A 114,193-nucleotide genomic window follows, 5' to 3' on the forward strand; every position below is an offset into this window, starting at 1 on the left:
GTAAGCATACGGTGAAGGCCGCATATCAGGCAGCTTCGTGGGCTGCTGCGGTCGGCGGGCTCCAATTCCATGGGAGCAATTCTTCAAGCCTCGTGACCGGCATATCCGCAATATTAGACAAGACATCAGCCAGCCAGGCCTGAGGATCAATGTCGTTGAGCTTTGCCGTCATGATCATCGTCGCCATGAAGGCAGCACGATCTGCACCGCGATCGGAACCTGCAAAGAGCCACGATTTTCTGCCGAGAGCGAAGCCGCGCAGGGCTCGTTCAGCCGCATTGTTGGTCAGGCAAATCCTGCCGTCGCTGAGGAAGGATGTGAAGCCGTCCCAGCGCTTGAGCATGTAATCGATCGGCTCGGTGACAGGTGAGCTGCGCGATAGTTTTCCCCGTTCGCCTCGCAGCCAAGCCTCAAGCTCGTCGATGAGGGGGCGGCTGTCCTTGTGACGCCGCTGCAAGCGTTCGTTGACAGAAAGTCCTTTGATGTCGCGCTCGATATCAAACAGTGCATCGATCCGCCTCACAGCCTCAAGCGCCACTGGCGAGATCGGCGTCGCATTTTTTCCGCGCTTGGCGTTCGTTGCAATGTCAGCCAGGACGAAGAACTTGCGGCGCGAGTGAGCCCAGCAAAGCGCCTGCGTCAATGGACCGGAAGCACGCTCCGACTTGAAGAGCGGGTTGTAGCCGCCATATGCATCTGCCTGCAGAATGCCGGTGAAGGTCTTGAGATGCCTCTCGGGATGCTCCTGGCGACGATCTCGCGAGGCATAATAGAGGGTTGCCGGTGGCGATGTTCCGCCGAACGGCCGGTCATCCCTGACATAAGTCCATATGCGGCCAGTTTCGGTTTTTCCCCTCGCCAGGATCGGCACCGTGGTGTCGTCGCCATGCAGCCGCTCGGCGGAAAGGACGTGCGCTTCTATCAATCGGTGCAAGGGCTTCAAGATCGCGGCGCAGGCACCGACCTGGTCGGCGAGTGTCGAAAGGCTGAGGTCGATGCCTTCTCGGGCATAACGCTCGCTTTGCCTATTCAGCGGCTGGTGTTGGCCGAACTTCTCAAACAGGATCATGGCCAAAAGGTTCGGCCCCGCGAAGCCGCGCGGTGTCACATGGAACGGGGCTGGCGGCTGGGCGATCTTCTCGCATTCTCGGCACGAGAACTTCTCGCGCACCGTCTGGATGACTTTCCACTGGCGCGGGATCACTTCCAGGGTCTCAGTGATGTCCTCGCCCAGCTTTGACAATTTGGCCGAGCCGCAGCAGGGGCAGCTTTGAGGAGCGGCAATCACAACGCGCTCGCGCGGCAGATGCTCCGGAAACGGTTTGCGCGATGGACGCTTGCGCTCAAAGGTTTTGACTGTCGATGATCGTGCCGCAATCTCCGCGGCCAGTTCGTCCTGGCTGGCGTCGGCCTCCAGCTCTTCGAGCTGCAATTCCATCTGTTCGAGAAGGCGGGCCTTTCGCTCCGAGCGGCTGCCATGGATGTCGCGCTTGAGCTTCTCGATCTCCAGTCTCAGCCGGGCAATCAGCGCATCGGAATGGGAGTTCACAGCTTGCGCACGAGCAGCAACAGCCTCGGCTTCACGACGGGCGGCGCGCTCGGCGAGGATCATCGCGTGAGCGCTGGCAAGGTCGTCGGGAAGCTGATCGGCCGCTTCGGTCATGACCAGATGGAATCATATTCGGTCTTGCCTTTCCAGCCATTTCCGCTACCCAGCCGAGCTTGGACGCCAGGTTTTTTGCGGCATTCGCCAGTCAATCCCTTCAAGCAGATAGCCGAGCTGTGCAGGAGTTATGACCACCGTGCCGTCAGCCGCTGACGGCCATATGAAGCGGCCGCGCTCCAGCTTCTTCGTGAACAGACAGGCACCTTGGCCGTCGTGCCAGATCACCTTGATCAGCCCGCCCCGACGCCCACGGAAGCAGAATAGGTGGCCGCAATGCGGATCCCCCTTCAGCGTCTCCTGCACCATCAACGACAAGCCGGGGAAGCCTTTCCTCATGTCTGTGTGTCCGGTCGCCAGCCAGACCTTAACGCCGCTCGGAACCGGGATCATCGCCGCTCGACCACGTCGAGGATCCGAGCGAGCGCTTCAGTATCGACATCGCTCTCCACACGAATGCGCCGGCCGCGGCCAAGCTCGATCGTCACAATGCTTATCTTCTTGCGCGGTCGAGGTGGCAGTGTTGTCTCCACCGGATCAGGCGCAGGCAAGGCCGCGACTTCTACGGGAATAAACTGCCGCGCTGGCGGCGGTGAGACCTGGCAGAGTTCTTTGCGCCACCGGAACAACTGACCCGCGTGGATGCCTGCCGACCGGGCAATCTCAGATACGCTGGCATTCGGCTCGAGGCAGGCCGCAACCAGCCGCTCCTTCTCTGCGCGAGACCAGCGACGACGGCGCTCCACAGAGGTGATCACTTCGATTTGCTGCATGGTCATAGGACTATTCCTAGTGCTTGCACTAGGACATCCAACGTTCCGCCTCACATCACAAGACGGCCCTCACCGTGGGGTTACGGGAAATATCCAGTAACCATCGAGGCATACCAACGGCTACAAAAGCAACAAACTCGATATAACTTTCCTCCCCTCAAAGTTCGGCGTTTCATTGCAGAGGACTGGGAAAAACAAACTATCGATGTGTTTGACGATCCCAGGTTTTGTCATCCGCATCAGCCTGTCATCGGCTTAGATGTTCATGATGCCCTTCGCTACTGCAAAGCGCTCGCTTTGGTCGATAGCAAACTTATCGTATCGCTTCCGACCAGTGACATTTGGGACATAGCCGCATTCGGGGACCATAAGCTACACCGGCCTGAGGAATTTTTTGATGTTCAAAAGCGAATTCACTTCAATGCTGAGTCAACATCAAAGTGCGTCGGCGCCGTAGATAGAGAAACAGTTTGGGGATCACCGATATGATTGGAAACGTTTGGGAATGGTGTGTTGAAAGAGTTGCTGAACAAAGTTCTAGTATTGTCATTGGGTATTCCGGGTATGCTACTGTCTCTGGACAGCCTGGGCATCTTCCGGCGGAACGCGTATCGCTTAAGGGCGGCGGATTTTATGACGATATACACAAAATCCCTTTAACAATAAGAGCTGACGAAATTTTCGGTGGCTCAGGCTCTTTACACGCGGACATAGGGTTTCGAACGCTCTCAACAATTGCCCTTGAAAAGCTGCCAGCCGAAATTCGGAATGCTTTGCTGGCGTGTCCGCCTCTTTCATCGCGCCAAGCCCGTGTCGTGCCCGCGACGGGGAAGTAGGGGCCGGTTCGCTCAACTGACGTGAATTAGCCCCGCCCCGATCAAGAAACCGAATATCGCTCCCCTCTTTCTGAAGGGCGGACACCATCCGGTCGACAGTTTCCCCTACTGAACCATTCCTCTATATCAAAATTCGAACCGGCTCACACCTCAAATATTGGTCACCAATAGCGGCCCGTCAGCTGAAGACTGCGCCGTGGTTCGCCCCGTCTTGCCGCTTGGGGATGGCCAGCGTAGCGCTCAAAGATTACGCTGGCTCAACGCGAAATGGAGGTCTTTGCGATTAATGTGCAATCTCTACCGCAAGGAGGACAAGGACTGGGTTAGCAAGTGGGCTCAAGACGCCGAGAGCCTGATTAACCTGATGGCCGCCTATCAGATGAACCCCCTTCGCCCTTTTTCGTGATCAAGCGCGGTCGATGCCCCCGGCAGAGAAATTGCGGCAGAAGGGCAAGCCAGTCGATATGGATATGCTGATCCGGATGGAACCGGATAAGGGCGTCACCAACATCCGCAACCTCTGCAAAATAATCCGGCCGGTTCTGCCTCAGGCACCGGTAAGAGCCATAGCCAAGGGTGCAGCTCTCATCCTCCGGAGCATTCGAGCTTTCGGGTATTGTGAGGGCGTGGTAATATTTCCTGAAGTATTGCGCATGAGGTTTGCTCCGTTCGGTAAGGGGTTTCAGGTGATATCTTTACTAATAAAGGTAATGTTGGCCTTATTCGCATTTTCTCTTGCAGTAATTGGATTGTCTGACACCAAGACATTACATGACGATAATTGTCATAATGGCATGCCGTGGTGGCGGCGCTTGACAAAGTGGGGAGCGGCAAAATTAGCTATAGCTTTCGGTACATTGTTGTTAGTTGCTGTTAATGAGTATAGAGGATATAGTAGTTCACTTATTGCTGCAGAAAATGAAAAAAGATACGATGCCAAGCTTGAGATTGCTTCAAATCAATTATATATGATAAAGAAATCACTATCAATTCAAAATTTAGACTTAGACGCGGAAATAAGTGGCAAGTTTATAATAGATTTGCCATTTCCAACCAGTAAGAACCCAGAGAAATTTGTTGGTTTAATACCGTACGATGGAATAGACGGGGAGATAGCGAGTGGTGTTGTGCACGTTCCAGATGTCGTCACAAATAAGTTTACTTTGAATTCTACGAATGCTGGTATTATTATACGTTCAACGGATGAGCTTGCCAAAATAAATTCTGAAACTCTAGTGGATTTTGATTCGTTGGGCTGTGGGCTATGTGCGCCGCAGGGTGTGTCGGGCAAGTGGTGGGTGGAGCTTATAGCCCCTTATTACTCCTACGGCTTCCAATTCAAGTCGCAGGCTAATCTGCGGACAATGCTTGTAATGTCAGATTCCATGGAATCGGAAGGGGTTGGCCTGATTGCAATTAAGAAAAGAAGAGTAAATGACTACGATGTTTTGAGTAAATTTTACGCAGAGATCAGCGCTCATTTCAAGTTCCATACAACTGTGAAAAATAAATCTGGGGGAGAATGTGTAGTGAATTTAATAATTCCTCTGAAGTTCGTGCCGCCGGAGGAGATGCTATATATGGACAACGTAGACGCTAAGTTTGATGAAAAATATTGGAGATTTTACATGGTCCCCTCGGCAACTCCGTCAGTCATGGCCTGTGAGGAAATACCCTGGTGATAATTGGTGCCCTGATGCGTCCACTGCGATCCTGCGCGGTGATCATCCTTGTGCGGCATTATAATGGTGATGCAGTCTACCTCGGTTGACCTCTAAGGCGTCACATGGTTGAGGGGATTGAGTTCGCTCGGTCGTAGGAGTTTTGCAAATGGACGAAATATGACGATACGCATTGCGTCTAGGCAACGGTCACGCTGGCCGTGGTGGAAGCGGTTCGCTGCTGTTGGTGCGGCTGCGGTAGGCGTCGCTGCGGTAACCTTGATTGTTAACTCTGACAGGATGATAGGTCTGTGGGAGAGCTTTTTTCTCGATCCGAGCGTGCGCATTGCCGTCAACAAAGTGTCGTTCACAACTGTGGGCGTTGCCGGGCCAGTGCTTAAGCCGACAGTTGAGGAATACTTAGTTCATATCAATTTTCGCGTCTTATTAAAGAAGCGTCGGCGCGAAACTATATGCAGTTACAATTTCCTCGGTACCGACCAGTATGCCAGCGTGTACATTGAGGATGAAATCTATGCCCCAAAGTTCAGAATCGAAGCGGGGAGGGCGGCATCCGATGAGACCCTATCGATCAATAGACTGCCGATACCGACGTCTGATGTTGCTGTGGCTTTTCGAGTCGAGTGCGACGGTGTCACCTCCAACTCTATTGCGTTCACGATCCCCCGCAAGTAAATCTAGAGTTAGACGCGCCAGATTGGAGCGAGGTGGTTCTTCGCCTCGATCTTAAAAGTTGACGGCTCAAGGCCGACCCATGAGACGTTTAGCCGAGCTATGTGCGTGGCTTTGCCATGCAAAGTAGCTTGGCGCACATCTCAGCAGTTTTAGACTAGCGGCAGCTTGGCTGACCAAGGATTTGCGTTGGATCGTCGGCGTAACACGCATCCTTGCTAACTGGCCGTGTATAGGCCCGAAATATGGGCCATCGCGCGTTGAACCGCACCCGGTTTCCGTGTGACGAACAGAATGAGGAATGGAATGAGCGAGAAGCAAGGCGCTCCGGCATCAGACGGGGACTTTGATGTGGGACAACTCGAACTCAGCGTCCGCCGCGAAGAAGCAAAAGCCAAGCTTGCCGAGTTAAAGCACACTGCGGCGAAAGCAAGCAATCCTCCGGCAACGACGCCATGGTTCAAGCCGGATCAAGTCACCGTTTTGCTTATTGGAGGTATTCTTACATTGGCGGGGAATATCGGATTGGCGTCCTATAACGCCCGCACCGCGCTCTCTCAGGAATCGCTCAAGGCTCAACTTGCCATTGACGTTGAACGCGAGAAGGCGAAAGCTAACCTGATCTTGCAAGCCATCGCCTCAAGCGACGCGCAAATATCCAATCGTAACATCATGTTTTTTGTAGAAGGAGGCCTCATTCCGGACGCCGATGGGAGTCTGAGGAAGGCGGCGCAGAAATATCTTCCGGTGCTGCCGTCGAGCGGGGCTACTCCTGCAGCAGTTATCTCGCCATCTGAATACGAGCGTGCGTTTTGGCTCGTCACGCTTAATCAAGATGCTCTCTCATCCATCGATGCTGCCGTTGATCGCATCCAGGCCGCGCGTGATCGATTTGTCTTGGTGGGGAATGCTATCAACACACCTTGGTATGTGGTCGGCATTATCTGGTGGATGGAGTCGGGCGGGAGCTTTAATGTGCATTTGATTAATGGTGATCCCCTTGCCGCTCGAACGGTAAACGCTCCGATGGGACACCCAGCGGGCGGCAAGCCGCCCTTTACCTGGGAAGAGAGTGCGATAGATGGCCTTAAGAACTCACGTCTGCAAAACCTGAATTCAGCCAATATTGCTTCCGTTCTCACCGCGATTGAACGGTATAACGGCACCGGTTATCAGCGGAGAGGTGTCTCTTCGCCCTACCTGTGGTCATTTACGAGCGGATACACGAAGGGGTCCTACATCGCCGACAGCCTGTTCGACTCAAACGCTGTTTCGAAGCAGATTGGCGCCGTTGCCTTGTTACGGCGAATGCATGAGCGCGGTCTGATCGAACTCGACACTTCGGACAACAGCGACGCGGCACCGCAAGCGCAGTAGTGTTCGCGATAGTTTCCTTTTGTGGGATTGGAGTTTCTTGCCCGTCTGTTTGTTGAACTAGGCAGCTTGCTGTGCGTGTTGCAAGCCGGATCTTGATGCGAGCGCACGATCTTCCCTTGGGTCTGGATGACCTGCCCCCGTTAAATTAGACCATTCAGACCTGGAATTTTCCATTTATGATCCTTGCGGGGAAGAAGACGGAGAATTCCATGAAAGCATCGAAGTCTTCGGACGCGCAGATCGCGTTCGTGCTGAAGCAGGCGGAGGACGGGACGCCGGTCGGTGAGGTCTGCCGCAAGGCAGGTATTTCGGCGCGACCTTTTACAAGTGGCGCAAGAGATATGCCGGACTGCTGCCGTCGGAGATGAAGCGGCTGCGTTAGCCTTGAAGAGGAGAACGCCAAGCTGAAGCGGATCGTCGCCGATCTGTCGCTGGATAAAGCCATGCTCCAGGACGCTCTGTCAAGGAAGCTTTGAGGCCTGTCCGCAAGCGCAGGTTTGTCAACACGATCAAGGTGGACTGGAAGGTCGATCCCCCGTGCATGTTCCGGTGTTGAAGATCGCTCGCTCGCTTTATGTCTACAAGTCCAGGCGCGGCGAGCAGGCCGAACTGAAGCTGAAGATCAAGGACATCTGCCAGACGCGGGTGCGGTCACGGCTAGCGGTGCGTTCACATCCTGCTTAAGCGCGACGGGTGGCCGGTTAATCCGAAGCGAATCTATCGCCTTACAAGGAGATGGACCTTCAGCTTCGTAACAAAGTTCCCAAGCGTCGCGTCAAAGCGACGCGTCGGGCGGGCCGCACGGAGGCGACCCATTCCAACCATGTCTGGGCAATGGACTTCGTTCATGACCAGTTGGCCACGGGCCGCAAAATCCGGGTGCCGCAGTGGATCGAGAGCGACGCGCTTCTTGTCGGATACTCGCGTCAGCGAGGTCAACTTCACTCTGTCCGACGATAGCGACCCCTGATTTACTTCTACAGCGCAAAGCCACCGGAGTCGTAGCAGGCTTTATGATAAACGACGAGCGGGACCTCAAATTGAATGGGTCAGCCTTTTTCTTTCGGCTCCGGTTTCTTCCCAGTGCCACGGATGTCAATGAATTTTTGCAGGAGGTCGAACCAGAACGGCGCACCTAGTGAAATCGCCAATGCGGTTACTAAAAGACCTGGAATCTTCAGAAGCAGGAAAAGAAGTCCGCCACTGTCAGCTGTAATGGCGTTCAAGTCCCACCCTAGCGGTAGAGGCGCAAGGTCAGCCAAGCGCTTGTTTAATAATTTGATGCCGCATGTTTCTTGTTGGTTTTCGGGCTCGTTTGCGCAGGTTTTCGTTATCTCGTTAGCTGGAAGATTGGCTGCCTTCTGCACGACCTCAGTCCGAATAGTGCTGTTTCTCCAAAGCTCTCGGGTTACCGCGAAACTGTCGGCGTTCAGGAGGATTGCCAAAAGGAGACCCAGCAAGAGTGTGACCTTCTGCATGTCTCGTTTGTATTGACCGGTAAGGCGATCCATCGTCCCGTCAAACCAGATGGCGATACTGTCTCGGGCTTTCTGCAAGTCATGTCCTGCGTCGTTTAACGCGTTCAACATGATGTCTCGAACGTTCGATTGCGGAAGCTTGTTGGCGATATCCAAGGCTTCCTGCACGGTTGTGATGGGCTTTGACGTGTCGAGACTGTCGAGCAGTGCTAACGCAAACGTATTGCTGTCTATGTAGGACGTGTGCTTGCCTGGAGCATCTTTTCCCACTGGTTTCTTAGCGTCACCGGGGTCATTGGCGGGATTCGGTACCGCATTCTGGAGTTGGCTACTATCAGGCTGCCTGGTGCGGACCGGCTGCTTTGCAGTCATTTCAAGTTCGGATTTGATGATCCCGTGATTATAGAAGCTCCGGTACAGTTGTTGATTGTCGATGAGTTGGAGAATAGCGCCTTTCAGATTGTTGCTGCGAAATTTCAGAAAGGTCGCGAGCAGCTCATTGGCGGTCGTGCACATCAGTCCGAGCATTGCGTACATCACTGCAAGGCTGATTCCGACCTCTAAGAAAGTTCCCAGTTGCATTTCACACCCCCAATCAAAACAGGCTGATGAAATCTTTGCCGTCTACGCTTCGGTTCAGGCGGCGAGCATCGGCTCCGTCAACGCCGCCGCTGCCACCCGTGTTACCTTCAAGCGTGTCAATGGTCGTATCGTTGACGTTGAGTACGATACCGACATGGGTCCAGTCATTCTCTGTCTCCCGAATGACGAATAGGCTCCCGGGCCTGACCTTGGAGCGTCGGGCAGCCGCTGATGACAGAGAAGTTCCCTTAATGAACCTGCCGGTATTCTTGGCGTCTTGCACGAGAGCATCGACGCCAACCTGTCTCGGGAATGGCATTGGCAGGCCAAGTTCCTTAGCCGCCTGGAAAACGATGAAACAGACGAAGCCTGCACACCACTTCCAGTCTTTGCCTTGCTTGCCAGCCATGTAGAGCCGGACCCAGGGGCCACAATTATCGCCGCCCAGCTCGCAAGGCTGTTGCGCGATGTGTTGCGCAGCCACGCGCAGAACCGCCTCTTCCAACGGTGTTGTGGAGCTGAAGCCAACGGGAGCGAGGGCCCGAAGCATTGGAGCCGTTAGGAGCGACCAAAGCTCGTCATTCAATGAAGCGTCGGCGGCGCGTCCATTTGCTATCTTAAACTTGGCTAACTGCGATTGCGTCGAATTACCGAAATCGCCGTCGACCGGGGTCACGAAATTGGCAACAGTCAGCCATTCTTGCAGACGGCGAACACCAAGCTGCCCGCTGTCGTCTTTCGTGCCCTGCACAACGCCTTTGGGTACGGTGAGTTCGGTCTTGACATAAGAAGCCCATCCGTCCTTCAGGCTGAGTTCAAGTACCCGGGCGTCTCCTGCCGCAGTTTTAGGGTTGGACTTCAGCTGCCCGCCGACCTTGAACGGCTGGACCACATTCATGTCAATCATGACTTTCAGGAGGACGGCCGCACCGACCTGATCGGACCGAGCGTTGGGGTCGAATTCGTGGTCCCTTACGTACTTGCCTTTGACATAGTGCTGCGATCCGCTCCACAGATATGGGGTGGGAATGCCCCGACGCTTGTACTCATTCCCGATACCATTGTATCTGTGCCAGTGATAAAGCACGCTTGGAAGCGACCAATCTGTTACTTTGTCCAATCTCTCGTAGCGAAGGGAATCTTCAGCGCTAACCTCCCATGAATATGGCGGGTCGGGAACAACCGGAAGATTCTTCGGCTCCCGAACCGTTCGAGAGGTTAGGGGGTCGCCGTTATGGAGATGTCGATTGAAGTTCATTCCGGCTTCCATCGAGTGAACGACGGCGATAAACCACCACGGTATCGTCGTACCTGCTACAACAGCCGCATACCGGCTTTGGTTTTTCACCAGTTTCGTGACAATGCCTGTCGCCATCTCCTTCCAAGCATCGGAGACAGTCATTGTGTCCCACAACGTCTGATAGTTTTCGCTCCACTTGTGCGAAACAACAGGAACCGATGAGGCGTCTGCGGGCATAGATGGAGCGCTGTCCGGTTCCGGACTCTCGTCGAGGTAGTCGTTGTCTGCGACATCTCCTCGGAACGAGCGTCGAATTTCGTTCTCGATGTCCTGAAAAGGAGACCACTGTTTTGCAATGGACGTGGCCTTTTCAATGTCTTTGGTGATATCCGCCAGTTCTTCTGCAACTCCTCTTAGGTCTTCTAGGCTAGCCCTCGCCATCGCTTGATCCGCTTGTCGGGTCAATTCTTCTGCGCGTCTCATTGCGTCTTTATCGCCGCGCCCTTCGGCCGAGTCATATATGGCTCCTAGCTCAATTCTCAGTCGACGCCATTCCGCTAGATTATCGCTCATTGCTTCGCTCCCCTGCTCAGCCTGGCCGCCTTAAGTTGCTCGGCCAGGACCTTCATGTCTGAAGCGCTAGCTGCAAGGACCGTAATGTTTATGTCAGCACGACTAGCGGCCGCGTTAGCAGCGGCGTTTAGCGCCTTACGGGTTGCCTCCAGCGTGAGAACCCAACCCGCCAATTCAGCCTGTTCGTTCTCAAGTGCCTTGATATCGTCACTCGTATACGGGTCTCCCGGTCGCCCCGAAGTCTTCCCTTTTGCGAACGCCAGCACTTCGTAAAAGGTGGGGGTGCCCTTGATCAAAGTCGCGAGGGCTTTCTCCATATATGGATGGGTTTCCTGGAGAAGCATGCGAAATGCTTGCTGCCCGCGAAGGTTCGCAGCCGTCCTTAATCCAGGCACAGCAAAGGCCAACTGGTTTCCAACGGATGCAACGAGCGCTTCGGCCGCTTTGGTTTGACCCGGTCCCTTGAAGGCGATCTGAGAGGCAGCTACAGCAGCTGTCGCGTCCGATATCGCGGCGGCGACCTTTGCGACATATGCGTCGGCGGATTCTCCGTTGGCAAGAGACAGCAGCGCTGCATTGTATGCCTGGATAGTCAAAAGCGATTTACGCAGTGAAGCTGTGAGCGGTGGCTCGACCGTGTCGAGATAGTATGCAGCACGACTGTAATCGAACTTTAGCGGGTCATTTGGATACGCGATCTTGTAGTTCCTGCGCTCCGCAATCGCGAGGCGCTCAAGAATTTTGTCAGCTTGCTGATATTGAAGATCAAACGCAGTTGAGTACGCCTGAAACTCGACGTGGCCTCTATTCGCGCACCCACTTACAACTAGGCACAGAATAACCATGCCGCGAAGTGCAGCTCTCCCCAACAAACCCATGACCCCCTCACAGTATATATTGGCGTCAACATATACGAATGGTACTATTGCACAAGGGGATATTCACGCTTATGGTGTATCTGATCTACATCGAGCAATAGAATGGACAATGCAGCTCTGTCATTGCCTGCAACTGACGGAACGGTGTGCTTGGTCTGGACGCAGTGGACGGCCCGTAAGCTGTGGCGGCGGCGATCCTCGAACTACCTTCCTCGCTTCCGATAGACGTCCATCGTGCAGCGCAATGAATTCCGTCCGCCGACGGGCAGGGGCGACGAGTTTGCGCACGGATCATCCTGGAAATTCCGGGAGCACCAGGGAAAGTCGAGGGCGATCAGTCAAGCAATTAGCCAGATCTGAGCCTTACACCTGCTGCGGGGTAGGCCTTCAGCGAGCTTTGCTCGGTTTACGGTCTAGCTAGTGCGACTGTTCGTCGACCACGCGCACGGTGCACGCGCCTATCAGCAGAAGGTCATGATACATGCCACCATCTGGAGCGTAAGGCTGTTCAGTTTGGGGGAGTCACCAAGGAACTAAGTGCAAAATGAGCCGGAATTTTCCAGGTGCAACCCTTCCCTGGCCGAAATCGAGAGTTTATTCCGCTGAACATTTGATAGTAACTACTTAAAGCGGGATTGTTCTTGCCTAACGCCTCATACAGCGAATTAACGTAAGCCCTCTTTGACATACCACATTGCCAATCTCCGTATAATATCTCAAAACCTACAAGCTCTGACAAATGCGTCACGTACAGATAGGGTGAAGAGGACCTTTTATCGCCAGACAGTGAAGTTAATGCTTTGACATATGCTACTCTTGCATTCTCCTTATCTTGATATGGAGTATCCATGAATAAAGAATTTCCCTTTTCCCTATATATAGTTGTTATATTGTCAGGACGTTTTTCAGATATTGCTGCCTCTATAGCTTTATCATAGTAAAATTGAGCCTCACCAACTTCACCTATCAATGCAAGACTACTGCCGAGCATATATAATTCTGATGATCTAAGCTTATGCCAGCGCTCCTTAAATTCATCTTTCTGCGTATATATTAAGTTATAAATTCTTATATCGTACGCACCCACAATTTCATTTTGATATCGCGGATCGGTGGACTGTGATATTCGCGAGGCTTTCTCTGCCCTGAGGGCTGCCATATCTGCTAGCGTCCGCCTGACAGCTAAGATAGCATTTTCCTCCGCTACGCGGGCTCGTTCCTCCCTGCCAGTAATTTCTTTCCACACATCCTTGGGGAATGTATAGAGCAGAGCAATCACGAGAGTGCCGATACCACCCCATTCTTTCAGAAAAAGTAAACCTTTACTTGAAGCCGAATATTGCCTTTCCATTCCCCTCTCCTTTGGTTCGTACAATTTTCAGTTTATTTAGTTAAATCTAAAATAAAGCAAGCTAAAGATTTCCTCAAGTAATAACTAGATTGATGTAGATGCGCATAGCTTTTCGGCCGGTGGCTGTTAGAGACTGACTCGAAAAGAATTCAATAAGAGTAATATCTTGCGAGGCGGCTGGTTAGGATGCGGATGTGGGCGATGTTGATCCATGCCTCTGCGGAGCGATCTATTTCTCCCAATCCTTTGCCAGTCTTCAGCAGCTGCCCAGCCATGCGAGGGTTGGATCCACGACCAGCGACGTGGCAGGATCTCGAGCCCTTGGTTTGTCGGTACTTCTGGCAATCTGGAGGGTGAATGCAGTGATCTTTTGCAGTGCGCCCCTCGGCCTCGGCCCGCATAGCCAGGCTCTCCAAAGCAGCGATCCGTTGTCCCGGAGCCAGCTATCGTAACTGATCCTCGATGTTGATGATGAGGTGGTGTCATGGGATTGAAAATTTGTCCACTGGTATCCGGCGGACGCTCACGATGCGAAACGCAAGCGGCTAATTTCGTGGAGGCGCTGCAGTGTCCGTCACGGATCCGGAGGAGTTATTGCGATCGCGCCAGCAGGTTTAGGCAGATGTTCCGCCGCTTCCGGCAACCGATCCTCATGTTTTACAATTCGGCCGTAGTATAACGATTGCGAAATGAAAAGCGCGATCATTGCGGCCACGACGTTAAGTAGGCAGATCATTAAGACGTAGTCGGCCGCGAAATCTACCTTCCAATCGTATCGCAGTCGAACCACCGCGTAGAAGCATGCTGTACTTGCCGCGACCGCAATCATGGCCAATATGTAGGCAGTCGAGACTCCCGGTGTCTTGGCTTGGCCGTGCCCCACGTAATGGAGCAGTACGACGCATATCGACACCGAAATAATCGAATGGGTGACGTTATAGGGGAACCACAAAGCGAAGAATTTGGTGGGGGAAGTCGTTATCTCGGGGCTATAGATCCCGTAGTCGGAAATCAGTTGGGCATAATCGAACAACAGAACAAGCAACATAATCAACGCCAGTTTCCCGGCGTGTTTTTCGATAAGCGACCGGACAGACGACCCTATGCCAGCATCCATCCGCTCAGGCTGGAAGAACAGAAAGAGTAGCGTAGAAGCCAAGAGCACCGGGAAGCACTGAGAGGCGAGATAGATGCTAGATGCCCTCAAAGCCTCGTTCCCTTGGGGCCAAAACTTCAGTGGTTGCTGTCCGTTCAGAACGTCAACGACCGGTCCGAGCATGGGAACGGCAAAACAAAGCATCGATAAAATGACCACGGATATGAGTCCGGCAAGTATCAGCCCCTTGAACGGATTTGGCTTCTGCGGAAGATTCACACCCAGTTTAGCGGCTAGGCTCCGCAGTGCGGCGCCGCCATTTTTTCTCACCGCCGCGATCGCCATCACATAAATCAGTTCACGAAACAGCGCCAACGCTTCTGACGCTGACTTGCTTTGGATATTTACAAGAGAACTGGTTCGCCGCTTGAGTTCGGCGTCATAAAACGAGAGATCTGCTATATCGCGTATCGACGTCTCCCACCTTGGGCTTGCCCAAAGCTCGATCGCGGCCAATCGATCAGCGTCGGTCGGGAATTTTACCCAGAGTTGCACCGAAAGATCGGTTGCGGTGTTCGCGACAATTCGAGGAACGCCCACCAGTTCATGGAAAATGTCGCGCTGCAGATTTGCGATCTTCGAAAATCCTGGGATCGATTGGTTGGTCAGCCCCATAAAGGCGGCGGCAATAAAGAGCGGGTAGGGTACCGAGTCAATGTATGCCTTCGCTTTGTCGGCAGCAGTCGTGTCAGTCGTGACTCGCAGCCACCCGGATATGATGGAAGGAGAAACAAGACACGCAACACCATATCCGAGGAAGGTTACCCCAAGGAACAACAATAGCGTCGCTAAATATTTCTGGAAGCCCAGAAAATGGCGAACTCGCAGGTTCGGTATCGCGCCGAACCAGGGTTTGAGGTCGTCGTCTTGATCGTTGAGCTCACCGTACTTGCCAATCTGAAAACACATCAGGAGTACAGCGCCGACCCAGAACTGAACTGAGGAGAGCAGGGCACTCATCGTAGCGTCTCACCGAGGTGGACAGACACCGTTCGGACAGGCTTGCGCTAGCGCATCACTAGCAAACCATCGCGGGAGCGTAGTGGGGGTCCCCAAGATTATGCTGTAGACGACGCAAGCGATTACAATCTTAGTCATTGGTCGCGCTCCCAAGTTTCAATTTATATTAGCAATTGCAAACATAGAAGCAATAATATTTTTTGCGAAGGTTTCGCGCGACTTGGATTGAAACCCATTGGTGGAGCCCAATGCTCTTTGCTTCCGACGCCATGGAAGCGCAACGCCGACAATAACGTGGCTACGGCCCGGTAGCTTTCAGCCCAAGGTCGAGCGCTCATCTTGCGCCAGTTCAGCATCTATAAGGTGTTTCAGCTCGGATGACGCAAGGCGCATACATTCGAGCGCGACTTTACCAAAAAGCCTTTGCCCTTCAACGATGGCCAATACCGCGCGACGGTCTTCGTAAGTTCGGTGCTTGTCCTTGATGATGTCACGCTGCGTTGCAATCAATTCGGATTCTGATGACTTCATGAGGAAGTCATAGAGATTCGGAGCGGCGACCTCATCTAGTAAAAACCTATCAGCCTCGCGCTTCACCCTACCTTTTTCAAAATCCTCGAACACGTTGTGCGAGTAGCGGGCAGCGTATTGTAGAAACTCATCGATGAGGCCCATGTCCGATTTTTTAATCAAATCACGACGGGTCGCTATCAGGTCCTGAATTTCCTCCACAGCGATCTGGGCAGTCAAGAGTTGGTCCATACACTCCTCGAAATCGCTCTTAGCGATTGTCGGACGTTTGGGATCAGTCCGATCAAGCCGTGATCGTAGACGGCGTTTGCTCGACTTCATGTGCCGATGGGCTTCTGCGAGTTTTCCATCGAGCGCCTGGAGATTGGCAATTCTCGTATCCCGGCGTGCCTGATTGTCCTTGCGCTTAGTATCGTCGCGGGCCTCTTCCTCCTTACGCGCCATCAGAAAAGCAGAAAGAGCGCCGCCTAGAACCGTAATCAACAGAAACTGAAGCGTTAGCTTGAAAGGCTCAGGTCCGAGGAAACTTGCAATTTTGCCACCGAAAGCTGTTTTATCGGACAGGAAGACGGCGGTTAGCGACAGAGCCATGACAAAGATCGTCAGGATGATATTGCGTGACGAAATCTTGAACAACATCATCCGTATCCGAGTTGGCACCAAAAGCACACCCATTGGAATGTCGCGGCGAGAGCCGAGAGTCAACAGACGTCGGCCACTATCGAAAAACCTCGCGACACGCCTGATAAGCCGTGGACGAACAGGTTCACCTCAAATTTCGAAGGCGCGGAGCCTTCCTTCGTTTCTGTCTAAGCCACAGCGATAGACCCGCAATCGCGCTAAAAACAAGACTGCAATTTTCTCCGGTGTTCTGATAGGCAGACCATGCGTACGGAAGGGAGAGTTGCCGCTATGACACATCTCGATACGATCCGAGAAGTACGGCGAAAACTGGCCATAATGGCCCCTCGCAGGCCCGCACTGTCGACGATTTCGCAAAGGTAACGCTGCCCGAACGCGACTGCGACGCAATTCGTGATGTAATGGCTGCCGAAAATCCCGGCACGGTTATAGAGATTGGCCTTGCTTATGGCAGCTCTGCCCTAGCGATCGGTGAGGCGCTGATTTCGGTCGGCGGTAAACGGCATCTAATTCTCGATCCGTTCCAGGAAAGCGAGTTTCGCGATGCGGGCTGGAAGGCGATCCGCGCGGCCCAATTGGACGGTATCGCGACGCTGTTGAGGGAACGATCCCAGATCGCACTACCCCGGTTTGCCACAGAGGGGTTGTCGGCGGATGCGGCGTTCGTCGACGGCAGCCATGTGTTTCACAACGTATTCATCGACCTCTATTACTTGCAGATGGTGATACGGCCCGGTGGACTCGTTGTTCTCGATGATTACTGGTGGCCAGGGGTCGCCACGGCGGCACACTATTTCGAGACCAATTTGGGTTGGCAGTCGCAAGAAGTTGCGAATGGTACGCCGGGACGACTGCGTGCATTGCGGTTGCCGGAATCGCCAGTGAAGTCGGATTTCAGGAGATTGACGCCGTTTTGGCTCTGAGCATAATCGTGAATTGAAGAACGTCTGGTAGATCATCGGCGGCTGCATTCAAGGCGATAACGCAGGCAGCCACAACAAGACGAAAGCTCCTATGTCATTCCGCCTAAGACGTCTGAGTCTGGAAGAGATGGACCGCGCCGCCATTATCCTTCGGACCTCATTTGACGAGCGACTTCCGTGGCTGGCGGGGCTCCATACGCCTGCCGAAGATCGCGCTTATTTTCGACAGCGCGTATTCAGCGAATGCGAGGTATGGGGTGCGCTGGACGAAGAAATCGTAGGGCTCATAGCATTCCGGACTGATTGGATTGACCAACTGTACGTGTTGCCGTTTTGGCAGGGGCAGGGCGCTGGTGAGGCGCTTCTCCAAGTGGCCAAAGGGGCGGCGTCAAGTCTCCAACTATGGACATTCCAGAAAAATACGCTCGCTCGACGTTTCTATGAGAAACGCGGCTTCGTCTTGGTCAACGAGACGGATGGCAGTGACAACGAAGAGCGCGAACCCGATGCACTCTATCGTTGGAGCAGGGGATGAGACGCGTCAGAGAACGAGAACGAAGAACACGATTTGCAAAGGCGGCTTCGGGCGGAGATATCTGCACGCTGGAACGGTTGCCGCCGACATTGCCGCCAGCACTTGCTTAATCCCAGTAGCCCTGCTTCGGCGGTGGATCGCCCTCAGGATCGAACAAAGGATCATCGTCAGGAAAGAGATTTTCCGACTGAAGGTGCGACGTAAGTGTAGCGAGTTCGTTCTGTGCCTCCAAGTGAGCGAGACGCTTTTGGGCCCAGTCGATCATCCGGTGGTATTCCGGCTCAGCTCGCTCCAAGCCCGCTGACGCGTTTGCAATTGTCGCCCTCAGTTGCGCCGCCTCGTTGTGATAGGCGGCGAGATCGGCGATGAACCTAATGCGCTTAGCCTCGCGTTCCAGGCGCTTGCTCTGAAGCTCGCGCCGATGGGCCATGCGTTTCCGACGCCGTTCATTCTCCTCTCTCTCTTCGCGCCGAGCCTTTTCAAAGGCCAAGTGGAAAAGGAGACCATCGGCGATGTTGTCTAGCATAGATTCCAGCGTCTGATGTTTTCCATCAGACCACTTTTTCCTGGCACCGTCTGCCCAGTTGTTAATCTCAAACGAAAGCTTCCCGGAAAAATGATAGTCATACTCGGGCCAGAAGCTTTCCCAAGGCAGCCACTGGCCCCGGCGACTGGCGATCTCTCTCCGTTGGTCGTAGTCCCGCTTCTTCTTAAGCTCACTCGCGGTCGGCTCGTGCTTCTCTCTTCTTCTACCTTCCGTTATCTCAAAATGAATGTCTTCCGGCAGGATTTCTGCCTTCAACCCCTTGTCGCTTTGCCTTAACGCTATCTCGCGCCCTTCCAGAGCGACGGCCAAGTGATGAAGGAAGGCTATAATCCTGGTCTTGGAATTCTTATGAATTCGAATGCCGAGAACGGATATTTCTCCATCTCGATCCGGCTGAGCACTCCTAAGCTCAAGCACGAGACCAGAGACAGACGTGTGGGGGCGTTTGACAGGTTCGAGTGTTTCCGTTAGCGCGGCGTCCTTGGCGTCCTTGGCGTCCTTGGCGTCCTTGGCGTCCTTGGCGTCCTTGGCGTCCTTGGCGTCCTTGGCGTCCTTGGCTTGCTCCGTTTGCCCCGAAGGCGCAGCTTTTCTTACCTTGACGTTCTCAACGGCCTTCTGCGCCGCTTCTATCGCGAACGCTACGTAGGGATTCGCTTGCTGCTTCATCCCACCGATATGGACGGTTTCGAGAGCTGGATTGTCGATCTTCCACAGAGGGGTCTTCGTTGCGGGTTGTCCCGCCTCAACTTTGGCCCAATATCCCCTCCCGGGCACAGCAACATGATAGCGTGCGCATATCTTCGCCAGACCGCGATCCGATATCTCGAACTGCTCCGCCAACTTTGAAATAGGTGTAGACCAAACAAGGTCATGCAGTTCTCGACGGGTAAATGTCCGCTTCATTGGAATTCGCCAGCAGCGCTTGGAAGAAAAGAATCGCAGTCGGGATGTGAACGCAGGTAGGGACCAGCTTCTTTTTCGCACCGGAAGTGGGTTGGCACTATCTGAAAAACGGAAGAATGCTCGATTTCCACAGACACTCAAAGCAGTCGCAATCGCTCATCCCTTCAGCTCCAACGTCACCGACACCTGATCGTCGCTAGCCGCCATCTCCTCGTGGCTCAAGACCTTCAACTCGCGCACGTCGAGCGGATGTGCCCGATCGCCCATGCGATATCGCTTGGTTGTCGCTAGGCGGGCACGTCGTCCATGCGTATGCGCAGGAAGCGTTCGGATGGCGAGCTAGGTCCAATGATCTCAACTGGGCCGCAATCGTTCTTGTAGTTGGTCATTCACGCGTCTCGTATAAGTCCGTCAGCTGCAATAGCAGTCTTCTGGTTCTAAAGAAGTCGGCTTTTGACTGCGTCGATCCAGTATTCGCGCACAACGGCCTCGTAGGCGTACTTCCGTACGGTTGCGTCGTCTGATCTACCTTCGAGACCACGAGCTTGGTCTCTGCCGAGATCGAGGGCATCCTCAAAGTCGATGCTGCTGTTGTTACCGTGCGGCATCCCGTACAGGAAGGCCACGATTTCCGAACCGCGTTCAGTAGCCATCGTGAAGGCGGTGTCTCGCGATCTCAGATTACTCATTATTTCCTGAACGATCTGATCACCTTTAACGCCGCCAATGCGTTGGAAAATCTGGTTAATGAGATCGCCTGCCTTCTCTCCCCGTATCTTGCCTTTGCTGGCGATTCCCAGAAGCATTGAGGCAGTTCCGAATAGATATCCAAGAACATAAGGCTCACGCCAAAAGTGAGCGGGCTGACCAACTCCGACTGTATCCAGTAATGAGATCAGATTTGACGTGCCCGTCGCCACCTCATCCACGTATTTCGAAGTGCCCCATCCGAACATGATCGACTCCTCATCTCTAGTTGCAGACCATCATGGCAGATGATCGATGCGTGTCCAGTCGCGGCTTCCGGCGACAAGGAAAATCGCTGGAAATTTTTCGCGTATTCCGATAGCTGAATCACAACTGGGGACTTGCCATGCCACTACTAACTGCCAATCCATACCTAGACGCTGCTGCCCCATCAGTGCCATCAAAGAGCAGGCTAGAAGAACGGAAGCGCTGACAGGGAAAGTAGTCGATGTCGACAAAGAGTATCGCGACTGCGTGCGACGAGTGATGGAGATGGCGGAACATGCGCGGCAAGCGGCTTATGAGCAGCAGGCATTCAACCGGATGCTGCTCATAGGTGTTGTTGCCGCTGTCATCGGAGCGATGGTCCTCACAGAACTACTTTACCGGCTTCCCTGACGATCGTTGAACAGTCGCTTGATTGAGTGTGGTCGTAGCGTCGGATGCTTCGCTTTTCTCGATGGTAGATATTCTTTTGACCGGCGTAGCGCCGACACCCAAAGCCTTTATAACCGACAAATCTCCACCCTTTGCTGCGATCTTCCTTTGCAACGCAGAGAAATCAGCACAGAATTCAGCTTCTGCCGCTACGTCCGCAGCAACATCCCTCGAATTGCCTTGGCCAGCGAAGCCAACCGTTCGAAGCTGCATACTTTTGCTGGGGTCGCCACCTATTTCCACGCCGTATTGAGGTGTCCTTTTACTCTTGAGGACGACCCGACCGTTCTCAACCCATGCTGTCTGCATACCCTCCTTCACTTCGTAGCCGAGTTCTGCGAGACCATCGAGCACCACGCGACGCCGATCAAGCTCTGCCCGTTTATTTAGCGCGGCCTCAAACGCCGCTTTAGCTATCGCCGTTAGGTTCGAGATCTCGGATGACATCGGTGGCGAATTTAGCAGCTCGGTAATTTCAGAGACTAAATTAGCGACCGAAGCGGATTGAAGACTTTTGAGTTGAGCCTCAACTGCCCGCAGTTCCCCTACGGCGTTTGCTTCTGCAATAGCAGCCAAACGTGCTTCACCAATATCCATCGCCAAACTGTCAATCAACAGCGCCCTTCGAGGGGATCGATCTGCGAAAACGTGCTCCAGCCGATCACTCAGTGCTGTCGCTCGCTCCGGAGATAGCGCTCGCAACTCCTCGACTCGGCGTGAGAGGTCCGCTAAGGCCGGGTCATCGTCTGCAGGATTTGAATGGGCCGCAAGCCAATCTGCCAAGGCAATGCGTTTCTCGCCATCATCTAGCTGCGCGGCTAGCTCGCGCTGTCGATCTGTTGTTTCGTTACTTAACTCAGAAGGACCTAAAAGCTTGAACGCGTGTCTCAGGGCGTCTTGCAGCTCAACCTGCGTATACGATGCTGGTTGCAAGAGGGCAGGTGGTACTGGAAGCCCTTTTGCCTTGAGGGAGCCCGCAACAGAAGCTGCCGCACGAAGCCGTCTATTTTCCTCGCTGCGGGCTTGAGCGGCCTTTTCGGCTGCGCGTTCAATCCGCTTCGCCATATCTGTCTTAAAGAAGGCGATCTCGATGGGAACCTGTTTTTGAACTTCCACGAATTGATCTTTCGCAAGCAGATCGCGCATTGCTACAATCCGCCTTTCCGCTAGTCGAATATCCTCCGCGTCAACAATCTCATTTCGCTTGCCGACTCGCTCCCACTGCTCAATCGCTGCGGTGAGAGCTGCTATATGCCCCTCGCAAATCGCTAAAAGCTCCTCTCGGGTTACAATTCGTACGACTTTCGGGCCACTCATTCAGCGGCCTCCTTAAGGATCGCAGTTTCGACCGCATCACGGAGCCGCCGTTTCTCTTCTTCACGCGCGTGGTACCAGCCGTAAGACGAAATCCGATGAATTATAGGTATAGACCGGCCGAGAACCGACGGACGCCAAATCTCTCGGGCTCTCGCGCTATCAAGGATTCTGTGACGCGGTGCATCACATTCGATGCCAAGTCCATAGAGACCGGTCTCGGTATCCTCAATCGCAAAATCGAGACTAAACGCGCCTCCATCATTTACCCGGTCGGCGGTTACGCCCAGCTCAGAAAGGTATGCAGCTACCGAAGCAGCAAAGCCGTCCATATCGGCTTCATCTCGGTTCTGCGATCCGCTGCGCTCGGTCAGCATGCGATCAAGCAGGGTTCGGCCATTCTTGAAGTCGCCGTCCGACATAGACCGGGCGTACTCTAGATAACCCTGGAGGTAGTCACGCGGGATCATCGGCTTTCGTCGGCTGCTCAGCATATCAGAAACTTCGCCGATGGGCATCGACGTCACCATGATTACCTTGATCCGTGCACGGGTTACCGCGACGTTCAGGCGCCGCTCTCCACCCTTCTGACCCAGGACCCCGAAGTTTCTGCGGAAGCTTCCCTGCGCGTTCTTCCCGAACGTCGATGAGAAGATGATGTAGTCACGCTCGTCACCTTGGACGTTTTCGACGTTTTTCACGAAGAAGCCAACATCTTCGCCCCGCTCAATGCGATCACGCTCCCGGGCAACCATATTTCGGAACCAGTCGTCTCTCTCTGCTTGCTTCTCAAGGATCTCCTCGATCAGGTCAGCCTGCTTGCGGTTGAAAGTCACGACGCCGACAGTCGGCGTGTTTCCGGGCTCGCGCCAGATATCTGCTAGGACCTGAACCACTCGACGAGCTTCGATTTCGTTGGTCTGATCGCTATAAATTCCGTCTGCCCGGATGACCTCGATCGGCTTTGCCCGCATGATCTCCTCATCGGGATGCCGCACGGGAACGCTCAGCCTGTTGCCATAGAACGAGCTGTTGGAGAACCCGATCAACTCTCGATATGCGGAGCGATAGTGGATTTGAAGCGTCGTAGTTGGAAGTACAGATTTTCCGAGCTGTAGGAGATCGGGGCAATCCTTGATTTCGCGACGGTTCCACGTTTCGTTGTATGTCTCGCGTTCGACCTCAGTCGCATCTTCATCAAGCTCCTCGCCATCGAAAACGTCTGCTTCATCGTTCTCAACTCGGCTGGCGAAGAACGCGGTTGGCGGCATCTGCTTCTCGTCACCGCTGATGATCACGACCTCGCCACGGAAAAGGGTGGGGAGGGCATACTCGACCGGCATCTGTGATGCCTCGTCATAGATAACCGTATCGAACATGTTCTTTCGTAGTGGGAGCACCCGGCTCGCCACATCCGGGTTCATCAGCCAAACGGGGCGCAACTCCATGAGCCCAAGGTCCGGTCCTTTTTCAAGGAATTCACGCAGTCGCTGTGCTCGCTGACCGCGCAGTCGCGTGATTGGCTCCCAATCGCGTGGCGAGGCGACCCGGACAGGGTCAATACCTTGCGTGAGCATCTGGCGGTTTGCCCGCCGCATAGCCTTCTCCGCTTCGCCAACCGATCTGATCTTAGCCTCCAGTTCGGCAGCCTCGTAGAGCAAGCGAGGATCGTCGTTTTCGAGCTTTGTTTTCCAAGCGAGCATCGCCTCGCGTTTGACGATCTTGCGAACTTCTTCGTCTAGAGCATGGACCGGCACGCGCTCAAGCTGATCGTTCTTGGGACGCAAAAGCTTGAATATCTCAAGTGCCACCTGCGGCAAGCCGTTCGCTCTGATCCGAAACCGCTGATACGCTTCGAGAGTTGGGCGGGCTTCCAATATGGAAGCAATAGCTCCGCCATTCTGCCCATCTTCTTCGATCGTTTTCAGTCGCTCGGACACCCACTTTGGTTCGAACCACTGCGAGGCGTTTTCAAGCGACGCTCGGCTGAACTGCTTAGCCTCGTAACGCTCGAATGCTTGATGTGCGCTATCCCGAAGGCTTTCATACTCGGAAAGCGACGCCCTGGCGATGACGGCCTCTAACTGTGAAGGAACTGGGTATTGGGCAATCTTGTCAGCCAGGACTTGAGCACTCGCGATCGCGTCAGCTCTGTGGACTGCAACGACCGCTAGATCGTTGGCGACGAGATCATCTGAGGCGACACTCGCTTCACCAAATGGACGCAAAGTTTGTACGAGGTCCTGCCGTAGGGGACGGAGTTGCTGCTCCCACCGTAATGCGGCATCGAATGCGGCGATCTCCGGAGCTAGTCCGACTGACTGAAGGAACGACTTAGTCTTGCGTAGACGCAGCCATCGAAACGGATTGATTTTTCCGAAGAAGGAGGGGGGAGTGGTTAGGGTTTCGGCGTCCGCCGCCCAAGCTTGTAGGTCAGCGTCTGACAGAGCCAAGGTTTGTTTGCGGAAGGATTCAACAGGCGCTGATCCTCTTAACCCGCCCATGGCATCGTGGATATTCCGCAGCCGGGTCTCGGCCACAGAGGCTTTGCTAGATCCGCTTTCGAGCGTACACAGTTTGAACCAGCGTGCCAACTCGTTACGCTCATTGTCATTGAGCTCTACGAAATCGCGGTCGTTTTCATCAAACCAGCTGCGGTACGGGGTTGGATCCTTTATCGACAGGGCGCGATCCGTGCGCGTGAATACCTCCAAACGCTCTGTTTCGCTGCGAATAAAGGCTTTAAGGTCTTCGTCAAAGGTCGCGGTGTTTGCCGGGTCCGGATTGAACGTCTTCAGAGCTACGAGCTGACTGCCCTCGTAGTGCGCCGGTAACCAGTACCGTGCCTGCGGACCACATGCCTCGGCGAATTCCGCGATTTCAGCTGGCCTGAACGGACCAAGCAATCGCCTCAGCGCTGGAGCGTCCATCGGAACATGGGGCGTCTCGACCTCGATAAGATCTCCCAGAAGACCTCGATATGACAGACCAACGTGTTCGTCGACTTTATGCAGGGCGGCGTGATGGCCATTAAGGTCGTTCTCGACGGCCTGAATTCTCGTCGCTAAGTTTTGACGATCACGCTTCCAAAGCTGGTTAGACTCGTTGTTGTGATGAGCTTCCAACTGGTCGCGAATAGCCTGAATGATTGGCTCGCGATCTCGATTGATGTCGGTGACCATGAAGATGCGATCTTCAAGACCTTCAGCTTCCAGGCGCTTTTTGACGACTTCGAGCGCGGCTTGCTTCTGGCAGATGACCAGCAAGCTCTTTTTCCTGCCAATTGCGTCGGCCACCATGTTTACGATGGTTTGGCTCTTGCCCGTACCAGGTGGTCCTTCGATCAATAGACCGGGTGCGAACCTAGCTTCGATGACAGCCGCTTCTTGTGACGGATCGCTGGCCACAGTGAAGAAGCGCTCCATTTCGGACGGCTTTTCACGCGTCATCGACTGGGGCGGTTCGTCCGTCACCTTAAGTGCGGTTTCCAGAGCACTGCCATTCAGCTGTTTGCTCTTCAGCTGACGCAAGTCCTCGACAATCGCCTGGCCCATATATGCCAGATGGAACAGAACGGCGGAACACGAGATGACGTCGTGGCCGAACTCCGCATCCGTGTCTTTGCCCGGCAGTTTTGACAGTGATCGGCCTTCGATCTTGGATAGCCCACCAAATCCATCGACCACATCCGCCGCTGTCAGTGTTGACCGTCCAAGGAGATCGTTCGCAGCCTCCTGCCAGCGTCGCGAAGCATCGATGCCAATCATGCCTTCAAACGCGGGATTGAGGCGTACTTCGTCGCGATCACGGTCGAAGGCGATGGTAGCGTGACCGCGGTTACCAACCTCCGGGACGACCTTTACCGGCCAAAGTAGAATTGGAGCGATCTTTGGTTTTCTACGATCGTCACGGTGAATAAGGAACGGGAAACCGAGATAAAGTCCGTCGATGCCTGTGTCGCGTTTGTACAGGGTCGAGTGTGAGTGAAGTGATCGCAACCGCCGTTCCAGGGTTTCGGATTGGCCGAATGCCGCAGGATCGAGGTCCTCAGCGCGATCTGTTCGAGCGAGTATGAGATCAAGCAACGCAGCTGCGGGCTTACGCTCTGTTCCGAGCTCGGTGAGATCGAGGCGGGGTGTCGTCTTGCCAATGACCATTCTTGTCAGTGGCCCGCGCAAGATGCTTCCCGAAATTTTCTTTGAGAAGTATTCGAGGAGGGTCGATACGTAGTGCTGTTTCGGTGGCTCTAGCCATTGTTCCGCGGGAACCGAGAGAAGAACTAGAGTCCGGTCGAGACTGATGCGTCTGTCCAGCCGGAACTGATCTGCCCATTCGTCGATACGCTCGATGCCTGACCGTGCGAAGCCAGAGAGCCGCTGATCAACAAGCGCGTGCAGATCCCTTCGAGATCGGCTCAAGAGATCGCGGGCATGCTCCCTTTCGAACGAAGAAACTCCCGCGCGTTCAGCCGTTGCTTGGGCTTCATCCAGAATTTCGTCGACCGACCGGAATTGGCCAACTTCGGCAGACAACAAGAGTATGAAGTCCTCATCGGTAGTCTGGCGTCGTTCAATGAGCGAATTAAGGCCAGGATGATCGGTGTCAGGCAGAATTCGCCTTTTCTCCGTCCAAAGCGCAGCAAGGCGAGCCTTGGAACTCGACAGGAGGTGGACCTGTAGATCCTCTTCATTCAGTGTGATCGCAAACTGGCGAGCTTTTTCGCGGACGGAAACGCCGCGCTGCTTCATACGCTGCAACCATTCTTCGACGCCGAGGCGACCAAGAATCTCGGCGGATGGTCCGAAAATGAGGTCGGTTCCCTCAGCGGGATGGTCGAGCAGCCAGCCTGGCGTAACGATGTTGCCTTTCACGATGAGAGGCATCGCCGGGTACAGTATCTTCAGAGCCATGGAAAGACGCAGGTCGTCCGATAGCCCCTCCGTGTGCGCAAGGCGTCTCAACGCGGATTGAACTGCATCATCAAATCCTGCGTCTTCTGCCCAAGCAGCAACGACACCCCGCGCGGCTTGAGTCCGGGCTTCATCCCAATTGCCTGGCTCTGCGGCCGCCAGCGCGTAGTTTGATGCCCTTGAATACGACTTACCCGCTAGGACGATTGTTGCCTTGCCGGTGATATCGGTCTCGTCGATGACCTCTGCAGGCAGTTCGACGACCTCGCCCGAGTACCACGCGCGGAGTTCGTTCCACTGCCAACGTTCTCGATGATCTCTTGCAAGGAGGCCTTTCAGGAGACGTTCGATAGATGGGTCTAAGCCTTCTGGGACAGTGACACCCTTGGTCAGCACATGAATGAGGAATGCCTGGGGGTTCACCCCTTCAAAGCATGCGCCAGCGGTGGCGATTTCCAGCGCTATCATGCCAAGGCTCCACCAATCAGAAGCCGCAGCTACCCCTCCGGCGATGGCCTCTGGCGCCAAATAGCGTGTCGTTTCAAGCGGTGCGACGATATCGAGGTCGTAGTCGGACAATCTGGCTGAGCCAAATCCTGTGACGACGAGATCCAAAGGGTCGTGGGTACGGATAAGTATGTTTGAGGGAGTGATATCGCGATGGCGCAGGCCCGCTTGGGAGAAAGATCCCAGCGCTTTGCCGATCTCAAAAACGATCGAGTTGACGACGCCAACGTTAGAGCCATCGAAGTTTGCTTCCGCGAGACTCCCGCCGGTTATCTCCTCTGAGATTTCATACGCGCGTTCATGCCAGCGACCGAACTCGTAAATCCGTGGCAGATGATCGTCGGGCATATTTTGGATCGCATCATAGACAGAAGGGTCCGGTTCAGACCCGTCTGCGTAGAGCGTCAATATTCCTCGGGTCCCGGCTTCTTGATCGATTGCCAAAAAGCGCTCTCGAACTGCGCTGATTGAGGGAAGGCGGGCTTCGATCCTCCAACCGGATATCTCCGTGGCGATGTGTCCCGCGGGGGCAGTATCGGAAGGAGACTCTTGCTCGATGGGTTCGCTAGCCTCGACCTCCTCCGAGATCTCCGCGCCACACTCCATGCAGATCAGGTCACCCTCGTGAACAGGATGCCCGTTGGGGCAGGTCCGGCCAGCGGCTATTGGCGCAAGAACAGGTGACACCGCGTCTATCGACTCACCTTTGCCCGCCTCTCGCACGGTGACTGTTGTCAGATCCCAATTGCAGGTCACACTGTCTTCTAGGACGCCTTGGCAATAGAATTCACTGAGCGGGCGTTCAGTCTTGCAGTTAGGGCAAAATCTAATCATTGGTTTGATTTCTCGACGCTCGTACGGAGCGATCTTGGGTCGTGATGATCTTGTGATTTTGGGCGGATAGGATTGCCGTGAGCCGCTTGAAGTCGTCGCGTGCGGGAATTCCAGCCATCCAGATTTGACCTTTGCCGTCCATCATCAGGTCGAACTTACGATCTAACGGCACCACCGTCCGTTGATATGCCGCGAATTTGGCATTCCCAAGCGGGGTCAGAACGTTCAAACGCTGATTATCGCTCCCTCGTAAAGCGAGTGTCTGAGAAGCCTCAATGAGGTAGGGATCTGAGATCAGGGCGTCGATCAGTCCGGTCATACTGTCGAGGTGAACCGCAATGGCTTCGAGAGAATAACCTGAGAAGACAAGGATGTCGGCCGCGATCCGAGATCGCATTTCTGCCAGCAACTCTTTTAGCGCTTCGGGTTGATCGAATGGTTCGCCGCCAGAGACTGTGACGCCGTCAGCATAGGGTAGCCATTGAGCAATCGCCGACAGAACATCCTGGACGGTCGTTGTCCCGCTGCCCGTTGCCCAAGTGTCTGCCGAGATGCACCCGGGGCACCGAATTGAACATCCTTGCAGCCATATCCCGATCCGATTGCCCGGGCCGAGCGTTGTGATCGGAAAATGAATGCGAGATAACGCGATAGCCGTCATGATGAGCGCTGTTCCCGCGTAAGCGTTATTGAAGTCACGGCACCCGCTGAGACTTTCTCGATACGGAAGCTGCCGCTGATCTCTCCGGCGTCGAACAGTGCACGCGACAGCGGATTAGCCAGATGTGCTTCCACCATATTGCGGACACCACGACCGCCATTCGACAGATCACGCAGACACATCTCTTTCAGCCCGGCTTTTGCGTTTTCGGAAATCGAAATGTCAAAACCGATCGAACGCGTGCTTTCCAGCAAATTCGCAACCATGCTGTCAAAGATGGCTTCGGCAATCGCTGGACGGATGAAATCGAAGACGATGACGTTTTCGCCGATGCGGTTGAGGATCTCCGGCCTGTTCAAGTTGAGCTTGAAGTGCTGATTGATTTCCTCGCGGACCTTGGCTGCAACTACCTCATGAGGCTCGTCAGGCGAAACATTCTGAGTTCGATTTCCGGTGCTGTCCGTACGGAAAATGCCGAGGTTCGACGTGAACAGGATTACAGCTTCCGAAAAATAGACGCGATCTCCTCGGCCAGATGTTAGTACACCATCATCCAAGATCTGCAGGAACTTATCGAGGATCCGAGGATGGGCCTTCTCGATCTCGTCGAAGAGGACAACGCTGAAGGGTTTTTCGCGGATCGCGTTTGTAAGCTCGCCGCCTGCATCATAGCCAACATAGCCAGGCGGGGCGCCGATCAAACGCTGATCCGCATGCTCGGCGCTGAATTCTGACATGTCGAAACGGATGTATGCAGACTCGTCGCCAAAAAGCAGGCTCGTAATCGTCTTTGCCAGTTCAGTTTTGCCGACGCCGGTAGGACCAGCCAGAAACGCGACCCCTCGCGGACGCCCATTCGTAGACGAGCGGCCGACGCCCGTTACGGCTCGCTTTATGATGTCCAGCATATGGACGATGGCATGATCTTGCCCTTTCACGCGCAAGCGAATGAAGTCTTCGGCTCCCGAAATCTTCGAACGATCGATCATGCGCCACGGATCGTCAGTCACGCCAACCTTGTAGCGTCGGACGGCATCTGCAATTTCACCGACCTTCAAACCCTCGTTGCGGCCAAGCTGGGCAATCGCATTCATGTCGGCCAGCAGCAGACCCTCGGTCAGGTTGACGAAGGCGTCGGCCGACTTTTGAAGCGTCTCGTCGGAGGCGTCCTGAGCATCAGGAAGTGCCCTTAGCAAAGTGCGGGAAAGCGATTTCCGGGTCGCGCTGTCAGGTACGGCAACGGGAATGTTGCGAAGCTTGGGATTATCAACAGTCAGCCAATCGGGCAGATCGGACTCACGCTCGGCGATCCAGATGATGGTATTGTAGAAGGGCTTACGTCCCGTTCCGGCGGGCCGGGTGTTGGCGGAGTGGCACACGATTTGAGCGTTGGTGAACAGTGCATGTTCTACCGGCGTAAGCGCGTCTGCGCGATTCACAAGGCGCGACGCAAAGTCCACGATGAGCGCCGCAGGTTCGCTTGTCGAGGATGTGAAGGAGCTCAGGACATTCCCAAGGATGTCGAGGCCCATGCTCCTGGAATTCTCACTGCCAAGCCCGGTCCGAGCCATCACTTCCGCAATTTCGGCTTCATTCGTGACGCCGGGCAAACTGAAGCCTGATACAGGCGCGAATTGGATAACGTCCCGGTAGCCACACGCCTCAAGTTCTTTTTGCAAGCAAAGGGTCAGCGGAAGAGCTGCAACGACGCCAGGGGCAATTTCATATGCTTGAAGGTCGCGTACGTTGCCTGACAGCACGAACTGGCTTTTGAGCGGAAGAAAGCGAACGAGGTCGCGCAGCCAACGAGGTTTATTGATCACTTTACAATTCAACCGACTGTCTTGAAAGCTAACGCTAATGTTAGATCACGGGTTGAGTGCAATTAGAACAGGGTATTTGTTTTATCCCTAAAACATTCATGCCGGTTTTTGCCAACAAATAGCAGACCGGTATTCGTAATGCGATCGTTTGCTGTGATCAATCGATTTCAGCACTGAAACCAGCAGCACTGTGCACGGTAGGAATACCGGGGCGGACACCTAAGGGTTTAACGAGTTCGGCGCCTTAGAGCGTGTTCTGTTTAGCCGATTGTTCCCATTTTTGATGGAACGGCTCATGTTTGCCGTCATCAACCCTCGGCAGGCGTCACCGGACATCTCGTGGCTCAGCACCCTCTTCGATGTGTCAGATGATCTCTCAAACCTTTCGGATCGAGATATAACATCCGATTGCCGACGGGCAGGGCGATGGACTGCTCATAGGTCGCCAAGAAGCGTGAAATATGTTTCCACCGTGACTTTTGTTGCGGATGCAGAGCGTGCCGTCCCCTATAGGTTTGAGCGAGAGCAACCTCCCGACGCGGTCGCAACTATAAATGGTAGCACAACTGAAATGTTTCTGAAATAGTAGTCCATCTGCGTTCGGCAGCGACCACTAAAGGCAGCATATCCTCGCCGAGGTATTCCTTTGTCCCTTGCTGAGCTATCTGTCTGATACACCTCGCCAAGGAAGATTGTTTTATGAAGGTCGAGTTTCTGAATGCTCGCGGAGTTGACGCAACGTTGCGCCGACTTATCGACGAGCATGTAGAGTTTCATTGGGCAGTTGCCTGGGGGAGTATGACCGGCGCAGCGAAAGTGCTGCTGCGGAACGTTAGCAAAATCAGAGACGTCACGTTTGGGGTTGCATTTAGTCAGACCGATCCCGATCTAGTGGCAGCCCTGGAGGGCGTCGATCGAGCACGGGTAGCTACAAAATTCTCAGGCGGTACATATCACCCTAAGTTTTACGGCTTTCGCTCAGGGAGGAAAGCAGCGGCGATCGTCGGTAGCGCGAACTTCACCGCGGGAGGGCTGGACAGGAACTGGGAGGCTGCGATCCTGGTGACCGGCGAGACTTCTGATCCATTTTTCGTCGACATCTTTAAGTTCACGAAGGCGAGCGCCGATCTGGGCGAGGTAGTCACTTCAGAGTTTGCTGCGGCCTATCGCGCAAGCTGCACGCGTGCCAATCGCCTGCCAAAGCCTCCGCGCAATCCAATGGAGGGGCTGCGGCAGATAAAGCCCGGTGGATTCAGGTCACCGTTAATTTCGATGCCTTGGATGGATTATGTGATGGAGGTTCAGAGTTCCGCGCATCATGACATAGAAAAGAGCCTTGCACTGCTTCGTACGGCGCAGAAGTGGGTTGCAGATGTGAGGTCATTTTCGCAACTGCGTCCAGAGCAGCGAAAAGCCATCGCGGGAATCATTGGAAGAAATCAAAAGAACTCGCCTGACCTGAAGCAAGACTGGGGTTGGTTTGGGTCCATGAAAGGTATGGGCGACTTCGCAAATCGCATAGATGAAAACGATAGGAACCTTGCCCGCGCCATCGACAGTGTACCGCAGAAGGGTCAGGTTACTGTGGAACACTATAAAAAATTCATTCGGCACTTCGAAAAAGCTTTCGACCATTCGACGCGGATGGGAGGTGTTCCAACAGCAAGTCGCCTTCTTGCTATGAAGCGACCGGACACCTTCATTTGTATTTGCAGGCCCAACAGGGAGGAGGCTGCAGCTCGGATGGAGTTCTCAAAAACAAGGCTCACCTTGGACAACTACTGGGAACAAGTTGTTGAAGTTATCAGGCTATCCGAGTGGTACAACGAGGATAAGCCAGACGGCGCGGAGGGGGAAATCTGGGAAAACCGCGCGGCCATGCTAGACACAATTTTCTATCGGCCGTCTTGAGGGAGGTGTCCGTAATACTGGGGAATCGCGCTGGCCCCGTTTTCACGGCGGAGGTAACGGCTGACGACAGTCCTTTTCGGCGCGGACACTGCAATGTTCCAGTGAACCGTATCACCGATCACATAGTTCACGGCGAGGATCTGAGGCTTAGACGGCAAGTTCCCGCATTTTTCAGGCTCGCAAGTCATTCTCGGCATGGAAACAATTGCCCACAGTCGGTTCGGCACATCCTTCCTCGCGCACGCAGAAAAGCGATCTCCATGATTGTAGGCGAGCCAAACCTCTGGTGCTTCAGATACCCTGCGCCGTACGGGATACATGAAGGCATCGCGGCGATTAAAGTGGATATTGAGGCGCCTTGGCCTCCACAGCGATCCATTGCTACTGAGGTTGGATCAGCACCGCGGAAACTTCCGAAGTAATTCGGTTGGGATCGGTTCCGCCGGTCAATGTTGAAGCTGACGGACTATCTCATCGTGTGTTTTGAGGGCGATGCACTTTGCGTGATGACTGACCTTCGTTAGGCTCCAATCCGAAAGCTGCACGATGACGACCTTTTCCTTTGGGTAGATATGGATGAATTGACCGTCGCGGCCATAGGCTGTGAAATCATCTCGACCTTTCCGCAGCCACCAGAAATACCCGTAACCAAGAATGCAGCTTTCGTCGGATGCGTCGCTCTCGTCTTCAAGCCCACCAAATCGCTCGATGGTCCGAGCCGTGGCAAGCTCGAACCATGCGGACGGTATCTTCCCCTTGCCTTTTTGGCGCACGAAGTCGCCGAAACGGGCGAGATCATCGATCTTGGCTCTGAAACAGCATGAGCCGATGGGCCGTCCGTCTTTGTCGACGTTCCAACGCGCTGCGTGCTTGGCCCCGATCATTGACCAGAGGCCGCGCTCAAACGTCTTGAGCAGGTGCCCGCTTTCTACCTGACTGGCAGCAACAGGCATGACCATCGCGGCGTCAAGCGCAGAGTAGTTGAAGCGAAGGGCACCACGTCGCCGAATTTTATAGTGCGCGGCAAATTCCAGTAGCTTTTCCTTACGTGGCGGCTCTCGCACATCATCGTCAAAGCGAAGGGAATCTGAAGGGAACGGCCAGGATGCTTCTTCTCTCCAGCCAATGTCTGATCTCATTAGGAGCAGTTGGTTAACCTGGACGGTGGCATAGCCTCGCTCGATCTTTTTCCTCTCACCGGGCTTCAAGAAGCTGCCGACTTGGCGCTGCAACTGACTTTCAAATTCGGCCTTTGTCCGCAGATGATATTTTTCCGCTAGTACCTGCGCTAGCAGAGTAGATGTGATCGACTTCGTGACGGACGCAATGCCGAACATTTTGTCGATGCCATTGGCCTCCTCCTGGCAGCGGATATTTGCGCTGTTATTGAACATCTCTAGGCGAACAACGCCGTTCTTGATGACATACAGACCGCAAACTCCCAGCGTCGTGGAGTATTCGCGAAGCGGACAGTGCTGCTCGACGGTGCAATACGCCTGGAGTTTTCCCGGATTGGCGATCTTGTTGACCGGCAGCTTCAATGGGGCGGCTGGCGGTGAAACGGTGACGTTTTTTGGCGGTTCTTGGCCGGACGTTGCGGCGTGAACCTCTGCCGCGAGCAACATGAGAATTGAAAACATAGCCACGGCAAACTTCATGGTTTGTCCATCCAAAATGTCAAATTCAGGAAAGGAATTCTGCAGGCGAAAGCACGTATGATGGATTTCGAAATACTACTTTAACCTGTAATACAAGCATGACAAGATGGCTGCCTCAGCGAAGAGGAGGGGTGAGCACCATGCGCAAATTCGCAGCCATTGCAGCTGTGGCGATTTCGGCGGCGTTACCGACGACGTCCTACGCCTGGTGGGATTCGGGCCACATGAGAGTGGCGGCGATCGCCTACGAGCAGCTTTCTCCGCAAGCGAAGGCGGAAGCGTCCAGGCTACTGAAGCTCAATCCGAAATATGGCGAGTGGGCGGCTGCGGTACCTGCGAAGCCGGACGGCACCCCAGGCGATGTCGATCAGTACGTCTTTATCCGAGCGGCGGTCTGGGCGGACGATATCAAGACCTACAAAGATTACACTCGCGATAACGACACAGCAACCGGTCCGTACGCAGCCCGCAACGTTGGGTACTCCGACAAGCTTGTTCACGACTATTGGCACTACAAAGACATCCCATTCTCGACTGACGGATCAACTTGGCCGCCGCAAGACCCCGTGAATGCGGAAACACAGATCAAGCTCTTCTCCGCAGCTTTGCCCGTTAGCGCAGGAAAGAGCGACGATATCCGGTCGTACGATCTCAGCTGGCTGATCCATCTTATTGGCGATGTTCATCAGCCGCTGCACAGCACCGCCTATTTCAACAAAGCCCTCCACAAGATGTGGCAGGATAGGGGTAAGCCGGACCTGGGCGACCGAGGCGGCAACGAGATCACAGTCGTACCCGCCGACGGCAAGGAAACGAAGTTGCATTTCTACTGGGATGGCATCTTCGGTGGGTACTCGACACCGCTAGGCGCAATCGCTGACAACGGGGCCGACAAAATACCCGCTCCCGCCGATGCCTTTGCAAAAGAGCTCGATCCGGCGCAGTGGCTGGAAGAAAGTCATGATCTCGCGCTGCAGTTTGCCTATTCAGCGCCGGTCGCGCTCGATCCGACACAGCCAGTGATGTTGACGCGGGAGTATGAAACGAACGCTCGCAAGGTCGCGGAGGCTCAAATCTCGCTCGCCGGATATCGATTGGCTAATTTGCTGAACGATGCCTTTAAATGACTTAACGCCAACGGTCAGAAGTGAGGCGCTGCCTCTATGCTGGCAAATTTCATGGAAACCGGGAGCGGGGACGAGGTCGCGAATGAGGGTTGGTCCAGAGGGCATCCATCATGCCATTACGCGCCTTGAACCAGGAGGCAAACTTCATCTGAACAAAGGCCGCTACCGGTCCCCGATTACCATTAGCGGCAAGCGCGGCTCCCAAACCGAGCCGATCGTTATCCGTGGACCTAAGGCGAAGATTGGGTCCGATGTCGATTTCGACGGCTACCGAGTGACAGCAAATAAGCTGGCGGCGGCTCACCAGAAAGCGGGCTCGTTTCCTGGTGTTTATTTCGTTGCTGATGACGCAGCTCTGGTTCTCAAGGACTGCCAGTGGGTGATCATCGAGGACCTATGTTTCGAAAACTGCTGGCCGACGGCAATCTACCTCGACAACTGCCAGCATATCTTCATCCGACGGGTCAGCTTCAGGGGAGGGACTTTCGCCATTGGGGCGGCGGGGCCGTATACTCGTCACCTGCTGATCGAAGATTGCGACTGGGTCCAGGATGTCGACAGCCATGGCGCCGCCGATATCTTATCGATCCGCGGGAAAGGCCACACGCGATCTGACCTGTCAGCAGCGGACTGTACGCTTTGGGGCAAGATACCGTGGAAAGCAGTGCACGGGTCCAGGAATGAGGAGGGTCCAGTTGCCGTGGAAACGGACGCTCGCGCTTACGATGGCGACTTCTTCCGAGCTTGGACGATCGCTGGTTACGTCGTGATCCGCAATAACATCATAGCGGACGCCTTCAATGGCGTGCATTTCTTCAATCAGGCATCGGCCTCGACCAAGGCGAACTTCGCCCGCAACGTCGTCATCGAGGATAACTGGTTCCTTCGGGTCCGGGATAACGCGATCGAGCCCGAGGACTTTGCGTGGAACTGGACTATCCGGCGAAACAAGTTCGTCGATTGTTATATGCCATTCTCATTCGAGATGCAGCAGTCGGGTCATTTCTACGTTTACGGAAATCTTGGTTGGAATCTACATATTCCCGGACCTGATGGCGATACACACGCGAGTGGTGCCCTATTCAAACTTGCCGACCACCATCAGGCGGGTGGGCCGCACTATATCTTCAATAACACCTGGTTGCTCCGCGGTTCCATTGTGAAAAAGAAGCGGATCTCCGGGTTTGAACATCGCAACAATCTCATCGGCTATGCCGAAAACGCTGAAAAGTTCAAATGGACGTCCTGTTCGCCGCTCGGGAACAACTGGAGCGCGGAGAAGGTCCCGGCGACGGAACTGGAGGACCGACTGATCTTTGAACGTGGCTGCTTCACTCGGTCGTGGAATTGGCTGGGGATTGTGTTTGATGGCGACCTCATTGGTCATCCGGATTTTCCCGCAGCTTTGAGAGCGGCTGGATATAAGATCGGCTTCGGCGCTCATTCGGGCATTGTGAAGTTCACCGACGAGACGGCCGGTTTGCCGCGCGGACTAAGGGTGCCGTCGCCACCTGCGGCGCAACCGTTTTCCATCCAGTTACCCGATGAGAGCTGGACGATATTCAATCCCGCAAATTATGTTGTTGGTGCTTTGCAGGATGGTGGGGTCGTCGCTATGGACGATCCTGCATTTCTTGGCGTCTGGCCACGGCCGAGAACGAAAACTAGCAAAGCGAATATTTAGATATGAGACCGCAGCTGATGCTCGCCTTTGGTCACCATCGGTCTTTTCGTAGGAGGAAATTGATAACTGAGCGCCGAGAGCAAGCACAACGGGCGCTCGACCCGGAATGGGGAGCGCCCGTGCGTTGCTACCGACGGCAAAAACCGACTGATCGGCAGGCCGTCTGCGTGGCGCGGTGATTACCGATCAGCCTTGAGAATGGCAACAGCTATTTTCGCAGCGCAGGTATGCGCCAGGTCCGCGGCGTCCGCGCAAAAGGCAGTCGACGACATGCTGGACAGCTTCGCAACTGCTTTCTTGCAATCACCTGTTTTATGTTTTGATTCCGGGACGCTCCGCGACCGATCGGGAACCAGGTCCGCTGAGCCGCTCGATCCCTCGGATTCGACGAGCCACTCTTTTCGTCAGGGACTTTCTCGATGAAGTCCGCCAGAGACCGGTGCTTCCACGAAACGGCTGTGTTTCCTTATCACCGATACTTGTCTCGCAACATGCGCGACTTTCATGCAGATGAAGGTTTGACTTTGAGACGGCCAGAAAACATCATGGTTTCTACTGTGTCTGGATCACCCGATTGCGTAGACTTCTTTGCCTAAGTACAGCCCATCTATCACCCGCTACGAAGCGCTTTCTCGCCTCTAATGATCATGCAGACTGGCTCACGGTAGGTGGGCCGTTTGGCGACGTCGGCTGGATATTCCATGTTGACGAGGATGCCGAGAGCAACTTTGGAAATCGGCGGTTCAAGGATCTCTGGCGATCTTTCGCTTACGCTGCTGGGCGCGGCTTCGATCTGATCCTTTTTGATGAGGTTGAACAGCCGATAGCCGAGCTGCCAGTCTACAGGAGCTAGGGGTGAGGTCTGCTGCCACGCCGGAATCGGGACCATCGCCGGAACAAATATTCTGCTATCCGAAGATGCCCGTAGCGAGGGCACGCTGTATGCCACGCGCATCTGAGCCCTTCTTCAACGTCTTGCTGATTGGCGTCGCGGTTCCCGATACCCAAACCTTAAGCTCGGTGTCCAAATCGAACGTGCCAGCGGTCTCGACCGAAAAACGTGTGATCGCTTTGTACGGAATGGACATGTAGTCCACTTTGCTACCTGTGATGCCCTGGATATCGACCAGGATCAGCCGCCACTGGGTGAAAACGAAAAAGTCGCGAATCACTTTAAAGGCCAACTTCGCCTCTTCACCTTCGATCAGCACTCCGTCGAGACGCTTGCGCAGCTCGTTAGGATCGACCTTCGAATCGTGACCCAGTATCCCGTCGAACAATCCCAATGCCGCATGCCTCCCGTTGGCAGTTTCATCCTTGGCCAATCTAGGCAGATATTTGCGAGCTGTCCAAGACTCTCAGTCGAGGCTGGTTCTCAAGCGGACCGCCCCAAAAAAGCAATCCCTGATAGCACATCAATCAAAAACCTCTTCATACCGTGTAATTCCATCGAGCTGCTAAAAGTCTGAAGCCGAAGTTTGGTCGTCGCAAACACCTTGCGGCTATACCTTAAACGGCATAATTTAGTATGGATATCCCTCGAAAGACATAACAGCGGAGGTTTACATGGTCTGGGGGTTGGATCTGGGCATGTTCCGGGTCTTTCGCGAAGCGGTCAACATGAGTCAGGAGAAGCTGGCCGATCTTGCCGGTATCTCACAAGGAAAGGTCTCAAAGATCGAAAATGGAAAGGCTAACCCCGAGGTCGCGACACTTCGTGCTCTCTGCGCAGCCTTGGATCTTGAGATGGTTCTCGTTCCTCGACGCATCAGCGGTGATGTCCAGCGAATGATCGACAGACATATGAATCGAAACAGCATCACGCCGGGGCCGGTGATGTCTGTTCGGGACGAAGTGTTCATTCCAGACGGCGAAGATTAGTAGCGTAAGCCGCCTCATCAAAAGACAGCGGAAGTTCCCTCAAGCGCCTCTTGGGTACAAGGGCAACGCGACCCCGGGGTGTCTACCGAAATTTGAGGGCTGAGCGCGGCGGGATCCAGATGCAAATCTCACAATGTGTCCGAGCTAGCCAAGGTTATTAGGGACCGTCGTCGTTCGCGCTCTCATCCGCATCATCGTCATGTGCGTCGATAACTTCAGGGGGGTCTTCGTCGCGGCAGGTAATGTTGACCAGCTGAATCGGCGTTTCCTCGCCTATTTCCAAACGCAGTTCGAGGTCATACGTTGCTTCCATGAGCGCTTCGAGCGCCTTCTTCTCGGAGGGCGCGGTCACCCAAAAGGTCGTCATCGTTCGCATATCAATCAAGTATTCCGGCATCTGCTTTTCCCGAATTGGGTTCATATAAAAGGTGCGGCGGGATTTTTGTCGGCGCAAGTCCCTTCCGGCACCGGTAGAAGCTGGTATTCCCGCAAAGCAGGTATTCGCCATCGCTACATTTACCTGCCAGATGGCCCATCTTGGCGACTTCGCCAAGCGACTTTGCGCTATGATCCGAAATCCAGCATGGCGCTCGTGCCTCAGGGGCAAGAAGAGCGGCAGAAGGCCAGCAAGTCATCACGATTGTAGTTCGCGATCCTCGCGGAGGCGGGTTCGACGCATATCAATCGGAATAGCGGGCTGATCCAACGGCTTGCGTAGCCCGTGATGGGCGAAACGTCGTCGCCGAGCGCAATTTCCCTGTCCCTGAACATCACGGTGTCGCCCCATCGCCGTCTGTCTTCCTCATCAAACACGAAGAAATCGGGGTCATCGATCTGACTGTCAAGATTTAACTGGACAGCGAAGTATTGCGAGTAGCCGCTGTCGATCAATTCCGACAGCGTCAGGCTTGTTGGGCGAGAAGTGTCCCCGCGTGGCTGAAGGTCGTCTGTTGGCATGGCGGTGTCTTTGCTTCGTCTACTACCAGTGTCAGCAGAAAAATCTGTCGGCGCAACTAAAACCATTCTCGTTGGAAAGCGTCCGGCGTTGGCAAGCTGACAGTTGGTTAAAGCGGTTGCGGCCGACGGACGTCGTGATCACAATCGTACGGTCGCAAACAGAGTAACCAACATGTGGGTGCGTTTAGAGGACGAGGAAATCAATCAGATACTTAGGTTGATCCCGGCGGGGTCCTTAGCTGACAAGCTACGGGAGAAGCCGCATCCTGATACGAGCGCATTTGTCGGCGCCGTAGAAACTGATGACGAACTAGAAGTCGATCCGGATGCAGTGATTTCCCGGGGTAACGATGGCGCATTTGTGATGAGTTGGTCGTGATCTGACACCTGAGCGGATTCTATGCGCCGTCAAACAACGCGCCTTCACTTTAGAAACGACTTCTTTATCAAGGCCGTCCTTGCGACAGCAAACGATTGGAAAGCATGCGTTTCAAAACCGTGTCGTCAATGACGCAGCCACCGTGACAGCAATATCGGGATTCGTGACTCTTCTGAGCAGGCTTCTCACAGAAGCGCTACTGCCGCCCGGCGATGATTGAGGAGTTGACGTCGTTGATGTCGCGTTTGCCGCACAGCGCCATGGTGACGTCCATCTCCTTGCGGAGGATGCCGAGCGCCAGTGTCACGCCTTCTTTGCCCATGGCGCCGAGGCCGTAGAGGAAGGGACGGCCGATATAAGTGCCCTTGGCGCCGAGCGCCACGGCCTTCAGCACGTCCTGGCCGGAGCGGATGCCGCCGTCCAGATGGATCTCGATCCTATGTCCAACGGCATCGACGATCTGCGGGAGCATGCTGATCGAGGAAGGGGCGCCGTCGAGCTGACGGCCGCCATGGTTGGAGACGACGATTGCGTCGGCGCCCGTCTCGGCTGCTGCCTTCGCGTCCTCGACATCGAGAATGCCCTTGATGATCAACGGGCCGCCCCACTTTTCCTTGATCCAGGCGACGTCGGCCCAGGAGAGCTGCGGATCGAACTGCTCGGCCGTCCAGGAAGACAGCGAGGAGAGGTCGGAAACATTCTTTGCGTGGCCGACGATGTTGCCGAAGGTGCGGTGCTTCGTCTTCAGCATGTCGAGGCACCAGAAGGGGCGCGTCACCATTTGCCAGATATGCTTCGGCGTGAATTTCGGCGGAGCGGACAGGCCGTTGCGCAAGTCCTTATGCCGCTGGCCGAGGATCTGCAGGTCAGCCGTCAGCACCAGCGCCGAGCACTTGGCCGCCTTGGCGCGGTTGATGAGGTCCATGACGAAGTCCTTGTCCTTCATCACATAGAGCTGGAACCAGAACGGCCGCGTCGTCACCGAGGCGACATCCTCGATCGAGCAGATGCTCATGGTCGAGAGCGTGAAGGGAACGCCGAATTCCTCGGCCGCGCGGGCAGCCAGCATCTCGCCGTCGGCATGCTGCATGCCCGTCAAGCCGGTTGGCGCGAGCGCCACCGGCATGGAGACTTTCTGGCCGATCATCGTCGTTTCCAGCGTCCGGTTCGTCATGTCGACGAGTACGCGCTGACGCAGCTTGATCTTGGCGTAATCGCTCTCATTCGCCTGATAGGTCGACTCCGTCCAGGCGCCGGAATCCGCATAGTCGAAGAACATTTTCGGCACGCGGCGCTGGGCGAGTTGCTTGAGGTCAGCGATGGTGAGAGGAGTGGCCATGGACGAGACTTTCGCATCTGGATAGTGCCGTGGCCCTTAACATGATTTCCAAGCTGTTGGGTATCTCTTTCCGCGCCTACGGAACAAGAATGAGACTGCCCGCAGCACGTCCTTCTTCGAGGAGTTGCTGCGCCTTGGCGGCGTCGGGCAAAGCGTATTCTCCAGCAATCGTTGCGGTGATGCCGGAACGCAGAATCTCGACCACGGCTTTGGCCGCGGCTGTGTAACTATCGAGGTCGGCGACATAGGCGATGATGCTCGGATGGGCGAGAGATTTTCCGGGGCGCAGTTCCTCGACTGCGACCGGCGGTATTGGGCCGCCGGCCTGGCCGATCGTTGCGGCGACGCCGAATGGCCGCAGGCATTGGATGGTCTTGGACAGCATGCTGCCGCCGATGCCGTCATAGGCGGTGTCAACGCCGCGGCCGCCAGTCAGCCGCTTCACTTCGCCGACGACATCCGCATCGCGCCCGACGATCAGGTGGTCGGCGCCATGCTTGCGGGCGAGCACTGCCTTTTGCGCTGAACTGACGGTCCCGATGACTGTTGCTCCGAGACGCTTTGCCCATTGAACCAGAATGGCGCCGAGCCCGCCGGCTGCCGCATGCACGAGGACGATCGTGCCGGGGGCGACTTTGTAGGTCTGCGTCAGCAGCATGTAGGCAGTCATGCCCTTCAGCATCGAGGCTGCGGCGAGGCGTGATGGAATATCGTCGGGAAGGCGGATGGCGCGCGCGGCGGGGATGAGGCGCGTTGCGGCATAGGCGCCGACCGCGCCGGCATAGGCAACGCGGTCACCCGGTTTCAGCTCGACGGCGCCGGTGCCGACAGCCTCTACGATGCCCGCGCCCTCGACGCCAAGGACTGCCGGATAGGCTGGCAAGGGATAGATGCCCTTCCGATGGTAGATGTCGACGAAATTCATGCCGATCGCTTCATGCCGTATGCGGATCTCATTGGGGCCAGGCTGCTGCGGCGTGCGCTCCAGGACCTGCAGTTGCTCGATACCGCCCGGCGCCTGAAGTGTAACGATCTTGTCCATGACTGTGCTCCGATTTGCTGTCGCAGCAATCATGGCCGATGGCTTGCTGATCGGAAATTCCCTATTGTCTGCCAACTGATGGGAAAAAATGATCAATGTTCGATTGGGAAAATCTTCGCTATTTCTCTGCCCTGGCGCAGACTGGAAGTTTGCTCGGCGCTGCCCGCTTGCTCGACGTGGAGCATGCGACGGTCGCCCGCCGCGTCGCCAGCCTGGAGGCGCAGATGGACGTGAAGCTCGTCGACCGGCGCGGGCGGCGCATATCGCTGACGGCAGAGGGGCAACGGGTCGCGGCGATGGCCGAGCGCATGGGCGAGGAGGCGCGGGCGATCGAACGTGTGAGCCTTGCTGCCGGCGGCAGGCTTGCCGGCGATGTCAAGGTGAGCGCACCGCCGACGTTTGCGGCCGCGCTGCTTGCCGGGCCGCTCGTCGAGCTCCGGCGCAACCATCCAGACATCGGCATCACCATTGTCGGCGAGACGCGATACGCCTCGCTCGACCGGCGGGAGGCGGACATCGCGGTCCGCATGACGAAGCCGGAACAGGGCGACTTTACCATTACCAAACTTGGCGACGTGGCTTTTGGCTTCTATGCGGCGCCAACTTATCTGGCTTCTGTGCCGGAAGAGGACTGGAACTTCATCGCCTATGACGAAACCATGTCGAGCTCGCCGCAGTCAACTCGCCTGCTCGAGGTGGCGAATGGGCGAAAACTGTCCATCAAGGCCACGACCCTCGAGTTCCAGCTTTCCGCCGCGAGAGCCGGCGGCGGTGTCGCCCTCCTGCCGAATTTCCTCCTTGTCGGCTTGGACGGCCTCGTGAAGGCCGTTCGGGAGCCCAAGCCGCTGACACGCGAAGTCTGGCTTGTCGTTCACTCTGACATCAGGAATGTCCCGATCATCCGCGCAGTGATGGAAGCTTTGAAAAAAAGCTGGTCTAATTGATATCCTATGCCGCGTTGTTGGTACGGATGGCTGGATCAATATGTCGGTCGGAATCTCAAGATGCTCATGCAGCCGGCGGATCATTTCAGGCAAGAGGGATCGCCTGCGATTGAGAATTTCCGCCACGCGTCCCCGGCTGCCGAGCATCGGTTCAAGGTCCTTGTGGCTCAAGCCCTGTTGTTGCATGCGCAATGGAACGCGTCGATTGGGTCGGGCAGATGGATTGGAAAGACGCCTCATAAGCATCGATCAGCGTCGCGAGAACGTCCAGTTTGTCTGCTTCAGAGAGTGAGGTTGCTCTTCGCTGCCTCGCCCGCCACGTAAGTCTCCACGACCGCCCGGTCGTCGCCCATCGTCTGCAGCAGGAAGAGTTCTTCCGGCAGCGTCTTCACCACATCCATCTTCAACGCCATGGCTGGCGTTGCCGCGGCGTTCAGGACGACGAGATCGGCGTCCGTGCCTTCATCCAGGGTGCCGATGCTATGGGCGAGCGAGAGCGCCTCGGCATTGCCGAGCGTCATGTAATAATAGCTTTCGAGCGGGTTGAGGCGCTCGCCGAGGAGCTGCTGGATCTTGTAGGCTTCGTCCATGGTGCGCAGCATCGAATAGCTGGAGCCGCCGCCGATGTCGGTGGCAACGCCGATCCTGACGAGTTTTTCGCGGCGCGCCAGTGCCTTCAGCGGGAAGAGGCCGGAGCCGAGGAAGAGGTTCGAGGTGGGGCAATGGACTGCAACCGAACCGGCTTCGCTCATGGCATCTGCCTCGCGCTCTGAGAGGTGAATGCAGTGGCCGAAGAGGCTCTTCGGGCCTAGCAGGCCGTAGCGGGCGTAGATGTCGGTGTAGTCGATCGCGTCCGGATACAGCTCGCAGGTGAACCTGATCTCATCGTGGTTTTCCGAAAGATGCGTCTGGATGTGCAGGTTCGGAAATTCCTTAGCGAGAGCCTGGGCCGCCGCCATCTGCTGCGGCGTCGAAGTGATGGCGAAGCGCGGGGTGATGGCGACGTGGTTTCGGCCCTTGCCGTGCCAGTCGGCAATCACCTGCCGCGTTTCGTCATAGCCCATCTCAGGCGTGTCGAGCAGGCCCTGCGGGGCATTGCGGTCCATCATCACCTTGCCGCCGATCATGCACATGTTGCGGCGTATGGCCTCTGAGAAGTAGGCGTCGGCGGAGGTCTTATGGACGGAGCAATAGGCGGCAGCCGTCGTCGTGCCGTGACGGGCCAGTTCGTCGTAGAAATGCGTCGCGATCTTTTCGGCATGCGCGGTTTCGACGAAGCGGCATTCTTCCGGGAAAGTGTAAGTGTTCAGCCATTCGAGCAGGTTGGCTGCGTAGGAGGCGATCACCTGCATCTGCGGAAAATGCAGATGCGTGTCGATGAAGCCCGGCATAATGAGGTATGGGCGGTGGTCGATCTCAACCGCATTTGCCGGAGCCTTCTTCCTGATGTCGGAATAGGCGCCGATCGCCGCGATCTTGCCGGCCTCGATCAGCAGGCCGCCGTCGCTCTCATAGCGGTAGCTGTCCGTATCAGTGACGCTGAGGGGCGCGCGTTTGAACGAGAGCAGGCGCCCGCGCAGGAGTTTCGTCATCATTGCTGTTTGCCTTCGACTGCGCTTTCGAACCAGGCGACGAGCAGCTTCCGCTCGTCCGACGTAATCTCCGTCACGTTGCCGGGCGGCATGGCATGGCTGCGGCCTGCCTGTATATAGATTTCACGCGCATGGGCGGCGATTTCCGCGTCGTTTTCGAAGATGACGCCGTTCGGCGGCCGGGCAAGGCCTTCGTAGACTGGCTCAACGGCATGGCACATCGAACAGCGCGTGCCGATCACGTCCTTGACTGCAGGGAAGTGGGGATCACCCGCAAACTGCTGGAAGGCCGGCGCGACGGCAGTCGTTTCGCTTCCGCCGGTCAGCACCTTAGGCACCGTCGAAAGCCACATGATGAGGATGAAGAGGATGACGGTCGCGATCCAGGTCCAGGTCGGGCGCCCCTTGCGTGCGTGCGTCGTGTTGAACCAGTGGCGGATGGTGACGCCCATCAGGAAGACGAGGGCTGCAATCACCCAGTTGAAAGCGGTGCCGAAGGCCAGCGGATAGTGGTTCGACAGCATGAAGAAGATGACCGGCAGCGTCAGGTAGTTGTTGTGTAGTGAGCGCTGCTTGGCGACTGCGCCGTATTTCGGATCCGGCGTACGTCCAGCGATTAGGTCGGCGACGACGATCTTCTGGTTCGGGATGATGATCATAAAGACGTTGGCCGACATGATCGTGGCCGTGAAGGCGCCGAGATGCAGGAAGGCGGCGCGGCCGGTGAAGAGCTGCGTATAGCCCCAGGCCATGAAGACGATCACGCCATAGAGCACCGCCATCAGGCCCCAGGTGTTTTTGCCGAGCGGCGACTTGCAGAGCAGGTCGTAGACGATCCAGCCGACGGCCAGCGAGGCGAGCGAGATCAGGATTGCGACAGGCGCGCTGATCTCCAGCACATGGCGGTCGATGAGGAAGAGGTCGGCTCCGCCATAATAGACGATGCAGAGCATCAGAAAGCCGGAGAGCCAAGTGAAGTAGCTTTCGTATTTGAACCAGGTCAGATGCTCCGGCATCTGCGCCGGCGCCACCAGATACTTCTGGATGTGGTAGAAGCCGCCGCCATGCACCTGCCACTCCTCGCCATAAGCGCCCGGCGGGAGATGCGGGCGCTTCACCAGCCCGAGATCAAGCGCGATGAAATAGAAGGATGAGCCGATCCAGGCGATCGCGGTGATGACGTGAAACCAGCGTGTCGCAAAAGCCAGCCATTCCCACGCTATGGCATATTCATACATTCAGTTCCCCTGTCTTCCTCCGACTCGCCACATTGCAGAAAGTTGCTGCGGGAGGGAAGGGGAAAGACGTCAGCCGTTTGCTTTGCCGAGGAACACGTACCGGCGACTGTTTCAGCCGCGACGTATTTCCGCACGATAAGCCTCAATTCGGTCTCCGTCAGCATGGATTATGTGACCGTGAGGTCATTGAAAGTTGCGGTCGGTTTAAGGCAGCACGCCTAGTTTTGAGTATGTTGCACTGCAAAATTTAGTGATCCTTGAAATGTCACGACTCGGTTACAATTACCATTATGGGCCGCCAGGATGAGGTGGAAACCGCATTGAGGCGGCGCATTCATCGACGGAGAAGATGCCCATGCGCAGCATTCTGGCAGGTGTGATGATTGCGTTCGCGTCGAGTGTGAGTGCCCACGACGCGCCAGCGGGTTGGTCTTACGAACCCTTCTGTTGCAATGGCGACAACCATACTGGCGATTGCCAGATGATCCCTTCGAAGAGCGTCAAGGTGACGCCCAGAGGATATCGGGTGACGCTGTTGCCCGGCGACCACCGGCTGGTGACGCGGGCACATGTCTTCATGCTGCCGATGACGAAGGCGATGCAATCCGGCGATGGCGAATATCACCTCTGCCTGTTCCCGAACGAGGACACGCCGCGCTGCTTCTACGCGCCGGAAATGGGCTATTGAGCGCCGCTTAGAGAGCGTGCGCGTCCATCTCGCCGATGATCCAGTTCCGGAAGGCCCGGATCTTCGGCACATTTCTTCGGTTTTCCGGATAGGCGAGCCAGTAGTCGGCGCCGTCGTAGCAGACGAGGTCGAAGGGCTGGCAGAGCCGGCCGGCGGCGAGATCGTCCAAATAAAATTCCGGCGTCAGGATTGCAACGCCTTGGCCGGCAATTGCGGCACTTGCTTCAAAGGACTGCGCGCCGAGCCTTGAACGGGGGCGACCGGCAAGATCGGGGTTTGGTACGCCGGCCTCGGTGAACCACTGGAGCCACCAAGGGTCTCCGGCATCGATCAGCCGCAGCTTCAGCAGGTCGGCCGGTGAATGGATGCCGCCGATCGACTCGGCCAATGCGGGCGCCAGCATCGGCGTAAATGTCACCTTCATCAGCATATGGGAACGCAGGCCCGGCCAGTTGCCCTTGCCGCTGCGGAGTGCGAGGTCCGCAGGCTCGCGCGAAAAATCGATCAGCGTGTCTGAGGTTTTCAATCTTACCGCAGTGCTCGGATATTTCAGGTGAAACGATCCTATATGTCTCGCCAGCCACTGCGCCGCAAAGGTCGGAGTCGAGTGGATAAGCAGCATTTCTTCTGCTGCGGCGCTGACGGAGGCGACTGCTTCGCTCAGGATGGCTAATCCTTCCGTCACCCTCGGCGCCAGCCGTTCGCCGGTATCCGTCAGGCTGATCTGGCGCGGGCGGCGCAGGAATAGCGGTTCGCCAATATTCTCCTCCAGCAGTTTCACCTGATAACTCACAGCCGTCTGCGTCATGCCGAGCTCTTCGCCCGCCTTCGTGAAGCTGCCGAGCCGCGCCACTGCTTCGAAGACGCGCAGCGCATTCAGCGGGAATTGTTTCGACAGCTTCATGGATAAGTTCTCTTTATGCATATAGACGGTTGTTCGATTGGAATTGCAGCATTTTTAGCGGCAATCTGCAAGCCATACCATCAGTTGAACAAGGGTGATGTCATGGATTGCCATGCTATCGAAGAGAACACCAATCTCGTCAATCGTTCGCTTTTGTCATTTGTTCCACGCCTGACAGGCTGGGCTTATGGCAAGATATTCCATCCGTCGCGGCTCGATCTCGACGGCATTCCGGATCGCGTGAAGCGCGATCTTGGCTTCCTGGACGGGCGCGATCCCCGTTACGAGAGCGATCTCTGCCGATAAGCCGAAAGTGCCGTCAGTATTTCGGCAGCGGTCATGGCGGCGATCACTTCCGGCCGCTTGTCCCTGACCGCTGAGCCGCCGATCGGCAGGGTGAGGCGGTCGAGCCAGTTCCGCTCGCCGCCTTCGCGCGAAAGCCAGTTTGCAAAGGTCGCCCGTTTCGTGGTCGAGCCGATCATGCCGGTATAGGCAAGATCGGTTCTCGCCAGCGCTTCGCGGGCGATCAGAAAGTCCAGCGCATGGTCGTGCGTCAGGATGACGACGGCGGAGCCCGCGGGCATTGCCTTCACCAGCGCTTCCGGCATCGGCGTAAGCTGCGTCTTCGCTTCCGGCGGTAGGTTCGCAAGCTCTTCCTTACGCGTCTCGACCACTGTCACGAAGAGCGGCAGCTGCGCAAGTGCGGCCGCGAGCGCATGCCCGACATGGCCTGCGCCGAAAAGATAGACCTCCGGAAGGTGCGCCGATTCTTCGGCATGCCGTGCTTTCAGCTCTGTCATCAGATCGTCCGTCACCCGCCGGAACCGCAACTTAGCACGCCCGCCGCAGCATTGCCCGATCTCCGGCCCAAGCGGAATATCCATGGTCGCCCTGCCGCTGCCCATAAGCAGGTCTCGTGCGTTTCGGATCACGATGAACTCCAACTGCCCGCCGCCGATCGTGCCCCAGGTAGCATTTTCAGCGACGAGCATGAAGGTGCCGGCTTCGCGCGGCGTGGAGCCTTGGGTTTCGACAATGTCGATGAGGATGATGGCGGGGTGAGCGGACGTGAAGGCGAGGAAAGAGGAGGTCATGGCGCGGAAGCACCCCCCTCTGTCCTGCCTGACACCTCCCTCACAAGGGGGAGGATTGATATGATGCGCGCTTGCCGCCAAAAAATGGGCGAATTACCGCAGCCTGCTGATTGCAGGGAGCCGTCGCCTCTCACCGGGTAAGTCTTGCTCCCCCGCTCATTCACCTTGGCTTGAGGCATCAGTAAGCCAGCCACTCTCACACCCGCTTCATCCGCTCCACCGCCATCAGCACCCGCTCGGGCGTTGCGGGAGCGTCGAGCCGGGGGCAGATCTTGTAGTCGGCGACGCTGGCCACCGCCATCGAGAGTGCTTCGAAAACGGAGATCGCCAGCATGAGCGGCGGCTCGCCGACGGCCTTCGAGCGGCCGATGGTGGGCTCGGCATTCTCCGACCATTCGGCGAGACGGACGTTGAAGATCTTCGGCCGGTCGGAGGCAAGCGGGATCTTGTAGGTCGAGGGGGCATGCGTGCGCAGCCGGCCCTTGTCGTCCCACCAGAGTTCTTCCGTCGTCAGCCAGCCCATGCCCTGCACGAAGCCGCCTTCCACCTGGCCGATGTCGATCGCCGGGTTCAGCGAGCGGCCGACGTCGTGCAGGATGTCGGTGCGGTCGATCAGGTATTCGCCGGTCAGTGTGTCGATCGAGACTTCGCTGCAGGCGGCGCCGTAGGCGAAATAATAGAACGGCGTGCCGCGCCCTGCTGCCCGATCCCAGTGGATTTTCGGCGTCTTGTAGAAACCCGCTGCAGAGAGCTGCACGCGGGCGAAATAGGCCTGCTTGATGAAATCGGGGAAGAAGATTTCCTTCTCGCCGACGCGCACCCGGTTCGGCAGGAAGACGATTTCAGCCGGATCGACGCTCCATTTGTCTGCGGCGAAGGCAACGAGCCGCTCTTTGATCTGCCGCGCAGCGTCAGAGGCGGCCATGCCGTTCAGGTCGGAACCGGAGGAGGCGGCGGTCGCAGACGTGTTCGGAACCTTGCCGGTGGTCGTCGCGGTGATCTTCACGCGGTCGATATCGACCTGGAAGCTGTCTGACAGCACCTGCGCCACCTTGGTATAAAGGCCCTGGCCCATCTCCGTGCCGCCATGGTTCAGGTGGATCGAACCGTCCTGATAGATATGCACCAGCGCGCCCGCCTGGTTGAAGGCGGTCATCGTGAAGGAGATGCCGAATTTCACCGGCGTCAGCGCAATGCCCTTGCGGATGTAGCGGCTGTCGCGGTTGAAGCCGATGATGGCATTGCGGCGGGCCTGGTAATTGGCGCTCTCCTCCAATTCCTCGACGATGCGCAGGATGATGTTGTCTTCAACTTCCTGGTGGTAGGGCGTCGTCGTGCGGCCGGAACCCGGCTGACCGTAGAAGTTCAGTTTGCGGATTTCGAGCGGGTCCTTGCCAATCGCATAAGCGATCTCTTCGATGAAGCGCTCGGCTCCCAGCATGCCCTGCGGCCCCCCGAAACCGCGGAAGGCAGTATTCGAGACGGTATGCGTCTTCAGCGGCACCGAGGTCAGATGCACATGCGGATAGAAATAGCTGGAATCGGCATGGAAGAGCGCGCGGTCCGTCACCGGACCGGACAGGTCCGACGAGAAGCCGCAGCGCGCCGCGTAGGTTGCGTCGACGGCGTGGATGCGGCCTTCATTGTCGAAGGCGAGCTCGTAATCCACCAGGAAGTCGTGGCGTTTGCCGGTGGCGCTCATGTCCTCGTCGCGGTCGGGGCGGAATTTAACGGCACGTTTCAGCTTTTTGGCGGCGATGGCGGCAAGCGCTGCAAACTGGTTGCCCTGCGTTTCCTTGCCGCCGAAGCCGCCGCCCATGCGGCGCACATTCACCGTAACGGCATTCGACGGAATGTTCAGCACATGGCCGACGATATGCTGGATTTCGCTCGGGTGCTGCGTGGAGGACCAGACTGTCACCTCGTCGTCCTCGCCGGGGATCGCCATGGCGACCTGGCCTTCGAGGTAAAAATGCTCCTGCCCGCCGATCCGCATTTGGCCTTTCAGCCGGTGCGGGGCATTGTCCATCTCGGCCTTGGCGTCGCCGCGCTGCAACGTCATCGGCGCGATGACGAGCGGGCTGCCGTTTTCGAGCGCGCCGTCGATATCGCTCCAGTGCGGCAGATCGCGATACTCGATCTTCGCCTTCTGTGCGGCCTTCCGTGCTGCATCGCGGGTCTCGGCGATCACCGCAAAGACCGGCTGGCCGTGGAACTCGACCCCGGTTTCGGCAAGCAGCGGCTCGTCATGGCTGCCGTTGGAACTGACATCGTTGACGCCCGGCACGTCCTTGCCGGTGAAGACCCAAACGACGCCGGGGTGCCTGCGGACTTCGGAAAGGTCCATGCTGAGGATCTCGGCATGGGCGCGGTCGGACATTCCGAGCGCGCCGTGCAGCAGGCCTGCGGGTTCGGGAATATCGTCGATATAATCGGCAGTTCCGGTGACATGCTTATGCGCTGAATCATGTTTCAGCGCGCTGTGCATGGGACCGCTGATGATGACCTTGGCGGTGTCGAAGGTGGATTTATCCATCAGTTGGCTCCTCCGAGTTGCCTGCACTGGCGTTTGGTGTCCGCTCGAGCCGCTCAGGCGTGGATCCTCGGCTCAAGCCCGGGCATGACGGACCCCGCGGGGAGAAGGTGGCGGCAGCCGGATGAGGGCGGCTGCTTGCGGCCATGTTGATGATCGTCATCACGCCACCCCCTCGAACCGCTTCAATTCCACCGGCGTTCCCACCGATTCCAGGTAGAAGCGCCTCAGCAGGTTCTTTGCCGTCAGTTGCCGATATTCGGCGGTGGCGCGCCAATCGGTCAGCGGCTGGAAATCAGCGTCGAAGGCGTCGCGTGCCCTGTCGACGGTTTCCTCGTTCCACGGCTTGCCGATGAGATCGGATTCGACGGTGCGGGCGCGCTTCGGCGTTCCGGCCATGCCGCCGAAGGCGATGCGGATATCGTTGACGTCGCCTGCCTCATCGAGTGTTAGATAGAAGGCACCGAGCACGGCAGTGATGTCCTCGTCGCGGCGTTTGGTGATCTTGTAGACCGCGAACTGGCTGCCTTCGGCCGGGTAGGGCATGAAGACGCTCTCGACGAATTCGCCAGGCTTGCGGTCCTGCTTGCCGTATTCGACGAAATAATCCTCGAGCCGCAACATGCGCGTGCCCGTTGCCGAGCGCAGCTTCAGCGTGGCGCCGAGCGCGATCAAAGGCGGCGGGCTGTCACCGATCGGCGAGCCGTTGGCGATATTGCCGCCGATCGTACCCATGTTGCGCACCTGCTCGCCGCCGATGCGGTTGATGAGATCGCCGAGCGTCGGTACTTTCGGCGCGAGGATTTCGAAAGCCTTGGTATAGGTGACGCCCGCGCCGATCGTCACGCCGCCATCCGTGGTCTTGATCGCCTGCAGTTCGTTCAGGTGATTGATGAAGATGGCGGGGCTCAAGGCGCGCATCTGTTTCGTCACCCAGAGCCCGACATCGGTGGAACCGGCGATGACGGTTGCCTGCGGTTCATCGGCCAGCACGCGCGCCAACGCCTCGACCGAGCCGGGAACGATCAGTCGGTCCTCGCCGGAAACAATGGTGATCGTTTCGCGCGTCTGCATCGCCCAGAGCCTGGAGACGATTTCGGAGCGCGTCTTTTCGAGCGGATCAAAGAGCGTGCTCGGCCGCGCACGGCTGACGGCTTCGGCCGCCTTGACGATCGGCTCGTAACCGGTGCAGCGACAGAGATTGCCCTGAAGCGCCTTTTCGATCTCGGCCCGTCCGGGCTTCTCGTTGGAAAGCCAGAGGCCATAGAGCGACATCACGAAGCCCGGCGTGCAGAAGCCGCATTGCGAACCGTGGTAGTCCACCATCGCCTGCTGTACCGGATGCAGCGTGCCGTTCCTGGCGGCCAGATGCTCGACGGTGACGACATGCGTCCCGTTCAGCGATCCTAACAAGCGAATACAGGCATTGACCGTCTCATAGAAGAGCTTGCCGTCGAGCAAGCGGCCGACCAGCACCGTGCAGGCGCCGCAATCACCCTCGGCGCATCCTTCCTTCGTGCCGGTCAGCCGGCGCCTCAACCGCAGAAAATCGAGAAGCATCTCTGAGGGGTGGACATCGCTCAGGGTGATGTCCTCGCCGTTGAGGATGAAGCGGATGCTGTCTTTCATGTTGTTCCTTGTTCTTGTTTTTGAAATGGTTATGCCGCGGTCCAGCCCCCGTCAATCGAGATGTGGGTGCCGGTCACCTGCCGGGCGTCGTCGCTGGCGAGGTAGAGCGCCATGGCGCCGATCTCCTCGGCCTTGACGAATTCGCGCGTCGGCTGGGCCTTGAGGATGACCTCGCTCTTCACCTGTTCCTCCGTCATCCCGCGGGCCTTGGCGGTATCCGGTATCTGCTTTTCGACGAGCGGCGTCAGCACATAGCCGGGGCAGATGGCGTTCACCGTCACGCCGAATTCGGCAAGCTCGAGCGCCGCGGTCTTCGTCAGGCCTAATATACCATGTTTTGCGGCCACATAGGCGGATTTGAAAGGCGAGGCGACGAGGCCGTGCGCTGAGGCGATATTGATGATGCGGCCATACTTCTTCGCCTTCATCTGCGGGATGGCGGCGCGCATCGTATGAAACGAGCTCGACAGGTTGATGGCGATGATCTGGTCCCATTTCTCGATCGGGAAATCCTCGATCTTCTCGACATGCTGGATGCCGGCATTGTTGACCAGCACGTCGACGGTGCCGAAGGTTTTTGCCGCCGTGGCGATCAGGTCTGCGATCTCCGCGGGTTTCGTCATGTCGGCCGGGTGGTAGAGGGCACTTCCCTCGGAAAGCGATTCAAGCCGCTCCACTATCGCCTTGATTTCGTCTGCCTTTCCGAAGCCGTTGATGACGACATTGTCGCCCTTTCCGGCAAAGGCAGTGGCGATCGCAAGCCCAATGCCGCTGGTGGATCCGGTGACGACAACAGTTCTCTTCATGATGTTCTCCCTATGGCTTGTTTTCGCGACGCAATATCGCGAAGGTTATGCCCAAAGCGGCGCTTCTGGCAATCGCGCGGAAGAGACGATTTGCAGGCTGGAAGGAGAGCAGCCGAGGGCGGGATGGGCGCTGCTTCTTTTTCGTTTTATTTTCTTTTCAGGTTCGCTTTGGTGCCTTATTGATTTCTGCAACAAAGCAATACGCATGGGAGGGACAGGCGTGAGCGGATATGTTTTGGCGATCGATCAGGGCACGACATCGACGCGGGCGATCATTTTCGATAGCGAGCTGAGGATCGCCGGCGCGGGCCAAAAGGAGTTCACGCAGATCTATCCGCGTTCCGGCTGGGTCGAACACGATCCGGAGGAGATCTGGGATTCGGTGGTCTCCACCGTCCACATGGCGCTGCGCGAGGCGAAGATCGAAGCCAAGGACATCGCGGCACTCGGCATCACCAACCAGCGCGAGACTGTTGTCGTCTGGGAACGTGAGACCGGCAAGCCGATCCAGAACGCCATCGTCTGGCAGGACCGCCGCACGGCGAGCTACTGCGACAATCTCAAGCGCCAGGGCCTCGAAAAGACATTCACGAAGAAGACCGGGCTGATCCTCGATCCCTATTTCTCTGGCACCAAGCTTTCCTGGTTGCTGGCCAATGTGAAGGGAGCACGGGCACGCGCCGCCAGGGGCGAGCTTTGTTTTGGCACCATCGACACCTTCCTGATCTGGCGGTTGACCGGCGGCAAGAGCTTCGTCACCGACGCCACGAATGCCTCGCGCACGCTGATGTACAATATCGCCGAGAACAAATGGGACGAAGACCTGCTCGAAATCCTGCGCGTGCCGGCCGCCATGCTGCCGCAGGTGAAGGACTGCGCGGATGATTTCGGCGTCGCCGATGCCTCTATCTTCGGGGCCGCGATCCCGATTCTCGGCGTAGCCGGCGATCAGCAGGCTGCGACCATCGGCCAGGCCTGTTTCGAGCCTGGCATGATGAAATCCACCTACGGCACAGGCTGCTTCGCGCTCTTGAACACCGGCGCCGACATGGTGCGCTCCAAGAACCGGCTGCTCACCACGATCGCTTACCGCCTAAACGGCGAAACGACCTATGCGCTCGAAGGCTCGATCTTCATTGCGGGCGCGGCCGTGCAGTGGCTGCGCGACGGACTTGGGATCATCGATCGCGCTTCGAAGACCGGCGAGCTTGCGGAACGGGCCGACCCGACACAGGAGGTCTATCTCGTCCCTGCCTTCACCGGCCTTGGCGCGCCGCATTGGGACCCGGAGGCGCGCGGCGCGATCTTCGGCCTCACCCGCAACAGCGGTCCAGCCGAATTCGCCCGCGCTGCGCTCGAAGCCGTCTGCTACCAGACGCGCGACCTGCTCGATGCCATGCAAAAGGACTGGAAGAACGGCAAGGATGACACGGTGCTGCGCGTCGACGGCGGCATGGTCGCCTCCGACTGGACGATGCAGCGGCTGGCAGACTTGCTCGAAGCTCCCGTCGATCGCCCGGTTATCCTCGAAACCACTGCCCTCGGTGCTGCCTGGCTTGCCGGGAGCAGGGCAGGTGTATGGCCCGACCGCAAGACTTTCTCCGCCACGTGGAAACGCGACCGGCGCTTCGAGCCGGACATGGATGAAAAGACGCGGGCTGCGAAGGTCAAGGGATGGCGCAATGCTGTGAAGCGGACGCTGAGCGAACTTTAGCGTTTGTTTTGGCCCAGGCTATCGCCTCGACCGCTTCAAGCGGCAAGCGCTTGCCGCTTGCGCCTTGCGGGGGGAACGTAGAGCCAGCCGGCGCCGCTGCGATCGGCAACTGCCTTGATGGCGAGCGACAGGCCGATCGCGACGATCACGACAAGAGGCGCGGTCACATAGCCATTTGCCGCGTGCGCCTTCACCAGCGTTGCGATCGCCGCCACCAGCAGCGAAACAATCATGACGTGCGTCACATAGACCGGAAGCGTGTTGCGCCCGAAATAGGCGAAAGCGTGCCGAACTGGCTGCAGCCGCGACATCAGTACGGCGGTTCCGCAAAGCCATGCCAGACCGGCGATGGAAGAGAGCAGCGCCCAACTGCCTTTCTCGATGGCCTGCAGCCGCCAGCGCAACAGATAGAGTGCCGCAAACAGCAAAAAACCGCCGAATGCCATCAGAAGCGGGCGCCGAGTAATCGTGCCGACTACAGATTTTCCGTACCAGCAACCGAAGAGGAAAAAGACGAAATACTGCAGCACATTGCGATGGGTAAAGAGATCGATCTGCAGATGCCCGCCGAACGTCAGGACCGAGACCATGGCGGCGATCGCGATGGTCGTCGCATGATGGGCGGAAGAAAGAAGCTTCGTGGCGACCATGAAGATCGCCAGTGCCCATATGAACCAGATGCCTGTATTGGGCGCCCACCACATCTCGATCAGCTGGTAGGGATCGCTGCCTTCGGTCGGTACCAGGGAATTGGTCTGGATATAGCGGAAGAACAGCCAGCGCGCGCTGCTCCAGACGGCGAAGAGATAGATGAGCAGCCAGATCTTCCGGCGCAGGAAGTCGCTCCAGGGCGCCTGTACGGCCGATGCCGCAAGAAAGCCGGAGACGGTGAAAAACAGCGGCATCCGAATTGGCGTCATGATGCCGCTGATGCGGGCATAAAGGTCCGGCGCAATCTCGTGGAAGTCGTGGTAGAGAAGCGTGTGGTAGATGACCACGAGGATGATCGACATTCCCTTGGCGATGTCGAGCCAATCGATGCGGGTCTTTTCCTGCCGCATGGTTCCCTCTCTCGACCGTGCACTGCAGCGGGAAGCAAATAGACGAAATGCGTCAAAAACGTGGGCGTATCGCCAATCTCTTCATGAAGGTGGAATGCCGCACCAGGTCCGCTTGATCATTCTGTACTGACAGGTACAATGCATTCTAGTCAGTACAGGAGTTGATCATGAGTGCACTCGTCCCGCCTTTCACATTTGAAACCGCAACGCAGAAAGTCCGCATGGCAGAAGACGGCTGGAACAGCCGCAATCCGGAAAGGGTATCGCTCGTCTATACGCCGGACAGCAGCTGGCGGAACCGGGCGGAATTCATAAACGGCCGCGCGGAGATCGTTGCGTTCCTGACGCGCAAATGGGCAAAGGAGCTGGATTATCGCCTGATCAAGGAGCTCTGGACCTTCGGCGGGAGCCGCATTGCCGTGCGCTTCGCCTATGAGTGGCATGACGACAGCGGCAACTGGTTTCGCTCCTACGGCAACGAGAACTGGGAATTCGATGCAGCGGGCTTGATGCAGCGGCGTTTCGCCTGCATCAACGATCTGCCGATCAAGGAATCGGACCGCAAATTCCACTGGCCGCTCGGCCGGCGACCGGATGATCATCCCGACCTCTCCGACCTTGGTCTCTGAAGGAAGGTGTCAGCTCTGAGAACGCTCTACGAACGCGCCGATGTCGTGCCGCTGCTTGCGGAAATCTTCCGCGAGCTGGGCTTCGAAGGGGCGACGCTCAGCCGGATCACCGAGCGGACTGGCATCGGCAAGGGCAGCCTTTATCATTTCTTTCCCGGCGGAAAGGAAGAGATGGCAGCAGCCGTGCTCGCCGAAGTCGACACCTGGTTCGAACAATTCGTTTACGAGCCGCTGCGCCGCGACGATCCTGCCGAAGCGATCGCGGCAATGTGGAAGAACGCCGACGCCTATTTCCGCTCCGGCGGCCGTATCTGCCTGGTCGGCGCCTTCGCGCTCGATGAAACCCGTGAACGATTTGCGGCCACCATCAACGGCTATTTCCGGCGGTGGATCGATGCGCTCGCCGGTGCCCTTGTCCGCAGCGGCCGCCCGGCCAGCGAGGCGACGGCGGCGGCGGAAAACGCCGTGCTCGGAATACAGGGGGCTCTTGTGCTGTCGCGTGCGCTCGATGACAAGGCCCTGTTCAAGCGGGCGCTGGATCAGATGGCGAAGCGGTTGATCACGTCTTGAACATAGCCGGTGCGGTAACGTTACTGCCGGCTCTCGCAGGTTTTTTCACCAGCACGGCTGGCCGATCCTCTCAACGATAATTTTTTGCTGCGCCCTGTCGGATGCCGGGTTACTTCTTCGTCATTGAGGAAGAGGAGTGAGAGATGCTTTACGCAATCCTTTGCTATGCCAATGAAGAGACGGTGTTCTCCTGGTCCAAGGAGGAGGAAGACGCCGTCATGGCGAAGCTCCATGCCGTGCAGGCCCCTGTCGCTCAGGCCGGAAGGCTCGGTCCGACCGGACGGCTGATGCCGACGACAGCGGCGACCACCGTGCGCAAGGGCAAGGAAGAACCGCTCGTGCTCGACGGTCCTTTCGCGGAAACCAAGGAAGCGCTTCTCGGTTTTTACGTCGTCGATTTTGAGACCCTGGACGAGGCGATCGCTTTTTCGAAGGAGCTGTCGGCGGTCAATCCAGGCTCGACGTCCTATGAAATTCGGCCGTTTTACGTTTTCCGGCCCGGAGAAGCCTCGACATGACGGATATCGCCTGGATCGACGTTGCGCTGACTGCTGCCCGGCCGAAGGCGCTGGGCGCGCTGCTTCGTTACTTCCGCAATCTCGACATTGCGGAAGAAGCGTTTCAGGAGGCGTGTCTGCGAGCGATCCGCACTTGGCCGGACAAAGGCCCGCCGCGCGATCCGACCGCCTGGCTGATCTTCGTCGGCCGCAACAGCGGTATCGATGCCCTGCGCAAGCAGGCAAAAACCCAGGTGTTGCCGGACGAAGACCTGATTTCCGACAAGGAGGATGCCGAAAGCGATATCGCCGACCGGCTGGACGAATCCAACTATCGCGACGATATCCTGCGGCTGCTCTTCATCTGCTGTCATCCCGACCTGCCGGCCACCCAGCAGATCGCGCTGGCATTGCGCATCGTTTCCGGGCTCTCCGTGCAGCAGATCGCGCGCGCCTTTCTCGTCGGCGAAAGTGCCATGGAGCAGCGGATTACCCGCGCCAAGGCACGCGTCGCGAAAGCCGGCGTGCCGTTCGAGACGCCGGGTCCCGAGGACCGGGCGGAGCGTCTGTCGATCGTCTCGACGATGATCTACCTGGTCTTCAACGAGGGCTATTCGCAGGGCGATCCGAAACGCGAGGCCGCCGCCTTCAGCGACGAGGCGATCCGGCTCGGCCGTCTCCTGCTTCGCATCTTTCCGGGCGAGCCGGAGATCATGGGGCTCTTGGCGCTGATGCTGCTACAGATCTCGCGGCGCGACGCGCGCTTCGACGCAAATGGCGAACTGGTGCTGCTCGAAGATCAGGACCGCTCGCGCTGGAGTGATGCTTTGATCAACGAAGCGCTGAATCTGCTCGACAAGGCGATCCGCCACCGCCGGCCCGGACCCTACCAGTTGCAGGCGGCGATTGCGGCCATCCATTCCCGGGCGAAGCGAGCCGAAGACACGGACTGGGAAGAGATCGATCTGCTCTACAGCGTGCTCGAGCGCCTGCAGCCGTCCCCGGTCGTCACGCTCAACCGGGCGGTTGCGATTTCGAAGCTCAAGGGACCGCAGGAGGCTTTTCAGCTCGTCGAAACGCTCGGTGAAAAGCTCGACGGCTACTTCTACTATCATGGCCTGCGCGGCGGTCTGCTGAAGCAGATGGGCCGGGCGAGGGAGGCGCGCGAAGCCTTCGACCGTGCGATCGCGCTTGCAAATTCCGCTGCCGAAGCGGCTCACATCCGCCGGCAGATCGATAAGCTGCAGAGCGAGCCGGCACACCCGGTTGCGAGATAAATTTCAAGAAAAAATCGTGGGCGATGTCGGAACGGCAAATGGCGACACGTCTTTGTAACAACCTGATGGAAAACAGGTTTCGCTCAACAGGAGGAATGCTGAAATGATTGCTGCTGCAAAACATGAACTCGTTCTCGTGCGCGAATTCGATGCCCCGCGGGAAAAGATATTCAAGGCCTGGACCGATCCGGAACATATGAAGGAATGGTTCGTCCCGCGCCCCTGGACCGTGTCGAAGGTCGAAAGCGACGTCCGCCCGGGCGGTTCGAGCCTTGTCGTCATGCGCAGCCCGGAAGGCCAGGAATTTCCAAACCACGGCGTGTATCTGGAAGTCGTCGAAAACGAGAAGATCGTCCTGACGGACGCTTATACCAGCGCCTGGGTTCCATCCGAAAAACCCTTCATGACTGCCGTGGTGCTTCTCGAAGACCTCGGTAACGGCCGGACCAAGTACACCGCCAAGGCACTGCATTGGCGGGCCGAAGACAAGGAAGAGCACGAAAAGATGGGCTTCCACGAAGGCTGGGGCAAGGCTGCCGATCAGCTCGCAGAGCTTCTGGCTCGCATTTGACTTTTGGCAGTGGAGCAGGAGATCGGTGCTGAACGCCGCTCTCCTGACCGGCCATTATCATTATGAAGCTGTTCGGAAAGTGATTCCGTTGAAGCTGCGAAGTGTTTTATTTTACAGGAGAAATACGAGTTTTTCACCCGCAGACCTGCTGCGGCTGTTCCTGTGATGAGCACAGGAAATGAGCCGGCTTGCGTCGGCAAGCCGAGAAACTCTGCAGCCCTGCCCGCGGACTTGCAGCTTTCCATTCAAGAACAGGGCAATGACCCATCAACTTCATCGAACGGTCCGTTCCAGAATTTCCGGTTGCCCTCCGCTGCTTGTCTTCTTATCTCCATGGGCACATTCAACGGGATGCCGATTATGGAATTGGGCCTTTATACCTTTGCCGACGTCAATCCGAACCCTGAACGCAACAAGGGTGCGGAGGGAGCCGAGCGGCTCAAGCATCTGATCGAGGAGATCGAGCTTGCCGATCAGGTCGGGCTCGACGTTTTCGGGCTCGGCGAACATCACCGGCCCGACTATGCCGTCTCCGCGCCCGCCGTTGCGCTTGCCGCGGCTGCGGTCAAGACGAAGAATATCCGGCTGACCAGCGCCGTGACCGTCCTTTCCTCGGACGATCCGGTTCGCGTGTTCCAGCAGTTTGCGACGCTTGATCTGATTTCCAACGGTCGTGCCGAGATCATGGCAGGGCGCGGCTCGTTCATCGAATCCTTTCCGCTCTTCGGCTACAACCTCGAAGACTACGACCAGCTTTTTGAAGAGAAGCTCGATCTGCTGATGACGCTCCGCGAAAACGAGACCGTCAAATGGCAGGGCGAGCTGCGGGCGCCGGTCAACGGCCGCGGTGTCTATCCGCGCCCGCTGCAGGACCCGTTGCCGCTCTGGATCGCTGTCGGCGGCACGCCGCAATCGGTGGCGCGCGCCGGTGCGCTCGGCTTGCCGGTGGCGCTTGCGATCATCGGCGGCGAGCCGCGCCGATTTGCGCCGCTCTTCGATCTCTACCGCGAGGCAGCGCGCCGGGCAGGGCAGGACCAGGCGAAGCTGAAGACCAGCATCAACGTCCATGGTTTCATCGCCGACACGACGGATGCGGCCGCCGATCAATTCTACGGTCCGCAGGCGGAGGTCATGAACCGCATCGGCCGCGAGCGGGGCTGGGGACCGACGAGCCGGGCGCATTTCGATATGTCGCGCGGCCCTTCCGGCGCGCTCTTCGTCGGAGACCCGCAGGTCGTGGCCGAAAAGATCGTCGCACATCACGAGATCTTTAGGAACGACCGCTTCCTGCTGCAGATGGCGATCGGCCTCATGCCGCATGATCAGGTCATGCGGGGCATCGAGCTCTACGGCACGAAAGTGGCCCCGCTTGTCAGAAAGGCATTGACTGACACGGGCGAAGGGGCGAAATCCACGGCCTGAACCGCAATGGCCTGCGCCTTGCGGCAGGCCGGGAAAAGCGATGGTAATCGAAAACGACGACGAACTGGTAAAGCTCAAGGAGATCGGCCGCATCTGCGCCAATGCCATTCAGGTGATGGCGGCAGCAGTCGAGCCCGGCATGACGACGCTGGAGCTCGACCAGATCGGCCGCAAGGTGCTGGAAGATGCGGGCGCGCGTTCGGCGCCGGAATTCTGCTATCAGTTTCCGGGTGCGACCTGCATCAGCGTCAACGAGGAAATCGCCCATGGCATTCCGGGATCGCGCATGGTCCGCCCGGGCGATCTCATCAATATCGACGTCTCGGCCGAAAAGGACGGTTTCTTTGCCGATACCGGCGCCTCCTTCACCGTGCCGCCGGTCAAGCCGAAGATCGAGAAGCTCTGCCGCGACGGCAAGCGGGCGCTGTGGGTCGGCCTCAACCAGGTGAAGGCCGGCGAGCCGCTGGCGAAGATCGGCAAGGCCGTCGGCGCCTTTGCGACAAAGAACCGCTATACACTGGTCGCCAACCTCGCGAGCCACGGTGTCGGCCGCTCGTTGCACGAGGAACCGGCCGAGCTTTCCACCTGGCCCGATCCTTCCGAGAAGCGGATGATGACCGAAGGCCTCGTTTTTACCGTCGAGCCTTTCCTGTCGCTCGGCGCGACATGGGCCGAAGGCGGCGACGACGCCTGGACGCTCTACGCCGACCCGCAGGCCCCAACCGTGCAGTTCGAGCACACGGTGGTGGCGACCCGGAACGGGCCGCTGATCTTGACGCTGCCCGATGGCGGGATTTAGCGGCGATTTCTCGCGAGGTAGTGTCACCACCCTCGCCAACGAAATCTAAGCCTTGGCCGGCGGCCAAGCACAGGATTTCGTATCTTCTCGCCCGTGGAAGAGGAAGCCTGCCTTACCCCTTCGTCTCCGGCTTGCCACCTTGCAGAATTTCCGTGGCGGCGCGTTCCAGGACGCCGGCGATGCGGGCGGCTTCGACTTTCGACCAGGGGTAACGCATCCTGAGTGCGGCGCGCAGCAGCGTGCGAGCGGCGCGAATGTCGCCATTGTCGCGAATCAAATCCTCCTCGTCTTCGGCGTCGCGGTGGCGGCCGTGGTGGTCCGGATCGAACATGCGGTTAACGAAAGCCATCTTCTCGCCGATGCGCTCGAGCTTGTTCAGCGTGTGCTGGATCATGGCGCGATTCTCCTCGACCTTATGCCTGCCGCGTCCGGTGATCTTGTAGAGCTTCTTGGTGCCTTCGCTCTGGACTTCCGCCAGTTCCGTCTCTTCGAGATAGGTCAGCGCCGGATAGATGACGCCCGGGCTTGGAACGTAGAAGCCGCCCGAGCGCTCCTCCAGGGTCTTGATCAGCTCGTAGCCGTGACGCGGCCGCTCGTCGAGCAGCGCCAGCAGCACCAGTTGAAGATCGCCAGCCGAAAACTTGCGGCCCATTCCCATCCGCATCGCTTCGCCGAACATGCCGCTACCTCTGAAACCTCTCATGGTCCGCTTCCTTTGCTACTCGATGTATCGTTCACTATATCGTAAAACATATATCGTAAGATATGTCATTTCAAGGGGCGTCGAAGATTTGTGAAATTCATCGATCGATCAGTTTTTCTCGTTTGTCCCCGCCATTGTGCAGCGCGATAAAGCAAAGCATGTTGGTACGCAGCGATACCCAACCAGTGAACCTCTTCCGGACGGCGCTTGCCGGCATGATCGCGATGTCGGCGGCCATGGGTTTCGGGCGGTTTTCCTATACGCCGATCCTGCCCGGCATGATAAGCGGCGTGCCGCTTTCGGCGGCCGATGCAGGCTTCATCGCTTCGGCCAATTTCGCAGGCTATCTAGCGGGCGCAGTGCTTGCCACTTACAGCTGGGCCGCCGGCCGTGAACGCAAGGTCGCGCTCTCGGCGCTTCTGGCGAACGCGCTGCTGCTTGCCGCCATGGCCGCCACGACTTCCGTTCCGGTCTTCGCTGTGATCCGTTTTCTGGCCGGATTGGCAAGCGCATTTGCGATGATCTTCACCTCGTCGATCGTCTTGAGCCATGGCGCTGCGGCGGACAACGACCACGTTCAGGCGGCGCATTTTGGCGGCCCGGGTGCCGGCATTGCGCTCTCTTCGGTCATGGTGATGCTGATCGGTTTCATCTTTGCCGGCGCCTCCGGCTGGCGAGCCGACTGGATCGGCGGTGCGATCTTTTCGGCAATCGGCCTCGCCGCCGTCTGGCTTTTGCTGCCATTGGCGCCGGTACGCTCAGGCAATGCCGGCAAGGAGCCGCCGATCGTCTGGAAGCCCCCTGTGGCTCTGATCACGCTTTCCTATGGCATCTTCGGTTTCGGCTACGTGATCACCGCCACCTTCCTCGTCACAATCGCGCGCATGGACGCGGCGGGGCAGACGGTTGAATTCCTCTGCTGGTTCATCGCTGGGCTCACGGCAGCCGTTGCGCTTTTTGCATGGCGGCCGCTGGTATATCGGCTTGGCCTCGGCTGGGTCTATGTCGCCGCCCTGCTGATGGAAGCGGTCGGGGTTCTCGCGACGGTGCTTTTGCCGCATTCAATGGCGCCGCTGATCGGCGGCGCTCTCTTCGGCGCCACCTTCCTCGCCATCACCGCCTACGGGCTGCAGATCGGCCGCAAGCTGGCTCCGGAAAGCGCGCGCCGCATCTTCGCGACAATGACCGCCGCCTTTGGTCTCGGCCAGATCATCGGCCCCATCGTTGCCGGCTGGATTGCCGAGCAGACCGGCAGCTTCACCATGCCGACCTTTATCGCTGCTGCAGCCCTCATCCTGTGCGCCGCCCTTGTACTTCCCGTCATCAAGAGATTGGGATAAGCCGTTACAAATGCGTAACAATGGGCCGAACCCATTGCTGCCTTCTTCGAACTGCCATAGTTTCCGGCACAATCAGTTAGCTGATACTCCCAAGATTCCAGTTCAGGAAAGCGACTGCTCGTGTTCCATTCCTTCTTCCCGCAGCCGAAACTCTTCTTCCCGTCAGTAGCCATCTGGGCACTTATCTGTATCGCCGTCTGGTATGGCGTCGGAGAATCGACGGGTCTTTCTCTTGGTTTCGGGCCGCTTCCCGAGGGGCAGGAGCCCCCAATCGGACTCGACTTTTTCCTCTTGCCCGACAATCTGTTTTTTTATGCTTTCTTCCTGATATGCGTCGGTCTCTTCTGCGGGTTTTGGCACCTGCGAGCGAAAGACCATCCTTGGAGGATCTGGTCCGTATGGGGTTCTGCGCTCATTATCATGGCGACATATTTCGGGGTTCAGATTTCCGTTGCCATCAACAACTGGCGCCGTCCGTTTGGTGATACGTTGCAGAATGCGCTGGCGAAAACGGCCCCTGTCACCGTCTGGGACTTCTATAGCCTTATGCTGATCTTTGCGCAGATCGCGTTTCTCAGCATGTTCGTTTCAATCATTACTGACTTCTTCACCAGCCATTATGTGTTTCGCTGGCGAACGGCCATGAATGATTTCTACATGTCCAAGTGGGAGAAGCTTCGCCATATCGAGGGTGCTGCGCAGCGTGTTCAGGAAGATACGATGCGTTTTTCGAGCATTCTTGAGGGCCTTGGCATCAACCTGATCAATTCGGTGATGACGCTCATCGTATTCCTGCCGATTCTTTTTGCGCTTTCAAGTTACGTCTCCGAACTGCCGATCGTCGGTGAAATTGGGCATACGCTGTTCTGGCTGGCGCTCTTCTGGTCCGCGTTCGGAACTGTGCTTCTCGCCGTCGCCGGTATCAAGCTGCCGGGATTGAACTTCCGCAACCAGCGCGTGGAAGCTGCTTACCGCAAAGAACTGGTTTACGGCGAAGATTATGCCGACCGGGCCCAGCCGCCGACGGTCAACGAGCTATTTGCGAACGTCCGCCGCAACTATTTCCGGATGTACTTCCACTATCTCTATTTCAACGTTGCCCGGTACTTCTATCTGCAGGCCGACGCGCTGTTCGTGACCTTCATGCTGGTGCCGACGATCGTGGCGGGGAAGATCACCTATGGTATCTATCAGCAGATCCTGACGGCCTTCGGCCAGGTCAGCAACTCCTTCCAGTATCTCGTCAATTCCTGGACGACGATCATCGAGCTTCTGTCGATCCACAAGCGTCTCAGGGCCTTCGAGGCGGCGATCGACGACGAGCCGTTGCCGGAGATCGATCAGCGCTATCTCGAGCGTGATGGCGTCGTCCAACCGGACGGCTAAGACATGGGTCGCGCTAAGCTGGAACGTCCCGTTTGCGGCAAACCGCTCATCCGCAGCCGGCACTCGTGGTGACCCGTCACTCCAAAGATAGAGGGTGGCGGTGTCGGTGATCAATGCTGGGAGAGCAATTAAGGGTGGCGCGCCGCTTTGCCCTTCTCCCCAGCGGGGAGACGGTGCCCGAAGGGCGGACGAGGGGGCGCCCCGGCAGGAGTTTCAAAGGGCGCGCAGGGGCACGCTTAAAGCCCCGAAGTTTCCTGTTCCTGCAATTTCCCGCGCGCCTCGATCATCGGGATCGCTTCCGCGTAGCTGACGCAGGCAACATCCGTTCTTCGGCAGACGTCGCTCACCAGGCGGTCGAGCGCGCGCCAATAAGCGCCGCCGTTCATTTCCACGAAGTGGAACCCGAGCTGGAGGGGAATGCGGTCTCCGGCATATTGCTTGTCGAATGCTTCTTTAAAGGCCGCGTAGGCGCGCTCTTCGAAGACCTTGCTGTCGGTCTTGTCTTCTTCGCCCTTGGAGTGGCGGATGAAGAGGTTGTAGTCCATGCCGATAACCGGCTTTTCCTTCGGACCCTCGGGGATCAGCGGCAGGCCGAAGCGGATGATGCCGTCTTCGACGACGGGCGTGGCCGGACCCTTGGTGACGAGGCTGGCGTCATAGGAAAAGCCGGCCTTCTTCTGCGCAGCGATCATGTCGCCGCCCGCCGTCGCGGAAAGATAGGGTGCACGAAAACCCTTGATGCCGTGCTCGACCAGATCCTGCCAGCCTTGCGGCTCTTTGAGGTCGACGCTTTTCCAGGCGTTCTTCAACGTCGCCTTGAAGGTCGCGTATTCGGCGGACCAATCGGCCTCGCTCCATTTACGGCCGTCAAAATGGCCGCAGGCGTGGCTCGAAATATCGTGGCCTTCGAGATGCGCATGCCAGATGTTGCCGAGCCGCTCGCGGATTTCGTCGTCGCTTTGGGCAAAGCCGACATTAGACTTTCCGCGTTTCTGATGAGGGGCTTGGTAGGCTTTCTTCGCAGCCTGATTCATCAGGAACGTGCAGGAGAGAAAATAGGTAAAGTGTGCGCCATTCCTTGCTGCCATCTCGCGGCTCTTCTGCCACAACGCGTTGTCATGGGCGCCATCGAAGGACACGATCACCAGCTGCTTCGGCGGCTGGTTGGCTGCCTGGGCGGGAAGGGAGGTGACGAAGGAAAAGGCGAGGCAGGCAGGGAAAATGAAACGAAACATGGGCACCGCGACAATTGTTTGCGGCTTTCCTGTTACAGAATTGCGGCAAAGCTGCGGTGCCGCTGGCATTTTCCTGCGGCTGCGGCTAAGCCTCGAAAAACGGATAGGAGACGCGCGCCATGGCCTTGCTTATCGTCGGCATCATACTTTTCCTCGGTATCCATCTGGTTCGGGTGGTTGCACCCGGTTTCCGCCAATCGATGATCGCAAGCCTCGGGGAGAACGGCTGGAAGATCGCCTATGCGATCGCAAGCCTTCTTTCGCTGATCCTGCTGATCTACGGTTTTGGCCAGGCGCGGCAGGTGACCGGCATGCTGTACATGCCGCCGGTGTGGATGGCGCATATCGCACTGACGCTGATGCTGATTGCGCTCATCTGTCTTGCCGCCTCGCTGCTGCCGGCGGGGCACATCGCGGTTCGGACCAAGCATCCGATGGTGCTATCGGTGAAGATCTGGGCGCTTTCGCATCTGCTTGCCAATGGCGAGACCTCGTCCGTCCTACTGTTTGCGGCCTTCCTCGCCTGGGGCGTCATTCTCCGCATCGCCCTGAAGCGGCGCGAGCGGGCGGGCGAGTTGAAGCTGCGGCCCTTCGTTTCAGCCAAGTATGATCTTTATGCGGCCGTCATCGGCGTTGTTGCCTGGGGGCTGCTGGTCTGGAGAGTGCACGAATGGCTGATCGGCGTTTCGCCGCTTGCCGTGTGACGAATCTTTGCGATCCCCCTTACAAGTGCCGCAAAATGGAGTAGAAGGCCCCACAAATATGCGGCAACGCATGCAATGGGCTTATCCGTGCCGGAGACGAGAATGGCATTCAACGACGACAGCTTCATCCGTGAAGTCAACGAGGAACTTCGTTCCGACCAGATGAAGGGCGCCTGGCGCCGTTTCGGCCGCTATGTCATCGCCATCGCCGTTCTGATCGTGGTCGGTACGGCTGGCAAAGTTGCCTTTGACTACTGGGACGACAACCGCTCGTCCGGCACCGGCGACCAGTTCCTGGCGGCGATGAAGCTTGCCGACGAGAACAAGAGCGACGAGGCGCTTGCCGCGCTCGCCACGCTCGAAAAGGAAGGCCACGGCGCCTATCCGGTTCTCGCCCGCATGCGTGCGGCCTCGGTCCAAGCGCAGAAGGGCGACAATGCCGCGGCTATCGCCGCCTTCGAAGCGATCGGCAAGGACCAGTCCGTTCCGGAGGCCGTCCGCGATGCCGCCAGGATGCGCGCCGGCTGGCTGCTGATCGAAAGCGGCACTTACGAGCAGGTTTCCGCCGCCGTCGAGGAAATGGCCATTCCGGCGAACGCCTTCCGCCACTCGGCCCGCGAAGCGCTGGGCCTTGCCGCCTACAAGGCCGGCAACATGGTGCAGGCCCGCCAGTGGTATCAGGCGATCGCCGACGATGCCGCAAGCCCGCGCAACATTGCAAACCGCGCCCAGATCATGCTTGATAATATCACCGCATCCGGCAAGGCGCCCGCCGCGCAGGGCTGAATCTAAGGATCTCTAATGAGCTTTACGGTCGCGATCGTCGGTCGCCCGAATGTCGGCAAGTCGACGCTTTTCAACCGCCTGGTTGGGAAGAAGCTGGCGCTCGTCGACGATACGCCGGGCGTTACCCGCGACCGCCGGCCGGGCGATGCGCGGCTGATCGACCTCAAGTTCACGATCGTCGATACCGCCGGTCTCGAAGAGGCTGATGCTGAAAGCCTTCTGGGCCGCATGCGCGCCCAGACGGAAGCGGCAATCGACGAGGCCGATCTGTCGCTGTTCGTCGTCGATGCCAAGACCGGTCTGACGCCGGTCGATACCGCCTTGGCCGAAATGCTGCGCCGCCGCGGCAAGCCGGTGGTGCTTGTTGCCAACAAGGCCGAAGCGAAGGGCTCCGACAGCGGTTTCTACGACGCCTATACGCTCGGTCTCGGCGAACCGACGCCGATTTCGGCCGAACACGGACAGGGCATGCTCGACCTGCGCGACGCGATCGTCGCCGCGCTCGGCAAGGAGCGGGCCTATCCGCCGAAGGAAGACGTCGCCGTTACCGACGTGGACGTTCCGCGGTCCGAAGTGGAGGGCGAAGAGGATGAAGAGCCCGCCTACGACGATACCAAGCCGCTCCGCGTTGCAATCGTCGGGCGGCCGAATGCCGGCAAGTCGACGCTCATCAACCGCTTCCTTGGCGAAGACCGGCTGCTGACCGGGCCGGAAGCTGGTATCACGCGCGATTCCATCTCCGTCGAGTGGGATTGGCGTGGCCGCACGATCAAGATGTTCGACACTGCCGGCATGCGCCGCAAGGCGAGGGTGATCGAAAAGCTGGAGAAGCTTTCGGTTGCCGATGCGCTGCGCGCGATCCGTTTTGCCGAACTTGTTGTCGTCGTCTTCGACGCGACGATCCCCTTCGAGAAACAGGATCTGCACATCGTCGACCTGGTGCTGCGCGAAGGCCGTGCGGCCGTTCTCGCCTTCAACAAGTGGGACATGATCGAGGATCCGCAGGCGGTTCTCGCCGACCTGCGCGAAAAGACCGATCGCCTGCTGCCGCAGGCGCGCGGCATCCGCGCCGTTCCGATTTCCGGCCAGACCGGCCGCGGGCTCGACAAGCTCATGCAGTCGATCATCGATACCGACAAGGTGTGGAACAAGCGCATTTCGACGGCGCGGCTCAACCGCTGGCTGGAGCAGCAGCAGGTGCAGCATCCGCCGCCGGCCGTTTCCGGCCGCCGCATCAAGCTGAAATACATGACGCAGGTAAAGGCCCGCCCGCCGGCCTTCATGATTTCCTGCACGCGTTCCGATGCGCTGCCGGAATCCTATACGCGCTATCTGATCAACGGTTTGCGCGAGGATTTCGACATGCCGAGCGTGCCGATCCGCATCCATTACCGCTCGCCGGACAATCCGTACGAATCGAAGAAGAAGCGGTAGCCGCCTTTCACTCCTGTTCGGGAAATGCGCCGCCGCACGGCGCGCGGAAAAGCTGGAGCTGCCGACCGGGCCGCTCCAGCAATGACCCTGCGAAACCTTGGCGCTCCTAGTCGAGGAACGCCGCGCGCAGCCGATGGAACATGCCGCGCTTTCCTTCAGCGTAGAAAGAGCGGATTTGCCGGGCAGCGGTTGCAGCGTTTACCGTAGCGCCGAAGTGGCAGTAGCAGATGACCTTATGCAACTCCCTGTCGGTCAACTCGAAAAACCGCTTTGCTTCGCCATAGGTGTCGTTTTCCATCCCGGCTGCACGCAGCACAGGATCTTTGAACGCGACGGAGATCGGCGAATTGTCGGCGCGCATGATGTCGCGCCCTGCTTCCGGCTGATATTCTGTCTGGTGCAGTGTCGAGAGATGCCGGTTAGGAAACTGCTCGAGGATCTCTGCCCAGCGCTGCAGGCGCTCGCTGCGCGACATCGGCCGGCGCGGCTGATCCGGGTTGACGTTTGCGACGGTCCGCAGTTGGTCAAGTGCTTGATGTTTCATTTTAGCCTCCGATTCAGACGATGGCTGCTCCGCCCCCTTACACTTTTGCCCTGAAATAAGATTGACTCCTGCGGGCGCGGAAGTCCAATCACGATGCTCATCGAGGCGGCTTTTTGCGTCATCGTCAGCGTTTTCGGGCAGGCCTGATATGGCGGGCAGGCGATCAAGATCCTCTGACCGGCAAAGTCATCGTTTTTTGCTCTGCAAAACATGCCGGGCGTACAAAAGTGAAAGGGTGACCGGCACGACCGACACAAATCGCACCTCAGAGAACGCCTGGCTCCTGTCATTGGCTGCGCGCTGGGAGTTTCGAGCACAAATACCGGTGCCACGATTTGCAATTGCACCGTCTGGCGCAGCCATGGTGTTGCGCCCGCTCGCCGATGTCTGGTTTTAAGCCGGAAGGCGAAGTCGGTGGCTGCCACTCAACAGCGAACATTCGCCCTTCTCAGGCAGCAACACTTTTGTTCAACGCCTCGCGTAGCGCCACGATCTCGGCCTGCAGGCGCGAGAGGCCGGCGGCGTCCCGGCCGGTAGCGCCGGCGATGCAGTCAGGAATCGCGGCGGCCTTTTCTTGCAGTCCGATGCCTTCGCCGCTCAGGCGGATGACGACGACGCGTTCGTCTTCCTTACTGCGCTCGCGGCAGATATAGCCGGCGGCTTCGAGGCGCTTCAGCAAAGGGGTAAGCGTGCTCGATTCCAGGAAGAGCTTTTCGCCAAGGCCGCCGACGGTCTGGCCGTCTTCCTGCCAGAGCGAGACCATCACCAGATATTGCGGATAGGTGAGGCCGAGCGCGTCGAGCAACGGCTTGTAGACGCGGTTCATCGCGTGGCTTGCCGTATAGATGGCGAAGCAGATGAAATTGTCGAGTTTTGGTTGCTCCTGCATGGCATTTCTCCGGAAACATACCAATCGAAATCGTGCGATAAATAATAGCAAGAGATTTTATCGCATGGCAGCTATGCACTATTTTGAATTGCGCGATAAACAATCGTGCGCGATACAAAAACGGCTCGCAACGAACAGCAAACTGAGAGGACAAGACAATGTCGACCATCAAGACCGCACTTTCCGCAGCAACGATGCTGGCCGCCTCCGCCCTTGGCGCCGCTGCCGATCCCGTGCTGGAACCGGCCACGCAAAAATTCATCGATGCACTTGCCGGCAGCAAGCCGATCTACACCTTCTCTCCGGCTGAGGCCCGCAATATTCTCGCCGGCGCGCAGAAGGGCGAGGTGAAGAAGCCCGCAGTGCATGAAGAAAACAAGACCATCAAGGCCGGCCCGACGGGCAGCATCAAGCTCCGGATCGTCCGCCCTGAAAATGCCAGGACTGCGCTGCCGGTCGTCATGTATTTCCACGGCGGCGGCTGGGTGCTGGGCGATGCCGATACGCATGACCGCCTCGTCCGTGAGATTGCCAATGGCGCCAATGCTGCGGTCGTTTTCGTCAACTACGAGCGTTCGCCCGAGGCGCGCTATCCGATCGCCATCGAGCAGGCCTATGCCGCAACGAAGTATGTCGTAGAGCATGCCAAGGAGCTCAAGGTCGATGCGAGCCGCCTCGCCGTTGCCGGTGACAGCGTCGGCGGCAACATGACAGCGGCCGTCACCCTGCTTGCCAAGGCGCGCGGCGGCCCGGCCATCAATCAGCAGGTACTGTTCTACCCGGTCACCGACGCCAACTTTGAGACCGGCTCTTACAATCAATTCGCCAACGGCCCGTGGCTCACGAAGGAAGCGATGAAGTGGTTCTGGAACGCTTATCTGCCGGACGAAGCCAAGCGTAAGGAGCCGACGGCAACGCCGCTCAACGCTTCGCTGGAACAGTTGAACGGCCTGCCGCCAGCACTCGTCATCACCGATGAGAACGACGTGCTGCGCGACGAAGGCGAGGCCTATGGCCGCAAGCTGTCGCAGGCCGGCGTGAAGGTCACCTCGGTCCGCTATAACGGCACGATCCACGACTTCGTGCTCTTGAACGCCATCAGCGAAACCCCGGCCGTCCGCAGCGCCATCACCCTTGCCAACGACACGCTGCGCAGCGCCCTGCACAAATAAAAAATCAGGTTCCGGATTTCACCGGGCCGGCGGCATCGCCGGCCTTTCGGCTTTTGGGTAAGGTCTTGGCATATTGCCAGGCCTTCTTCCATTTCGGCGTAATGACGCCGTTGGCGGCGCGGATATTGTTGATGAACTGCTGCGTTGCCGCTTCCCAGGAATATTGCAGGGCAAGATCCCGGGCCTTCTCGCGTGAGGCGGACAATGCGCCGAGGCAGGCCGCCTGCAGGTCTTCGTCCAGTGCGCCGACCTCGCCATCCTCGCCGATGATGTCGAGCGGGCCGGTGACGGGATAAGCGGCGACGGGAACGCCGCAGGCGAGCGCTTCCAGGATCGTATTGCCGAATGTATCGGTCAGCGACGGGAAGACGAAGACATCGGCCTGTGCATAGATCCTGGCAAGCTCCTCGCCGAATTTCAGGCCGGTGAAGAGCACGTCCGGATAGCGCTTTTCCAACTCGGCGCGGGCAGGGCCGTCGCCGACCACGACTTTGGAGCCGGGCAGGGCAAGATCAAGGAAGGCGGGCAGGTTTTTTTCCAACGCCACCCGTCCAACCGTCATGTAGATGGGGCGCTGCAGGCCGAAAGGCTTTTCTTCCAGTGCCATCGGGCGGAACTGCGTGGCGTCGATGCCGCGGCTCCAGGGCATCAGATTGCGGATGCCTTTTTCCGACAGCTCGCGGGCAAGGCTCGGCGTTGCCACCATGCAGCCCGCGCCGGAATTGTGGAACCACTTCACGAAGGCGTAGAGCCAGCGCTTCGGTATCGGCAGACGGGCCGAGACATATTCCGGGAAGCGTGTGTGGTAGCTGGTGGAAAACGGCATACGGTTCCTCAGGCACCAGCGCCGCGCCGTCAGCCCAAGCGGGCCCTCGGTGGCGATATGCACATAGGACGGCTTGTGCTTTTCGATCTCACGGGCGACCCGACGGTAGTTGGCGATCGAAAGGCGAATTTCCGGATAGGTCGGGCAGGGGAAGCTACTGAAGCGCTCGGGCGTCACCATGGACACTTCGACCCCCAGTTTCGCGAGTTCGCGGTTGGTATTCTCGATCGAGCGGACAACGCCGTTCACCTGCGGATGCCAGGCGTCGGTGACGATCACCAGCCTCTCCGGCAAGCTTCCAGGCGCGGTATTGGCCCAGCTCTCGCCGCGATAGTTAGTCGACGGATGTTGCAGCATGTCCCGTTTTCCATCCACGCCGCGCCGTATCGGACGGCAACAGCACTACCCCAAGCGGGCGTAAGGAACGTGATTCCCGCGTGCTTATTTTGAGGCTTCTCTGTGATGGATTTATTACAGGCTGCCGATCGAGGCTCAGAGCCCGAGCTTATCCTTTGCCACGAGTGCACCGTGCTCGCTGACGACACGCGCGGCAACCTTCACTGCGAAACAGGCGCTGGCGACTGCATCCTTCGTCTCCAGATATTTGGCGAGGAACGCGCCGTTGAAGCTGTCGCCGGCACTGGTGGTATCGACGACCTCGTTGACCTTTTCGGCCGGCACGAAGTTCTGCTGGCCGGCAAAGTCCAGCGTGGCGCCGTCGGCGCCGTTCTTGATCAGCACGTTCGGTGCGCCGAGGGCACGGTAGCGATGGATGGTGGCTTCGATGGAGTCGTCGCCGAAATGCAAGGCCTCGTCGTCGAAGCTCGGCATGACGAGGGAAGAGGAGCGGGCGCCTTCGCTGATCGTCGTGTGCATGACGTCATAGCTCGCCCAGAGGCGGGGGCGGATGTTCGGATCGAAGACGACGAATTTTCCCGCGGCCTTGGCGCGGCGGGTTTCGGCAAGCAGCGTGTCGGCGTCTTCGCGCGGCAGAATGGCGAGCGTGATGCCTGAAAAATAGACGACGTCCGAGCCTTCGATCGCTTCGCGTAATCGGTCGGGATCGGCGGCAAGCTGCCTGGCGGCGGAGTTGTCGCGCCAGTAGCTGAAGGAGCGTTCGCCGTTCCTGAGGTTGATCATGTAAAGGCCGGGCGCTTTGCCCCTGATGCGCCTGATGAGCTTCGTGCCGATGCCTGCTTCTTCGAAGAAGGCGATCATCTCGTCCGACATGGCGTCATCGCCAAGCGCGGTGAAATAATCGACGCTCCAGGCGGGCTGCATGCAGGCGCGAGCGTACCAAGCGGTGTTCAGCGTATCGCCGGCGAAACCCTTTCTCAGCAGGCCGCCGCCTGCCTGCGAAAGCTCCACCATGCACTCACCGATCGACAAGAACCGTCCGTTCAAAACTGCCTCCCGAAAAATCTCCGCGTCTGCTGATTACGCGCAGAGGCGTTTGGAGGCAAGCGCCGGCATTGCCGGTCGCGGCCCGTTTGCCGGACGGCAGCCACTGGAAGAGCCGGCCCGCTTCCTTTGCGAGGCAGGTTTGAAGACCAACGGCGGGTTGCTATTCGTGGATCGTGTAGCTGCCGAGCTGGCAGAGATCCTGCGTGGCCTCGGTCGCATCGAGGTCGGAAGCCTCGTCGAATTCGAAGCGCATGTCGTATTTTCAGATTGGGTAGAATCCTCTTAGCGGAGGCCATTGAAAGGGCGATCGTCAAGACGTTACATCTCACCAACGGGCATACCGACCCAGAAATAGTTGGTGAATAAGCCCGCCGGTGTGACGGCGGGCTCATGTCGCAGATCGTTCGTTTGCCTATCCGATCTCCGGGCAGCCGCGACGGTTGGCGAAGACGATGCGGTCCGGGCCGTAACGAGTCCAGCCTTGCACCGTGACGCTGCGCCTCGTCACACGGACGACCTCAGGCCGGCGGAGGCCGGAATCGCGAGCGGCGATTTGTGCCTCGCGCGGGCTGCAGCCCCGGCGGTAGTCGTCGCGATAACGATCGTCGCGATCGCGATCGTAAATACGCACGCCGTCCGGGCCGATACGGAACTGGACGTCCTGAGCCTGAGCAAAGGACGCGGGCGCGACAGCGCCTGCGAGTGTAAGCGCCAGCACAAGGCCGGCATTGGATATCAGCTTGAGCAATTTTTCCTCCTTCGGAACCCTGCAATGACCCGCATGCTTGTGTAAGGGGAGAACTGCCCCGGAGCGCGATTGTTCCGCTCCGGGGCAGGCGCTGGGCAACGCGCGTGTTGCGCGCGAGCTGACCCAGAGCGGACGCGATTTACCGGTCCATATGGTAACAGGCTGCCGTTTGACCCGGGCGCACATGCTCGGTCGGCGGCATTTCCGTCCGGCAGATATCCGTCGCCTTCCAGCAGCGAGGCGAAAAGACGCAGCCCTTCGGCGGGTTCAGCGGCGAGGGCGGGTCGCCCTGAAGGCGGATGCGTGTGCGCTGGCGGGCAAGCTTCGGATCGGGGATCGGTGCGGCCGAAAACAATGCCTGCGTATAAGGATGCGCAGGATGTTCGAAGACCGTCTGGCAATCGCCGGCTTCCACCACCTTGCCGAGATAGAGCACCAGCACGTCGTCCGAGATCAGCCGCACGACGGAAAGGTCGTGGCTGATGAAGATCAGCGTCAGGCCGAACTCTTTCCGGAGCTTGCGCAGGAGCGTGATGACCTGCCCCTGGATCGAAACATCGAGGGCCGATACCGGCTCGTCGCAGATGATGAGCTTCGGCCTCGTCACGACCGCGCGGGCAATGCCGATGCGCTGTGCCTGACCGCCGGAAAACTCATGCGGGTAGCGGTTGATCATTTCCGGCACGAGGCCGACAGCACTCATGATGTCGCGCACACGTTCGAGGCGCTGCGCTTTGGAAAGCTTCGGCTCGAAGACGGTCAGCGGCTCGGCGATGATGTCGCCGACCGTCATGCGCGGGTCGAGCGATGCGATCGGATCCTGGAAGATGATCTGCATGTCGCGGCGCGCGGCGCGCATCTCTTCGTCCGACAGGTCCAGCAGGTTGCGGCCCTGCCAGAGGATGCGGCCCCCCTGCGAGCGTAACAGCCGCAGGATGGAGCGGCCGAGCGTGGACTTTCCGCAGCCGGATTCGCCGACGATGCCGAGCGTGCGGCCCTCCTTCAAGTCGAAGCTGACATTGTTGACGGCCGTCAGCATCACCGGCGGCTTGAAGAAGCCTTTGGAGGGCAGTTCGAACTGGGTTGTCAGGTTCTCGACCCTCAACAGCGATCGTTCAGCCATGATTGAGTAGCTCCTCGATACGCGGGAATGGGTGGAAACAGGCTGCGCAATGGCGCGGTGACAGCGTTTCGAGCGGCGGCGGACGATCAATGCAATCGTCTTCTACCTTGGGACAGCGTGGCGAGAAGTTGCAGCCTTTCGGCAGGTGCTGCAGGTTCGGCGGCCGCCCGGGAATGACGACGAGCTGGTCGACGTCCTGATCCGGGCGCGGGATCGCTGCGTGCAGCGCCGCCGTATAGGGATGTGCCGGATTTTCGAAGAGCTCATCGACGGGCGCTTCCTCGACGATGCGGCCGGCATACATGACTGCGACGCGATCGGCGAGGCCGGCAACGACGCCAAGATCGTGGGTGATCATCGCGAGCGCCGTATTCATCTCGGCCGTCAGATCGTTGAAGAGATCGAGGATCTGCGCCTGGATGGTGACATCGAGCGCGGTGGTGGGCTCGTCGGCAATCAGGAGCTTCGGCTTGGTGAGCAGCGCCATGGCAATCACGATGCGCTGGCGCATGCCGCCCGATAGCTCGTGCGGATAGAGGTTGAAGCGGCGCGTGGGGTCGGGGATGCCGACCCGCTTCAGCATATCGAGCGCTTCGGCAGAGGCTGCGCGCGCCGTGAAACCGCGATGAACCTCAAGCTGTTCCGTCAGTTGGCGGGAAATCCTGAGAGACGGATTCAAGGCGGTCATGGGGTCCTGGAAGACCATGGCCATGTCCTTGCCGCGCACCTGATCGAGTTCACGTGGCTTCAGCGACAGCACATCCCTGCCTTCGAGCAGCGCCTGGCCGCTGGTCTTGCCGTTCTTGGCGAGCAACCCCATGATGCCTAGGAAGGTCTGGCTTTTGCCGGAGCCGGACTCGCCGACGATCGCGATGCGCTCGCCGCGCTTGATCGTGAGGTTCAAGTTGGAGACGGCCTTTACCTGGCCGTCCGGCGTTTCGAAGGTGATCGAGTAGTCTTTGAGTTCGAGAAGGTTGTCGGTCATCGTTTAGCGATCCTTCGGGTCGAACGCGTCGCGCAGGCCGTCGCCGATGAAGAGCAGGCTGAGCAGCAGGGCGACGAGGAAGCTTGCGGGGAAGACCAGCAACCAGGGCATGCTCTCCATTGCATCGGTGCCTTCGGCAATCAGCGTGCCGAGCGAGGTCAGCGGCTCCTGAACGCCGAAGCCGAGATAGGAAAGGAAACTCTCCGTGGCGATGATTTCGGGAACGGTGAGTGCAGCAAAGATGACCACCGGGCCGACGAGGTTCGGAATGACGTGTTTGAGGATGATCTTGAAAGGCCTCTGCCCCGAGGCGCGTGCAGCCTCGATGAATTCGCGCTGCTTGATCGACAGTGTCTGGCCGCGGACGATACGGGCCATGGTCAGCCACTCCAGCGCGCCGATCGCGGCGAAGAGCAGATAGACGTTACGGCCGAAGATCACCATCAGCAGGATGACGAACAGGATGTAGGGGAGGGCATACATGATATCGACGAAACGCATCATGACCGAATCCAGCCTGCCGCCGAGATAGCCGGAGACGGCGCCGTAGAGCACGCCGATGACGACGGAGACGACGGTTGCCGTCAGCGCGACGGCAAGCGAGACGCGGGTGCCGTAAAGCACGCGGGCCAGAAGATCGCGGCCGTTCGGATCGGTGCCGAAGTAATGCCCGCTTGCAAAGTCCGGAGGTGTGCGGAAGGCGGCCCAGTCCGGATCTTCATAGTTGAAGGGAATGAAATAAGGGCCGAGGAAGGCGAGGAGGACGAGCAGCGCCAGCACCGCGATCGAGATTACCGCCGCCTTGTTGCGTGACAGGCGCCGAAGCGCATCCTTGGTGAGCGAACGGCCTTCGGGGGCTAGGCCTTCGGCCTGCAGCAACTCGGCGGCGAGCAGTTCGCGTTTTGCGGGGTTGAGGATCATCGGTTTCTCACTTTCGGATCGAGCCACGCATAGGCGATGTCGACGAGAAGGTTGAGGAAGACGATCAGCACCATGTAGAAGATGACCGTTCCGAGAACCATCCCGTAGTCGCGGTTCAGCGCTGCAGTGATGAAATAGCGGCCGATGCCGGGCAGTCCGAAGACGCTCTCGACAACCAGCGAGCCGGTGAGAAGATAGCTTGCCGCCGGTCCGAGATAGGAGACGACGGGCATCATGGCAGGCTTCAGCGCGTGGCGCATGACCGTCAGGCGCGGACCGATGCCTTTTGCCTTGGCTGTCCGGATGAAGTTCTGGTTCATGACCTCGATCATCGAGCCGCGGGTGATGCGCGATATGCGTCCGGCATGCGGCAGCGCCAGAACGACGATCGGCATGACAAGGAATTTGAAGGAGCCGTCACCCCAGCCGCCGACGGGAAGCCATCCGAGACGGATACCGAAAACGAGCTGCAGGATCGGGGCGATCAGGAAGTTGGGAAGCACGACGCCGATCAGAATGAGTGCGCCCAGGATGTAGTCGGGCGTCTTGTTCTGGTAGAGCGCTCCCAGACAGCCGACGGTGACGCCGACAAGGATGGCGAGCAGGAAGGCCGCGGTGCCGATCGTGAAGGTATAGGGCAGGCCGATCATGATCTGCTGCCCGACGGTGAAATCTTCGCTGGCGAAGGACGGGCCAAGATCGCCTTTCAACAGGTCGCCGACATAGATCATATACTGCTGGATCAGCGGCTTATCCAGATTGTAGTGGGCCGCAAGGTTCTTCATGATGACCGGCGGCAATGGCCTTTCGCCATCGAAGGGGCCGCCGGGGGCAAGGCGCAAAACGAAAAAGCAGGCTGTGACGGCGATCCAGAGAACGGGGATCGTCGACAGCAATCGACGGAGTGCATATTTGATCATGATCGTGGACCGGCCCTTCCCGCAGACCGCGGGAAGGGCCGTTTTCCTTACTCTTTCATCGACAGCCAGCGCGTACGGTGGATGTCCTGCACGTTGTCGACGAAGCCCTCGATCTTTGGCGAGACGACGTTCTTCGAGACGTAGTAGTAGATCGGCAAGGCGGCGGAATCGTCCAGCGCCAGCTGCTCAGCCTTCTTGAAGATTTCGGCGCGCTTGGCGAGATCCGTCTGCGCGTTGCCTTCCTTGATCAGCTTGTCGTATTCGGGGCTAGACCAGCGGCCATAGTTCATCTGAACGCCGGTAACGAGCAGGTTCAGGAAGTTGTCCGGATCGTTGTAATCGGCAAGCCAGCCGGCGCGGCCGATTTCCACTTCGCCACTTTTCAGCTGATCATAATGTACCTTGGTCTCGGCATTGACGAGTTCGATATTCACGCCGAGCGGCTTCCACATGGCGGCAATCGCCACGGCAATGCGCTTGTGGTTGTCATTGGTGTTGTACTTGAGCTGTGCCGTTAGTGGATGATCAGGGCCGAAACCTGCTTCCGTAAGCAGTTTCTTCGCTTCGACGACCTTTTCGCTGTAGGGCAAATCTTTCCAGGAGACGTAGGCCGGCTCGCCGTAGTTGGCCGTACCCGGCGGCACCCACGAATAAGCGGGCAGTTCACCCGTTCCGAGAATCTGCGGGCCGATGACCTCGCGATTGATCGCCATGGAAAGAGCCTGGCGGACGCGCTTGTCGCTGAACGGCGGCTTGCTCGAGTTGATCACGTAGTAATAGAGGCCGGAGAACGGAGCCACGTGGGCCTGACCGGGCAGGTTCTTCTTCATCCATTCGTACTGATCGGTCGGGAAGTCCGTAAGGATGTCGAACTCGCCGGCGCGGTAGCGCTTCAGCGCGGCTTCCTGGTCTTCAAGCACGAAGAACTTCGCGCCGTCGATCTTCAGATCTTTGACACCATAATATTGGTCGTTCTTGACGGTTGTAACGTGCGAGCCAGGCACCCACTCGACGGGCTTGTAGGGGCCGTTGGTGACGATGTTACCGATCTTGACCCAGTCCGCGCCCTTGGCTTCGACGACATGTTTCGGCAGCGGGTATGCGGTGTAGTGAGTCAACGCGCCGATGAAATACGGCGTCGGGGCTTCGAGCGTAATCTCGAGCGTCTTATCGTCGATTGCCTTGACGCCGAGCTGGTTGAAATCGGTGATCTCGCCCTTGTTGATCTTTTCGGCATTCTTGATGGTGAACTGCAGATAGGCGTAGTCGGCGGCATTCTTCGGGTCCATGAGGCGCTGGAAGGCGAAGACGAAGTCTCCGGCCGTTACCGGCTGGCCGTCGGACCACTTGATGCCGTCGCGCAGCTTGAAGGTGTAGACTTTGCCGTCATCCGAGACGGTCCAGCTTTGGGCCTGGCCCGGAATCGGATTGAGCTTAGCATCTTCAGCCACGAGTCCTTCGAAGATGTCGCCGGCAATGCGATTTTCCCAGTCGCCGGAGAGCTTTTGCGGATCGAGCGATGCCGGATCGCCGCCATTGTGGATATTGAGCGTGACCGCGTGGGCCGAGAAAGCCAGCAATGTGCCAAGCATTGCTGAGGCTAGAAATTTTTTCGTTGTATGGGTCATATTGGGCCACCTTTCCAGGCTTTTTTGCCTATTCTTAGTCATTTGTTCCCGGTTTTTGACCTGTTACGTGCAAGTCAATGCGCACCTTATCGCAAAGGATTGGCGTTGCAACCCCCAATGAAAGAGGGTTGCTCAAGGTGTGGACAAGCTCGTAGGCGGCGTTTTCTTTGCGATGTGCGTCCCGCCCAAAAGAGGTCACCGGCGCAGTTGTTTTTTGTTTTCCGGGCTTTAGTCTGTGCGCATTTCGAATGGCGCGGAGAATCCGGCAAATGGCGATACAGGCAGCGGAGTGGTGGCGGGGTGCGGTCATCTATCAGGTTTATCCACGGTCGTTTCAGGATACGAACAGCGACGGTCTCGGCGACCTCAAGGGCATTACCCGCCGCCTCCCGCATATCGCCAATCTCGGCGTCGATGCGATCTGGCTCTCGCCCTTCTTCAAATCGCCGATGGCTGACATGGGCTACGACGTCTCGGACTACTGCGACGTCGATCCGATCTTCGGGACGCTCGATGATTTCGACGAGATGATGGCTGTCGCCCATTCGCTGGGGTTAAAGGTCATCATCGACCAGGTGATCTCCCATACGTCCGACCAGCATCCGTGGTTTGTCGAAAGCCGCTCGAGCCGCACGAATCCCAAGGCGGACTGGTATGTCTGGGCCGACCCGAAGCGCGACGGCACGGCGCCGAACAACTGGCTTTCGATCTTCGGCGGACCGGGCTGGGAATGGGATGGCGTGCGGCGGCAATATTACCAGCACAATTTCCTGACCTCGCAGCCGGACCTCAACTTCCACAACACGGAAGTCCAGGATGCGGTGCTGAAGACCGTGAAGTTCTGGCTCGACCGCGGGGTCGACGGCTTCCGGCTCGATACGGTCAACTATTACTTCTGCGACAAGCTGCTTCGCGACAATCCGCCCCATGAGCCGGATACGAGCGACGGCGGTCTCGATGCGCCGGACAGCAACCCCTACGGCATGCAGAACCATCTCCACGACAAGACGCAGCCGGAAAACCTCGATTTCCTGAAGCGCTTCCGGACGCTGCTCAATCAATATGAAGCGCGAGCGACGGTCGGCGAGGTCGGCGACGGCGCGCGGTCGCTGAAGACTGTCGCGGCCTATACGAGCGGCGGCGACAAGCTGCACATGTGCTACACCTTCGATCTGCTCGGACCTGACTTCACGGCCGCGCATATCCGCAACTGCGTCGAGACCTTTCAAAAGACGGTTGTCGACGGCTGGGTGTGCTGGGCCTTCTCCAATCACGACGTCAAGCGCCATGTGAGCCGTTTCGCAAAAGCCGAGGAGGAGCGGCCGATGATCGCCAAGCTGGCAATTTCCGTGCTGGCGGCGCTGCGCGGCTCGATCTGCCTTTATCAGGGCGAAGAGCTGGGACTTGCCGAAGCGGAACTTGCCTTCGAGGATCTGCGCGATCCTTACGGCATCCGCTTCTGGCCCGCCTTCAAGGGTCGCGACGGATGCCGCACGCCGATGCCCTGGGAGGCCGGCAAGGCGCATGCAGGCTTCACCTCGGCAGAGAAAAGCTGGCTGCCTGTTCCCTACGAGCAGGCAGCCCTTTCCGTCGATACGCAGGAAGAGGACGTAAACTCGGTACTCACTCATTATCGCCAGATGCTGGAATTCCGGAAGCGGCATCCAGCGTTGCTTGACGGCGATATGGAATTCATCGGTACAAATCAGGATCTCTTGGCATTCACACGCGAGAAGAATGGAGAGAAACTGCTCTTCGTCTTCAACCTGACCCGCAAGTCTGCGGAGTTCAGATTGGCCGTGGGCATGACGCTTGGCGAGCACGTCGACATGCCGGGCTCTGGCGGATTGGCTGGCAGGGAGTCGATCCAGCTTGAAGCGCTGAGTGCGCATTGTCACCGGATCTGACGCAGGCGGTCTAAGGGATCACTTCAACGGCTTATCAAAATGCCTTTCACCCGATCAGCACAAACCGATCCACGTCCACCATGCCCCGGTCCGAAATCTTCAGGTGCGGGATCACGGGCAGCGGCAGGAAGGCGAGCTGAAGGAAGGGCTCTTCCAGCGTGGCGCCGAGCGCGTAGGCTGCCTTTCGGAGATGGTCGAGAGTGTCGCGGACCTTTTCGTAAGGTTCGAGGCTCATCAGGCCGGCGACGGGGAGGGCGATCTCGCCGGTCACCTTGCCGTCCTCGACGACCACGAAGCCGCCTTTGATTTCGCCGAGGCGGTTGGCCGCGCACGCCATATCATCATCGCTGACGCCGACGACACAGATGTTGTGGCTGTCATGGCCGACGGTGGAGGCGATCGCGCCTTTCTTTAGGCCGAAGCCCTGGACGAAGCCGTTGGCGTGGTTGCCGTTCTTGCCGTGACGCTCGATGACAGCGACCTTGATGATGTCGTTTTCGAGATCGATGCCGGTCTGGTTTCCCTTTGCCGGAAGGCGGTGCCGGCGAAATTCGGTGATGATCTTGCCGGGGGTGACGCCGATGACCGGCGTCTCGTCTTCGGTGGCCGGGACGCCGAAATGAGCCGCGTTGACGGGTCGCGCCTTCACGCTGTCGAGACCGACTGGCGCGACCGGCTTGCGGGTGGCGAAGAGCTCATCGCTGACGCGGCGGCCGGCAGAGAAGACGATCTCGGCTTTGCAGCGCTCCAGGCTATCGATGACGGCGAGATCGGCGCGCCAGCCAGGCGCGATGAGGCCGCGATCCATCAATCCGAAGGCGCGGGCGGCGGAGATCGAGGCGGCGCGGTAGATCGCAAGCGGATCGACACCACTCGCGATTGCGGTGCGGATCATGTAGTCGAGATGGCCCTGCTCGGCAATGTCGAGCGGATTGCGGTCGTCGGTGCAGAGCGCGAGATAGGGCGATAGACGCTCGGTGATGATCGGCATCAAGGCCTTCAGGTCCTTCGAGACCGAACCTTCGCGGACGAGAATATGCATGCCCTTGCTGATCTTTTCGAGGGCCTCTGCTGCGGTCGTGCATTCATGCTCGGTGCGAATTCCGGCCGCGAGGTAGCCGTTGAGGTTTATCCCGCGCAGCAACGGCGCGTGGCCGTCGATATGGCTGCCCTGGAACGCTTCTAGCTTTTCCATGCAGACCGGGTCCTTGTGGATCACGCCGGGGAAATTCATGAATTCCGCAAGGCCGATGACCTTGGGATGATCGCGGAAGGGCAGGAGCTTGTCGATCGGCAAATCCGCCCCAGATGTCTCAAGATGTGTGGCGGGCACGCAGGAGGAGAGCTGGACGCGGATATCCATGATCGTTTCGAGCGACGAATCGAGGAAGAACTGGATACCCTCGGTGCCGAGCACATTGGCGATCTCGTGCGGATCGCAGATGGCCGTGGTGACGCCATAGGGCAGAACGCAGCGGTCGAATTCATGCGGCGTGACGAGCGAGGATTCGATGTGGAGATGCGTGTCGATGAAACCTGGAACGACGATCTTGCCGGAGATGACGATCTCGGTTTCTCCCTCATATGTGCCGCAGGTGCCGACGATGCGATCGCTGCCGATGGCGATGTCGGATTCGACCAGCTCGCCGGTCACGAGATCGAAGAAACGTCCGCCTTTCAAGACGATATCGGCCGGCAGGCGGCCTGTGCCCTGATCGATGAGGCGTTCGAGCTTGGTGGTCATGGGCATCCTCGTTCTGGCCATCCGTCCGTTATAACCGAAGTGCCGGACAAAGCGCTATAAGCGAGACTGCTCCAGAAATGAAAACCGGGCGCCGATAAGACGCCCGGTCAATGGGATTCGACTGTCAGGCCTTATTCGGCGGCGACGATCTTGCCGCCTTCCCACTTGTAGAGCGCAAAACTCTGCGAGGTGAGATCGCCGGTTTCGCCATAAGTGAGCTTGCCGATCGCGGTTGCGATCGGTTCGCCGCTCTTGAGGGCGGCGGCAACAGCTTCGGAGTCTTCGGCGCTGCCAGCCTTCTCAATGCCGGCCTTGAGGACTTCGACGGCCGCGTAAGCATTCAGCGTGAAGGCTTCGGCCGGGATGTTCTTGGCGGTAAGCGCGTCGGAGGCTGCCTTGGAGTCAGCGCTCTTCGTCGCATCGGATGCGTTGGTGAAGACGGTGCCTGCAGCAGCTTCCGTCCCGATATTCCAGAATTCGCTGTTCGAGAGGCCGTCACCGCCGATGATCGTTGCCTTGACGGAAAGATCGGCAAGCTGACGGGCAAGCAGGCCGCCTTCCGGGTGGTAGCCGCCGAAGTAGATCACGTCGACATTTTCGGCCTTGAGGCGGGTGGTGAGCGCGCTGAAATCCTTGTCGCCGGGGGTGATCGCATCATTGATGACCTCGGTGACACCGCCGGCATTGAGCGTTGCCTTGAAGGCGTCGGCAAGGCCCTTGCCATAGGCGCCCTTGTCGTTGACGATAGCGACGCGCTTGTCCTTGAAGTTCTTGAGCACGTATTTGCCGGCGACTTCGGCCTGCTGGTCGTCGCGGCCACAGGTGCGCAGCACATTGGTGAGGCCGCGCTTGGTGAGATCCGGTGCTGTCGCCGTCGGGGTCACCATCAGGATGCCGTTTTCGGCAAGCACGTCGGAAGCGGGGATGGCGACGCCGGAGGTGACCGGACCGACGACGAAGCGAACGCCTTCGCCGACGAGCTGGTTTGCGGCGGAAACGCCCTGCTTGGGTTCGCCCGCGTCGTCGGCAGTCTTCAGGACTACCTTTTGGCCGAGGATGCCGCCTTTCTTGTTGATCTCGTCAACGGCGGTCTGCGCGCCGTTCTTCACCTGGTCGCCATAGGCGGCAACGGGGCCGGTCAGCGGTGCGATCAGGCCGATGGTGATGTCGGCATAGGCAAATGGCGCAAAGGCCAGCGATGCGACAAGGGTCGCGCCAGTCAAAGTCTTCAGACTCATTTTCGTTCTCCTTGGGTGGGGCCTTCTGGCCCGCGATGACTGCCGCGACAACGAAACCCGTTCGTTCAACACCCCAAAGGGATGCGCCAAAAGACGACGGCTACAGTGCGGTCAACGCGCCTTCCGGCCACTTTTGGCTTCGGAAGGCACAGACCAATTTTCTATGAATTTTGCTGCGATTACGCAAGGAGATAACAAAGTGAGGCCCGTCTTCGGCAAATCCGGGAAGAAACAGGCGTCGATCGCGATTTTTTTTAAGTTTTCACGATCTATCTTGTTGGAAGGGCTCTTTGCAGGAAGGCGACGATCATATCGGCAACTTGCCGATGAATGGCGTTTCGATCCGCGCCCTGACCATCCTTGCAGACGATGCTTTCGCCCGGAGCTTCCTCCTCAATCAGCGCTGCCGCTCCCGGTTTGCAAGGCTGCATGAAACTGAAATGCAGGGAGCCGGGGACGAGAGCATAGGAGGTCGTGGCAGAAGGCAGATACTGGGCCAGATAGGCAGAGTCCTTGTTGGTGGCGGCGATATCCGCTTTGGCGGCGGTCTCCTTGTCGACATCCTCGGCCGCTCCGAACACGAGCGCTGGCACGCGGGCGGATGCGAGGCTTTGCGGCGTAAGCCCGCGTCCTGGGCCGAGGTCAAGCGTGACGACCGCGCCGATCCGCCGGTCGCTGAGATCGGCACCCATCGCTAAAGTGGAGGCTGCGTCCCGCCCGAGACCCAACCCCTTGAATATCTTGCAATAGAGAGAGCCGAACTGTGTCATGCAATTCGTCATGACATCCTTGGCATCGAAGCGACCCCCGGCAAGTTCGATGACCGTCCATCCGCCGAGCGAATGACCGATGGCAGCGATGCGGTTGCTCGCAATGCCGCCGGTCAGCTCCCGACGGGAAAGCAACGCGTCGATAACGTGGCTGAGATCGCGCGGGCGCTTCCAGAGAATTACGGCTTCAGGTGGCCGCATATCGAAGGTGGTAGTGCCGGGGTGGTCGGGGGCTGCGACCACATAGCCCTTGTGGACAAGTTCGCTCGCGAGCCAGGCGAGGTTGCGCCAACTACCGCCATAACCGTGTGAAAGAATCACCAGCGGGTGAGGGCCGGTCTCGGCTTCGGCATCCTTGACGACAGGCTGGCCCCTGAAGGCGGGCGTTTCGCCGAGCAGCACCGGCTCCCGGTCGGTATCGGTGGGATACCAGATGCTGACATGCATGGGGCGGCCGCCCTGTTTGTCCGGCAAGGTCATCTCGCGGAACCCGACCGCGGCGAATGCCGACTGGGCGGAGAATGAGACGAGCAAGGCGATAAAAAGCATGAACTTGAGCATGGAAACCTCCGGCTGGAAATGAACTCGTCCTTCCTGCCGGGAATGTGTGCGGGCGGCGACCCGCAACGCGATCGAGGTCGCCGACTTCGCGGAAATCTCCGCCTCTCATGGATTTGGTTCCATGGAGCGAATGCCTGACCACGGCAGCTCTACCGTCAACAGCCGACACCGCGCATTAACTCGGCGGGACGGCGGCTAGGTGGCTGACGCGCTTTGGCAACCGTCCGGGTTCCCAACGCTCTGGCTATCTGCCGTTACACTCGAAGCGACCTTTCATCCAAACCATCATCAGATCATCACCCGCCGCATCATGGGCGGCGGGGTTGGCCTTCAAAAACCTGCAGAGATCGTCCGCTATTTCTTTGGCGGACACATTTGCCGGAAGGCAAAAGTTCATCCCAACCGATTGGCCAAAGTACGCACCATCGACCATTCTTTCAGCTCGAAAGGGCGGCGTTTCGAGATTCCGGCGCGCAAGGTACTCGTCCCGTCCCCACTTCTCTAGCCACCCCGTTACGTAGCCCCTAACGAATTCACGAGAGCTCAGACAATCCACGTATAGGGTCCCTCCCATCGAGAAGCCTTCCGGCAGCTTCGACGAGACTGTGGCCACGAACATCGTCGCGATCAGTAGAGAAATCTGCATGGGTTAATTAAGCCTGACGGCAGTATCCGCCCTGCGTTAGCGCGAAACCTCTCCCCACGTGCGGGGGAGAGGTTAAGGTGAGGGCAGTGCGCCGGTCTCAAATGTTGTTCTGCAAAATCTCGCGCAGTTTGCCGAAGAGCTCGTCGATGTGCTTCTTTTCGATGATGAGCGGCGGGGAAAGGGCGATGATGTCGCCTGTGGTGCGGATCAGCAAGCCGTTCTCATAGGCCCTCAGGAAGGCGGTGAAGGCGCGTTTGGTGGGTTCGCCGGCGATCGGGTCGAGTTCGATCGCGCCGATCAGACCGGTGTTGCGGATGTCGATGACGTTCGCGCAGTCCTTCAGCGAGTGAAGGGCGTCGGCCCAGTAATCCGAGAGTTCGCCAGCGCGGGTGAGCAGGCCTTCTTCCTTGTAGGTGTCGAGGGTGGCAAGCGCGGCGGCGGCGGCGATCGGGTTGCCCGAATAGGTGTAGCCGTGGAAAAACTCGATCATGTGCTCCGGGCCGTTCATGAAGGCGTCATGAATCTCGGAGGTGACGAAGACAGCCCCCATCGGGATGACGCCGTTGGTGAGGCCCTTGGCGGTGGTGATGATGTCGGGCTTCACATCGTAGTACTGCGCGGCAAAGGGAGCGCCGAGGCGGCCGAAGCCGGTGATGACTTCGTCGAAGATCAAAAGGATGCCGTGCTTGGTGCAGATTTCGCGGAGCTTCTGCAGGTAGCCCTTCGGAGGAATGAGAACGCCGGTGGAACCTGCGACCGGCTCGACGATGACAGCGGCGATCGTGGAGGCGTCATGCAGCGTCACGATGCGCTCCAGCTCGGTTGCGATGTCGCCGCCATGTTCCGGCTCGCCGCGGGTGAAGGTGTTCTTGCCCGGCTGGTGCGTATGCGGCATGTGGTCGACGCCGGTCAGAAGCGTGCCGAACATCTTGCGGTTGGAGACGATGCCGCCGACCGAGATGCCGCCGAAATTGACGCCGTGATAGCCGCGTTCGCGGCCGATCAGGCGGAAGCGGGAGCCGTTGCCCTTCACCCGATGGTAGGCCAGGGCCACCTTGAGCGCCGTCTCCACCGACTCGGATCCGGAGTTGGTGTAGAGGACGTGGTCCATGCCTTCCGGCGCGATATCGACGAGGCGGTTCGCAAGCTCGAAGGCCTTCGGATGGCCGAGCTGGAAGGCCGGGGCATAATCGAGCTCGCCGGCCTGCTCGCGGATCGCCTCGGTGATCTTCGGCCGGCAGTGGCCGGCATTCACGCACCAGAGACCGGCGGTGCCGTCAAGGACCTGACGGCCGTCATGGGTCGTGTAGTACATGTCCTTGGCGCCGACGAACATGCGCGGCTCCTTCTTGAATTGCCGGTTTGCCGTAAAGGGCATCCAGAAGGCGCGAAGATCGTTCGGTGCATTGAGGCGATTGGACATGCTGTTCTCCTGGCCGTCGCGGGGCCGTCCCCGGGGCTTTGCGCCCATATTTTTACTGTCCGGTCAAATTATCAGCGCTTCTTGGGGCGTCAAGCCATGGACGCCATCGATGGCGCGTTCCGGCCATTGGCGTATCAAACGCCGCAGCGTTCTCTCAAACAACAGAACCGGCAAATCGAGAGATTTGCCGGCCAAAGTTATATTATCGTGCTGAAATACTGCTCACCGTGCCGTTCCGGAGACATCCCTTTGGCAGCACGGCTTTTTAGCAGACATTATGTCTGCGTTATTATGCTGCAGATCTGCTGCGGCCCTGGACTGCATAAATGTCCTCGAGCGTCGCCAGGATCTTCATCACCGGTTCCGAATTGCTCGAGTAATAAATGGTCTGCGCGTCACGGCGGGTCTTTACCAGCTTCTGGGCCCGCAGCTTTGACAGATGCTGCGAAAGCGCGGACTGGCTGAGGCCAACCTGGGTCGCAAGGACGCCGACAGGAACCTCGCCTTTGACGAGACTGCAGAGGATCAGGAGGCGCTTGGGGTTCGCCATCGCTGATAAAAGGGCGGCCGCCACGTTTGAGTGGTCTGAAAGGTCAGTGGTTTCCATATTTCCAATCTTCCTAAGCGAATTATGTATCCGTATAGGCACAGGGCGTTAGACGGGGTTGGCGGACGTTCAAAACGTAGCAACTGGTCCGGAAGATTGTATATACCTAAATTTCACGTAGCGAGTATGCTATTTTAGATATGTGTGACTTAATGTCCGTCGCATTCTCGATGGGTGACTCAAATTCGCAACGGTTGAGCAAATCACCGGAAATAGCGTCGAACCCTGCGCAATCCACTCCACATATGCGCCATGCCGCATCGTTCGGCGCCTTAAAAAGCTCTGCAAGCGCTTCGGACAGGTCGGCATGCTCCTCTACTAAATCTCGCACTGTCTGCGCTGCCTGCGCGGCCACGGCCTCGTTCGCGGGCGAGAGAATCATGAGGTCGGCACCTTCCAGAACATAGGCGCGGCCGAAGCCGCCATTGAGGCTTGCCGACTGCGGAACGAGACGGAAGAAACGGAAGTCCGGGAAGTCGATATAGAGCTTCGCCTTGGCATGCCGATCGAGGAAACGGGTGCGGATGCGCTGGTGAACGGCGCTTCCGCGCTCGACCGGTTCGGCAATGGATTGGGTTGTGAGCCGCGGATGCGCAAGGGGATCGCCCCTGCCAGGTTCGCCAGTCAAGAGGGAGGCGCGCGGGTCGGCCTCCAGCGCCTTAGTATGCGTCGACAGCGCCGAAACGAGGATGACGGGCACGCCGTCGATATCTGTACCGAGCAGAACGCGGCTTGCAAACGGAAAGCCGGTCGCGGGATCGAGCACTGCAAGAGCAGCATAGCGGGCGGAACGCAAAAGAACGCGCGCGAGCTTGCGCGCTTCTTCGTCCGTTTCCCTGAGTACGGAAGCCTGATCTTTCATGTCCACTTTCTTGACGGAAGCAGACGGCTGGATCAAGCCTGTTCTTTGCGCCGGTGCTGGGTCAGGCCGGCAACGACATCCTGAGCCGAAATCGTGCCGATGATGGCGCCGTTTTCGACGACCCCGATGCTGCCTGGCTGGCGGGCGAGTGCGTCGAGAATATCGACGAGCGGCGTTTGGGCGCGCGCCGTGGCGCTGACGCTCGCCCCCGCCGCATGGCCAAGGCCCGGTTGCATCACATCCTGCGCCGTCAACATGCTGATCGGATTCATGTGCTGGACGAAATCGGCGACATACTGGTCGGCAGGGTTTTTGACGATATCCTGCGGCGTGCCGCACTGGATGATGCGCCCGCCCTCCATGATGGCGATGCGGTTGCCGATGCGGAAGGCCTCGTCGAGATCGTGGCTGACGAAGAGGATCGTCTTCTTCAAGCGCCGCTGGAATTCGAGAAGCTCGTCCTGCAGGCGGGTGCGGATCAGCGGGTCGAGCGCGGAGAACGGCTCGTCCATGAGCAGGATCGGCGCGCCGGTCGCAAAGGCGCGGGCGAGGCCGACACGCTGCTGCATGCCGCCGGAGAGTTCGTTGACCTTGCGATCCGCCCACTTCGTCAGGTTGACGAGTTCAAGCTGCTCCTCGACCCGTTTCTTGCGCTCGGCGTCCGGCATGCCGGCAAGTTCGAGGCCGAAGCCGACATTCTCCGCAACCGTGCGCCAGGGCAGCAATGCGAACTGCTGAAACACCATGGAGACGGTGTGCATCCGCAGATCGCGGAGCGCCTTCGGGCTGCATGCATAGGGATCTACCGGGCCGGTTGCCGAGGAAACTGAAACCTTGCCACGCACGACGGGAGCGAGGCCGTTGACGGCGCGCAGCAGCGTCGATTTGCCTGAGCCGGAAAGGCCCATAAGCACGAGGATTTCGCCTTCCTCGATCGTGAGCGAGGCATCGGCGACGCCAAGAACGAGACCGGTTGCGGCGCCGATTTCGTCGCGGGTCTTTCCCTGATCGACGAGAGAGAGGGCGGTTTGCGGCTTATCGCCGAAGATGATGCTGACATTGTCGAAGCGGACCGAGGTCATGCGCCGTCTCCTTCGCCTGCCGTGCGGAACATGCGGTCGAGAATGATCGCCAAGATGACGATACAGAGACCGGCCTGGAAGCCCATGGAGACATTCACCGTGTTCAGTGCCCGAACGACGGGCTTTCCAAGACCATCGGCGCCGACGAGCGCAGCGATGACCACCATCGATAGCGACAGCATGATCGTCTGCGTGAGCCCGGCCATGATCTGTGGCATCGCGAAGGGCAGCTCGACCTTGCGCAGCACCTGCGTCGGGGTTGCGCCAAAGGACTCGGCTGCCTCGACGAGGGAGGGCGGTGTCGAGATGATGCCGAGGCGGGTCAGACGGATCGGCGCAGGGATGGCAAAGATCACGGTTGCGATCAGGCCTGGCACCATGCCAAGGCCGAAGAGAATGAGTGCGGGGATCAGGTAGACGAATGTCGGGATCGTCTGCATCAGATCGAGCACGGGACGCATGATGGAGAAGACCCATGCGCGTCTTGCCCCGGCAATGCCGAGCGGAATGCCAATCGCCATGCTGACGAATGTGGAGGCGAGAACGAGCGCCAGCGTTTCCGTCGTCTCCTTCCAGTAGCCCTGGTTCATGATCAGCAGCAAACCGAGCAAGGTAAAGACCGCAACGCCGATCGAGCGACGGAGCCAATAGGCGATCGCCGTGATGGCGAGGAGCACGATCAGCGGATGTGGCGCCTGCAGGATGAAGAGCAATGCGCCGATCACGTGCGAGAGAGCGAAGGCTAGCCTGTCGAAAAACCATTCGCCGCTCGACGTCAGCCAGTCAACGGTGGATTTGGCGACGGGGCCAATAGGGATTTTGTAATCGGTGATCCAGTTCAAGGAGCGCGCCTATCCGAAAGAGCAGAGATCAGGATGAAACAAAAAGGGGCGGCGCGTGGGCCGCCCCGTTCATCAGTTTCAAAGGCCGAGGCCGGACTTGACGGCCGCGGCGGCGTCCTTGCCGTCCTTGGTCGTGACGCCGGCGAGCCATGGCTCGACTGCCGTCGGATTTGCCTTCAGCCATTCGGTTGCCGCGACCTGCGGATCCTCACCATCATTGAGGATCTTGCCCATGATCTGGTTTTCCATCTCCAAGCTAAACTTCAAGTTGGACACGAACTTGCCGACGTTCGGGCATTCGGTGACGAAGCCTGCGCGGGTATTGGTGTAGACCGTCGCGCCGCCGAAGTTGGGGCCGAAGGTGCTGTCGCCACCCGTGAGGTAGGTCATCTTGAAGTTCTCGTTCATCGGATGCGGTGCCCAACCGAGGAATACGACCGGCTTGCCGTCCTTCTCGGCACGGGCAACCTGCGCCAGCATACCCTGTTCGGAGGACTCGACGACTTCAAGCCCGCCCATTCCCATCTCGTTCTTCTCGATCAGGGTCATGACAAGGCGGTTGCCGTCGTTGCCCGGTTCGATCCCGTAGATCTTGCCGTCAAGAGCGTCCTTGTGCTTGCCGATATCGCTGAAGTCCTTGATGCCCATTTCGGCTCCCTTGGCGTTGGTGGCAAGCGTGTATTTGGCACCTTCGAGATTGGCTCCGATGGATTCAACCGACTTGTCGTCGAGATAAGGTTGGACGTCCTTTTGTTGTGCCGGCATCCAGTTGCCGAGGAACACATCGATGTCCTTGTTCTTCAGCGACTGGTAGGTCACCGGTACAGAGAGGACCTTGACGTCCGGCTCGTAGCCGAGGCTCTTCAGAACGACCGCGGCGGCGGCGGTTGTTGCGGTAATGTCCGTCCAGCCTACGTCCGAGAAACGCACGGTCGAGCAACTTTCGGGTTCTGCGGCAAATGATGCGGTTGCGATGGAAAGTGCGGCAACTGCAGTGGCGGTGGTCAGTTTGAATGCGCTTGTTGTTTTCATTTTAGACTCCCAGTCTTAGGTTCCCAAGCCAAGCATCAATAGCCGACATTTACAAGCGACCTCAGTGTGTTTGCGCCGCATTGGCTACCCCGAATGCGACGTGTCGCATTTTCCATGACACGGCCGGTTTCCCGTGCATTTTACGATTTTTGCCTCCGGATTTCCTGTGATTATCGATTCTGCGGTCTTTTCTTTGCCGATTCGAGCTTTCAAGAAGCAAAATACGGAGAAAACGATGGCAAAGCTCTATTTCAACTACTCTACCATGAACGCCGGCAAATCGACCATGCTGCTGCAGGCGTCGTATAATTACCAGGAACGCGGTATGCGCACCGTGCTCTTGATCGCAGCATTCGACGAGCGCACCGGCAAGGGTGTCATCGGTTCGCGCATCGGGCTGGAAGCGAGCGCGATCGCCTTCGAGGGGCATACCGATCTTTTCGGGCTCATCAAGGAATTGAGCGGCGAGGGCGGCCCGATCGCCTGCATCTTCGTCGACGAAGCGAATTTCATGACGCGCGAGCATGTCTGGCAGCTCGCCCGCGTGGTAGACCGGCTGAACATACCGGTCATGGTCTACGGGCTTCGCACCGATTTCCAGGGCAAGCTGTTTCCGGCTTCCGAGGAACTGCTGGCGATTGCAGACGAGATGCGCGAGGTGCGCACCATCTGCTATTGCGGCCGCAAGGCGACAATGGTCGTGCGGCTCGGTGCTAACGGCGAGGTTGCGCGAGAGGGCGCGCAGATCGAAGTCGGCGGCAACGAGAAATACGTATCGCTCTGCCGCAGGCATTGGGACGATGCAATGAACGGCGAATGGCGCGCCGAGGCGGTTTGAGCTTCGGCCTCCGAGCGGCTAGGCTAGGCTCGGAGATTCTCTGGAGAAGCCGGTGCGCAAAGCTCCCTCGTTCGACAGTCTATTTGAAGCAGCCGATGCGCTTGTCTCAACCCTGCGCGCCGACGCAACCGCGAGCGCCGACTTCATCGAGGATTTTGCGCGCAACGGAACACAATCTGACGACGAGGCGTTTCTGGCGCAGCGCGATCGGTTCCAGGCTTTTGCCACAGCGCGCGTGGAGTTCGATGGGCTGCTTGGCGAAATGGTGGCCGGCCTCGACCGCATGACGGCGGAGGTTTCGGCGGATCTGGACAGCTTCCGCGGCCTGACCGCGCGCGAGAAGCTGACCGGCTGGTTTTCGAGGCAGCGCATGTGGCACCTCCACAGTCAGCGTGTGCGCGCGGCCCCCGTGATCGAGCGGCTGCTCGACCTGCTGTCGAAATCGAACACCATTGCGGGATTGGTCGGCAGCCACCGTGACTTCGCGCTTGCCTGCCACAAGGCGGCTGAGCGCGGCGTTGTCACGATTGTCGGGCAGCGCCGTCGCCTTGTCGATGCCATCGATATTGCGCGGCTGCGCGTGAAGGAGCTGAACGCAAAAGCACTGACGACGCAGGGGCGCATCGGCCTCTACGGCGGCAAGACCGAATGGGAGCGAATGGAGGAGGAGCGGCGCGCGCTCAAGGTGGAGGCCGAAAAGATCGCCGAAGAAGAGCAGGCGATGCGCCACGAAAGTCAGCGCCGCGAACGCTTCATTACAATGTTCCAGGCGTTTGTCGATGGGTTGAACAGCCAGATCGGTCTTTGCAACGCCTTGGCCCGCAAGCTTTCGATCGATACGGAAGAGCGGCTGATCATCTATCAGGCGCAGGTGGATGCCGACGCTCCGGGTTCGAAACGGAAGATAACGCAAGAGCTGTTTCCGCATATCGCCGGGCCAATCTCGCTCTTCGAAAAAGGTATGCTTGTTCCCCAGGAAATCGGACGGCGCAAGGCGGCAGCGGATGCGGCCTTCGCCAGGAGGTTCGCGGCTTTTGCCGAAAGCCACGACGCGGCCGATGCCCCGATCATCGACCTGGCGCAAAAGCCTTCGAGGTTCAGACTGCGCTTCCTGCGCTAGATGACGGCTTAAAGGCAATAATCGCGATCCCTGATCTTCCTGGCCTGCGCGATCCGTTAAAAATCTCTCCTTCATGTTGTGCTCGATCGAGCAAACACATATGTGAAAGCAGAAATTTCTGACGTTCTGCTAGGAGAAGGGCATGCTCGACCGGATCGCCGGTTTCTTCAGGCTGATCGGCCGCACGATCGCCCGCTGGTTCAGCCTTCTTGCCGCCTGGGCGTTCTGGCCTTTCCTTGCCGCTCATGGCTGGTACCAGCGCCGGACTTGGATGATCCGAATTCCCATCATTGCGCTCGCGGCGCTGCTTGCCGTCCTTTACGCGTACTTCTTCTGGCAGACGCAGGTCTGGTCGAATTTCAATCCGTCCTTCGTCGACCAGTACCGTCTTTCGGAACGCAAGGTCCCGGCCGGCCAGGAACTGCCTGTTGCCGGCGGCGCAGCACCTGCGGCCAAGACCTGCCAGCGTTCTGCGATCGTCGATGTCGCTGCCGATCTGACCGACTTCAACGTCAACCAGAACTCATGGATATCGTCCATGCTGCTCTACCGGCTCGGGCTTTTCGGCATTGACTGGGATCACACGCCGTTCCTCGACAACAAGGCGTCCTTCCAGCGCGGCGTCAATCAGGCGGCGAGGCGGACATCGGCCGAGCTTGTCGATACGCTCGGGCGCGTGCGCGGCACCTCCGGCATCAACAACGATCTTCAGAACGCCCGCGGCAATCTGCAATTCGACGAATACAGCTGGTATTTCGGGCTCAATCCGTTCGGGCCGAAGACGCCGACGCCGAGCTACTACCGTTCGGCCATCGGCAGCCTGCGCAAGTTCAATACCGACCTTGCCAGCTGCAACGCTGTTTTTGACGGCCGTGCCGACAACCTCATCCAGTTCATCGACCGCATTGCCAACGATCTCGGCGGCACGTCCGACATGCTGGCGGAGCGCTCGGAAAATCACAATCGCGGCTGGTTCGACACGCGCGCTGATGACCGTTTCTGGTTCGCCTACGGGCAGCTCTACGCCTATTACGCCATCCTTTCGGCAGCACAGTCGGACTTTTCGCAGGTGGTGGCTGAGCGCAATCTTGGCGCCATCTGGAGCGGCACGACAAAGCAGTTTCAAGCGGCCCTGCGCATCCAGCCGGCGATCATTTCCAATGGTCGCGAGGACGGCTGGATCATGCCGAGCCATCTGGCGACGATGGGCTTTTACATCCTCCGGGTCCGGTCTAACCTCGTGGAGATGCGTTCCGTCCTCGACCGCTGATCGTCAGGGCCGAGGCGAATTGTCTTCGATTTCCGCAATGCGAACCGCTTCGACGAATTCGTGGGTGACGCCGACGATCTCGGTGCCGCGGAAGCGCCTGATCGATATCGCCATCTTGTAGCGGCCGCCCCGGTTATCGACCCTGTAGCATAGTGAAATCCAACCTTGGGCAGGCTCTCGTGCTCGAAGGTCTGCGCTGCGCTGATTCTCTTATGATTTCTCAGGTGATGAGCTTCAATCGGATAGCCTTTGCAACCAACTGTGTGCGGTTCACGCAATCAAGTTTTTTGATGGCGTTCGTCATGTAGGCGTTCACGGTGTGGTCGGAGAGGGCGAGGATCTGGCCGATTTCCACCGAGGTCTTGCCCTGGGCGGTCCAGCGAACAACTTCGAGCTCGCGTGCGGAAAGCGCATGATAGGTGCTGTCTTCGTTGCGCTTGACCGCACTGAAGGCGTCGAAGGCGTGAAGCACGATCACCGTGAGTTCGTTCATCTCGCTCTGGCTGAGCGCTGCGCGGTCGCCCGAGAACCAGAAAACCAGCCGCTTGCCGTCTGCCCCATTGACCGGCAAAACGACGCTGACCGGCATTTTGTGCTGGAGCATCAGGCTGCGTAGTTCGCAGCGAAACATCTCAGACGTTGGTGGATCAGAGAGATTCCATTTTTGCGGGGCGACGGTTTCTCCGAGCACTATCGAAAATGGACAAGCGCGCAACGTATGAGCGCGGTCGAATTCTCTGAGATACGTGCCCGTCAGCGAGGTTTCGATTACTAGCGGTTTGAGAAACAGGTCTTCCGCGGACGGCTTATTCATCAGCGTATAATGGGCAAACCCAAAAGCGTCTGCAATCCTGTGCAAGGCCTGGACAAAAAGAGCGCGCGTTCGCGCCGATGCCAATTCTGCCGATAAAAGTGACTGCCTTTCTGAGGTAGTCATGTAAGACATAATGCGCCCCGCCTTGCCTTCATGTTAAAGCTATAAAATACGCTAATTGGCGGTCACGCTAGCCCTAATCGACTTGGGATACGCTGATTAAATCATACTGTTAAAAATTAATCACACTGCACGCTCTCTGGTTGTGTTTAATATTATACAGGTAGCAGTCCGGCCGGCGTTACTTCTTCTTCTACTGCATAAGTGTGGGTTTCCGCACGCCGCGCAGCGGCAGAATCACTTCGGAAAGAAATCGCCGGTGGGCCTGCGTACCGGCGACGCGTGCCTTGATGGGATAAAATCGAAGCCGCCTTTGACCATGTGGCACGCTCCATGACCCCGTCTGAATGCTTCACGGCGTCAGCGAAGGTATCGAAGACGTCGCGCGGGCAAGGGGCGGCGGCCCCCGACATCTGCAGCTTGGCGCTCGAACAGGTAATCTCGGTCAACACGGCGGCAGCGGGCGGCAACGCAAGGTTGAGAAGCGCCATGTCATCGGGAATGCCAAGCGAGCCGCCCGTGTCCCCCTTGCCGGTGCCGCCGCCGAGCGCCTTGCCCCAGCACGTGCCGTCAGTCCCGATGCCCTGGTGATGACAAGACTTCTGTTCCATTCCCCGGCATCTGATGGCGCCGGCGCGTTATAGAGCCTAACGATATCTCGCCACGCCGTTTTCCGTGACGTCCGGTGTGTTCCAGGTGCCGTCGCAGCAGATACGAGATTCACGATCCTTTGCTTTTTTTACCTCGGGAATGCGTCTGCACAACGTAAGTTTCAATGAATAACGCTCTCGAAAGCTGCGTCCCTGAGTGACGTGCGATTGTGGTGGAGGCAGTGAAAAAGCGGCATTCGGGGTCTTGTTTCCGGCGCGGGGATCGCGGCATGTTCCGGGGTGAGAAGCATAAGCTCCCGGGGAGACCAGCGTGGCCATCAAATCCGATATCGAAATTGCGCGTGCGGCAAGGAAGAAGCCCATTTTCGAGATCGGCGCGACGCTCGGCATCCCGGCAGAACATCTCGCGCCTTATGGTCACGACAAGGCGAAGGTCCGCGCGGAGTTCATCGCCGCGCAGGCGGGGAAGAAGGATGGCAGGCTGATTCTCGTCACCGCCATCAACCCGACACCGGCCGGCGAGGGCAAGACGACGACCACCGTCGGCCTCGGCGACGGTCTCAACCGGATCGGCAAGAAGGCCGTCGTATGCATCCGCGAAGCGTCACTCGGGCCATGCTTCGGCGTCAAGGGTGGTGCTGCCGGCGGCGGCTATGCGCAGGTCATCCCCATGGAAGACATCAACCTGCATTTCACCGGCGATTTCCACGCGGTTACTGCCGCGCACAACCTGCTCGCCGCGATGATCGACAACCATATCTACTGGGGCAACGAGCTGGACATCGACCTGCGCCGCGTGACCTGGCGCCGCGTGATGGACATGAACGACCGGGCGCTGCGCGAAATGGTGTCTTCGCTCGGCGGCGTTGCCAACGGCTTTCCCCGCCAGAACGGCTTCGACATCACCGTCGCTTCGGAAGTCATGGCGATCCTCTGCCTGGCGACGGACCTCAATGATCTGGAAGTCCGCCTCGGCAACATCATCATCGGCTATCGCCGCGACAAGACGCCAGTCTATGCCCGCGATCTGAAGGCGGACGGCGCGATGGCGGTCCTCCTGAAAGACGCGATGCAGCCGAACCTTGTCCAGACGCTGGAGAACAATCCGGCTTTCGTCCATGGCGGGCCGTTCGCGAATATCGCCCATGGCTGCAACTCGGTGATTGCGACGAAGACGGCGCTGAAGCTCGGTGATTATGTCGTGACCGAGGCGGGGTTCGGGGCCGATCTTGGCGCAGAGAAATTCTTCGATATCAAATGCCGCAAGGCGGGGCTGAAGCCCGATGCGGCGGTGATCGTTGCCACGGTGCGCGCGCTGAAGATGAACGGCGGCGTGAAGAAGGAGGATCTGGCGGCAGAAAACGTCGCGGCACTCGTCAAGGGTTGTTCGAACCTCGGGCGGCATCTCGCGAATGTGCGGAAATTCCGCGTCCCGGTCGTGGTCGCGATCAACCATTTCGTTTCGGACACGGATAAGGAAATCGCGGCCGTCCAGGACTACGTTGCTCGCCACGGCGCCGAAGCGATCCTCTGCCGCCACTGGGCGGAAGGCTCGGCTGGCATCGAGGATCTCGCCTACAAGGTGGTGGAACTGGCGGAATCCGGCCAGGCGAGATTCGAGCCGCTTTATGCCGACGGCGTGCCGCTGTTCGAAAAGATCGAGATCGTTGCATCGAAGATCTATCACGCCGGCGAGGTGACGGCGGACAAGGCGGTTCGCGACCAGCTCATCGTCTGGGAGGAGCAAGGCTACGGCAACCTGCCTGTCTGCATGGCGAAGACGCAGTATTCCTTTTCGACAGATCCGAACCTTCGCGGCGCGCCCGAGGGCCATATCGTGCCGGTGCGCGAAGTGCGGCTTTCGGCAGGCGCCGGGTTCGTCGTCGTCATCACAGGAGAAATCATGACAATGCCGGGGTTGCCGAAATCGCCATCCGCCGAGCGGATATTCCTAAATGAGCAGGGTTATATCGAGGGGTTGTTTTGAGTTTGCTGCGAAACTTTATTTTCACCGCAGTGGCGGTCCTTTCACTGTCTGTAGCGAATGGTTCCATGGCCGCCGATGCGCCGTCTGCCGAGGAACAGAGCATGGCGGATTTCATCAAGACCACCCCTGGCTGCTTGGAGTTCAGCGACCAGTGTTCGATTTGCGCCATGGTCGACGGCAAGGCCGAATGCTCCACGCCGAAGATCGCCTGCGTCAAGAAGCCGTATGTGTGCACAAAACGTGCGGACAACTGAAGCGGCGATCGGCTCGGCAACCAGCTCCAGGTATTGGAGCATTAGCGAGGCTAACTAGTGGCAATAATGAAAGCCTCCCTTGCGCTGCAGCACGTCCATGTGGAAATGCGTCTCATGCGCGCTATCGCTTTCGGGGTCGAGCACGGTGGAAAAATAGAGGCAGCCGGAGGCGCTGACTGTGCGTTGGAAGGCGCCGGTGAGGGTGGGGTCTTCCCGGCGCGGCTTTACCGCAACGGGATCGCCCTTTTCGAAACCGAAGCTCGCGATATCGATGGCATTGCCGCGGGCATGTTCGGAAATCTTTCCTATCTCCGCGCCGTTGCGCAGGCGACAGACGTATGACGACGCCTGATTGACCGCCGTGATCCGGCCCTGTTCCTTCGCGGCGGCGGTGGCGGCTGGAACGACACTCTCCTTCATCCAGCGGGCAAGCGCCAGAGCCGCCGGGCAGCGCAATGTCGCTTCCGGCTTCACCTTGATGCCGGGAAGCGCCTCCATAAGACTGATCGGCTTGTCGATGCCGCAGCCGTGGCCATCATCGATGCGTGGGATATCCTTGAAGACGGCGCCAAGCGCCTGCAATTGCCTCACGCATTGCGCGTGATCGGCCTCGCTTTCCGCCTCGATGGTCAGGTTCTGAGCTTCCAACGTGCCGGGTGCCGGCGGGCCGAACTTCTCCGGCTTCTTGTCCTGCGGCTTAGCCGCCTCCGAAGGCGTCTCATTTTGAGGGGCGGGTGTGCTCTGTGCATCGTTAACGGTTGATGGCCTCGGTTCGGGGGTTGGCGCCGTTTCTGCCGGTGTTTCGGCTTCGCCGGCAATCTGCGGCTTTTTGTGCGGGATGGGACCTTTGTCCGGGAGGCTTGCGCCAGTGAGGATAATCAGGGTTGCGGTGGCCGCTGCAATTGCGATGTTCTTCAAGCTTCAACCGTCCATGGCTGCCGATGGAAAAGGGGCAACGCATGAGGGCGGATTTCGTTGCAATTTCGCAACGTTTCCGGACGTCGTTAAAACATGAGTATTGAATTCAACATAAATCAGGCGTTTATATTGACAAATATACTCATGTTTTTTATGCGGCAGGAAGAAGGCGGAATGTTGGGTCCCGCCGAAAATCCGAAAAGCCTAGCCAGCCCCTCGAGCGCCTGACGCGCACCGACCAGCCAGCCCGGTAGCTATTCATCCTAGAGGGTTGGTTTAATGATTATCCGCAATTCGCGCGCCGTTCTTTTGGCTTGCACTGCACTGTTCGTCTTGGGCGCGGGCTCCCCGGCATATTCGCAAAGCCAGGAAGAGGAGGCGGCTTCCCAAAAGACGGATCGCGTAACGCCGCTCAAGAAGATCGTCGTCGGTGCGGGGCAGCGCAAGATCGCCATCGATACGCCGCAGGCCGTTACCGTTCTCGACCAAAAGGATATCGATGATCTCCAGGCTGAAACGATCGGCGATATCTTCAAGGATGTGCCTGGCGTCTCCATTGCCGGCAGCGACCGTGTCTTCGGCGAGGCGTTCAATATCCGCGGCATCGGCTCCACCGAGGATTCCGCCGACGGCTCGCGCATCGTGGTGAACGTGGACGGAGCCCAGAAATTCTACGAACAGTACCGGATGGGATCGTTCTTCTCGGACCCTGAGCTCTACAAGTCCGTGGAGGTGCTGCGCGGGCCGGCCTCTTCCACGCTTTACGGCGCCGGTGCCCTCGGCGGCGTCATCAACTTCACCACCAAGGATGCCTCCGACTTTCTGCAGGAGGGCTATGACAACGCTCTCAGGCTCAAGAGCAGCTACGAAACAAACGGCAACGGCTACCTCGGCTCGTCTATTTTCGCGCATCGCTTCAACGAAGGCGCCGAATTCCTCGGCATGCTGAACAAGCGTGGGTCCAGCCAATTCGAGTTGGGAGACGGCAGCGACCTGTCGGGTTCCGACTTCCAGTCGTGGTCAGGTCTTGCCAAAGGGACTTTCCATTTCGGCGATGGCGACGAGCAGACGCTGCGCTTGTCCTATCAGCATTGGGACAGCGGTGCTAACGACCAGGACTATGCACAGACCGGCACACAGGCCGCGTTCGGTACTGTCGACCGCCATGTAGTCGATGATACCGCGGTACTGAGCTACGAAAATCCCATCAGCGACAATCCGTGGCTCGACCTCAAGGCCAGTCTCTCATACTCTGATACTTCGGTTGACCAGAGCGATGGAACGCTCGGCGGTTTCTCGAACATCATCGATGCCGATTACGGCTACCGGACATGGCAGGCCAATCTCCAGAATACGTCTGAGTTCTCCGGCGATGGCTGGGTAAACTACCTGACCTACGGCTCCCAACTGAGCCATCAGGACCGCACCGCGGATTCGCCGCTTGCGACCAGCCCGACGCCCGGTGCGATCGCCACACATCCCGAGGGCACCGACAACAAGGTCGGACTCTTCGTGCAGAACGAATTCGTCTATGACGAGCGGCTGACCATCATCGGCGGCGTTCGCGGCGACTTCGTCTGGAGAGAGCCCGGCGATTCCACGGCGGCTTTCAGCAATGCCGTCGACGTCAACGATCAGGCTTTCTCGCCCAAGCTTGCCGCGCATTACAAGCTCACCGACGAATTCGGCGTTTTTGGTTCGATTGCCCGCACGGAACGTCTGCCGACGTTGGATGAGCTCTACACCTGGAGCAAGGGAACAAGCCTGGACCTCAAGAAGGAAAAGTCCAACAACTACGAAGTCGGCTTTACAGCAACACGGGATGACATATTCCAGGCGGGCGACAACATCAGTTTCAAGACGACCGCCTTCTACAATGACCTGGAGAACCTCATCGCTACCACGGGCACGGGCGCGTCCTCCTATTTCTACAATGTCGGCAAGGCCCGCATCTATGGCGTCGAAGTCGAAGGGGCGTACGAATCGGACTACGCTTTCGCCAAGCTTGCCTATACCGGCACGCAGGGCCAGGACCGCAGTGATGGGGTGAACTACAACAAGCCGCTGCCGACCGTGCCGGCCCACAAGATCGCCTTCACCTTGGGCGGCCGGCTTCCCGAGCGCGACATCGAATACGGCACCCGCGTAACGCATGCCTTCGAGGCGCAGAACAGCGTCCGCGGAACGGCAGCATCCTCCGGTTCCACGCCCAACCATCTCGTCGTGCCGGCCCCTGATTGGACGACCGTGGATATCTTCGCCTCCTGGAGGCCGCAGAGTGGTGAGATGCAGGGATGGCAGGTCCAGGCCAGCGTCAACAATCTCTTCGATCAATACTATCGGGAAAATATCTCCAACGATTACGCCAAGGGGCGCACGTTCAAGATCACTTTGAGCAAGCAGCTCGATTGGTAGTTCGGGTTAGCGGGTTCGCTTCAACTGGTGCCAGCCGGCAAAAGCGAACCCGAACCCGCTTAAAACCGCTCTTGCGCTTCCCCCAATCTCACGCTAACAATCCTCCCATGAAGACGTCGTTGAACATTGCTGTTTGGTGGTGGGCTCGCTGAGGCGGCCTCGACCAATCGTGTTCAAAGACGACGAGTGAGCCGCCCGAGACTTCGAGGCGGCTTTTTTGTTTTTAAGGCCGCCTCTCGTCCGGGCCCCGATAACGGAGTGGAACAATGGTAACGATCCTTCGGGACGATGGTGCGGAAATCTACGAGACGAGGGGCGGCGTTACAGTTACCCGGCAGCGCAGGGCAATCCCCTATGCTGATGCCGTGGTCTCCTATGTCGACAAGCTCGATGAGCGTCGCGGCGCGGTCTTTTCCTCCAACTACGAATATCCGGGGCGTTACACACGCTGGGATACGGCCGTCGTCGATCCGCCGCTCGGCTTCTCCTCTTTCGGGCGCGACGTCTGGATCGAAGCCTATAACGAGCGTGGCGAAGTGCTGCTCGCCTTCGTGACGGAGCGGCTGAAGACCGTTGCCGAGCTGGAGCTTGGTGCTGCCACCGCGCGCCGCCTCGATCTCAAGGTGAAGATGCCCGATCGCGTTTTCACCGAAGAAGAACGCTCGAAGATGCCGACGGTCTTCACCGTTCTGCGCGCCGTCACCGACCTCTTCTATTCGCAGGCGGACGCCAGCCTTGGCCTATATGGCGCCTTCGGCTACGATCTCGCCTTCCAGTTCGATGCGATCAACCTGAAGCTCACGCGCCCTTCTGATCAGCGCGACATGGTGCTCTACCTGCCGGACGAGATCCTTGTCGTCGACAATTACTCCGCCAAGGCCTGGATCGATCGCTATGATTTCGCCAAAGACGGCCTGACGACCGAGGGCAGGAAGGGCGAGATCGCGCCCGAGCCCTTCAAGCAGACGGACGCCATTCCGCCGAAGAGCGATCATCGGCCGGGCGAATATGCCGAACTCGTCGTCAAGGCGAAGGAAAGCTTCCGCAAGGGCGATCTCTTCGAGGTCGTGCCGGGGCAGAAATTCATGGAGCGCTGCGACAGCAGGCCTTCGGATATTTCCAAGCGGTTGAAGGCGATCAATCCGTCGCCCTATTCCTTTTTCATCAACCTCGGAAACCAGGAATATCTGGTCGGCGCCTCGCCGGAAATGTTCGTGCGCGTTTCGGGCCGCCGCATCGAGACCTGCCCGATCTCCGGCACGATCAAGCGCGGTGACGATCCGATCGCCGACAGCGAACAGATACTGAAGCTGCTCAACTCCAAGAAGGACGAATCCGAGCTGACGATGTGCTCGGACGTCGACCGCAACGACAAAAGCCGCGTCTGCGAGCCGGGTTCGGTCAAGGTCATCGGCCGCCGGCAGATCGAGATGTATTCGCGCCTCATCCACACTGTCGACCATATCGAGGGGCGGTTGCGTGATGACATGGATGCTTTCGACGGCTTCCTGTCGCATGCCTGGGCCGTCACCGTCACCGGTGCGCCGAAGCTCTGGGCCATGCGCTTCATCGAAAGCCATGAGAAGAGCCCGCGCGCGTGGTATGGTGGGGCGATCGGCATGGTCGGCTTCAACGGTGACATGAACACCGGGCTGACGCTGCGCACCGTGCGCATCAAGGACGGCATCGCCGAAGTCAGGGCAGGGGCGACCCTTCTCAACGATTCCGACCCGCACGAAGAAGAAGCCGAAACCGAACTCAAGGCCTCCGCTATGCTTTCTGCCATCCGCGATGCCAAGGCCGGCAACGCCGGCAAGATCCAGCGCGACGTTGCCGCCGTCGGCAAGGGCGTCAACATCCTCTTGATCGACCATGAAGACAGCTTCGTCCACACCCTGGCCAATTACTTCCGCCAGACCGGAGCGACGGTTTCGACCGTGCGCACGCCGGTGCCGGAGGAGATTTTTGACCGGCTGAACCCGGACCTCGTCGTCTTGTCGCCCGGACCTGGCAATCCGAAGGATTTCGATTGCAAGGCGACGATCAAAAGGGCGCGCGCCCGTAACCTGCCGATCTTCGGCGTCTGCCTCGGCCTACAGGCGCTTGCCGAAGCCTATGGTGGCGAGTTGCGCCATCTGGCGCTGCCGATGCACGGCAAGCCGTCGCGCATCCGGGTGCTGGAGCCAGGCATTGTCTTTTCGGGCCTCGCCAGAGAGGTGACGGTCGGCCGCTATCACTCGATCTTCGCCGATCCCTCGACCCTGCCGCGCGATTTTATCATCACGGCAGAAAGTGAGGACGGCACGATCATGGGCATCGAGCATGCGAAGGAGCCGATCGCCGCCGTCCAGTTCCACCCGGAATCAATCATGACGCTCGGCGGCGACGCGGGCATGCGGATGATCGAGAACGTAGTGGCGCATCTGGCGCGCAGGGCGAAGACGAAGGCGGCTTGAGCGGACGCCCGCACTTCGGCAGGTTCGCTGCCGTGGATCGGCCGTTTATGCTCGGCGTTTGACGACGCGCAGGTTCATGTCGGACCGCAGCCTGAAGCCGAGCGACCTATAGAGGCCAATTGCCGGCGTATTGTTCGCATAGGCATGCAGATACGCCGTTTCGCCCCGGGCGGCGATCTCGCCGGCGACAAAAAGAAAGAGCAACGTTCCAAGCCCGCGCCGCTGGAATTGCGGATGCGTGCAAAGCCCGCTCAGTTCCGCAAAGCCGGTCTGCCGCAGCCGCTGGCCGGCCATGGCGATGAGCCTGCCTTCAGCCTTGATCCCCCAGAAGGTGCCGAGGCTCTGCGCCCGCCGCGTGAATGGACCGGGCTTGGTCAAGGTCGCAAGCGCCAGCATCTCCGCGGCGTCGACCTCGCTCAGCGGCTGTATACGTGAATCCGTGATCCTCTCATGCGGCCGTTCGGCGATCATCTGGACGGCTAAAGCCTCGGAAACAGCAGCCAACCCTCGTGGAACGGCGATCGGACCGGCTTCGACAAGCAGCATCGTTTCGTCGGCTTCCGGGAGGTTTTCCAATGCCTCGAGACTTTCCGGCGTATCATCCGCCGAGGCTGCGAAAGGAACGATGGACGGCGGGTATCGCCGGGCTCGCTCGTTGCCTTCGGCGAGGCTCGCATGCGCGGTGTCGAGCGCGCTCCAGATCGGGCGGTCGAGAATATGTCTCATGTCGTTTCCTCGTTCGCGGCGCGGCGGGCAAGGGCAGCTTCGGCAAGACCGTCCTCGATGGCGGCCAGCTGCGCGAGGATCGGTCCGTTCAGATCGCCGCAAAGATCGGCGACTGCCGCCGAAATCCGCGGCCACACCGATTGTTTCGAGTAGTCGACGAGTTCCTGTCCCTTCCGGGAAAGCGAGATCAATCGCCGTCGCTGGTCGTCGGGCGCTGCCTGCATGTCGACCAAGCCCAATTCCAGCAACTGACTTACTGTCCGCGTGACACCCGGCTGCGTGATGCCGACCGCCTGTGCAAGCTCGCCGATCGTCAAAGGGCCGGCGCGATCGAGCGCTGCGAGAAACGGATACTGGGCAGCCTGTATGGCGATGCCGTATTCTTCGATGATCTGCTGGGTATCGGCCTGCAGACGCTCCCCGATGCGGCGGAAACGACTGCCCATGCACAGAAAACCGAGGGTTCGCACGACGTCGTCAACCATAGGAAACCTCCGCAATCAATCAACAGTTATATAACGTGTTATGCAATTTTCGTCAATCGATACCGCGGCCGACCAATTTGACAAAATACCGATAATCCCCCATATCACCCACATTGACCGCCTGCGCGATTTTCGCGCGGGCGGTTTTGCGTTTGAATGGGCCAAATGCTGCAATTCATTCGCATCCGCACTGAGGCCGGCAGGTGATCGATATGGACGGACAAGGCAATCTCGCGGTTCAGCGGCTGGCGCTTTGGAGCATTCCGCTATCGCTCGGTGTCATGGGACTGAAGATGGCAGCGTGGTGGGTCACCGGCTCGGTCGCGCTGCTTTCGGACGGGCTCGAGTCGACCGTCAATGTCGTTGCCGCCTTCATTGCCTATTTCGTGATTCGCTACGCGCAGAAGCCGGCGGATCACGACCATCCGTTCGGGCACCACAAGGCCGAGTATCTCTCGGCGGTGACCGAAGGCGCGCTCATCGTGGTCGCCGCGCTTTTGATCGTCAAGGAGGCGATCGGCCATCTGGCGGCGCCGCGCATGCTTGACGCGCCTGCGCTCGGCCTCGCGATCAATTTCGCGGCGGGCGTGATCAACGCAGTCTGGGCGCAACTGCTGATCCGGACTGGCCGGAAACACCGCTCGGCGGCGCTTTCCGCCGACGGCCAGCATATCATGTCGGACGTCGTGACCTCCGTCGGCGTGCTGATCGGCCTGTTTCTGGCAATCGCGACCGGCAATCCGATCTTCGATCCGGTGCTTGCGATCCTGGTCGCCGTCAACATCCTCTATCAGGGCTGGAAGGTGATCTCGCACTCGATCGGTGGGCTGATGGACCAGGCGGTGGAACCGGAGGAAGAGGAGGCGATCAAGCAGGCGATCGCCACGCATGCGGCGGGCTCGATCGGCGTTCACGACCTGAAGACCCGCCGGGCGGGGTCTGTCACCTTCGTCGATTTTCATCTTGTGGTTCCGGCCACAATGCCGGTAAGGCAGGCGCACGATATCTGCGACTGCCTTGAAGATGCCATCCGCGCGGTGCATCCGGGCGCCAGCATTGCCATTCACGTCGAGCCCGAGGGTGAAAGGGCCCATGGAATCCGCGTCAAAGTCGTAAAGGACGTCTAATGCCGAAAACCGATGTTTCCAGCCTGTCGATGCTGGGAAAAGAGACCGAAACAGCCAAGTCGCCGGAAGAGGCGGTGCTGGAGAAGGTGCCGTCGAACCACGTGGGCACCGACTACGTGGTGCGCTTCACCGCGCCTGAATTCACCTCGCTCTGCCCGATGACCGGCCAGCCGGATTTCGCCCATATCGTTATCGATTACATTCCGAACGAATGGCTGGTGGAGTCGAAGTCGCTGAAGCTCTTCCTGCATTCCTTCCGCAACCACGGCGCCTTCCATGAGGATTGCTCGATCTATATCGCCAAGCGGATCGTCGAACTGCTCAATCCGAAGTGGCTACGGATCGGCGCCTATTGGTATCCGCGCGGCGGCATTCCGATCGACGTCTTCTGGCAGACAGGCAAGCCGCCCGAAGGCGTGTGGCTGCCCGACCAGGGTGTCGCGACCTATCGCGGCCGCGGCTGACGCTTAGGCCGATCGATCAGACATCGAAACTGTCGTCGCCAGACTGATCGTCAGCGACGTCGTCATCATTGTTGTCGTCGCTGCTGTAGTCGGCCTGCCGGATGTCATTGTTATTGTTGTCATCGGCAACCTGAGGGTTCTGATCGCCATAGTAGTTGTTGATGACGGTCTCCTCGGCGGGGGCGCCGGCATTGCCGGAAGGGTTGCTGCCGGAAAAGGGCGAGCCCCAGCCGAGCGACGACATATGAGTGCCGAAGATGCCGCTCAGCGAATTGGCAAGCAGCATGCCGCCCGCCACGCCGGCGGCGGTGCCGAGCGCGCCGCGAAGGAAGCTGCCGCCAGCAGAAGGCGCGCCGGGTTGCGGGTCCCACGGGCCGCTCGGCTGCTGCCGCATCGGGCGGACGGGATCGTCGTAACCGCGATCCTGATGGATGGTCTGACGCGGCGCATTGCCCCAGGGATCCGAGGTCGGTGCCGGTTGCTGCGCCTGGCCGGTGCCGAAGATCGAACTCAAAAAACCGCCACCCTGTTCGGCCTGGTGATGTTGGCTTTCGCCGGCCTCGAGCTGGCGGATGCGCTCTTCCAGTTCCTTGATGTGGTTGGCGGCCGCTTCAAGACCCTTTTCCTGAACGATGACGGCCTGCGCCAGATAATAGGTCGTATAGGGCTGCTCGCGCACGCCCTGATCGATGAAGGCCTCCGCTTCGCGGTCGCGCGGTGTCGCGGCGGCGGTGCGGATCCTGTCGAAGAGGCCGGCCAGCAATTGGCGTTCTTCCGGTGACATAGCTGTCTTCCTTGTGTCTTTCGTGCGGACATGGCCGCCTGAGGATGAGGTAGGAACCGATTTTGGCTTTTCAAAGCCGCGGCGCGTCACATTTCGGTAAGGCGGTCAGGACCGGACCCAGACGCGCAGCGGGCCGAGCGACGTAAAGCCGAGCTCCAGCGCATCACTCAAATCATCGCCGTGCTCGTAGCCGACGACCGGCATGCCGGGAAAGATCTCGGCCGCCTTCTGCAGCAGCCCGGCGCGGATGACGCGCTCCGTCTTTTTGATGGCAAAGACATTCGAGTGGCCGACCACATTCGACTGGCGGTTGAGAATGCCGCCGCCGCAGAGCGCTTCGCTCTCGAAGGCGGCAAGAAAGGCGATATCCGCATCGCGCAGCAGCGGTTCAGCGAAGAGCGGCGGGTCGCCGGCGCCCCAGGCTCTTTCCCAAAGCTCGAGGTCAACCGCCGTTGTGATCCGCTTCCATGTCAGGGGCTGCTCTTTCGGCGCATGAATCCCAACCGCCTCGATGCCGATCCAATCGGCCTCGAACAAGATTTCGAAACCGAAAGGAGTAAGGTTGAGCGCCGCGTAGCTGTCCTTGACGCCCCAGCCGCCTTTTCGCCAGCGGATCAGCACAGCTATCGCTTCCTCCTGCTCGCGCGCGCTATCAGCGCCCGTCAGCGTTATGACGTCCGGATAAAAGGGCGGCGTGCCCTGGCGGTGAAGCCAGAGGGTTGCGGAAAATTCGCCGGGCACGCCTTGCGCCTGACAGACGGCATTGCACCAGAGCGCATTGTTGCGGACAGCCGCGCGCAGCATTTCCGATGGCATTTTCTCCTCCGCTTTCAAGCGCTCCGGCAGAATGCGAGCATATCGCCGGTTTGTCATAAGAATATCTTCACCCGTTCCGTGGCTTGTCTTTTTCCCGCATTGTTTTACCCATTGAGTCGCACTATGTGCGAGGAACCCGATTTGGAAGTAAGAGAGGTTCGAATGAACGACGAAGAACAAGACGACGACAAGACGAAGGAGCTGCCGCTCGGCAAGGAAACGGAGGCGAATCTTTTCAAGTCGCGTTCGATCTTCATCTACGGGCCGATCAACCAGGAAATCGCCCAGAAGGTCTGCTCGCAGCTCGTGGCGCTTGCTGCAGCCAGCGACGAGGACATCCGTATCTATGTCAGTTCGCCTGGTGGTCACGTCGAATCCGGCGATTCGATCCATGACATGGTCAAATTCATCAAGCCCAAGGTCTGGATGATCGGCACCGGCTGGGTCGCCTCGGCCGGCGCGCTGATTTACGTCGCGGTACCGAAGGAGCGGCGTCTTTGCCTGCCGAACACGCGCTTCCTGCTGCACCAGCCGTCCGGCGGCACGCGCGGCATGGCCTCCGACATCGAGATCCAGGCACGCGAAATCATCAAGATGAACGAGCGTCTGAACAAGATCATGGCGACCGCCACTGGCCAGTCGATCGAGAAGATCGCCGCCGACACTGACCGCGACTACTGGCTTTCGGCTGAAGAAGCCAAGGCTTACGGCCTGGTTTCGCGAATCGTAACGTCGCAGAGCGAGATTTGATTTCACTTCGCCCCGGTGGGGAGAAGGCGGGCTGAAGGCTCGAATGAGGGGGCGGCGCGGCAAGCGTTGCCCCTTTTTTCTTGGTAGCAGCGAGTGTTTGCAACAAATCTCAAGGATCGATCGCCCCGCTACACCGGCTCCCACATCTCCCCTGACGAGCATCGTCTCCCTGAGGAGACGAGGGAACCATAAGGCGGGCATCTGGACTTGCGCGACTCCATTCGATGGGGCTCCATGGACCTTTTCCAGTCATCCGAGACCCGCCATGCTCAAAGACTTTTCCGTCCAGGCCCTGTTCATGGGCGTCCTCACAGCCTTTGTCGGCTTTGCCAGTTCCTTTGCCGTCGTGCTGCAAGGATTGCAGGCAGTGGGCGCGACGGACGGGCAGGCGGCTTCGGGGCTTATGGCGCTGTCGATCTCGATGGGCATCTGCGGCATCGTGCTGAGCGCGGTAACACGGCTTCCGGTCAGTATTGCCTGGTCGACGCCGGGTGCAGCACTTCTTGCGAGCACCGGGGCGATCGAGGGTGGGTTCAATGCCGCCGTCGGTGCCTTTCTGATCTGCGCGGTGCTGATCGTCGTCGCCGGCCTCTTCAAGCCGCTTGGCCGCGCGGTCGCTGCGATTCCGGCGCCGCTTGCCAATGCCATGCTTGCCGGCGTGCTGCTCGGCCTCTGCTTCGCCCCGGTGAAGGCGATCGCCTTCAATCCGCTGCTGGGGCTGCCCATCATTCTCGCCTGGATCGTCGTCGGCGCCTTCAGGCGGCTCTGGGCTGTGCCTGCCGCCCTCGGCGCCTTCGCGCTGGTGCTGACATTCGGCATCGACATTCCGCACGGGGCGCTGGCCTCGATCGGGCAGTTTCTGGTGCCGACAATCGAGATCGTCCGTCCGGTGTTCAATCTCGCGGGCCTCGTTTCGGTCGCGCTTCCGCTCTTCATCGTCACCATGGCATCGCAGAACATTCCGGGCATCGCGGTGCTGAAGGTCAATCTTTATGATCCGAAGCCGGGGCCGCTCTTTGCCGTCACCGGCTTCTTTTCGGTTCTTTGCGCGCCCTTCGGCGGCCATGCCGTCAATCTGGCGGCGATCACGGCGGCGATGTGTGCGGGGCAGGACGCGCATGCAGATCCGAAGCGACGCTATTGGGCGGCGCTGATCTCCGGCGCCGGCTATGTGGTGTTCGGCCTGCTTGCCGGTGCCGTGACAGCCTTTGTGGCTTTGGCGCCGCCGATCCTGATTCAGGCGGTCGCAGGGCTGGCCCTCGTCGGCGCCTTCTCCGGATCGGCGATGGCCGCCTTCCAGGCGCCGGAATCGCGCGAGGCTGCGGCGATCACCTTTCTGGTGACGGCATCCGGCGTTTCCTTCGCCGGCATTTCCGGAGCGTTCTGGGGGCTCGTCGCCGGCGGGCTGATGCTGGCACTGTCGCGTTTCGTGCAGGCGGCAAGAAAATAGGCGGGGGGTTGCCGTTTTTTTGTTCGGCAGCTATAAGTGCGGGCATGAATACCACTGGCGCAAAGATTTCCGACACCATTGTCCGCGGCCGCGTTGCCCTGCGTGACAACACGCGCGCCCTGACGTCGCTTCTTCTTCTCGGCCTTACTCGCGGTTGCCGGGTCCTTTGAGGAGCGCCCGGCGGCCGAAAGCCCGCTGGCCCTATCGCTCCTCGCGACGAATTTTCTGAATTCAAACATAGACCAACAAGGTCCGCATTTGCTGTCGCCAACCCCGCCATGATGGGCTAAGACGCGGGCAAATTGCCGGGACGAGGAAGAAGATAATGGACGCGACGACGCAAAATCCCGCAAAAGGCATGCAATCCGCAGGCGTGAAATACCGCCCGTACCCGCAGGTGAACATTCCCGACCGCACCTGGCCCACGAAGACGATCAGCAAGGCGCCGGTCTGGTGCTCTGTCGACCTTCGCGACGGCAATCAGGCGCTGGTGGACCCGATGGGCCATGACCGCAAGGCTCGCATGTTCCAGCTGCTGCTCGACATGGGCTTCAAGGAAATCGAAATCGGCTTTCCTTCCGCCTCGCAAACGGACTTCGACTTTGCGCGCTGGTGCATCGAGGAA

General features: G+C 58.5%; 101 protein-coding genes and 4 pseudogenes (1 of these 105 cut by a window edge). 46 read left to right on the plus strand and 59 right to left on the minus strand.

Annotation, left to right across the window (positions count from 1 at the left end; translation table 11 throughout):
* Positions 1-25: 25 nt before the first annotated feature.
* The 3 genes from tnpC to tnpA are packed head-to-tail and all read right to left on the minus strand — an operon-like array spanning position 26 to position 2,442.
* The gene (gene tnpC, locus A3C3_RS0107965) at positions 26-1,663 is read right to left on the minus strand and encodes an IS66 family transposase (RefSeq protein WP_022714075.1); all 1,638 of its coding nucleotides are present in this window, start codon (positions 1,661-1,663) and stop codon (positions 26-28) included.
* A gap of 45 nt (positions 1,664-1,708) precedes the next feature.
* Entirely contained in the window at positions 1,709-2,056 is a 348-nt protein-coding gene (tnpB, locus tag A3C3_RS0107970; protein ID WP_022714076.1) for an IS66 family insertion sequence element accessory protein TnpB, read from the minus strand.
* Positions 2,053-2,442 (minus strand): IS66-like element accessory protein TnpA, encoded by a 390-nt coding sequence (gene tnpA / locus A3C3_RS0107975; protein WP_022714077.1) that lies wholly within the window; start codon positions 2,440-2,442, stop codon positions 2,053-2,055. Before tnpA ends, tnpB begins: the two co-directional genes overlap by 4 nt.
* On the opposite strand from tnpA, the gene A3C3_RS48520 reads away from it, so the two are divergent.
* From A3C3_RS48520 to A3C3_RS46825, 7 genes and pseudogenes are all read left to right on the plus strand, one after another.
* Positions 2,428-2,925 (plus strand): SUMF1/EgtB/PvdO family nonheme iron enzyme, encoded by a 498-nt coding sequence (locus A3C3_RS48520; protein ID WP_167521939.1) that lies wholly within the window; start codon positions 2,428-2,430, stop codon positions 2,923-2,925. The genes tnpA and A3C3_RS48520 overlap by 15 nt on opposite strands.
* Complete coding sequence (locus A3C3_RS48525) at positions 2,907-3,272, plus strand: SUMF1/EgtB/PvdO family nonheme iron enzyme (RefSeq protein ID WP_145611800.1); 366 nt, start codon at positions 2,907-2,909, stop codon at positions 3,270-3,272. The genes A3C3_RS48520 and A3C3_RS48525 overlap by 19 nt, the downstream gene beginning before the upstream one ends.
* Positions 3,273-3,558: 286 nt before the next feature.
* Positions 3,559-3,657 (plus strand): annotated as a pseudogene (locus A3C3_RS48530) (SOS response-associated peptidase); the annotation flags it as partial.
* Positions 3,658-3,700: 43 nt separating this feature from the next.
* A pseudogene (locus tag A3C3_RS48535) lies at positions 3,701-3,793 on the plus strand (SOS response-associated peptidase); the annotation flags it as partial.
* A gap of 1,320 nt (positions 3,794-5,113) precedes the next feature.
* The gene (locus A3C3_RS0107990; protein WP_022714080.1) at positions 5,114-5,629 is read left to right on the plus strand and encodes a hypothetical protein; all 516 of its coding nucleotides are present in this window, start codon (positions 5,114-5,116) and stop codon (positions 5,627-5,629) included.
* Between the two features lie 303 nt (positions 5,630-5,932).
* The gene (locus A3C3_RS42530; protein WP_022714081.1) at positions 5,933-7,003 is read left to right on the plus strand and encodes a hypothetical protein; all 1,071 of its coding nucleotides are present in this window, start codon (positions 5,933-5,935) and stop codon (positions 7,001-7,003) included.
* 209 nt (positions 7,004-7,212) lie between these two features.
* A pseudogene (locus A3C3_RS46825) lies at positions 7,213-7,885 on the plus strand (transposase); the annotation flags it as partial.
* 167 nt (positions 7,886-8,052) lie between these two features.
* Here A3C3_RS46825 and A3C3_RS0108010 read toward each other — a convergent pair.
* The 7 genes and pseudogenes from A3C3_RS0108010 to A3C3_RS0108040 form a co-directional block, all read right to left on the minus strand.
* Positions 8,053-9,063, minus strand: coding sequence for a hypothetical protein (locus tag A3C3_RS0108010; RefSeq protein ID WP_022714084.1), 1,011 nt, complete (start codon positions 9,061-9,063; stop codon positions 8,053-8,055).
* A 13-nt stretch (positions 9,064-9,076) separates the two neighbouring features.
* Positions 9,077-10,876, minus strand: coding sequence for a CHAP domain-containing protein (locus tag A3C3_RS42540; protein WP_022714085.1), 1,800 nt, complete (start codon positions 10,874-10,876; stop codon positions 9,077-9,079).
* The gene (locus tag A3C3_RS0108025) at positions 10,873-11,754 is read right to left on the minus strand and encodes a hypothetical protein (RefSeq protein WP_022714086.1); all 882 of its coding nucleotides are present in this window, start codon (positions 11,752-11,754) and stop codon (positions 10,873-10,875) included. Before A3C3_RS0108025 ends, A3C3_RS42540 begins: the two co-directional genes overlap by 4 nt.
* Positions 11,755-12,262: 508 nt before the next feature.
* Entirely contained in the window at positions 12,263-13,105 is an 843-nt protein-coding gene (locus A3C3_RS0108030) for a hypothetical protein (RefSeq protein WP_022714087.1), read from the minus strand.
* Positions 13,106-13,254: 149 nt separating this feature from the next.
* Positions 13,255-13,522, minus strand: a pseudogene (locus A3C3_RS48540) (transposase); the annotation flags it as partial.
* Between the two features lie 157 nt (positions 13,523-13,679).
* Complete coding sequence (locus A3C3_RS0108035) at positions 13,680-15,221, minus strand: hypothetical protein (RefSeq protein WP_022714088.1); 1,542 nt, start codon at positions 15,219-15,221, stop codon at positions 13,680-13,682.
* Between the two features lie 315 nt (positions 15,222-15,536).
* Entirely contained in the window at positions 15,537-16,391 is an 855-nt protein-coding gene (locus A3C3_RS0108040) for a hypothetical protein (RefSeq protein WP_022714089.1), read from the minus strand.
* A gap of 404 nt (positions 16,392-16,795) precedes the next feature.
* On the opposite strand from A3C3_RS0108040, the gene A3C3_RS41340 reads away from it, so the two are divergent.
* Both A3C3_RS41340 and A3C3_RS0108050 read left to right on the plus strand, forming a co-directional pair.
* Positions 16,796-17,317 carry a class I SAM-dependent methyltransferase gene (locus tag A3C3_RS41340; RefSeq protein ID WP_198019857.1) on the plus strand — a complete coding sequence of 174 codons (522 nt, stop codon included), beginning with the start codon at positions 16,796-16,798 and terminating at the stop codon, positions 17,315-17,317.
* Positions 17,318-17,408: 91 nt separating this feature from the next.
* Positions 17,409-17,852 carry a GNAT family N-acetyltransferase gene (locus A3C3_RS0108050; RefSeq protein ID WP_022714090.1) on the plus strand — a complete coding sequence of 148 codons (444 nt, stop codon included), beginning with the start codon at positions 17,409-17,411 and terminating at the stop codon, positions 17,850-17,852.
* Positions 17,853-17,958: 106 nt separating this feature from the next.
* Here A3C3_RS0108050 and A3C3_RS0108055 read toward each other — a convergent pair whose 3' ends face one another.
* Positions 17,959-19,443, minus strand: coding sequence for a hypothetical protein (locus tag A3C3_RS0108055; protein WP_156890777.1), 1,485 nt, complete (start codon positions 19,441-19,443; stop codon positions 17,959-17,961).
* A 296-nt stretch (positions 19,444-19,739) separates the two neighbouring features.
* Positions 19,740-20,258: a hypothetical protein gene (locus tag A3C3_RS0108065; RefSeq protein WP_022714093.1), complete on the minus strand. Its 519-nt coding sequence runs from the start codon at positions 20,256-20,258 to the stop codon at positions 19,740-19,742.
* Between the two features lie 46 nt (positions 20,259-20,304).
* On the opposite strand from A3C3_RS0108065, the gene A3C3_RS45090 reads away from it, so the two are divergent.
* Positions 20,305-20,667: a hypothetical protein gene (locus A3C3_RS45090; protein ID WP_145611802.1), complete on the plus strand. Its 363-nt coding sequence runs from the start codon at positions 20,305-20,307 to the stop codon at positions 20,665-20,667.
* Here A3C3_RS45090 and A3C3_RS0108070 read toward each other — a convergent pair.
* The 4 genes from A3C3_RS0108070 to A3C3_RS0108085 form a co-directional block, all read right to left on the minus strand.
* A complete protein-coding gene (locus tag A3C3_RS0108070; protein WP_022714094.1) occupies positions 20,647-22,023 on the minus strand; it encodes a hypothetical protein in 1,377 nt (458 codons plus the stop codon). The two genes, A3C3_RS45090 and A3C3_RS0108070, sit on opposite strands and share 21 nt — an antisense overlap.
* Entirely contained in the window at positions 22,020-28,193 is a 6,174-nt protein-coding gene (locus A3C3_RS0108075) for an AAA domain-containing protein (protein ID WP_233450620.1), read from the minus strand. Before A3C3_RS0108075 ends, A3C3_RS0108070 begins: the two co-directional genes overlap by 4 nt.
* A 70-nt stretch (positions 28,194-28,263) precedes the next feature.
* Positions 28,264-28,932 (minus strand): 4Fe-4S single cluster domain-containing protein, encoded by a 669-nt coding sequence (locus A3C3_RS0108080; RefSeq protein WP_022714096.1) that lies wholly within the window; start codon positions 28,930-28,932, stop codon positions 28,264-28,266.
* The gene (locus A3C3_RS0108085) at positions 28,929-30,755 is read right to left on the minus strand and encodes an AAA family ATPase (protein ID WP_022714097.1); all 1,827 of its coding nucleotides are present in this window, start codon (positions 30,753-30,755) and stop codon (positions 28,929-28,931) included. Before A3C3_RS0108085 ends, A3C3_RS0108080 begins: the two co-directional genes overlap by 4 nt.
* Before the next feature lie 699 nt (positions 30,756-31,454).
* Between A3C3_RS0108085 and A3C3_RS0108090 the strand changes: the two genes are divergently transcribed.
* Entirely contained in the window at positions 31,455-32,666 is a 1,212-nt protein-coding gene (locus A3C3_RS0108090) for a phospholipase D family protein (protein ID WP_022714098.1), read from the plus strand.
* A gap of 446 nt (positions 32,667-33,112) precedes the next feature.
* Here the strand turns inward: A3C3_RS0108090 and A3C3_RS0108095 are convergent, their stop codons facing one another.
* Complete coding sequence (locus A3C3_RS0108095; protein ID WP_022714099.1) at positions 33,113-34,324, minus strand: serine hydrolase; 1,212 nt, start codon at positions 34,322-34,324, stop codon at positions 33,113-33,115.
* Between the two features lie 140 nt (positions 34,325-34,464).
* Between A3C3_RS0108095 and A3C3_RS0108100 the strand changes: the two genes are divergently transcribed.
* The 3 genes from A3C3_RS0108100 to A3C3_RS48960 all read left to right on the plus strand — a co-directional run bounded on the left by A3C3_RS0108100 (position 34,465) and on the right by A3C3_RS48960 (position 37,988).
* A complete protein-coding gene (locus A3C3_RS0108100) occupies positions 34,465-35,451 on the plus strand; it encodes a S1/P1 nuclease (protein WP_022714100.1) in 987 nt (328 codons plus the stop codon).
* Between the two features lie 82 nt (positions 35,452-35,533).
* On the plus strand, positions 35,534-37,135 hold the full coding sequence (locus A3C3_RS0108105; RefSeq protein ID WP_028739485.1) for a right-handed parallel beta-helix repeat-containing protein: 1,602 nt from the start codon (positions 35,534-35,536) through the stop codon (positions 37,133-37,135).
* A 574-nt stretch (positions 37,136-37,709) separates the two neighbouring features.
* On the plus strand, positions 37,710-37,988 hold the full coding sequence (locus A3C3_RS48960) for a DUF5983 family protein (RefSeq protein WP_446692554.1): 279 nt from the start codon (positions 37,710-37,712) through the stop codon (positions 37,986-37,988).
* Between the two features lie 55 nt (positions 37,989-38,043).
* Here A3C3_RS48960 and A3C3_RS0108115 read toward each other — a convergent pair whose 3' ends face one another.
* Positions 38,044-38,421, minus strand: coding sequence for a PH domain-containing protein (locus A3C3_RS0108115; RefSeq protein WP_028739486.1), 378 nt, complete (start codon positions 38,419-38,421; stop codon positions 38,044-38,046).
* Positions 38,422-38,701: 280 nt separating this feature from the next.
* On the opposite strand from A3C3_RS0108115, the gene A3C3_RS0108120 reads away from it, so the two are divergent.
* On the plus strand, positions 38,702-39,016 hold the full coding sequence (locus A3C3_RS0108120) for a helix-turn-helix domain-containing protein (RefSeq protein ID WP_022714104.1): 315 nt from the start codon (positions 38,702-38,704) through the stop codon (positions 39,014-39,016).
* A 157-nt stretch (positions 39,017-39,173) separates the two neighbouring features.
* On the opposite strand, the gene A3C3_RS0108125 is transcribed toward A3C3_RS0108120, so the two are convergent.
* On the minus strand, positions 39,174-39,524 hold the full coding sequence (locus A3C3_RS0108125; RefSeq protein WP_145611805.1) for a hypothetical protein: 351 nt from the start codon (positions 39,522-39,524) through the stop codon (positions 39,174-39,176).
* Positions 39,525-39,613: 89 nt separating this feature from the next.
* Positions 39,614-39,973, minus strand: a complete 360-nt coding sequence (locus A3C3_RS0108130) for a hypothetical protein (RefSeq protein WP_022714106.1) — start codon at positions 39,971-39,973, stop codon at positions 39,614-39,616.
* A gap of 103 nt (positions 39,974-40,076) precedes the next feature.
* Between A3C3_RS0108130 and A3C3_RS0108135 the strand changes: the two genes are divergently transcribed.
* A complete protein-coding gene (locus tag A3C3_RS0108135) occupies positions 40,077-40,352 on the plus strand; it encodes a hypothetical protein (RefSeq protein ID WP_028739487.1) in 276 nt (91 codons plus the stop codon).
* Between the two features lie 196 nt (positions 40,353-40,548).
* On the opposite strand, the gene A3C3_RS0108140 is transcribed toward A3C3_RS0108135, so the two are convergent.
* Positions 40,549-41,691: an alpha-hydroxy acid oxidase gene (locus A3C3_RS0108140; protein WP_022714108.1), complete on the minus strand. Its 1,143-nt coding sequence runs from the start codon at positions 41,689-41,691 to the stop codon at positions 40,549-40,551.
* Between the two features lie 76 nt (positions 41,692-41,767).
* Positions 41,768-42,733 (minus strand): quinone oxidoreductase family protein, encoded by a 966-nt coding sequence (locus A3C3_RS0108145; RefSeq protein ID WP_028739488.1) that lies wholly within the window; start codon positions 42,731-42,733, stop codon positions 41,768-41,770.
* 95 nt (positions 42,734-42,828) lie between these two features.
* Between A3C3_RS0108145 and A3C3_RS0108150 the strand changes: the two genes are divergently transcribed.
* Positions 42,829-43,677: a LysR family transcriptional regulator gene (locus A3C3_RS0108150; protein ID WP_022714110.1), complete on the plus strand. Its 849-nt coding sequence runs from the start codon at positions 42,829-42,831 to the stop codon at positions 43,675-43,677.
* 281 nt (positions 43,678-43,958) lie between these two features.
* On the opposite strand, the gene guaD is transcribed toward A3C3_RS0108150, so the two are convergent.
* Both guaD and A3C3_RS0108160 read right to left on the minus strand, forming a co-directional pair.
* Entirely contained in the window at positions 43,959-45,272 is a 1,314-nt protein-coding gene (guaD, locus tag A3C3_RS0108155) for a guanine deaminase (protein WP_022714111.1), read from the minus strand.
* Positions 45,269-46,507, minus strand: coding sequence for a urate hydroxylase PuuD (locus A3C3_RS0108160; protein WP_022714112.1), 1,239 nt, complete (start codon positions 46,505-46,507; stop codon positions 45,269-45,271). The genes guaD and A3C3_RS0108160 overlap by 4 nt, the downstream gene beginning before the upstream one ends.
* A 355-nt stretch (positions 46,508-46,862) precedes the next feature.
* Between A3C3_RS0108160 and A3C3_RS0108165 the strand changes: the two genes are divergently transcribed.
* On the plus strand, positions 46,863-47,195 hold the full coding sequence (locus tag A3C3_RS0108165) for a hypothetical protein (RefSeq protein WP_022714113.1): 333 nt from the start codon (positions 46,863-46,865) through the stop codon (positions 47,193-47,195).
* A gap of 7 nt (positions 47,196-47,202) precedes the next feature.
* Here the strand turns inward: A3C3_RS0108165 and A3C3_RS0108170 are convergent, their stop codons facing one another.
* Positions 47,203-48,120 (minus strand): LysR substrate-binding domain-containing protein, encoded by a 918-nt coding sequence (locus tag A3C3_RS0108170; RefSeq protein WP_028739489.1) that lies wholly within the window; start codon positions 48,118-48,120, stop codon positions 47,203-47,205.
* A gap of 81 nt (positions 48,121-48,201) precedes the next feature.
* Here A3C3_RS0108170 and A3C3_RS0108175 point away from each other — a divergent pair, with 81 nt between their 5' ends.
* Positions 48,202-48,405: a hypothetical protein gene (locus A3C3_RS0108175; RefSeq protein ID WP_022714115.1), complete on the plus strand. Its 204-nt coding sequence runs from the start codon at positions 48,202-48,204 to the stop codon at positions 48,403-48,405.
* On the opposite strand, the gene xdhC is transcribed toward A3C3_RS0108175, so the two are convergent.
* The 4 genes from xdhC to A3C3_RS0108195 form a co-directional block, all read right to left on the minus strand.
* Positions 48,381-49,193, minus strand: a complete 813-nt coding sequence (gene xdhC / locus A3C3_RS0108180) for a xanthine dehydrogenase accessory protein XdhC (RefSeq protein WP_022714116.1) — start codon at positions 49,191-49,193, stop codon at positions 48,381-48,383. The genes A3C3_RS0108175 and xdhC overlap by 25 nt on opposite strands.
* Positions 49,194-49,389: 196 nt before the next feature.
* Positions 49,390-51,729 (minus strand): xanthine dehydrogenase molybdopterin binding subunit, encoded by a 2,340-nt coding sequence (gene xdhB, locus A3C3_RS0108185; RefSeq protein ID WP_022714117.1) that lies wholly within the window; start codon positions 51,727-51,729, stop codon positions 49,390-49,392.
* A 159-nt stretch (positions 51,730-51,888) separates the two neighbouring features.
* The gene (gene xdhA, locus A3C3_RS0108190) at positions 51,889-53,355 is read right to left on the minus strand and encodes a xanthine dehydrogenase small subunit (RefSeq protein ID WP_022714118.1); all 1,467 of its coding nucleotides are present in this window, start codon (positions 53,353-53,355) and stop codon (positions 51,889-51,891) included.
* A gap of 29 nt (positions 53,356-53,384) precedes the next feature.
* Entirely contained in the window at positions 53,385-54,161 is a 777-nt protein-coding gene (locus A3C3_RS0108195) for a 3-hydroxybutyrate dehydrogenase (RefSeq protein WP_022714119.1), read from the minus strand.
* A 220-nt stretch (positions 54,162-54,381) separates the two neighbouring features.
* Here A3C3_RS0108195 and glpK point away from each other — a divergent pair, with 220 nt between their 5' ends.
* Entirely contained in the window at positions 54,382-55,875 is a 1,494-nt protein-coding gene (gene glpK / locus A3C3_RS0108200) for a glycerol kinase GlpK (protein ID WP_028739490.1), read from the plus strand.
* Between the two features lie 35 nt (positions 55,876-55,910).
* Here the strand turns inward: glpK and A3C3_RS0108205 are convergent, their stop codons facing one another.
* Complete coding sequence (locus A3C3_RS0108205; protein WP_022714121.1) at positions 55,911-56,936, minus strand: acyltransferase family protein; 1,026 nt, start codon at positions 56,934-56,936, stop codon at positions 55,911-55,913.
* Positions 56,937-57,103: 167 nt separating this feature from the next.
* Between A3C3_RS0108205 and A3C3_RS0108210 the strand changes: the two genes are divergently transcribed.
* The 7 genes from A3C3_RS0108210 (at position 57,104) to map (ending at position 62,701) form a co-directional block, all read left to right on the plus strand.
* Positions 57,104-57,565 (plus strand): nuclear transport factor 2 family protein, encoded by a 462-nt coding sequence (locus A3C3_RS0108210; protein WP_022714122.1) that lies wholly within the window; start codon positions 57,104-57,106, stop codon positions 57,563-57,565.
* A gap of 15 nt (positions 57,566-57,580) precedes the next feature.
* Complete coding sequence (locus A3C3_RS0108215) at positions 57,581-58,135, plus strand: TetR/AcrR family transcriptional regulator (protein ID WP_028739491.1); 555 nt, start codon at positions 57,581-57,583, stop codon at positions 58,133-58,135.
* A gap of 143 nt (positions 58,136-58,278) precedes the next feature.
* Complete coding sequence (locus A3C3_RS0108220; protein WP_022714124.1) at positions 58,279-58,653, plus strand: YciI family protein; 375 nt, start codon at positions 58,279-58,281, stop codon at positions 58,651-58,653.
* A complete protein-coding gene (locus tag A3C3_RS0108225; RefSeq protein ID WP_022714125.1) occupies positions 58,650-59,909 on the plus strand; it encodes an RNA polymerase sigma factor in 1,260 nt (419 codons plus the stop codon). The genes A3C3_RS0108220 and A3C3_RS0108225 overlap by 4 nt, the downstream gene beginning before the upstream one ends.
* 103 nt (positions 59,910-60,012) lie before the next feature.
* Positions 60,013-60,480, plus strand: a complete 468-nt coding sequence (locus A3C3_RS0108230; protein ID WP_022714126.1) for an SRPBCC family protein — start codon at positions 60,013-60,015, stop codon at positions 60,478-60,480.
* Positions 60,481-60,840: 360 nt separating this feature from the next.
* Positions 60,841-61,902: an LLM class flavin-dependent oxidoreductase gene (locus A3C3_RS0108235; protein WP_028739492.1), complete on the plus strand. Its 1,062-nt coding sequence runs from the start codon at positions 60,841-60,843 to the stop codon at positions 61,900-61,902.
* Positions 61,903-61,942: 40 nt separating this feature from the next.
* A complete protein-coding gene (gene map, locus A3C3_RS0108240) occupies positions 61,943-62,701 on the plus strand; it encodes a type I methionyl aminopeptidase (protein ID WP_022714128.1) in 759 nt (252 codons plus the stop codon).
* Between the two features lie 112 nt (positions 62,702-62,813).
* Here map and A3C3_RS0108245 read toward each other — a convergent pair whose 3' ends face one another.
* Positions 62,814-63,404, minus strand: a complete 591-nt coding sequence (locus A3C3_RS0108245) for a PadR family transcriptional regulator (RefSeq protein ID WP_022714129.1) — start codon at positions 63,402-63,404, stop codon at positions 62,814-62,816.
* 158 nt (positions 63,405-63,562) lie between these two features.
* Here A3C3_RS0108245 and A3C3_RS0108250 point away from each other — a divergent pair, with 158 nt between their 5' ends.
* Complete coding sequence (locus tag A3C3_RS0108250; RefSeq protein ID WP_028739493.1) at positions 63,563-64,744, plus strand: YbfB/YjiJ family MFS transporter; 1,182 nt, start codon at positions 63,563-63,565, stop codon at positions 64,742-64,744.
* Between the two features lie 120 nt (positions 64,745-64,864).
* Positions 64,865-66,130, plus strand: coding sequence for a peptide antibiotic transporter SbmA (gene sbmA, locus A3C3_RS0108255; protein ID WP_022714131.1), 1,266 nt, complete (start codon positions 64,865-64,867; stop codon positions 66,128-66,130).
* Positions 66,131-66,366: 236 nt separating this feature from the next.
* Here sbmA and A3C3_RS0108260 read toward each other — a convergent pair whose 3' ends face one another.
* Positions 66,367-67,365 (minus strand): polysaccharide deacetylase family protein, encoded by a 999-nt coding sequence (locus tag A3C3_RS0108260; protein WP_022714132.1) that lies wholly within the window; start codon positions 67,363-67,365, stop codon positions 66,367-66,369.
* 119 nt (positions 67,366-67,484) lie between these two features.
* Here A3C3_RS0108260 and A3C3_RS0108265 point away from each other — a divergent pair, with 119 nt between their 5' ends.
* The 3 genes from A3C3_RS0108265 to der all read left to right on the plus strand — a co-directional run bounded on the left by A3C3_RS0108265 (position 67,485) and on the right by der (position 70,289).
* A complete protein-coding gene (locus tag A3C3_RS0108265; RefSeq protein ID WP_022714133.1) occupies positions 67,485-68,069 on the plus strand; it encodes an NnrU family protein in 585 nt (194 codons plus the stop codon).
* A gap of 102 nt (positions 68,070-68,171) precedes the next feature.
* Complete coding sequence (locus A3C3_RS0108270) at positions 68,172-68,855, plus strand: tetratricopeptide repeat protein (RefSeq protein ID WP_022714134.1); 684 nt, start codon at positions 68,172-68,174, stop codon at positions 68,853-68,855.
* 15 nt (positions 68,856-68,870) lie between these two features.
* Positions 68,871-70,289 (plus strand): ribosome biogenesis GTPase Der, encoded by a 1,419-nt coding sequence (gene der / locus A3C3_RS0108275; RefSeq protein WP_022714135.1) that lies wholly within the window; start codon positions 68,871-68,873, stop codon positions 70,287-70,289.
* A gap of 106 nt (positions 70,290-70,395) precedes the next feature.
* Here der and A3C3_RS0108280 read toward each other — a convergent pair whose 3' ends face one another.
* Positions 70,396-70,833, minus strand: a complete 438-nt coding sequence (locus A3C3_RS0108280) for a hypothetical protein (RefSeq protein WP_022714136.1) — start codon at positions 70,831-70,833, stop codon at positions 70,396-70,398.
* A 448-nt stretch (positions 70,834-71,281) separates the two neighbouring features.
* A complete protein-coding gene (locus tag A3C3_RS0108285) occupies positions 71,282-71,722 on the minus strand; it encodes a MarR family winged helix-turn-helix transcriptional regulator (protein ID WP_022714137.1) in 441 nt (146 codons plus the stop codon).
* Positions 71,723-71,880: 158 nt separating this feature from the next.
* On the opposite strand from A3C3_RS0108285, the gene A3C3_RS0108290 reads away from it, so the two are divergent.
* Complete coding sequence (locus tag A3C3_RS0108290; protein ID WP_022714138.1) at positions 71,881-72,894, plus strand: alpha/beta hydrolase; 1,014 nt, start codon at positions 71,881-71,883, stop codon at positions 72,892-72,894.
* Between the two features lie 4 nt (positions 72,895-72,898).
* Here A3C3_RS0108290 and A3C3_RS0108295 read toward each other — a convergent pair whose 3' ends face one another.
* From A3C3_RS0108295 to A3C3_RS0108335, 8 genes are all read right to left on the minus strand, one after another.
* Entirely contained in the window at positions 72,899-74,077 is a 1,179-nt protein-coding gene (locus tag A3C3_RS0108295; protein WP_022714139.1) for a glycosyltransferase family 4 protein, read from the minus strand.
* Positions 74,078-74,212: 135 nt separating this feature from the next.
* The gene (locus A3C3_RS0108300; protein WP_022714140.1) at positions 74,213-75,124 is read right to left on the minus strand and encodes a sugar kinase; all 912 of its coding nucleotides are present in this window, start codon (positions 75,122-75,124) and stop codon (positions 74,213-74,215) included.
* A 412-nt stretch (positions 75,125-75,536) separates the two neighbouring features.
* Positions 75,537-75,872: a hypothetical protein gene (locus A3C3_RS0108310; protein ID WP_022714142.1), complete on the minus strand. Its 336-nt coding sequence runs from the start codon at positions 75,870-75,872 to the stop codon at positions 75,537-75,539.
* A 139-nt stretch (positions 75,873-76,011) separates the two neighbouring features.
* Positions 76,012-76,995, minus strand: coding sequence for an ABC transporter ATP-binding protein (locus tag A3C3_RS0108315; protein ID WP_022714143.1), 984 nt, complete (start codon positions 76,993-76,995; stop codon positions 76,012-76,014).
* Positions 76,988-77,980, minus strand: a complete 993-nt coding sequence (locus A3C3_RS0108320; protein WP_022714144.1) for an ABC transporter ATP-binding protein — start codon at positions 77,978-77,980, stop codon at positions 76,988-76,990. Before A3C3_RS0108320 ends, A3C3_RS0108315 begins: the two co-directional genes overlap by 8 nt.
* 3 nt (positions 77,981-77,983) lie before the next feature.
* A complete protein-coding gene (locus A3C3_RS0108325) occupies positions 77,984-78,901 on the minus strand; it encodes an ABC transporter permease subunit (RefSeq protein ID WP_022714145.1) in 918 nt (305 codons plus the stop codon).
* Positions 78,898-79,821, minus strand: coding sequence for an ABC transporter permease subunit (locus tag A3C3_RS0108330; protein ID WP_022714146.1), 924 nt, complete (start codon positions 79,819-79,821; stop codon positions 78,898-78,900). Before A3C3_RS0108330 ends, A3C3_RS0108325 begins: the two co-directional genes overlap by 4 nt.
* A gap of 47 nt (positions 79,822-79,868) precedes the next feature.
* Complete coding sequence (locus A3C3_RS0108335) at positions 79,869-81,449, minus strand: peptide ABC transporter substrate-binding protein (protein ID WP_022714147.1); 1,581 nt, start codon at positions 81,447-81,449, stop codon at positions 79,869-79,871.
* A gap of 269 nt (positions 81,450-81,718) precedes the next feature.
* Between A3C3_RS0108335 and bglA the strand changes: the two genes are divergently transcribed.
* Positions 81,719-83,356: a beta-galactosidase BglA gene (gene bglA, locus A3C3_RS0108340; RefSeq protein ID WP_022714148.1), complete on the plus strand. Its 1,638-nt coding sequence runs from the start codon at positions 81,719-81,721 to the stop codon at positions 83,354-83,356.
* A gap of 46 nt (positions 83,357-83,402) precedes the next feature.
* Here bglA and ade read toward each other — a convergent pair whose 3' ends face one another.
* The 10 genes from ade to A3C3_RS0108390 form a co-directional block, all read right to left on the minus strand.
* A complete protein-coding gene (gene ade, locus A3C3_RS0108345) occupies positions 83,403-85,100 on the minus strand; it encodes an adenine deaminase (protein ID WP_022714149.1) in 1,698 nt (565 codons plus the stop codon).
* Positions 85,101-85,231: 131 nt separating this feature from the next.
* Positions 85,232-86,338 (minus strand): branched-chain amino acid ABC transporter substrate-binding protein, encoded by a 1,107-nt coding sequence (locus tag A3C3_RS0108350; RefSeq protein WP_022714150.1) that lies wholly within the window; start codon positions 86,336-86,338, stop codon positions 85,232-85,234.
* 269 nt (positions 86,339-86,607) lie between these two features.
* Entirely contained in the window at positions 86,608-87,669 is a 1,062-nt protein-coding gene (locus tag A3C3_RS0108355) for an alpha/beta hydrolase family protein (protein ID WP_022714151.1), read from the minus strand.
* Positions 87,670-87,913: 244 nt separating this feature from the next.
* Positions 87,914-88,315, minus strand: a complete 402-nt coding sequence (locus A3C3_RS46830; RefSeq protein WP_022714152.1) for a Rap1a/Tai family immunity protein — start codon at positions 88,313-88,315, stop codon at positions 87,914-87,916.
* A 97-nt stretch (positions 88,316-88,412) separates the two neighbouring features.
* Positions 88,413-89,738 carry an omega-aminotransferase AptA gene (gene aptA, locus A3C3_RS0108365; protein WP_022714153.1) on the minus strand — a complete coding sequence of 442 codons (1,326 nt, stop codon included), beginning with the start codon at positions 89,736-89,738 and terminating at the stop codon, positions 88,413-88,415.
* Between the two features lie 289 nt (positions 89,739-90,027).
* Positions 90,028-90,345 carry an ArsR/SmtB family transcription factor gene (locus A3C3_RS0108370; protein WP_022714154.1) on the minus strand — a complete coding sequence of 106 codons (318 nt, stop codon included), beginning with the start codon at positions 90,343-90,345 and terminating at the stop codon, positions 90,028-90,030.
* Positions 90,346-90,451: 106 nt separating this feature from the next.
* Positions 90,452-91,207, minus strand: a complete 756-nt coding sequence (locus A3C3_RS0108375; protein ID WP_028739495.1) for a HugZ family pyridoxamine 5'-phosphate oxidase — start codon at positions 91,205-91,207, stop codon at positions 90,452-90,454.
* Positions 91,208-91,239: 32 nt separating this feature from the next.
* A complete protein-coding gene (gene choV / locus A3C3_RS0108380) occupies positions 91,240-92,289 on the minus strand; it encodes a choline ABC transporter ATP-binding protein (protein ID WP_022714156.1) in 1,050 nt (349 codons plus the stop codon).
* The gene (choW, locus tag A3C3_RS0108385; RefSeq protein ID WP_022714157.1) at positions 92,286-93,131 is read right to left on the minus strand and encodes a choline ABC transporter permease subunit; all 846 of its coding nucleotides are present in this window, start codon (positions 93,129-93,131) and stop codon (positions 92,286-92,288) included. The genes choV and choW overlap by 4 nt, the downstream gene beginning before the upstream one ends.
* Before the next feature lie 78 nt (positions 93,132-93,209).
* The gene (locus tag A3C3_RS0108390) at positions 93,210-94,163 is read right to left on the minus strand and encodes a choline ABC transporter substrate-binding protein (protein ID WP_022714158.1); all 954 of its coding nucleotides are present in this window, start codon (positions 94,161-94,163) and stop codon (positions 93,210-93,212) included.
* 235 nt (positions 94,164-94,398) lie between these two features.
* Here A3C3_RS0108390 and A3C3_RS0108395 point away from each other — a divergent pair, with 235 nt between their 5' ends.
* From A3C3_RS0108395 to A3C3_RS0108405, 3 genes are all read left to right on the plus strand, one after another.
* Positions 94,399-95,001, plus strand: coding sequence for a thymidine kinase (locus tag A3C3_RS0108395; protein WP_028739496.1), 603 nt, complete (start codon positions 94,399-94,401; stop codon positions 94,999-95,001).
* A gap of 52 nt (positions 95,002-95,053) precedes the next feature.
* Positions 95,054-96,121 (plus strand): hypothetical protein, encoded by a 1,068-nt coding sequence (locus tag A3C3_RS0108400; RefSeq protein WP_022714160.1) that lies wholly within the window; start codon positions 95,054-95,056, stop codon positions 96,119-96,121.
* Between the two features lie 142 nt (positions 96,122-96,263).
* Positions 96,264-97,391, plus strand: a complete 1,128-nt coding sequence (locus tag A3C3_RS0108405; protein WP_022714161.1) for a DUF2333 family protein — start codon at positions 96,264-96,266, stop codon at positions 97,389-97,391.
* Positions 97,392-97,611: 220 nt separating this feature from the next.
* Here the strand turns inward: A3C3_RS0108405 and A3C3_RS0108415 are convergent, their stop codons facing one another.
* Positions 97,612-98,337 carry a helix-turn-helix transcriptional regulator gene (locus tag A3C3_RS0108415; RefSeq protein ID WP_022714163.1) on the minus strand — a complete coding sequence of 242 codons (726 nt, stop codon included), beginning with the start codon at positions 98,335-98,337 and terminating at the stop codon, positions 97,612-97,614.
* Between the two features lie 143 nt (positions 98,338-98,480).
* Positions 98,481-98,936, minus strand: a complete 456-nt coding sequence (locus A3C3_RS46835) for a hypothetical protein (RefSeq protein WP_022714164.1) — start codon at positions 98,934-98,936, stop codon at positions 98,481-98,483.
* A 310-nt stretch (positions 98,937-99,246) separates the two neighbouring features.
* Here A3C3_RS46835 and A3C3_RS0108425 point away from each other — a divergent pair, with 310 nt between their 5' ends.
* Positions 99,247-100,923 (plus strand): formate--tetrahydrofolate ligase, encoded by a 1,677-nt coding sequence (locus A3C3_RS0108425; protein WP_022714165.1) that lies wholly within the window; start codon positions 99,247-99,249, stop codon positions 100,921-100,923.
* A gap of 65 nt (positions 100,924-100,988) precedes the next feature.
* Positions 100,989-101,177 carry a hypothetical protein gene (locus A3C3_RS0108430; RefSeq protein WP_233450621.1) on the plus strand — a complete coding sequence of 63 codons (189 nt, stop codon included), beginning with the start codon at positions 100,989-100,991 and terminating at the stop codon, positions 101,175-101,177.
* Positions 101,178-101,231: 54 nt separating this feature from the next.
* On the opposite strand, the gene A3C3_RS0108435 is transcribed toward A3C3_RS0108430, so the two are convergent.
* Entirely contained in the window at positions 101,232-102,095 is an 864-nt protein-coding gene (locus A3C3_RS0108435; RefSeq protein ID WP_022714167.1) for an extensin-like domain-containing protein, read from the minus strand.
* 279 nt (positions 102,096-102,374) lie between these two features.
* On the opposite strand from A3C3_RS0108435, the gene A3C3_RS0108440 reads away from it, so the two are divergent.
* Positions 102,375-104,510 carry a TonB-dependent receptor domain-containing protein gene (locus A3C3_RS0108440; protein ID WP_022714168.1) on the plus strand — a complete coding sequence of 712 codons (2,136 nt, stop codon included), beginning with the start codon at positions 102,375-102,377 and terminating at the stop codon, positions 104,508-104,510.
* A gap of 266 nt (positions 104,511-104,776) precedes the next feature.
* Positions 104,777-106,966: an anthranilate synthase gene (locus A3C3_RS0108445; protein WP_022714169.1), complete on the plus strand. Its 2,190-nt coding sequence runs from the start codon at positions 104,777-104,779 to the stop codon at positions 106,964-106,966.
* Positions 106,967-107,011: 45 nt separating this feature from the next.
* Here A3C3_RS0108445 and A3C3_RS0108450 read toward each other — a convergent pair whose 3' ends face one another.
* Positions 107,012-107,692, minus strand: a complete 681-nt coding sequence (locus A3C3_RS0108450) for a GNAT family N-acetyltransferase (protein WP_022714170.1) — start codon at positions 107,690-107,692, stop codon at positions 107,012-107,014.
* Positions 107,689-108,177, minus strand: coding sequence for a MarR family winged helix-turn-helix transcriptional regulator (locus tag A3C3_RS0108455; RefSeq protein ID WP_022714171.1), 489 nt, complete (start codon positions 108,175-108,177; stop codon positions 107,689-107,691). Before A3C3_RS0108455 ends, A3C3_RS0108450 begins: the two co-directional genes overlap by 4 nt.
* 212 nt (positions 108,178-108,389) lie before the next feature.
* Here A3C3_RS0108455 and emfA point away from each other — a divergent pair, with 212 nt between their 5' ends.
* Positions 108,390-109,304 (plus strand): CDF family cation efflux transporter EmfA, encoded by a 915-nt coding sequence (gene emfA / locus A3C3_RS0108460; protein WP_028739497.1) that lies wholly within the window; start codon positions 108,390-108,392, stop codon positions 109,302-109,304.
* Complete coding sequence (gene queF, locus A3C3_RS0108465) at positions 109,304-109,768, plus strand: preQ(1) synthase (RefSeq protein ID WP_022714173.1); 465 nt, start codon at positions 109,304-109,306, stop codon at positions 109,766-109,768. Before emfA ends, queF begins: the two co-directional genes overlap by 1 nt.
* Positions 109,769-109,784: 16 nt before the next feature.
* Here queF and A3C3_RS0108470 read toward each other — a convergent pair whose 3' ends face one another.
* A complete protein-coding gene (locus tag A3C3_RS0108470) occupies positions 109,785-110,552 on the minus strand; it encodes a DUF2076 domain-containing protein (protein ID WP_022714174.1) in 768 nt (255 codons plus the stop codon).
* 105 nt (positions 110,553-110,657) lie between these two features.
* The gene (locus A3C3_RS0108475; RefSeq protein WP_028739498.1) at positions 110,658-111,368 is read right to left on the minus strand and encodes a hypothetical protein; all 711 of its coding nucleotides are present in this window, start codon (positions 111,366-111,368) and stop codon (positions 110,658-110,660) included.
* A 162-nt stretch (positions 111,369-111,530) separates the two neighbouring features.
* Here A3C3_RS0108475 and A3C3_RS0108480 point away from each other — a divergent pair, with 162 nt between their 5' ends.
* From A3C3_RS0108480 to leuA, 3 genes are all read left to right on the plus strand, one after another.
* Entirely contained in the window at positions 111,531-112,118 is a 588-nt protein-coding gene (locus A3C3_RS0108480) for an ATP-dependent Clp protease proteolytic subunit (RefSeq protein WP_022714176.1), read from the plus strand.
* A gap of 265 nt (positions 112,119-112,383) precedes the next feature.
* Positions 112,384-113,568 carry a benzoate/H(+) symporter BenE family transporter gene (locus A3C3_RS0108485; RefSeq protein WP_022714177.1) on the plus strand — a complete coding sequence of 395 codons (1,185 nt, stop codon included), beginning with the start codon at positions 112,384-112,386 and terminating at the stop codon, positions 113,566-113,568.
* Positions 113,569-113,893: 325 nt separating this feature from the next.
* On the plus strand, positions 113,894-114,193 hold the start of the coding sequence (gene leuA, locus A3C3_RS0108495; protein WP_022714179.1) for a 2-isopropylmalate synthase. It continues 1,413 nt past the right edge of the window; only the first 300 of its 1,713 coding nucleotides appear in the window; it begins with the start codon at positions 113,894-113,896; its stop codon lies beyond the right edge, outside the window.

Origin of the sequence: Rhizobium mongolense USDA 1844, assembly GCF_000419765.1 — a bacterium.
Lineage (GTDB): Bacteria > Pseudomonadota > Alphaproteobacteria > Rhizobiales > Rhizobiaceae > Rhizobium > Rhizobium mongolense.

What these genes read in the sequence shown, in the direction of transcription:
- tnpC (WP_022714075.1), bottom strand. Translation starts at nt 1,663, where the DNA reads ATGACCGAAGCGGCCGATCAGCTTCCCGACGACCTTGCCAGCGCTCAC.
- tnpB (WP_022714076.1), bottom strand. Translation starts at nt 2,056, where the DNA reads ATGATCCCGGTTCCGAGCGGCGTTAAGGTCTGGCTGGCGACCGGACAC.
- tnpA (WP_022714077.1), bottom strand. Translation starts at nt 2,442, where the DNA reads ATGACCATGCAGCAAATCGAAGTGATCACCTCTGTGGAGCGCCGTCGT.
- A3C3_RS0107990 (WP_022714080.1), top strand. Translation starts at nt 5,114, where the DNA reads ATGACGATACGCATTGCGTCTAGGCAACGGTCACGCTGGCCGTGGTGG.
- A3C3_RS42530 (WP_022714081.1), top strand. Translation starts at nt 5,933, where the DNA reads ATGAGCGAGAAGCAAGGCGCTCCGGCATCAGACGGGGACTTTGATGTG.
- A3C3_RS0108010 (WP_022714084.1), bottom strand. Translation starts at nt 9,063, where the DNA reads ATGCAACTGGGAACTTTCTTAGAGGTCGGAATCAGCCTTGCAGTGATG.
- A3C3_RS42540 (WP_022714085.1), bottom strand. Translation starts at nt 10,876, where the DNA reads ATGAGCGATAATCTAGCGGAATGGCGTCGACTGAGAATTGAGCTAGGA.
- A3C3_RS0108025 (WP_022714086.1), bottom strand. Translation starts at nt 11,754, where the DNA reads ATGGGTTTGTTGGGGAGAGCTGCACTTCGCGGCATGGTTATTCTGTGC.
- A3C3_RS0108030 (WP_022714087.1), bottom strand. Translation starts at nt 13,105, where the DNA reads ATGGAAAGGCAATATTCGGCTTCAAGTAAAGGTTTACTTTTTCTGAAA.
- A3C3_RS0108035 (WP_022714088.1), bottom strand. Translation starts at nt 15,221, where the DNA reads ATGAGTGCCCTGCTCTCCTCAGTTCAGTTCTGGGTCGGCGCTGTACTC.
- A3C3_RS0108040 (WP_022714089.1), bottom strand. Translation starts at nt 16,391, where the DNA reads ATGTTGTTCAAGATTTCGTCACGCAATATCATCCTGACGATCTTTGTC.
- A3C3_RS41340 (WP_198019857.1), top strand. Translation starts at nt 16,796, where the DNA reads ATGGCTGCCGAAAATCCCGGCACGGTTATAGAGATTGGCCTTGCTTAT.
- A3C3_RS0108050 (WP_022714090.1), top strand. Translation starts at nt 17,409, where the DNA reads ATGTCATTCCGCCTAAGACGTCTGAGTCTGGAAGAGATGGACCGCGCC.
- A3C3_RS0108065 (WP_022714093.1), bottom strand. Translation starts at nt 20,258, where the DNA reads ATGTTCGGATGGGGCACTTCGAAATACGTGGATGAGGTGGCGACGGGC.
- A3C3_RS45090 (WP_145611802.1), top strand. Translation starts at nt 20,305, where the DNA reads ATGCGTGTCCAGTCGCGGCTTCCGGCGACAAGGAAAATCGCTGGAAAT.
- A3C3_RS0108070 (WP_022714094.1), bottom strand. Translation starts at nt 22,023, where the DNA reads ATGAGTGGCCCGAAAGTCGTACGAATTGTAACCCGAGAGGAGCTTTTA.
- A3C3_RS0108080 (WP_022714096.1), bottom strand. Translation starts at nt 28,932, where the DNA reads ATGACGGCTATCGCGTTATCTCGCATTCATTTTCCGATCACAACGCTC.
- A3C3_RS0108090 (WP_022714098.1), top strand. Translation starts at nt 31,455, where the DNA reads ATGAAGGTCGAGTTTCTGAATGCTCGCGGAGTTGACGCAACGTTGCGC.
- A3C3_RS0108095 (WP_022714099.1), bottom strand. Translation starts at nt 34,324, where the DNA reads ATGAAGTTTGCCGTGGCTATGTTTTCAATTCTCATGTTGCTCGCGGCA.
- A3C3_RS0108100 (WP_022714100.1), top strand. Translation starts at nt 34,465, where the DNA reads ATGCGCAAATTCGCAGCCATTGCAGCTGTGGCGATTTCGGCGGCGTTA.
- A3C3_RS0108105 (WP_028739485.1), top strand. Translation starts at nt 35,534, where the DNA reads ATGAGGGTTGGTCCAGAGGGCATCCATCATGCCATTACGCGCCTTGAA.
- A3C3_RS0108120 (WP_022714104.1), top strand. Translation starts at nt 38,702, where the DNA reads ATGGTCTGGGGGTTGGATCTGGGCATGTTCCGGGTCTTTCGCGAAGCG.
- A3C3_RS0108125 (WP_145611805.1), bottom strand. Translation starts at nt 39,524, where the DNA reads ATGGCGAATACCTGCTTTGCGGGAATACCAGCTTCTACCGGTGCCGGA.
- A3C3_RS0108130 (WP_022714106.1), bottom strand. Translation starts at nt 39,973, where the DNA reads ATGCCAACAGACGACCTTCAGCCACGCGGGGACACTTCTCGCCCAACA.
- A3C3_RS0108140 (WP_022714108.1), bottom strand. Translation starts at nt 41,691, where the DNA reads ATGGCCACTCCTCTCACCATCGCTGACCTCAAGCAACTCGCCCAGCGC.
- A3C3_RS0108145 (WP_028739488.1), bottom strand. Translation starts at nt 42,733, where the DNA reads ATGGACAAGATCGTTACACTTCAGGCGCCGGGCGGTATCGAGCAACTG.
- A3C3_RS0108150 (WP_022714110.1), top strand. Translation starts at nt 42,829, where the DNA reads ATGTTCGATTGGGAAAATCTTCGCTATTTCTCTGCCCTGGCGCAGACT.
- guaD (WP_022714111.1), bottom strand. Translation starts at nt 45,272, where the DNA reads ATGATGACGAAACTCCTGCGCGGGCGCCTGCTCTCGTTCAAACGCGCG.
- A3C3_RS0108160 (WP_022714112.1), bottom strand. Translation starts at nt 46,507, where the DNA reads ATGTATGAATATGCCATAGCGTGGGAATGGCTGGCTTTTGCGACACGC.
- A3C3_RS0108165 (WP_022714113.1), top strand. Translation starts at nt 46,863, where the DNA reads ATGCGCAGCATTCTGGCAGGTGTGATGATTGCGTTCGCGTCGAGTGTG.
- A3C3_RS0108170 (WP_028739489.1), bottom strand. Translation starts at nt 48,120, where the DNA reads ATGCATAAAGAGAACTTATCCATGAAGCTGTCGAAACAATTCCCGCTG.
- A3C3_RS0108175 (WP_022714115.1), top strand. Translation starts at nt 48,202, where the DNA reads ATGGATTGCCATGCTATCGAAGAGAACACCAATCTCGTCAATCGTTCG.
- xdhC (WP_022714116.1), bottom strand. Translation starts at nt 49,193, where the DNA reads ATGACCTCCTCTTTCCTCGCCTTCACGTCCGCTCACCCCGCCATCATC.
- xdhB (WP_022714117.1), bottom strand. Translation starts at nt 51,729, where the DNA reads ATGGATAAATCCACCTTCGACACCGCCAAGGTCATCATCAGCGGTCCC.
- xdhA (WP_022714118.1), bottom strand. Translation starts at nt 53,355, where the DNA reads ATGAAAGACAGCATCCGCTTCATCCTCAACGGCGAGGACATCACCCTG.
- A3C3_RS0108195 (WP_022714119.1), bottom strand. Translation starts at nt 54,161, where the DNA reads ATGAAGAGAACTGTTGTCGTCACCGGATCCACCAGCGGCATTGGGCTT.
- A3C3_RS0108205 (WP_022714121.1), bottom strand. Translation starts at nt 56,936, where the DNA reads ATGCGGCAGGAAAAGACCCGCATCGATTGGCTCGACATCGCCAAGGGA.
- A3C3_RS0108210 (WP_022714122.1), top strand. Translation starts at nt 57,104, where the DNA reads ATGAGTGCACTCGTCCCGCCTTTCACATTTGAAACCGCAACGCAGAAA.
- A3C3_RS0108220 (WP_022714124.1), top strand. Translation starts at nt 58,279, where the DNA reads ATGCTTTACGCAATCCTTTGCTATGCCAATGAAGAGACGGTGTTCTCC.
- A3C3_RS0108225 (WP_022714125.1), top strand. Translation starts at nt 58,650, where the DNA reads ATGACGGATATCGCCTGGATCGACGTTGCGCTGACTGCTGCCCGGCCG.
- A3C3_RS0108230 (WP_022714126.1), top strand. Translation starts at nt 60,013, where the DNA reads ATGATTGCTGCTGCAAAACATGAACTCGTTCTCGTGCGCGAATTCGAT.
- A3C3_RS0108235 (WP_028739492.1), top strand. Translation starts at nt 60,841, where the DNA reads ATGGAATTGGGCCTTTATACCTTTGCCGACGTCAATCCGAACCCTGAA.
- map (WP_022714128.1), top strand. Translation starts at nt 61,943, where the DNA reads ATGGTAATCGAAAACGACGACGAACTGGTAAAGCTCAAGGAGATCGGC.
- A3C3_RS0108245 (WP_022714129.1), bottom strand. Translation starts at nt 63,404, where the DNA reads ATGAGAGGTTTCAGAGGTAGCGGCATGTTCGGCGAAGCGATGCGGATG.
- A3C3_RS0108250 (WP_028739493.1), top strand. Translation starts at nt 63,563, where the DNA reads ATGTTGGTACGCAGCGATACCCAACCAGTGAACCTCTTCCGGACGGCG.
- A3C3_RS0108260 (WP_022714132.1), bottom strand. Translation starts at nt 67,365, where the DNA reads ATGTTTCGTTTCATTTTCCCTGCCTGCCTCGCCTTTTCCTTCGTCACC.
- A3C3_RS0108265 (WP_022714133.1), top strand. Translation starts at nt 67,485, where the DNA reads ATGGCCTTGCTTATCGTCGGCATCATACTTTTCCTCGGTATCCATCTG.
- A3C3_RS0108270 (WP_022714134.1), top strand. Translation starts at nt 68,172, where the DNA reads ATGGCATTCAACGACGACAGCTTCATCCGTGAAGTCAACGAGGAACTT.
- der (WP_022714135.1), top strand. Translation starts at nt 68,871, where the DNA reads ATGAGCTTTACGGTCGCGATCGTCGGTCGCCCGAATGTCGGCAAGTCG.
- A3C3_RS0108280 (WP_022714136.1), bottom strand. Translation starts at nt 70,833, where the DNA reads ATGAAACATCAAGCACTTGACCAACTGCGGACCGTCGCAAACGTCAAC.
- A3C3_RS0108285 (WP_022714137.1), bottom strand. Translation starts at nt 71,722, where the DNA reads ATGCAGGAGCAACCAAAACTCGACAATTTCATCTGCTTCGCCATCTAT.
- A3C3_RS0108290 (WP_022714138.1), top strand. Translation starts at nt 71,881, where the DNA reads ATGTCGACCATCAAGACCGCACTTTCCGCAGCAACGATGCTGGCCGCC.
- A3C3_RS0108295 (WP_022714139.1), bottom strand. Translation starts at nt 74,077, where the DNA reads ATGCTGCAACATCCGTCGACTAACTATCGCGGCGAGAGCTGGGCCAAT.
- A3C3_RS0108315 (WP_022714143.1), bottom strand. Translation starts at nt 76,995, where the DNA reads ATGGCTGAACGATCGCTGTTGAGGGTCGAGAACCTGACAACCCAGTTC.
- A3C3_RS0108320 (WP_022714144.1), bottom strand. Translation starts at nt 77,980, where the DNA reads ATGACCGACAACCTTCTCGAACTCAAAGACTACTCGATCACCTTCGAA.
- A3C3_RS0108325 (WP_022714145.1), bottom strand. Translation starts at nt 78,901, where the DNA reads ATGATCCTCAACCCCGCAAAACGCGAACTGCTCGCCGCCGAGTTGCTG.
- A3C3_RS0108330 (WP_022714146.1), bottom strand. Translation starts at nt 79,821, where the DNA reads ATGATCAAATATGCACTCCGTCGATTGCTGTCGACGATCCCCGTTCTC.
- A3C3_RS0108335 (WP_022714147.1), bottom strand. Translation starts at nt 81,449, where the DNA reads ATGACCCATACAACGAAAAAATTTCTAGCCTCAGCAATGCTTGGCACA.
- bglA (WP_022714148.1), top strand. Translation starts at nt 81,719, where the DNA reads ATGGCGATACAGGCAGCGGAGTGGTGGCGGGGTGCGGTCATCTATCAG.
- ade (WP_022714149.1), bottom strand. Translation starts at nt 85,100, where the DNA reads ATGACCACCAAGCTCGAACGCCTCATCGATCAGGGCACAGGCCGCCTG.
- A3C3_RS0108350 (WP_022714150.1), bottom strand. Translation starts at nt 86,338, where the DNA reads ATGAGTCTGAAGACTTTGACTGGCGCGACCCTTGTCGCATCGCTGGCC.
- A3C3_RS0108355 (WP_022714151.1), bottom strand. Translation starts at nt 87,669, where the DNA reads ATGCTCAAGTTCATGCTTTTTATCGCCTTGCTCGTCTCATTCTCCGCC.
- A3C3_RS46830 (WP_022714152.1), bottom strand. Translation starts at nt 88,315, where the DNA reads ATGCAGATTTCTCTACTGATCGCGACGATGTTCGTGGCCACAGTCTCG.
- aptA (WP_022714153.1), bottom strand. Translation starts at nt 89,738, where the DNA reads ATGTCCAATCGCCTCAATGCACCGAACGATCTTCGCGCCTTCTGGATG.
- A3C3_RS0108370 (WP_022714154.1), bottom strand. Translation starts at nt 90,345, where the DNA reads ATGGAAACCACTGACCTTTCAGACCACTCAAACGTGGCGGCCGCCCTT.
- A3C3_RS0108375 (WP_028739495.1), bottom strand. Translation starts at nt 91,207, where the DNA reads ATGAAAGATCAGGCTTCCGTACTCAGGGAAACGGACGAAGAAGCGCGC.
- choV (WP_022714156.1), bottom strand. Translation starts at nt 92,289, where the DNA reads ATGACCTCGGTCCGCTTCGACAATGTCAGCATCATCTTCGGCGATAAG.
- A3C3_RS0108390 (WP_022714158.1), bottom strand. Translation starts at nt 94,163, where the DNA reads ATGAAAACAACAAGCGCATTCAAACTGACCACCGCCACTGCAGTTGCC.
- A3C3_RS0108395 (WP_028739496.1), top strand. Translation starts at nt 94,399, where the DNA reads ATGGCAAAGCTCTATTTCAACTACTCTACCATGAACGCCGGCAAATCG.
- A3C3_RS0108405 (WP_022714161.1), top strand. Translation starts at nt 96,264, where the DNA reads ATGCTCGACCGGATCGCCGGTTTCTTCAGGCTGATCGGCCGCACGATC.
- A3C3_RS0108415 (WP_022714163.1), bottom strand. Translation starts at nt 98,337, where the DNA reads ATGTCTTACATGACTACCTCAGAAAGGCAGTCACTTTTATCGGCAGAA.
- A3C3_RS46835 (WP_022714164.1), bottom strand. Translation starts at nt 98,936, where the DNA reads ATGGAACAGAAGTCTTGTCATCACCAGGGCATCGGGACTGACGGCACG.
- A3C3_RS0108430 (WP_233450621.1), top strand. Translation starts at nt 100,989, where the DNA reads ATGGCCGCCGATGCGCCGTCTGCCGAGGAACAGAGCATGGCGGATTTC.
- A3C3_RS0108440 (WP_022714168.1), top strand. Translation starts at nt 102,375, where the DNA reads ATGATTATCCGCAATTCGCGCGCCGTTCTTTTGGCTTGCACTGCACTG.
- A3C3_RS0108445 (WP_022714169.1), top strand. Translation starts at nt 104,777, where the DNA reads ATGGTAACGATCCTTCGGGACGATGGTGCGGAAATCTACGAGACGAGG.
- A3C3_RS0108450 (WP_022714170.1), bottom strand. Translation starts at nt 107,692, where the DNA reads ATGAGACATATTCTCGACCGCCCGATCTGGAGCGCGCTCGACACCGCG.
- A3C3_RS0108455 (WP_022714171.1), bottom strand. Translation starts at nt 108,177, where the DNA reads ATGGTTGACGACGTCGTGCGAACCCTCGGTTTTCTGTGCATGGGCAGT.
- emfA (WP_028739497.1), top strand. Translation starts at nt 108,390, where the DNA reads ATGGACGGACAAGGCAATCTCGCGGTTCAGCGGCTGGCGCTTTGGAGC.
- queF (WP_022714173.1), top strand. Translation starts at nt 109,304, where the DNA reads ATGCCGAAAACCGATGTTTCCAGCCTGTCGATGCTGGGAAAAGAGACC.
- A3C3_RS0108470 (WP_022714174.1), bottom strand. Translation starts at nt 110,552, where the DNA reads ATGTCACCGGAAGAACGCCAATTGCTGGCCGGCCTCTTCGACAGGATC.
- A3C3_RS0108475 (WP_028739498.1), bottom strand. Translation starts at nt 111,368, where the DNA reads ATGCCATCGGAAATGCTGCGCGCGGCTGTCCGCAACAATGCGCTCTGG.
- A3C3_RS0108480 (WP_022714176.1), top strand. Translation starts at nt 111,531, where the DNA reads ATGAACGACGAAGAACAAGACGACGACAAGACGAAGGAGCTGCCGCTC.
- A3C3_RS0108485 (WP_022714177.1), top strand. Translation starts at nt 112,384, where the DNA reads ATGCTCAAAGACTTTTCCGTCCAGGCCCTGTTCATGGGCGTCCTCACA.